Raw genomic sequence first — 113435 nt, forward strand, 5'->3', positions numbered from 1 at the left:
CACAAGGTACGACAAGTTGGCGGTCCGCTACGAGGCGACCGTGCTGGTCGCAGCCATCAACGAATGGCTATGACCAGCACATTTGAAACGCACCCGGTGGCACTAGTCAGCGGATGCGCGTCGTCGGCTGCCTGGCCGAGGCCGCCGCGTCACGTGCATATGCACGTCGCTAGGGGTCTCCTCGGTGATAACCACGAGCCATGAACCGTCGCTGAACCGGATGCGCAGTCGATCAGTCGCATGCGATCCGGCAAGAGGATCCTCCACCACTACCTCTGCAGTGGGGAGTTCGGCGACGACTCGCAACCGCGCTTCCTGCCGGACGGACACGCGCTTGGGCGGGGCCATCAGGACGATGCAGCCCTGGGCCAGGACGAGGACTCGGTTGTGATGCGGAGAGTGGCTATACCAGGAGAGCAGGAACTGGCCGGCCGACCCGGTCCAGTCGCCGTCGAAGATCTGGTCGAGGCCGTGAGCGTGGAGGGCTGCCTTTCCCTCCTTGGCCTCGCGGTCTTTGCCCCGCGCCCTGGCCCGCTCCGACTCCGGGCCCAGCAGCCGCTCCATCCTCTCCTCAAGTACCGAGAGGAAGACGAGAAGCATCAACAGAGGGTAGAAGAGGCCGCCGAGCAGTATGCCGAGCGCGCCCAGCGGGCGTATGACGGCGGGCCGTAGCGGTCCGCCACCTGCCGCCCGGTGCACGTCCTCCGGAGGTGTCGGGATCTTCCCGATCCTGCACCAGGCGGCAGCGTCCGCAGGAACGTCGAGACGGTCCCGTACTCGCTCGGCCAGGGTCTTTCTGCTCATGTGCGGAGGAGACCGGCGCCGGCGATCTTGTCGTTCTCGCTGGCCCTGTCGTTCCCACTGCCGCAGGCGGTCAACAGCAGTGCTGCCGTTGCCGCCAGTGCGGCAGCGGCGGGCAAAGTACGGCGCTTCACAGTGAACTCCCCGTGAGACAAAAGTCCATTCAAGAGGCCTGACGGTATCGGGGCGGTTCTCGGTCTCGCCAGCGCGAACTTCCCTGCGAATGGTGCTAATGCTGGGCGGATGGGGTGGCGGGGGACGTGACCTGTGTCCTGATCGTGCCCGAACGGAATCCGGCCCGGATGCGTTCGGACGCTGTTGTCGGGGTGCTGTGAGTGGGGAACTCCGTAGCGCTGTCGTGCCTCGCGCCTCGGGCCGGTGGACGGCCGTACGCCGATGGGCGGCGTCGAGGAACCGGAGTGCGCCGACCACGGGTGGATAGCACACGGCGCACTCAGGACAGTCGACGCGTCGCGCCTACGACCGTAGTCCGTTCCCTCCGTTCCGTCGCGCCTCCTCGTGCGTGCCTTCGTCATCCTCCGTGTCCCTGGCTCCGATCACGCGCATACCCCGGGACTCGGCGACCCGCAGCGCGTCGGTGAGGCACTCGGTGAGACGGATGCCGGCGTAGCGGACCTCGGCGTACGGCGACATCGGGTCGTCGAGCACCTGGCGGGCGTGGGCAAGGACATCGGTGCCGGTGGCGAGCTGGGTGGCTTCCAGGTCGTCGGCGAGGCGGGAGAGGTAGCCGCCGCTGTTGTCCGTGACCAGGTAGCACGGCTTGCCCTCGGGGGTGGGCCAGGGGAGGAGGCGGAGGGAGGTCGGAGTGTGTGCGGGGCTGTCTGCCTGTTCCATTACGCAGCCACCTCCGGCGAGCCGATCACGTGCTGGTCGAGGTCGATCCCGAAGTCGGCGGCCAGTAGGAGGGCGAGCCGCCGGCGCTGCTGGAGGGCGGCCTCGCGCTCGCGCGCGGTGATGCAGGGGTGGACCAGGGCTGAGTCGGTGCCGTCGAGGAGGGTGGCCAGGCCGTACGGCGACCGGTGGTGGGGGAGGTTCGAGGGCTCGGCGGTGAGGGGGCAGCGTACAAGGGTGAGGTGCAGGTGGGGGAAGGGCGGACGGCGAGGGCGGCGGCGCCGTTTCCCGGTACCGGGGGCGAAGAGGAGGCGCAGCCATTGGAGGGCGTGAGGGATAAGGTCATGCATGTCGACGCTCCTTACAAGCGTTGGCCGTGCCCCGGGAGGTCTAGCCACCTCGCCGGGGTCTGTCGTCTTGGAAGCTACACCGGTATATAGCCCTCTGCATACAAGTGCAGAGGGATCCACACGATCGGGCAGGTCAGTACCGCTCTACGTTGTACGCATGAGCGATTCGGAAGAATCTGTGACCCCGCTGGACCCGATGAGTGCCCGACCGCTCTACGTTCAGCTGGCCGATGTCATCGCTGGGAAGATCGCGTCCGGAGATCTGGCGCCGGACAGGCCTATCCCCTCCGAAAACCATCTTGCCGACGAGTACGGCGTAGCCCGTCTCACCGCACGTCGCGCCGCACAGGAACTGCGCGAGCGCGGCCTCATCGTCACAGTGCGCGGCAAGGGGTCCTTCGTGGTCCAACAGCCAACGGCTGACGCAGAGAAGGAGAGCGATTCGGACAACTGAAGAGGCCGCGGTGTGTCGCGCGGCCTCTTTGGCTTTCCTTGAGCTGCGTCGGTCACTCGACGCTGATAGGTGGCGGGTGGCCGATACTGTTGCCGTCCGCCCTCGGATGCGTACCTCGTTACAGATCGCCCGGCTTCGGCGCCGCTGCTTCTCCGGAGGGACCCATGAGGATGGAGTGGGTCTCGTGAACGTCCTTGGCTGCCTTCGAGGGCACACTCACCTCCACCATGACGATCCCGCTCCGGAGCCGGGTGATGACCGGGGGCTGGGAACGGCTCGGGAGTTCGCCGAGGAATCGCGTCAGCCGGGCACGCTGGCCTGGGGACAACTCGCTTTCGGCGACGGTGTGGACGGCTCCGGAGAGTAGCTGGCACAGCCGCTCGGCGCTGTCGGGATTGCCGGTGAACAGGCGGATCCAGGACTGGTCCACGAAGTTGAGCCGTACGTCGGCTTCGGCCTCGCTGAATGTCATCCGTCGTGCTCCGGCGAGAGAATCGCGAGGGAATTCCGCGAGCACGTCGGCTTTGTCCAAGGTGCCTGTTCGGGTACCGAGAAAGAGCAGACGCCGACTCGTCAGGGCGAGGTCGGTGGCATAGCCCTTGGGGCGGCGCGCCGGATCCAGTTGCCAGGGCACGGTCCGCGCCAGAGTGTCGGGCGCGGCCCACATGACGGGAAAGTCCTCGACCTCGTTCTCCGGTTCCTCCGGCCTTCCACGCACGGGTACATCGCCGAAGGGCGAGCCGGCGGCTCCGCCGATGTTCGCGATGAGGTTGGCGATCAGTGGAATCCCGACGGCGAAGGCGCGGCCGGTGCGTTGCGCGACACGGTCGCCAGTCGTACGCAGGGTGTAGCTCGGACCCGCAGGCCAGTCACGCAGTTCCTGCTGGATGTCGTTGCGATCGAGATCTCTGAACCAGCGGGATCCGGAGACAGCCGGTGAGATGCCGGTGGCGAATTTGGCCGCGGTCCTGATCAGCAGGTCCTCGTCGGCTTCGGGATACCAGTCCATCAGTACGTCATCTCTCCACGGAGGAACACAACTCGGTCAGTCGGGAAGACCGGCAGGAGCGGTCGAGGGCGGGAATTCCACCGAGCCGACGATTCCCGCGACGGCGTGTGCGAACTCATCCCACTGTTCCACTGAAGCCGTGTCCAGGGTAAACACAGCGGTGTACGGACCCGTTGCGAACGGGATGTGTACCTGGATTTGTCCCATGATGAGTTCCTCGTCCTGGCCGGACTTCGTGTATCCGCCGTCCACGACAAGTTTCTGGAAGCTGACTCCGCAGACCGCCGGCCCGCACGGGAGATCCAGCCAGGTCACCTCGCGCAAGGGGTCCCGGAGCAAGAGTGCCTTGATGCCCTGCGCGACGACTTCCTGATCCGTCTCACCGGACTCGAAGGCCGCGATGGTGAGCGAGCAGTGTGCTACGCCTCTGTCGTCCTCCAGCCCGTAGAGTCCGATACCGAAGAAACCGACCCCGCTCGCGAGCATCTGATCGGCCATGGCGCTGTACAGCGAACCCATGGTTTCCCACAGGGGTACTTCACCACGTGGATAGATCTCGCGGACGAGTTGCTGTGCCGCCTGTGCCCGCTCGTCAGCATCGAGTGAAACCTCGATCGCGTGCATACCGTCGGGTAGCCGGAAGGCCATCGGGGGCAGTACGGCGCCCTCGATGGTCAGATCCTGGAGTGTCTCAGGGGTGTTCATGAACGGCGCTCAGCCCCCAAAGTCACTTGTTGCGATGGTATGCACCTTGTAGGCGTCGAGGGCGCCCTTGATCGAACCATCGATGATGCGGCCCGCCCTGCCCATGGGGGCGATTGCGTCGGCCCCCTTGACGAACTTCAAACCCGACACCAAGTTGATGCCCTGGGTGCCGAGAAACTGACCCTTGCGAATATTCTGCAATCCGCTTTCGACCGCCAAGGTCAGTCGGCTGCCGCCTTCACCCAGCTTCACCATGGGCACCGCTTTGATGGGACCGAAGAGAACAAATGCCTTCCCGACGCTGGTTACGCCGCGGTAGCCCTCGCCGAGCTCTGCGGCCCGTGCGGCCGCGTTTGCGCCCTTCGCGAGTTCTGCGCTGCCCGTGAGCCCCTTGACGCCTGGCAGGACACCGAGGGCGTCGAATCCGATCTCGGTCCAACTGACGTCCGCGCCAGCTGCTTTGGCGACCAGATGGGTCAGGAGGGCTGCGCCACTCGTAATCATCGCTGCGGCGGCGAAGATGGCGCCTATGGGTTCGAAGGGAGCGGTGATGATGGCGAGGAGTCCCAGTACACCGCTGGCCAGGCTGAGAAGGTCGCCGATCGCTTTGAAGACGTCCGCGTGATCTTTGATCCAGTCGCCGGTGGCGTCCCAGGCACCCTCGATACCCTTGCCGAGTTTGTCCCAGAAGCCCGGCTCGTCGGGCGCGATGTCGCCGGCCATGTCGAGCTCCTTGCTGACCTGACGGGCTGCCGCCCGGTAATCCGCCTCCAGTTCATGGACCTTCTGGATGACCCCGTCCACCGCGCTGGAGGCCTTCGCGAGATCCGTGCTGCCCTTGCTGTCGGCCTTTGCTCGGGCCTGCGACTCGGCATCGAGTTTTTCCCCGGCGCTCTTCTCCAGCCGGTCCGCGCGGTCCTGGAAGTCCTGGAGGTCGCCTGCCCAGCGGTGCAGGGCACGCGAGGCCTTGTCGAAGGACTCGTGGCTCTTGCGGATGAGAGGGGTGACGTCCTGGCCGACGTACTCGCTGAAGGCGATCGCGGTCTTGCCCTTCCAGGCACCGGTCTCGATGCGTTCCAGCTCGCTCAGTGCCGTTCCCAGCTCGCCGGCCAGCTTGCCGAGCTGCTTGGCGAGGTCTCGGGTGTCCTCCACGCTTCCCGGTGTGGGGTCCCAGCCTATGTGGGGGAAGGCAGGCCGTTGCCCAGCCACGTCACGTGCCCTTCTGCTTCGGAGCCTTGAGGGACTCGGCCAGGTCCAGGTCGAGCTTGTCGAAGCTCTCGCCGATCTTGTTGATCATCTTCACGGCGCCCTGGGTGTGCTTGCCGAGCTGCTTGATGCCGTAACCCCAGTCGTCGGCGAAGTCCTGGACGTCTTCGATGAGCCGCTTCTCACCGACTGCCGAGGCGTCCGCGCTGCGGAGAGCGCGGCGGGTGGTCTCCATGCGGTCGCTGATGGACGAGAAGGTCTTCTTCAGGTCCTGGAAGATCGTGTCTTCGAGGCGCAGGTCAGTCATGTCGGATTCCGGTCTCCTCAAGCGGCCCGAAGCCGGAACTCGGCGGGCCGCTCGCGTCTCGTCAGCGGTTGACCGCCTGGATTTCCTTCACGGTCACGTTCTGCTCATACGTGGACAGGCCGTCGGGCAGGGCCGGCTGTTGTGCGGGGCCGTCGGGGTCGGCCGAGGCCGTCCAGGTCACCTTCCAGGTGATCGACGCCTTGAAGGGGTAGGTGCCGGTTCCGGACGAACGGCGGTAGGTGACGTTGCAGGCCGCGTCCTTGCTGTCGACCGTGTAACCCTTGTCGCCCTTCACCAGGTCGTATGTGCAGGTTCCCGGATCGGCGTCCGGCGTGCCCGCCTCGACGTGCAGGGCCACAGGAGTCGCCACGGTGGTCGCGGCCATCTGGACGCCCTTGTAGTTGATGCTGGCGGTCGTCCAGACCCGGTCGAAGTCGCCGTTCAGCTTCACCCGCGTCCCGAGGTTCACCTTGAGCCGGTCGGGGCTGGGACTCAGTACCACGGGTGGCTTCGGCAACTTCGTGGAGTTGTAGGCGAGTCCGGACAGGATCTCCGGCGTCAGCTGGTTGGGGTCTGCCTTCGGCTGGGCGGGCGGGACCCAGATCTCCCAGTTTGCGGGGGTCACGGGACAGGCGTCGGTGTAGCTGTCGTTCCGGAACTGCACTTGCCACCAGAGGCCCTTGTCGCCCTTGTGGTAGTCCTCGGCGGCGCGTTTCTCGGCGTAGCTCGCGGCCGGCTCCTGGGCGCCCTTGTAGGAGGACTTGATGAACTCCTCGTACTCGTCCGGCGTGTACATCGGCTCGTACCAGCAGACGGGGGGCTTCCAGTTGGCGTTCGAGGAGGTGGCGGTCGCCGTGGAGGCGGACGATCCGGTCGTTTTCTGGTTGATGCGGATGTGGGCGCCGATGGTGCCGGCGCCCGAGTTGGCGCTGGAATCGGCGCCGGAGTTGGCCTCCGAGTTCCCGCTCGGGTCGGCGGGAGGCTGTCCGCCGGTTCCCGTGTCATCCCCTGTCTTGGGGTCACCGGCGTAGGCTGGGAATCCGGTTCCCAGCATCACGAGGAGGCCTACGGCCACGGCCGTCCGGACGCCGGCCCGAACCATGCCGGACCTCAGCCCTGGACGCACGCCGAGTCCCCCTTCTTCCAGTTCTGCTGTGTGACCTGCCAGTCGCCGGCCGAGTCCCGGGCGGCTTGAAGGGTGTACAGGACGAAGTCCTTGTTGCTCGGCTTGGTACGCAGAACCTTGTTCGTTTTGACTTCCTTGCCGTACGCCTTGCTCTGGTCCTCGCAGTAGCGGGCCGCCGCAGTCTTGCCGTTCGCGATGTCGGTGACCTCGAAGTCGTAGTACCGGTAGTGCCCCGTGAGCGTGAGGCCCTGCTTCTTGAGGGTTGCAACACGCTGAGACCAGTAGGTGAAGGCAGCCCCACCGAAGAAGCGGCTCATATTGGCGGTTTTGCCATCACCCTTGCCGAAGGCCTCGATATTGGCCTGGGCCGCGTACGCCACATCCCGGAGGATCGCGTCCTTCGTGGCGTCACCGGTCGACTGTCGGTCAACCGTCACTGTGATGTCCGACGGAAACGCAAAGCTCGGCGTGTTCTTGTCAGCGGCCGACGCGGAGGCCGACGGCGACGGAGAGTCAGACCCTCCCGTACCGGCCCCCGTGATCTTGTCGTTGTCCTTGGAGCTGTCGTCCCCGCCTCCGCATGCCGTCAGCAGCAGGGCTGCGGTCGCGGCGAGCGCGGCGGCGACGGGCAAGGTGCGGCGCGTCACTGTGGACTCCCCCGTGAGAATGAAGTTCGGCAGGAGCGAAGACGGTATCCGTGAGGTCTCCGATTTCGCCACCGCGAACGTCGCTGTGAGTGTGGTGATCGAGACGCATTCTAGGAGCTCTGGCGGGGGCGGCCCCGGCGTGGTGGCGTGGAGCTTCCCTGTCCCGGGCCGTTCGCGGGAGCTTGGTGAAGGTTGCGCGGGCATGGCGTGAGCGGGTGCGGATTCCTTTGGGCCCTGTCCCCTCCTTGGGAGTCCCTTTGCGGTCCATTGGTTGTAGCCCCGAAAACCCTCGACAGAGAGTGACCCTGGCTCTCTGCGTCTCGCGGGGCGGCCGGTAGGCAGGTGTTCACGGGGGTAGTTGTGGCGGATCACGTCAAGGTGTCCACGAGTGAGTTGCGGGAGATCAGTAGATCTGTCGCGAAGTTGAAGTCCAACTTTGAACATGCGAAGGATCTCGTCGACTCGTACGGCTCCGAAATCGGGTCCGGTGAGGTGGCCGACGCGCTGGGCGACTTCGCCGACGACTGGAAGAAGAAGCGCAAGCAGCTCTGTGACGGGCTGGAGTTCCTCGGGAAGACCGCGGGTGAGGCGGCGAAGGCTTACGACGGGGTTGATCAGCACCTTGCCGACGCGCTGGTCAAGGCTCAGCCGGGGGACAAGTGAGCGATCACGACTTCTCCGGCGTCGACTGGCAGACGGCCCGGTACGACGACAAGGAGTTCACACCGGGGGATCCGTACGAGGTGGCCCGGCTCGGGAAGCGGATCTCCGACACCGCCAGGCTGATCGAGGAGCAGGCCGCGAAGCTGAGCAACCTCGTGGACGGGAACGGGTGGGATTCGGACGCCGGAAAGGCGTTCACCACGAAGACCGGCGACACCGTCAAGCTGCTGAGCCAGTCGCATCAACGGTATGCGGCGGCGGGGGCGGCGCTCGGTTCCTCCGTGCCGTACGAGCCCATCGCCGACTCCGTCCGGGAGAACTGGGCCACCGCCCTCAACCACGCGCAGAACAGGGTGCGCGCCGCGCTGAAGAAGGCCGCTGCGGCCGACGCCGACAGCAGTAACTACCAGAAGCAGATCGATCAGCATCCGTCCGGGGACGACAGCCATCCGGACAAGCAGAAGCTGAAGCGGCAGAAGGAGGCCTCCGACGGGGAACTCGACGCCGCGAAACGGGAACTCCGGGCCGCACTCGACTACCGGGACACCCAGGCCGGGTACGCCGCCAAGGCCATCCGGGACGCCATCGACCACGACGGGCTGAAGGATCCCACGCACCACTGGTGGGACAACTGGAAGGACTGGGTCGCCGAGGTCGGGCACTGGGCGGGAGCGATCGCCGGCGTGCTCTGCGTCCTCGCGTTGGTGCTGAGCTGGGTCCCGATCCTCGGTGAGGTGCTCGGGGCGCTGGCTCTGATCGCCTCCGTGGTCGCCCTCGTCTGCGACACGGTCTCCGCGCTGGACGGCAAAGGCACATGGCTGGACGTCGCCATCGACGTGGTCGGCGTGCTCTCCTTCGGCGCCGGGCGGATCTTGGGCACGGCCGCGAAAGAGGCGGCCACCGCTGCCCGTGGATCGGCCGCCTTGCGGCAGTTGCTCACCCTGCGGGACCTGGGGGTGGACGCGAAACTGGCCGGTGAGAGCGCCGAGGCACTGACGGGTGTGAAAGCTGGCAAGATCGGTGAGGCGCTGGCAAAGGGCCCGAACAGTGTCCTTCCCAAAATGCGGTCGATCGTCAAGGATTCCCTCGACTTCAAGGCGTACTACAACGACATCCGCGAGGCCATCACCAAGACGGCACCGGACGACGGGATCCTCGCCAAGGGCGAACTGCCCAAGCTGGGCGGTCTCGCCGGCTCCGAGTTCAAGACCGTCGCCCAGACGCGGAACGTCCTCTACCAGATGAGCCAGATCCTGCCGACGGCCGCGGGCGTTCTGAACGTGGCACCCATGCACAGTTGGGAGCCGACCTGGCTGGAGCCCAATGTCTTCGACGGCTTGAAGCACACGGACGGCTGGGGTGCGAATGGAATCCCCTTCTACAACGGGCACCTGAAGGCCGCGGGAGGCTGAGTCGCCGGACGGGTCCGGACCAGCGCAATGCCCGCCAGGGCGAGGAGAGTAGAGAGAACGTGACACGCAAAGACGGCCGGACCGTCGACGAACTGTTCGCCGGACTCCCGCCGACCAAGCAACGCACATTCGAGGAAGTCGGGCTGGGGTTGCCGGAGCTGCGGCGGATCGCGGAGGAGGACGGCCATACCCGGCGCGTTCAGCGCATCCTGGACATCGACGGCGGAAAGCCGTCGGACGACCCCGCCCGTGCCTGGCCCTGGATCCGGCTGCCGCTGGTAGCCCTCGTGGGCGTTGCCGTCTGCCTGGCGTCCACGTATCTCATAGGCAGGTACGCGGTGTTCGTCGGCCTGGTCTGGAGCGTGGCTGTGATCTGGACGGCAGTGTCTGCTCCCTTGCGGCGTGGTGGTCCCGTCCTACGGGGGGTGGTCGTGGCCGCCTACGTCGTACTGGTCTGGCTCGGGTCCCAGCAAGCCGACCGGTGGTACCTCCAGGTACGTGGCCAGGAGACCACCGTCACGTACGCCAAGGCCGTCGACCGGGGATCTCACGGTGTGACCACTCTGTACTGTCGCGTCAAGCTCCCAGACGGGGCGATCCGTCAGGTGTTCGACAACGACAAGTGGTGCACGGACGTGACCATGGTCGGCACGAGGACACAGGCGGTAGTCGATCCCGCCGGACACTACCGGCCGTTCCTCGGACACAAGTCGGACCTCGACAACGGCATCATCGACTACCTCTGCCTCGGGGCCGCCGTCGTTCTCGTCCTCGCGCCGGTGACTGCTGTCGCACTCATCCCCAGGCGCCCGAGGCCGAGCACCCGGGCCGGCGGGCCGGGCGGGATGGACGTATGACCGACACCACGAAAGACCGCGCCGCCACCCCCGTCCCACCCCCCTCGGACTACCGCCTGGCCGTCCCCGAAGGCTGGGAGCGGATCGTGCTCGACAGCCCGGAGCGTTGGACGCACCGCATCGACAAGCTGGTCAAGCGGGGGCTGCGGCGTACGAAGGCGACCCCGCAGCTGGAGGCCGCTCTCGCGGAGCGGATGCGGGCACAGGCCGAGGCCGCGCACGCAGGCGGCGCTGTGGAGATGTACTTCGTCCAGCAGGTCCTCGGCCAGGTCCCCGTCTCGGCCGGTCTGGTCGTGACCGTCCTGCGGCCGTCACCCGGCACCGACCCCGGCGATCTCGCCGACATCGCCCGCTCCCTCGCCCTCCGCGCTGCCGACGGCGACGACGTCACGCTCGGGGACCTCCCCGCCAGCCCCTCCGTACGGCACCGCTACCTCCGTCGGCCCGCCCCCGACGACCCCGACGGCAACAAGCTCGCCGTCGCCCACCTGGACTTCTACCTCGCCGTCCCGCACAGCGATCAGCGGCTGCTGCTGTCCTTCTCCACGCCTACGACGCCGCCGCTGGAACCGCTCGTGGAGGCCCTGCTCACGCTCTTCGACTCCATCGCCCGCACCCTGCAATGGATGGCCTGATGCCCGAGTTCGCCGCTGCCACGGTTCACTTGCAGCCCCCGCAGGATGCCGTCGCGCTGCCCGTGCGCACCCCCGTCGACCTGGCGGCCTGGGCCGCGGAGACCGCCCGGCGGCTCGTCGGCCCGGACGACGAGCCGAAGCTCCTCGACGCCCTCGCCGCCGAACTCCGCGAAGCCTCCGCCGACTCCCGTGAGCGCGGTCCGGTCAGCGCACTGTCCTACGTCCCCGACCCCCGCCTCGGGGAGGTCGCCCGCGTCGAACTGTCCGCCCTGCTCGCCGACGAGGGGCATCCGGTCCTGACCGCCGACCTTCTCGGGCGCTACCTCGCCGCCCCCACCCCCGTCTCCTACCGTCCCCCCGACACCGAGTTCCGGACGCTGCCCGCGGGCCCGGCGGTGCGTGTCCGGCACGCGTACGTCCGGGACGTCGGCCGAGACGGGGTGGGGACGGTAATGGAGACCTGCGCGTACGGAATACGGGCCGACGAGACGTGGGGACTCGTCCTGCGCACGTCCTGGCGGTCGTTGGCGTACACGGACGCCCTGTGCGAACTGACCGACGAGCTGGCGGAGACCGTCCGGGTCACGGGCTAGGGGCGCGCCCGGCCCAGCGGGGCGCGAGGGCGACGGCCGGTGTGCTCGTCAGCCCGCCGTCAGCCGGCTCACCAGAGGCTCGCCCTCCAGTGACGTCAGGCGGCACCAGGAGCCGTCCGTGAAGGTGATCCTGAAGTCCCGGCCGCCGATGCTGAACGGCCGTCGTTCGACGACGGCGAGCGTGCTCAGGTCCGTCTCCCAGAGGACTTCTTCCCAGGGTTCCCTGGGATCCTGGAGTCCGCCGAGGACCAGGAGCCGACGGTCGGTCAGTACCAGGTGGGTGACCTCGGTGTCGGGGCGGCGGGCCGGGTCGAGTTCCCAGGGGAGGGTACGGGCGATCGTGCCGGGGGCCGCCCACAGCACCGGGAAGTCCCTCTCCTCGTTCTCCGGGTCCTCGCTGCTGCCCAACGAGCCGGAGCCGCCGGGGCCGCTGCCGGAGGGCACGTTGCCGCCGGAGACCACGGCCAGGGCGAGCACGCCGAGGAGGAACGCGACGCCCAGCACGGCCCGCACGACCGGGCCGGTCCACGACCTGAGCCGGTAGGTCGGGCCCTCCGGCCAGCCCGGCAACTCGACCTGCATGTCGCGCCGTTCGGTGTCGCGGAACCAGCGCCGGCCCCGGACCCGGTGCGCCGCGCCGGTCGCGAAGGACACCGGGGCGCGCGCCACGAGGTTCTCGCCCTCCGGGGGTTGCCAGGAGCGGCGCTGCGGCACGGTCACGGCCGGTCCTCCTCGGGGTGGTTCACGGCGGCGGAATCCGTCGTCCGGCCGGGTGATCCGTGATCCTAGTCGCGGCGTCGGAAACCGGCCGTCGGCGTGAGCACTTCGTGCAGGCCTGATGGGCGCACGGTGACGGAGCCGGTTGCGGACCGGCAACGAGCGGGGTGCGGGGGATTCACCGGCGCACACCCTCGGATCCCTTGATGTGTCCCGAGTCCCAACCGCCTTACGGGTCACCGCCGTTGCGGATCGCAACGACGATTTCAGTGAGGTCAAGGAGTCCGGACGCGCCTTGAGGGGCTTATGTGCGGCTGATACGGTGCGATCGCTTGACACTCGCCCTGGGGCCGAGTATTCGGCCGAGTCGGGGTGGTTGGTGTGGAGTGTCCGCTTTCGAAGCGTTGACAGAGTTTTCGAAGCGTCGACAGAGTTTCAGGGTTCTCGACAGACAATGTCTTGGGTGTAACGGGGAGCGGTTGCGTGAAGATCCAGGAGCGTACGGGGGCGGGCGCCGGTCGTTTCGCCGGTCCGGCTCAGCCTTCGGTCGGTGACCGCCTTCCCACCGCGCCCCGCGAGCGCAAGCCCGCGCTGGCCGCGCTCGCGGTCCTGCTGATCCTGCTCGGCGCGCTGGGCGCGACGACGCTCGTGCTGCAGGCCGGCAACCGGATCGAGGTCGTGAAGATCACCGCGGATATTCCCGCCGGGTCCTCGGTGAACAGCAGCAACGTGACCTCCGTGATGGTCGCGGACGACGACAGCATCCACTACGTCAAGTGGTCGCAGCTGGCGAGCCTGGAGAAGCTGAAGGCCCGCAACACCATCCCGGAGGGCGCCGTCGCCGTCGGTGAGATGTTCGGCAGCGGCAGCACGCTCGCCGCCGGCAAAGCCGTGGTCGGCCTCTCCCTCAAGGAGGGCCAGTACCCGGCCGGGCTCAAGATGGGTGACGTCGTCGCCGCCTACCGCGTCAGCAGCAACGGCTCCTCGACCGGAGGCTCCTCCGGCTCGTCCTCCGCGTCCTCCTCGTCCTCCTCGTCGGGCGGCGGCTCCCCGATCGTCGGCCGGGCCACGGTCAGCTATGTGCCGGACGGCAAGAACAGCGGCGACCTCGTCGGCAGCACCAACTTCGCCGTCACCCTCACCGTGAACAGCGACGAGGCCGCCGCGCTGGCCCAGGCCGCCGCCACCGGCTCGGTCGCCCTCGTTCGCGTCCCCGGCAACGGCAACTAGAAGGCGGCCCGCACCCCATGGCGCTCATCGCAATCGCCGCCGACAAGGGTTCCCCCGGCGTCACCACCGCGGCCGTCGCGCTGGCCGCGGTCTGGCCGCGCCGGGTCCTGCTCGCCGAGGCCGATCCGGCCGGCGGCGACCTGGTCTACCGCAGTGCCGCCGCGCATGGCGGGCCGCTGAACCCGAACACCGGCATGCTCTCCATAGCCGCCACCGCGCGACGAGGGCTCGTGCCCGACCAACTCTGGGACCACGTCCAGCCGTTGAGCGGCGGTCTGGAGGTGCTGGTCGGGCTCGGCATCGCCGAGCACGCCGCCGGGCTCGCCGGGCTGTGGCCCACCCTCGGGCACGCCTTCGCCACCCTCGCCGACTCCCCGAACGCCCCCGCCGATGTCATCGCCGACTGCGGGCGGATCAGCGGCGACACCCCGGCCGTGGAGCTGTTCCCGCACGCCGCCCTGGTCCTGCTCGTCTCGCGCACCGAACCCGAGTCGCTCGCCCGGGTCCGGGACCGTGCCGCCGCCCTCGCGCAGAAGCTGCACGGCGGTCCGCGCGGCGCCGCGGCCCTCGCCACCCCGCTGATCGGCGTCGTCCTGATCGCCGATCCGGCCGGTTCCGGCAAGCTGGTCAACCAGGTCAACGACATGCTCGTACACGCCCAGACCGGAGCCCGCGTGGTCGGCACCATCGCCGACGACCCGGCCGGTGCCGACCAGTTGGCCGGCCGGAAGCGCGGACGCCTCGACAAGTCGCTGCTCATCCGCTCGGCCCGCAAGGTCACCGCCGACCTCCAGCAGCAGTACGGCGCCTCCTGGACCGTACCGGCGCAGCCGCCGCACGCGGGGGCCGGCCGATGACCGCTGTCGACCACCAGTTGGTCAAGCGGTTCCGGCAGGACGCCGGCGACCGGATCGCCGAGCAGCGCCGCCAGGACCAGGCGTCCGGTGTGACGCCGATGTCCACCGAGGACGAACGCCAGTACGCCCGCGCGGTCATAGCCCAGATCCTGGAGGAGTACGCCCGCTCCGAGATCAACGCCGGGCGCACCCCGCTGGACGCGGAGACCGAGGAGCAGTACGCCGCCGCCGTGCACGCCGCGCTGTTCGGCGTGGGACGGCTGCAACCGCTGCTCGACGACCCCGAGGTCGAGAACATCGACATCAACGGGTGCGACCAGGTGTTCGTGGGGTACAGCGACGGCCGGGAGGCCAAGGGGGATCCCGTCGCGGAGACCGACGAGGAACTCATCGAGCTGATCCAGGTGCTCGGCGCGTACTCCGGCCTGTCGTCCCGGCCGTTCGACTCGGCCAACCCGCAGCTCGACCTCAGGCTCCCCGACGGGTCGCGTCTGTCGGCCGTCATGGACGTCACCCGGCGGCCCGCGCTGTCCATCCGGCGCGCCCGGATGGGCAAGGTCTTCATCTCCGACCTGGTCGGCAACGGCACCCTGACGCCCGAGGTCGCGCACTTCATGGCCTGCGCCGTCCGCGCCCGCAAGAACATCATGATCGCGGGGGCCACCAACGCCGGCAAGACGACGCTCCTGCGCGCCCTCGCCAACGAGATCCCGCCGCACGAGCGGCTCATCACCGTCGAACGCGCCCTGGAACTCGGGCTGGACACCTTCCCCGACCTGCACCCGAACGTCGTGGCGTTCGAGGAGCGGCTGCCCAACTCCGAGGGTCAGGGCACCATCAGCATGGCGGAGCTGGTCCGGCGCTCCCTGCGCATGAACCCCTCACGGGTGATCGTCGGCGAGGTCCTCGGCGACGAGATCGTCACCATGCTGAACGCGATGTCGCAGGGCAACGACGGCTCGCTGTCCACGATCCACGCCAACAGCTCCAGCGAGGTCTTCAACCGCATCTCCACCTACGCGCTCCAGGCCTCCGAGCGGCTGCCCATCGAGGCCAGCCAGATGCTGATCGCGGGCGCGGTGAACTTCGTCGTCTTCATCCAGCGGCGCAACAACTACCAGACCGGCGGCCGCCTCCAGCGCATGGTCACCTCCGTCCGCGAGGTCAACGGCGTCGACGGCCGGGTGCTGTCCAGCGAGGTCTTCGCGGAGGCCCACGACGGCCGGGTCGTACCGCATGCGCCCATAGCCTGTCTGGAGGACCTGATGGCCCACGGCTACCAGCCGCACGGGGCCTGGGGGTGACGTGACATGAACCTGGACTCCTTGGGCTCCATGGGCGGGCTCTTCTCCACCCCGGTCCTCTACGGCCTCGGCTGCGGAGTCGCCGTCGGCGGCGGACTGGCGCTGCTGGTCCTGGCGATCCGCGGCCTGCCCGTCCGACCCGACCACGAGAAGCAGAAGGCCAACGAACGGGCCGCCGAACTCCTCCGGTTCGCCGGACAGCGCGGCTCGCTCGCCGCCATCATCGGGCTCGTCGTGCTGCTGCTGACCCGCTGGGCGGTGGCCGGCATCGCCGCCGGTGTCCTCGTCTTCTTCTGGGACAAACTGTTCGGCGGCGCCGCCGAGGAGCGGGCCGCGATGAAGCGGGTGGAGGCACTCGCCTCCTGGACCGAGTCGCTGCGCGACACCATCGCCGGCGCGGTCGGCCTGGAACAGGCCATCCCGGCCTCGGCGCGGGCCGCCGCGCCCGTGCTGCGGCCGCACCTCGACGCCCTCGTCGACCGGCTGCGCGCCCGCACCCCGCTGCCTGACGCGCTCCAGCACCTCGCCGACGAGATCGACGACGCGTCCGCGGACATCATCGTGGCCGCCCTCATCCTCAACGCCCGGCTGCGCGGCCCCGGTCTGCGCCAGGTGCTCGGCGCGCTCGCCAAGTCGGCGCGCGAGGAGGTCGACATGCGCCAGCGCGTGATGGCCCAACGGGCCTCCACGCGGCGGTCGGTGCAGATCGTCGTGGCGGTCTCGATCGCGTTCGTCCTCGGCCTGTCCGTCTTCAACCGCGCGTTCGTGGCGCCGTACGGCACCGCCGTCGGACAGCTCGTACTGGCCCTGGTCTGCGCCCTGTTCGCGCTCGGCTTCTGGTGGCTGCGCAAGCTGTCCACCATCGAGACCCCGGAACGGTTCCTGGTCCGCGACCAGTCCTCCGTCCAGTTCGTACGACCGCCCCGCACCGCCCCCGGCCAGCCCGGTCAGCCAGGCCAGCCCGGTCAGCCAGGCCAGCCCGGTCAGCCCGGCCGGCCCGGACAGGGCGGTCAGCAGACGTTGCCGACCGAGGATGGAGTGCGCCGGTGAACCTCACGATGCCCATCGTCGTCGGCGTGACCCTGGGGCTCGGCGTCTACGCCCTGATCCGCGCCCTCATGCCGAGCAAGCGCAGCGCCGTCGCCCAGGTCGCCCGGATCGACGCCATGCGGGCCCGCGGCGCCGCCTACGAGTCCGCCCGAGGGACCCAGGACACCGGCAGGTTCGGCTCCCTGCGCGCCCAGGTCGGCGACCGGGTCGCCGAGTTCTACCGGCAGCAGGGCTGGGAACAGCGCTCGCTCCGCGCCGACCTCGCCGTCCTGGACCGCGGCTGGGAGAAGTTCCTCGCGACCAAGGTGCTGCTCGCCGCGGCCGGTCTGGTCTTCGGCCCGTTCCTGTTCGCCGTCGTCTACACCATGGGCTTCGGCCGCAGCCCGGTCGTCCCGGTCTGGCTGGCCCTGGTCTGCGCGGCCCTGTTCTTCTTCCTGCCCGACCTGGAGGTACGACGGGACGCGGCCGAGAAGCGCCGGGACCTCAGGCGGGTCATCGGGGCGTACCTCGACCTGGTGTCGATGAGCCTCGCGGGCGGCCGCGGTCTGCCCGAGGCCCTGATGGCGGCCGCCGAGGTCTCGGACGGCTGGGCCAACCAGCGCATCCGCAACGCCCTCGCCGACGCCAGGATCACCGGTGTCAGCCAGTGGCAGGCACTGGGCGCGCTCGGCGAGGAGCTGGGCGTGGAGGAGCTGAAGGACCTGTCGGCCTCCCTCGCCCTGGTCGCGGACGACGGCGCCAAGGTGCGGGAGTCCCTCGCCTCCCGCGCCGAGACGATGCGGCACCGCGAACTCGCCGAGATCGAGGGCAGCGCGGGCGAGAAGTCCCAGTCGATGCTCGTCGCCCAGCTGCTGCTGTGCGCCGGGTTCCTGGTTTTCCTGATCTTCCCGGCGGCGATGCGGGTGTTCCAGGTGTGAGCTGTTCCAGAGACCTCCGACAACTGCCGATTCGATCGCACGACCAACGCAACGGGAGAACCCACCATGAACGGACGTAACCTGACCGGGCGGAGCTTCAGCACCGGCATCCCGGCGATGGACTTCCTCGTCACCTTCCTCCAGGCCCGGGTGGAGCGGGCCCGCTCCGGCGAACTCGACCGCGGTGCCTCCGCCGTCGAGTGGGTCATCATCTCCGCGGTCGTCGTCGCGATCGTCGGCGTCGTCGCCGCCATCATCAACGCCGCGCTGAGCGACGGCGCCAACAAGGTCGGCAACTGCATCAAGGGTGCCAGCGCGAGCGGGACCTGCTGACCGGGTCGGCGACGGGGACTGAACGGGGATGACGGGGGTCTTTGTGGACGTGAACGCCTGGCTGCGCCGCCGGGCCGCCGCCGCGCGCGGCGACTCGGGCATGACGGCCATCGAGTTCGTGCTGCTCACCCCCGTCCTCTTCTTCATGATCTTCGCGACCGTGCAGTTCGCGTTGTACTTCTTCGCCGACCACGTGGCCCAGGCCGCGGCCCAGGCGGGCGCCCGCAAGGCCCGGGCCACCGCCGACGCGGAACCCGGCGCCTGGCGCGGCGAGGCCCAGGCCGTGGTCGACTCCTACATCAGCCAGCTCGGGCCGCAACTCGTCCTGTCGCCGGACGTGACGATGATCCAGCCGGAACAGCACACGGTCGGCGTCGAGATCTCCGCCCGCATCCCGACGGTGTTCCCGGGCCTGGACCTGACGGTGCACGCGCAGTCGTCGGGGCCGGTCGAGCGGTTCGTGGAGGACAACTAGTGGTGGACGACCGGACGACCTCCGGAGCGGACAGAGCGCCGGACGACCGGGGGCTGTCGACCGTCGAGGTCGTCATCCTCGCCCCGGTCATGATCCTCTTCATCCTCGTGCTGGTCGCCTTCGGCCAACTCGTGGACGGCCGGGGCGCGATCGACGGCGCGGCCCGTGACGCGGCCCGTGCCGGTTCCATCCAGAAGGACCACGCCACCGCCATGTCGGAGGCGCAGAAGGCCGCCGACGCGGACCTGTCGGACGTCTGCTCGGGACCGGTCTCCGTCGTGCAGACCAGTGCGGGGTTCGCACCCGACAGCATCTTCACCGTCGAGGTGAGCTGCCAGGTCAGGGGGCTCGCCATGCTGGGCCTGGACATCCCCACGACGCTCACCGCGCGCTTCTCCTCCCCGCTCGACCCGTTCCGGAGGGCGGCATGATCGTCGCCGTGCTGCGCAGTTGGTGGACCGCACGGCGGCTCCGCCTGGACGACCGCGGTTCGGGCGCCGGCGCGGTCATCATCTTCGCCCTGGTCTTCCTCTCGCTCTCGGCGTTCGTCATCGACGGCGGCCTGTCCATCTCCAAGCGCGAACGCGCCGCCGACATCGCCGAACAGGCGGCCCGGTACGCGGCCCAGGACATCGACCTGAACGCGCTGTACGAGGGGCAGGGCACCGCGCCGATCAACTTCCAGGACTGCGACGCCCGGGTGAAGACCTTCGCCCGCGAGATGGACATGTCCGCCGCGGACGTCGCGGGCACCCACTGCACCGCCGCCGACGCACAGCAGGTGCAGGTCGAGGTCCAGTTGACGTACGAGCCGGTCTTCACGGGCATGTTCTACGGCGGAGCGATCGTGGTGCACGGCCAGGCGACCGCGGAGAACGAGGTCGGCTGACCGGCCGCCGCGATCGGGGTCGGCTGAGCGGCCGCGGCGAGCGGGTCACGGCGCGGAGGCCCGCGGGAGCCGCTGTCCGGGGCCCCGCTCGCCGCGACCGGGCCCCTTGCCACGGTCACCGTTGCCGTCACCGTGGCTGTCACCGTTGCCGTTGCCGTGGCCGTCGCCGTGTGGGGGCGGGCAGGGGTCACCGGCGGGCGGGGTCTCCACGGGTTCGGGGTCGGTCGGTTCGGTGGGGTCCGTGGGGTCTGTCGTGGGGGGAGCCGGGTCGGTGGGGCCCGTCGAGGGAGCCGGGTCCGTGGGCTCCGTCGAGGGAGGGGGAGTGGGGGCGGGGTCGGGGGAGGCGGGCGGCGTGGGCTCGGATGTCACGGGTGGCGTGGGCCCGGTCGGCACGGGTGGTGCGGGCGAGGGTGTTGCAGGGGGCGTGGGGGTTCCGTTCCCGGCCCCGTTCCCGCCCCCGTTTCCGGCCCCGTTTCCGGCCGTGTTCCCGCCCCCGTTCCCGGCCGTGGTCACGGCCGTACGGACGGGAGCGCCCGCACTCGTGCTCGTACCGTCTCCGTCATCCCCGCTCCTCGGTACCGCCGGTGCCCCGGCCGTCGGGGCCTGGGCGAGCGGTGCGGCGGCGACCGGGGTTCGCGGGGCGGGGACGGGGGCGGCGTGGCCGGGGCCGAGGAGCAGCACGAGTGCCGTGGCGCCGGCGGTCACCGCGCCCGCGGCGACGGCCAACGGCGCCTTGGTGCCCACGGAGCCGGCGGCCTGCCGTACCCCGCGCAGCAGCCCGCTCCCGCTGCCGTGTCCGCCCGTCGAGGCCCCGGCGGCGGTGAGGGTGAGCAGGAACCGGCCGGCCGTACCGCCGACCGCGAAGACCAGCAGGGCGGGGCCGACGAGGGCGGGGAGCCGGTCGTTGGCGCGCATCAGGGCGGCGAGCCGGGTCCGGCAGTCCGCGCAGTCGTCCACGTGCCCGAGCAGCCGGTCGGACTGCCGTTCGGTGGCGGCCCCGCGCACGTACGCGGGCATCCGGCTCCAGTGCACCTGGCAGGCGGGGTCGTCCGGCGCCCCGGTCTGGGTGCGCAGGAAGGCCTGCCGCATCCCTTCCCGGGCGCGGTGCAGCAGTACCGCGGTCGCCCCCTCCTTGGTGCCCAGTTGCGGCCCGATCTGCGCGAGCGGCTGCCCCTCGGCCTCGGCGAGCCAGAGGGCCTTGACCCAGCGTTCGGGGAGTTGGGCGAGGACCCGTACCAGGAGGTCGACGGAGGAGACCTGTTCGGCCGGGTCGTCGCCGTGCCGGCCGGCCTCCGCCTGCTCGTCGGCGTGGGGGTCCCTGGGCGTCTCGCGCACGGCGCCGCCCGCCGCGTAGGCGAGGTGCCGGACGGTGGTCGTCAGGTACGCCGACACGTTGTCGATCTCGTGGCCCTCGGCCAGCCGCCGCCAGACCCGGAAGTGCGCCTCGGCGACCAGGTCTTCGGCGACCCAGGGGTTCCTGGTGAGGGAGCGGGCGTACGCGACGAGGCGCGGCTGCTGTTCCTCGTAGATCCGGGCGTAATCGGTGGTGCTGATGACTGCAGAGGAACCGTCGGGCATGGCGGAACGCTCCAGGTGCCGGCCAGGGGCTGGGGAAGGGTTTGTCAGAGTAGATGACGAAACTTTCAATCAAAGTTTCCTGTGCCTCAATTAGTGACGTACGTCACTCAACTTCCCTGTGGCTTCCGCGTAATGAGACGGGCGAAAGGCGCTCAGAGGAGTAGGACGGCCCACCACCGCACCGCACCCCGGGAGAGCTCCTGTGTCCATCACCGTCGAACAGCCCACCGGCGCCCGCCTGCTCACCGCCGACGAGCAGGAGGTGGCGGTGCCCGCGACGCTCCGCTACACCTCGGCCGACCCGCAGGCGGTGCACTTCGTCTTCCCGCCGTGGATCTCCCTGGACGGCGAGGAGGTCACCTGGACCTTCGCCCGCGCCCTGCTCCAGGAGGGCCTGGCGGCCCCGGCCGCGCTCGGCAACGTCCAGGTGCGGCCCTACGGAACCGCGCGCACGGTGGTGGAGTTGAGGGCCGAGGAGGGCGTCGCGGCGATCACCTTCCCCACCTCCGCCCTCACCCGCTTCCTGCTGTCCGCCCTGCGGGTCGACGGCTGACGGGAGTTGTGCGGGACGTGCGGAGGAAGCGGTGGTTCCGCGCTCTCCCCCTTCGACGCCGTCGGTGCCAGTCAATAGGATCGTCAAGGGGATCTCGGCAGGCTCGCTGCGCCCCCGGCCCACTCTGTCCGCACACGACCCCAGGACACCCGCCATGGCGCGACGCAGCACATCAGGCTCGACGGGAAGACCGACCGGGAACCCGTCGGGTCCGCGGAACCGGACCCCGCAGCCGGTGCGGGTGCGCAGGCGTACGGTCGGGGACTTCGTCAAGGCGCTGCTCGCCTTCGTGGTGCTGCTCGTCCTCGTCGTCGGCGTCCCCGGCGCCCTCGCCGTGACCGCCGGCTGGCCCCTGCCGACCAGCGCCCCCAGCATGGACTGGCTGTCGCAGCCGATCGGCGTCGACACCTTCCTGAACGCGCTGACCGTCATCGTGTGGCTCGCCTGGGCCCAGTTCACGGCCTGCGTGCTGGTGGAGGTCAAGGCCGCCGTCTCCGGCGTCGGCCTGCCCGGCCGGGTCCCCGGCGCCGGTCCCAGCCAGCTGCTCGCCCGGCAACTCGTCGCCGCGCTGCTGCTGGTGGGCGCCACCGCCGCCAGTTTCACCCCGGGTCTGTCGCAGCTCGGCCACAGCCTGGAGGGGAACCAGAAGGGCACGGTCGCCGCCGCCCAGGCGACCCCCGGCATCCTCGCCCAGCAGCAGGAGCAGGCCAGGAGCACCGCCGCCGCCCTCGCCGAGCAGGCCGGCCACGTCGCGGCCCAGGCGGAGCACGGCGGCACGGGTGCGCACGGCACCACGAAGTACTACCGGATCCAGCCGCCCGAGGGCCGCCACCACGACTCGCTGTGGGAAATCGCGCAGCGCCACCTCGGCGACGGCCGCCGGTACAAGGAGATCTACGAACTCAACAAGGACCGCGTCCAGCCCGACGGCTCCCGGCTCTCCGAGGCCAGCCTGATCCGCCCCGGCTGGATCATGGAGATGCCCGGCGACGCGCACGGCGGAGAACTCGTCGAGAACCCCGACGCGCACGTCTCGCCCGAGGTCCGGCAGCAGATCGGCGACTACGCCAGGACCGGCGACCACGCCCAGCAGCACCAGGAGCAGCACCAGCAGCAGGGCGGCGGGCAGCACGCGGACCAGGACGGCGCCACCGCCCGGATCACCGTGCCGAGCCCCCGTGCGGCCGGTGACGCCGCGACACCCGCCGCGCACGATTCGGGAAGCCACTCCGCCGCCTCCTCCGCCGACCACTCCTTCGGTCTCCCCGAGGCCCTCCTCGGCGCCCCCCTCCTCGCCGCCGGTCTGCTCGCCGCCCTCGGCCGCCGGCGCCGGCAGGCCCTGTGGCAGTCGGCGCTCGGCGCCGTCGGCGGCCGGCGCGGCATGGAGCCGCCCACCCCGACCGGCGACGCCCAGGACGTGCAGGACGCCCTGCTGGTCGGTGCGGACCCGGAGGGCGTCCGGCTGCTCGACCTGTCGCTGCGCGGACTGTCCGCCGCCCTCACCGCCGAGTCCCGCTCGCTGCCGGTCGTCTACGCGGCCTGGCTCAGCCACGGCGACCTGCACCTGCAACTGGCGCAGCCGGCCGGCAAACCGCCCGCGCCCTGGCAGCTCGGCCAGGACCAGACGTTCTGGACGCTGTCGCGCGCGGACGCCGAGCGCTACGAGGACACCGACGCGGCCGCGCCGTACCCGGGTCTGGTCAGCCTCGGCACCATGGACGACTCGCGGCTGCTGCTCAACCTGGAGGCCGTGCCCGGCATCGTCTCGCTGAGCGGCCGGGAGGCCGACCGGGCCGCCCTGTTCGCCTCCGTCGCCGCCGAACTCGCCACCAACGGCTGGTCCGACCGTATGACCATCACCCTGGTCGGTTTCGGCGCGGACCTCACCCCGCTCGCCCCCAGCCGGCTGCGCCACCTCGACGACGTGGACGCGTTGTTCGAGACGATGGAGGCCGAGACCCGGCAGCGCCGCGGCGCGCTCGGCGCCGCCGACCACCAGTCGGTGCTCACCGGCCGCACCGGGCCCGCCCAGCACACCCGCTGGGCGCCGAACCTGGTGCTGCTCGCCACCCAGCCGTCCGCCGAGGACGCGGTCCGCCTCGCCGAACTCGCCGCCGACGCCGCCCGGCTGGGCATCGGCTACCTCGTCGGCACCGAGAGCGGCGACCTGCCCGGCGCCGCCTGGGCCATGGAGATCACCCCGGACGGCAGGCTGCTCGCCCCGCTGCTCGGCCTCGAACTCCAGGCCCAGCTGCTGCCCGCCGTGCACCAGCGCGCGGTCGTCGAGCTGTTCGTGGAGGCCGACCCCGAGCACGACCCGGACGGGCCCACCACCACCCCGCCGTTCCTGGTCGACATCAGCGAACAGGGCCGTCCCGCGGTGTACGCGCGGCTCGTCGGGCCGTACGAGATCATCGGCCTCGACACCCCGGACGGGGACCGCAGCGCCCTGCTCCACGAGGCGCTCGCGCTGCTCCTCCTGCACCGCGAGGGCGTCCACCCGCGCGTGCTGTCGTCCGCGCTGTGGCCGCGCGGCGTGACGGAGGACGTCCGCGACGCCCTCCTGGAGCGGTTGCGCGGCTGGCTCGGCACCGACCCGGACGGCGGCCCGCGCCTGCGGACCGACGCGACCGGGCGGCTGGTGCTCGCCAAGTCGGTGGTGTCCGACCTCGACGTGCTGCGCTCCCTCTACCACGAGGCCACCCAGGGCAAGGGCGTCGACAGCCGCGCGGTCCGCGGCCGCCTCCTCACCGACGCGCTCGTCCTGGTGCGCGGTCCGCTGCTCGCCGACCGCGCGGAGGGCCGGTACGGCTGGCTCACCCATGAGATCGTCGACGCCCAGCTGCCGCTGCTGGTCGCCGACATCGGCCTCGCCCTGTCCGCGTTCCACCTGGAGAAGGACCGGGCGGAGAAGGCCATCGAGGCGCTCGGCGCGGCCCTGCGGACCGCCCCGTCGGACGAGCGCCTGTGGAACGAGCTGCTGCGCGCCACGCACGCCACCGGCGATGCGGACCGCGTCCGCGCCCTCGCCGCCGAACTCGTCGCCCGCAGCGGTGCGCGCGGCCTGCCCCCGCGCACCGAGGCCCTCCTCGACGAACTCCTCCCGACCTGGCGCGAGGGCGCCGCCGCGACCGGATGACCACCACTCCGGACCTCGCCCTGCCGGCCGTCGCCGCCCTCTGGGGCACGGCGGCCGGCACCCTGCTCCCGCGCGCCGTGTACCGCTTCTCGGCACCGGCGGGGGAGGAGTGGCGCAGAAACTGCCCGGCCGGCCATCCGGTCAAGGGATGGGTGGGAAGCGGCCGGTGCGGACGGTGCGCGCCGGAGAAGGCGGTGCACGGCCCCCGCACCGTCCCCCTGGCCCTCGCCACCGCCGTGGTCTGCGGTGCCCTGGCCCTCGCCACCGGCACCCGCCCCGAACTCGCGGTCTGGCTGCTGCTGGCGCCCGTCGGCGTCCTCCTCGCGGTCGTCGACTTCCGCGTCCAGCGCCTCCCCGACCCGCTCACCCTCCCCCTCGCGGTCGCCGCGGTCGCCCTCCTCGGGGTGGCCGCCCTGCTCCCCGAGCACGCCGGTGACTGGCTCACCTCCCTGTACGCGGCGCTCGCGCTCGGCGCCGGGTACCTGGTCCTGTTCCTCATCAACCCCGGCGGCATGGGCTTCGGCGACGTGAAGCTGGCGCTCGGCACGGGCGCCGTCCTCGGCTGGTACGGCTGGCCCACCGTGCTGCTCGGCACCTTCGCCGGTTTCCTGTTCGGCGCGCTGTACGGCGGTGCGCTCGTCGTCGTGCGGCGGGCCGGGCGCAAGACGGCGATCGCGTTCGGGCCGTTCCTGATCGCGGGCGCGTTCGCGGGGCTGCTGATCGGCGCCTGCACGGCCTGACGTCGGGTGGCGCAGGAGGCTGGCGTAGGCTGGTTCGGTCCGTCCACAACCCTTGACGAAAGGGACGCCCCGGTGACCGAGAAGGCCGACCTCACCTCTTCTGATGTCACAGCCGTCCTCGACCGGGCCGCAGCCGGTGGGCGGATCACCCCGGAGGAGGCGCTCGTCCTCTACCGCGACGCCCCGCTGCACGCGCTGGGCGCCGCCGCCGACGCCGTACGCCGCCGCAAGTACGCGGGCATCGAGCACATCGCGACGTACATCATCGAGCGGAACATCAACTACACGAACGTGTGCGTCACGGCGTGCAAGTTCTGCGCCTTCTACGCGGCCCCCAAGGACAAGGACAAGGGCTGGACCCGCGACCTCGACGACATCCTGCGCCGCTGCGCGGAGACGGTCGAGCTGGGCGGCACCCAGATCATGTTCCAGGGCGGCCACCACCCGGACTACGGCGTCGAGTACTACGAGAAGCACTTCAAGGCGATCAAGGACGCGTTCCCGCAACTGGTCATCCACTCCCTCGGCGCGTCCGAGGTCGAGCACATGGCCCGGATCTCCGGCGTCTCCGTCGAGGAGGCCATCACCCGGATCCACGAGGCGGGCCTGGACTCCTTCGCGGGCGCCGGCGCGGAACTGCTGCCCGCGCGCCCCCGCAAGGCCATCGCTCCCCTCAAGGAGTCCGGCGAGCGCTGGCTGGAGATCATGGAGACGGCGCACAGGCTGGGCGTGGAGTCGACCTCGACCATGCTGATGGGCACCGGCGAGACCAACGCCGAGCGCATCGAGCACCTGCGCATGATCCGGGACGTCCAGGACCGCACCGGCGGGTTCCGGGCCTTCATCCCGTACACCTACCAGCCCGAGAACAACCACCTGAAGGGCCGCACCCAGGCCACCCTGTTCGAGTACCTGCGGATGATCGCGATCGCCCGCCTCTTCCTCGACAACGTCCAGCACATCCAGGGCTCCTGGCTGACCACCGGCAAGGAGGTCGGCCAGCTCTCCCTGCACTACGGCGCGGACGACCTCGGCTCGATCATGCTGGAGGAGAACGTGGTCTCGTCGGCGGGTGCCAAGCACCGCTCCAACCGCCTGGAGATCATCGACCTGATCCGCAAGGCGGGCCGGGTCCCGGCGCAGCGCGCCACGACGTACGAGCACCTCGTCGTCCACGACGACCCGGCGAACGACCCGGTCGACGAGCGCGTGATGTCCCACATCTCCTCGACGGCGATCGCGGGCGGCACGGCCCACCCCGAGCTGAAGCTGCTCAGCGCCAACTGACGCGGCCGTGCTGACGATCCACGCGGCGGACGAGGTCCGGCACGACTGGGACGGCGCCGCCCTGAAGGACGGCGCCGTCGTCGTCGAGGGCGGCCGGATCGGCGCGGTGGGGGCCCTGGCGGACCTGCGGGACCGCTTCCCGACCGCCCGGGTGCGGACATGGGCCGGCGTACTCGGCCCGGCCCGCGTCCACGACGGCCCCCTCCCGGCCGCCCCCAGCCCGCGCGAACGCGTGCACGAGGTGCTGAAGCGGGGAGCGACGGCGGTCCTGGAACGGTACGTCGACTCGCCCGGCCTGCGCACGGCGGCGGAGCGCAACGACGTGGCGGTGCTGCGAGGGACGGCCGGGACACCGGTGCTCGTGGAGGCGGGCCGGGCCGACCTGGCGGTGTTCGACGAGACGGGGGCATGCATCGCGACGGTGTGCGCCGGGCGCCTCGTCCACAGACGCACGTAGCGAGCGCCCTTCAGACACTCACCCCGCGAACGCCTCTCCGAACGCCCCAGAACTCTGGGAAACCCCACTGCAGTTCGTCGCGGCGTCGTCCTCACCGGAACCACGTGCGCACTGCACGTCCCGAAACGTCGACCACATCGAGACCCACGCCACCCCCTCCTCCTCCGCGAACGCCCGCACCTCCCTGGCGTCGGGCAGCGTCAGCGTCTCCCCGGCCACGTCGTTCACCCCGATCATCGAGGTCAGCGCCATCCCGCCCCACGCGCCCGCGTCCGACAGCCCGAACACCTTCTTGAGCTGCTCGTGCGTGGCCTTCGCCGAGGTGACCGCGTAGTCGCCCATGTCCCCGTCGTAGGACTCGCCGTAGTTCATGGTCATGATGTTGACCGTCGAGACCTGCACGTCGTACTTGTTCGCGGACTCCAGCAGCGCGAGGCCGTCGGAGTCGAGCCCCGAGGGCATCACGGGCAACGTGAAGGAGACCTCCAGGTCCGGCCGTCGCTGCTGGAGCAACGCGATCGCCGCGGAGCGCAGCGCGACCGAGCCCGAGTCGGTCAGCGTGGTGCCCTCGATGTCGAAGTCGGCCTGGCTGGACCCCGCGGCGTCCAGGGCGGCGCCGTACGCCGCGGCCAGCTCGGTCACGCTGGAGCAGGCCGTCGCCAGTTCCTTCCCGGAGGCCCCGCCGAAGGACACCCGGACCGTCGCACCGCCCTCCGTCAGCTTCGAGATCCGCGACGTGACGGCCGAACTCCCCATCGCCGCCGTCCCGTTCCACTTCGGCGTACAGGAACCGCCCCCGGCGATCACGAAGGCCAGGTTGTACGTCGACGGTGAACCCGAGCCGTCGGTGGCGGCGGCCTCCGTCGCACTGACGTAGGGCGCGTACGACGTGCCGGACGTGCCGGACGTGCCCGACGGCGCCGACGCACCCGTGGAGCACCCCGTGACTGCCAAGGCAAACAGGAGAGTGAACCCAGCCCTCGGCCCCAGGGAACCCCGCATGAAGACGCACCCGCTTTCGTGACGTGTGTCTCAGGCTCGCGACAAAGCCTGATTCGAAAGGGAAACGTCTCACACGTACGCGGTGTTCAACGACTCGATCCATACATGGGAAACTCATGGAAGGAAACACGCGAAACGGTCCAATGGCACCTCACGAAAGGGTTGCTGATGCTCTTTTCCCTCCTCGGCGACCTCCGCGGTTCTTCATGGAATCTCTCAGCGGAAAGACAGGTCAAGGCGTTTCTCATGGGTGCCTCACAAGAACACCGAAGGCGGTCACATAAAGCCTCCTTAATATCCGTGGAATGCAATCCGAGCCTGTCATCGAAAGCCGCTCCGCCGGTCGCGGTCGCCGTCGCAAACAGGGCAACGGTTCTGCCGAGGGGCCCGTGTTCGTCGACTCCTCCGGACGCCGGTCCAAGGTGCTGCGCCGCGTCGGCCTCCTCCTCGGTGTCGTCTGCCTCGCCTACACGGGAGTGCTCGGCGCCGCCTTCATGGGCTGGGGGACCTCGCTCACCCCCTCGCTGATCCCCGACTTCGCACGGGGCGCCGGCGCCCCCGGCGGCGAACGCCCGCAGGGCGGCGTCGGCCGTCAGGTCGGCGCACCCACCGGACGCCCCTCGGCACTGCCCTCGGCCGGCGCCACCGCCAACTGACCGGAACGCAGGCCTCTCCCCATGACCACACCGACGTCCGCACACGGCCGCAGGCGCGCCCCCTCCCGTATCGAACGGGCCGCGGGCAGGGCCGCGGCGCTGCCGAAACCACGTGTCATCCTCGCCCTGCTGCTCCTGCTGGCGCTGACCTGCGTGATGCTGCTCGACGGCTATCTGCGCGCAGAGGTCGGCGGCGACCAGCGGGTCCGCACCGACGCCGGCGCGAGCAAGGTGCCCGACAGGATCCTCGACGGCGGGCCGATCCTCACCTTCCAGGGCGGCCGGGCGACCACCGTCCCGGTCCCCTCCAAGACCATCGCGCTCACCTTCGATGACGGGCCGAACCCCACCTGGACCCCGCAGGTTCTCAAGATCCTCGACCGGTACGACGTACCCGGCACGTTCTTCCTGGTGGGCTCGATGGTGTCGCGTTATCCCAGCATCGTGAAGTCGATGGTGGAGCAGGGCAACGAGGTCGGCATCCACACCTTCACGCACGTCGACCTGTCGTACCAGAGCGCCGCCCGGGTCAACCGCGAGATGCGGCAGACCCAGCTCGCCCTGGCGGGCGCGGCCGGCATCACGACGACGCTCTTCCGCGCGCCGTACTCCTCGGAGACGGACGCCATCGACAACTACAGCTGGCCGGTCTACCGGAGACTCGGCAAGGAGGGCTACACCAGCGTCTTCGTCGACACCGACAGCGACGACTGGAAGAAGCCGGGCGTCTCGAAGATCATCAAGTGGGCCACGCCGACGCGGGGCAGGGGCGCGTCGGTCCTGTTCCACGACGCGGGTGGCGAGCGCTCGCAGACGATCAAGGCGCTGCCGGCGTACATCGAGCGGATGAAGGCGAAGGGCTACACGTTCACCACCATCAGCGGTGTGATCGAGAAGCAGAACGCCGCGAACCGTGCGGCTGCCGGCGAGAGCGCCCCGAACGGCCGAACCGGCACCGGCACGGGCACAGGCACCGGCACCCGTACCGGTACAGGCGCCGGTACCGGCACCGGCACGGGCACCGGCACCCGTACCGGCACCGGTACCGGCACCGGCACCGGCACCGCCGTCCGGCCCCTCCAGGCGGCCCACCGCACGGCCACCGGCACGACCCGCTACGAGGGCGAGGCGCTCATCGTGGCCGTCGCGATCGCCGAATGGGCCCTGCCCGTCCTCTCCTGCCTGCTCCTCGTCGTCGGCATCGCGGTGCTGGGCCGCTTCGGGATGATGCTGCTCATCGCCCGGCGCCACCACAGACAGCGCAACAGACGCCGCTTCAGCTGGGGTGCGGCGGTCAACGGGCCGGTGAGCGTGATCGTCCCGGCGTACAACGAGAAGGAGTGCATCGCCAACACCCTGGAGTCGCTGGCGCGGAGCACCCACCCGATCGAGATCCTCGTCGTCGACGACGGTTCCACGGACGGCACCTCCGAGATCGCCCGCGCCGCCGCCGGCAGACTGGGGATGACGAACGTCCGCGTCCTCCGCCAGGAGAACGCGGGCAAGCCCGCCGCCCTCAACAACGGCGTCCGGAACGCGACGTACGACATCGTCGTCATGATGGACGGGGACACCGTCTTCGAGCCGGAAGCGGTGCACCATTTGGTGCAGCCGTTCGCCGACCCCGAGGTCGGCGCGGTCGCGGGCAACGCCAAGGTCGGCAATCGCGACACGGTCATCGGCGCCTGGCAGCACATCGAGTACGTGATGGGCTTCAACCTGGACCGCCGGATGTACGACCTGCTGCGCTGCATGCCGACGATCCCCGGCGCGATCGGGGCGTTCCGCCGGGACGCGGTCCTCCAGGTCGGAGGCATGAGCGAGGACACCCTCGCCGAGGACACCGACATCACCATCGCCCTGCACCGCGCGGGCTGGCGCGTCGTCTACCAGGAGCACGCCAAGGCCTGGACGGAGGCGCCGGGTTCGCTGAAGCAGCTGTGGTCCCAGCGCTACCGCTGGTCGTACGGCACCATGCAGGCCCTGTGGAAGCACCGCAAGTCCCTGACGGACAGGGGGCCGTCGGGTCGCTTCGGCCGGGTCGGCATGCCCCTGGTGGTGCTCTTCCAGATCGTCACCCCGGTCTTCGCCCCCCTCATCGACGTGTTCACGGTCTACTCCATGATCTTCGTCGACCTCGAGGCGGCCCTGCTGGCCTGGTTCGCCGTCCTCGGCATCCAACTGGCCTGCGCGGCCTACGCGTTCCGCCTGGACAAGGAGCGGTACCGCTACCTCCTGATGATGCCGCTCCAGCAGCTCGCCTACCGTCAGATGATGTACCTGGTCCTCATCCACTCCTGCATCACGGCCCTCACCGGCGGCCGCCTGCGCTGGCAGAAGCTCAAGCGCACGGGCGAGGTCGGCACCCCGGCGGGGGCGAGCGGCTGATGACCTGGGACCAGCAGAACCCGTACCAGCAGAACCCGTACCAGCAGAACCCGTACCAGCAGAACCCGTACCAGCAGAACCCGTACCAGCAGAACCCGTACCAGCAGAACCCGAACCCGACCGCGACCGCGACCGCTGTGGGCCATCGTTCCGCACGGCGGAAAAAGGGCGCCGGCCCCCGGCCCAAGCCCCCCGCAAGGGACCGCTACTTCGACACCCTCCGCGCCGTCGCCCTCGTCCGCGTGGTGACCTACCACACCTTCGGCTGGGCCTGGTGCGGCATGGTGTTCCCCTCCATGGGCATCATGTTCGGCCTCGCCGGCACCCTGATGGCGAAGTCCCTGGAACGCCCGGCGCCCGGGGTCGTGAAGAGCCGCCTGCGCCGCCTGCTGCCCCCGTTCTGGTTCTGGGGTCTCTTCGTCGTGCTGGCGATGCTGATCCACGACTGGATGCCCGGCTGGGAGATCGTCTACTGGATCGTGCCGCTCGGCGACCCGCCGGGCAGCGCGTGGGGCGAGCAGGCCTGGGAGATCCTCTGGTACCTGCGGACGTACCTCTGGTTCGTCCTCCTCTCCCCGGTCCTGCTGTGGATCTTCCGCAAGGCGCCGGTCCCGGTGCTACTGGCCTCGATGGCCCCGATCCTGGTCCTGAACTTCGTGTGGGCCGGCCCCGACAACCGCTTCGGCAGCGCCCTGTGGGACCTGTCGACGTACCTCTTCTGCTGGATCCTCGGCTTCGCGCACCGCGACGGCGTGCTCCAGCGGATGAAGCCGGCCCCGGTGGTCGTCGGCGCGCTCGCCGCGCTCGGCTGCGGCGGCTGGTACGCCTTCTCGCACCAGGCCGACTTCGGCACCTACGACCTGGACGAGAACCCCCTCGCCCAGGCCCTCTGGTCGGCCGGTTTCGTGCTGCTGCTGATGTGGGCGAAGGCGTACTTCCGCATCGAATTCGCCTGGCTGACCCGCTTCAGGCGGCTCGACCGCACGGTCACCGTCTTCAACGCGCGCGCGGTCACGATCTACCTCTGGCACGAGATCGCCCTGATCCTCGCGGTCCCGCTGATCGACCAGATGTGGAACGTGCCCGCGTTCGAGAAGTGGCTCCCGCTGGACAGCCAGTGGTTCATGTTCGGCGTCGGCTGGATCCTGATCGCGGTCTTCGTCCTGCTGTGCGGCTGGGTGGAGGACGTGGCCGCGAAGAAGAAGCCGAAGCTCCTCCCGTAGGGGTGTGCTGCAAGAATGGCGGGCGTGACCCGCGCCTCCCTGAACAAGCAGCCGCACGAAGTCGCCTCGATGTTCGACGACGTGGCGGAACGGTACGACCTGACCAACGACGTCCTGTCGCTCGGCCAGGACCGGCACTGGCGGAAGGAGGTCGCCAGGGCCGTCGACGCGCGGCCCGCGCAGAAGGTCCTGGACCTGGCGGCCGGCACGGGCACCTCCTCCCAGCCGTTCGCCCGGGCCGGTGCCTACGTCGTGCCCTGCGACTTCTCGCTGGGGATGCTCCAGGTCGGCAAGAAGCGCACCGGCTGGATGCCCTTCACCGCCGGGGACGCGACTCGGCTGCCGTTCAAGGACGGCACCTTCGACGCCGTGACGATCTCCTTCGGGCTGCGCAACGTCCAGGACACCGACGCGGCCCTGCGCGAGATGTACCGGGTGACCCGGCCCGGCGGACGGGTGGTGATCTGCGAGTTCTCGCACCCGACCTGGGCGCCCTTCCGTACGGTCTACACCGAGTACCTGATGCGCGCGCTGCCGCCGGTGGCCCGCGCGGTCTCCTCCAACCCCGATGCCTACGTCTACCTCGCCGAGTCCATCCGCGCCTGGCCCGACCAGCCCGCACTGGCCGCCCGGCTGCGCGGGGCGGGCTGGTCGAAGGTGGCCTGGCGCAATCTCACCGGCGGCATCGTCGCCCTGCACCGGGGCTTCAAGGAGGCCTGAGCCGGTCCCTGCGGGGCCTGAGCCGCGGCCGGCGACTCAGGGGCTGCTCACCTCGAAGGCGTCGCCCGGCCGGTCCAGCTCCCGTTGCAGGCCGCCGCTCGGCGGCCGTGGGACGCGTGGCTCGCGCACGCCCCCGCCGCCCTCGCCCTCACCGAAGTCGAACCACACGTACACCATGGAGTCCCGTGGCACCTCGGCGCCGGGCTGCGGGAACTGGCGTACGACGTAGTCGACGACCGTGAGATGGAAGTCCGGCCGGTCCGGCGCGTGGAGGGACAGCCCCCGCGCCTGGGCGGTCTCGCGCGCGTCCACGGCCATCAGGCCGACCAGCCGTGGCACACGCACATCGGGTGTTTTGGGCGTTATGTACACAGATGTCACCCCCAGCGGTACTGGAAGGGTAACTCCCGGCTCGCGGCCGCCGGAAGCGACAAGTGTCTTTCTGTGACAGATCGTTACTCCGTGTTACCGTCCTGTGTCGTCGCCCGCAGGTCGAGCCGGAAGCAGAGCGCGTCCTCCGGCAGCCGCGGATGCGGGTACGACGCGGCAGGCTCCATCCCGAGGCGCCGGGTGACCGCGACCGACCGCTCGTTGCCCGGCCGTACCATCGCCACCACCCTCGGCACACCGGCCGCACGCAGCCGCTCCAGGGTCAGCAGTGCCGCCGCCGTCGCGTACCCCTTTCCCCAGTGGGCCCGCCCGAGCCGCCAGCCGATCTCGATCTCGCCCCTCGGCCCCCAGTCGGGCGCCCACGGCTGCGCCCCGGTGAAGCCGATGACCTCCCCCGCCTCACCGGTCAGCGTCCACAGGCAGAAACCCAGCTCCGCGTCGTGCCGGCGCTGGCGCGCGGTGAGCTCCTCGTAGACGGACAGCTCCGCGGACCGGCCGCCGTGGAACTCCATGACCTCCGGGTCGTCGAAGGCCCGGTACCAGGCGAACGCGTCCTCGTGCGTGGGCACACGCAGCCGTACCGCGGGGAGAGCTCGGTTCACAGGGGCAGCCCTTCAGCCGGGTGATCAGTTCCGCTGAATAGACTGCCCATGTCCAGTGCCCGTCGGCACGCAGATTTCGAGCCTTGGGGAGACCCCGTCGTGACCGAGCCCCTCTCCGAAAACACCGCCGATGTCATCGTCGTCGGCGCGGGGCCAGCCGGCTCCACGACGGCCTACCACCTCGCCAAGTCCGGCCTCGACGTCCTCCTGTTGGAGAAGACCGAGTTCCCGCGCGAGAAGGTGTGCGGCGACGGACTCACCCCGCGCGCGGTGAAGCAGCTCGTCGCCATGGGCATCGACATCTCGGAGGAGGCCGGCTGGCTGCGCAACAAGGGCCTGCGCATCATCGGCGGCGGCACCCGCCTCCAGCTGGACTGGCCGGATCTCGCCTCCTTCCCCGACTACGGCCTGGTGCGCAAGCGCGACGACTTCGACGAACAGCTCGCCCGCCAGGCCCAGAAGGCCGGCGCCCGGCTCTTCGAGCGCTGCAACGTCGGTGCCCCGATCATCGACGACCGCACCGGCCGGATCACCGGCGTGCACGCCAAGCTCGGCGAGGAGAAGCGCGAAGTCACCTTCCACGCCCCCCTCGTGGTGGCCGCCGACGGCAACTCCACCAGGCTCTCCCTGGCGATGGGCCTGCACCGCCGCGAGGACCGCCCGATGGGCGTGGCCGTCCGGACCTACTTCACCTCCCCCCGTCACGACGACGACTACCTGGAGTCCTGGCTGGAACTCTGGGACCGCCGGGGCCCCCAGGACCGCCTCCTCCCCGGCTACGGCTGGATCTTCGGCATGGGCGACGGCACCTCCAACGTCGGCCTCGGCGTCCTGAACACCTCCGACTCCTTCAAGGAACTGGACTGGCGCGAGGTCCTCAAGGCATGGTGCGCCTCCATGCCCGAGGACTGGGGCTACACCCCGGAGAACATGACCGGCCCCATCCGCGGCGCCGCGCTCCCCATGGCCTTCAACCGCCAGCCCCACTACACGCGCGGCCTGCTGCTCGTCGGCGACGCCGGCGGCCTGGTGAACCCCTTCAACGGCGAGGGCATCGCCTACGCCATGGAGTCCGGCCAGATCGCCGCCGACGTCATCGTCCAGGCCCACGCGCGGGCCACGCCCGGCGGACGCGAGCTGGCGCTCCAGCGCTACCCGCGCGTCCTCAAGGACACCTACGGCGGCTACTACACGCTCGGCCGCGCCTTCGTGAAGCTCATCGGCAACCCGAAGGTCATGCAGATCGCGGCGCAGCGCGGCCTGACCCACCCGCTGCTGATGAAGTTCACCCTGAAGCTCCTGGCGAACCTCACCGACCCGACCGGCGGCGACGCGATGGACCGCATCATCAACGGCCTGAGCAAGGTGGCCCCGAAGGCCTGACCGCGCCCAGGGCGACAGGCACTCGGAGCCGGCGACAGGCCCTCGGAGCCGAGTGCCTCGACGGCGGCGGCCCGGCGGGCGTGGGCGTCCTGCCGCCGGGCCGCCTCTGCCGGCCTCTGCCGCAGCGCTTCCCTCCGCCCCCGCTCGGAGAGCCGGCCGGGTGGCAGACCCCGCGAGGTTCCGCCGCCGAAGAAGCGGGGCGCCTGTGGAGAACCGGGGGAGACGCGCCGGGAGCGCGGGGCCCGCTCAGGGGGCCGTGCGGACAGCCGGAAGGGCCGCTGCCCCCGAGCGGCTGCGGCCCTCACCGTGCTTGTGAAATGCCCGAGTTATTCGGGTTGTCCCTTGTCCGGGTTGTCCGGGTGGCCCGGGTCGGTCAGAGCACCCGCACCGCGCCGGTCGGCGGGTCGTACGACAGCGGGTGCTCCCCGACGCCGCTGGAGGGGTTCTGCGCGCCGACGAACATGCCGTCGCCGACGTACACCGCCACGTGGTACGCGCTGCCGGCGCTGCCCCAGTAGAGGATGTCGCCGGGCTGCAGGTTGCTCAGCGAGACCTGGGTGCCCTGCGTCGACTGGTCCTGGGAGACGCGCGGCAGGCTGACGCCGACCGACTTGAAGGCGGCCTGCACGAGACCCGAGCAGTCCCACGAGTTGGGGCCCGTGCCGCCGGAGACGTAGGCGTCGCCGATCTGCGCCTTCACGAAGGCGACCACCGCGGCGGCCGAACCGGTGGCCGTGGACGTGCTCGTGGAGCTGCTGGAGCTCGCGGAGGTGGCGGAGGTGGCGCTGAGGGTGGTCCGCTCGGCACTGCGCGAGACGGCCTGCTCGGCGGCGGCCTTGCGGGCCTCCTCGGCCTTCTTCTTGGCCTCGGCCTTCTTCTTCGCGTCGGCGAGGTCCGCCTTGGCCTGCTTCGCGGCCTTCGCGGCGGCCGCGTCACGCTCGGCCTGGAGGGAGTAGTTCGCGGCTGCCTGCTGCGTGGCGTCGGCGGACTGGGCCACCTGGGTGGCCACGTCGGCCGTCAGGATGGGCAGTTCGAGCGTCTGCGTCACGGGTTCGGCGGCACTCGCCGAAGCCGCGCCCGCCGCTGCCATGCCCAGGACGCCACTGGCAACTCCGGCGCGCACGGCGATGTTCGTCGTCGCGCTGCGGCGGGGCTTCCGGTGGGTGCGTATGTGAGCGGTGTGGGACATGGGAACAACCGGTATCAGGGGCTCCTTCATATCTACAAGAAACGTGTGCTGCGCCACAGTTGTTCAATCAGGGCCGTAAATCCCGTTCGTGTCCTTCCTTATTGACGCCGTAACGGACATTGCGGACGTCCATGATCAGGCCTGTGATCACGTTCTTTCGCCATTACGCCCGAATTGCCCGCGACCTACCATCGGTTGGGGTCGTTGGCCAACCCCCGTTCTCGGCCGCCCCTCGTCGGTGTGGCGGAGGTCACGGAACGGTCACCGGGAGGGGCGCGTCTCGCGCGGGGATCGGGGCAGGAGTGGTGCCCGCCCGAGTTCGTGAACGCGCGCACGCGTCCACATCGGGCTTCGCGCCTCCCCCTGATGTGTGAATGCGGCCCACTATCAGGACGTCCCGACCATCGCCAATTTGCATGCAACGGAACTCTCTTGATATAGAGACGCTCGCTTCGGACCCCCTCCCGCCTGCGTCGACGGGCGAAAATGTCACTTCTGGTGATCAGGTGAACGCTTCGGGTGTGAAGATCACTACTCATCCGACTTCATGATCGATCGTCAGGTGGTGGAGATCACAAAGCTTGTGCAATACCCCGTGTCGCAGATCACAGAGTGTCGGGCATAAGATGCGAGGCAGTTGGGCTTGTGACCTGCTTCACATGTTCGCGATCTCCGCCCGGGACGCGCGGGGTTCGTGTGACTGAAGGGGCAGGTGAGCCCAGCCGAACCGCCACCAGTCAGTGCCGACTGAGAGGAGCGAGGAGCGGTGAACGCCTATGCGCCCATCCTCGTACTGGGAGCCCTCGGGGCAGGCTTTGCGATCTTCTCCGTGGTCATGGCCACGCTGATCGGTCCGAAGCGGTACAACCGCGCCAAGCTCGAAGCCTACGAGTGCGGTATCGAACCGACCCCCACGCCGGCCGGCGGCGGGCGTTTCCCGATCAAGTACTACCTGACGGCGATGCTCTTCATCGTCTTCGACATCGAGATCGTCTTCCTCTACCCGTGGGCCGTCACCTTCGACGCCCTGGGTGTTTTCGGGCTCGTGGAGATGCTGCTCTTCGTGCTCACCGTCTTCGTCGCGTACGCGTACGTATGGCGGCGCGGCGGCCTGGAATGGGACTGAGGGGCCTTTAGACATGGGACTCGAAGAAAAGCTGCCGAGCGGATTCCTGCTGACCACCGTCGAGCAGGCCGCGGGCTGGGTGCGCAAGGCTTCCGTCTTCCCCGCCACCTTCGGCCTCGCCTGCTGCGCCATCGAGATGATGACCACCGGCGCCGGCCGCTACGACCTGGCCCGCTTCGGCATGGAGGTCTTCCGCGGATCGCCCCGCCAGGCCGACCTCATGATCGTCGCCGGTCGGGTCAGCCAGAAGATGGCACCGGTGCTGAGGCAGGTCTACGACCAGATGCCCAACCCCAAGTGGGTGATCTCCATGGGCGTCTGCGCCTCCTCGGGCGGCATGTTCAACAACTACGCGATCGTCCAGGGCGTCGACCACATCGTCCCCGTGGACATCTACCTCCCCGGCTGCCCGCCGCGCCCCGAGATGCTGATGGACGCCATCCTCAAGCTCCATCACAAGATCCAGAACTCCAAGCTCGGCGTCAACGCCGAGGAAGCGGCCCGCGAGGCGGAGGAGGCGGCGCTCAAGGCCCTGCCCACGATCGAGATGAAGGGGCTGCTGCGGTGAGCGAAGCCAACGGCCACAACGGGGTCAACCCCGAGAAGGACCTGGCCGCCGACAACCTCCCCGGCCGGCGGGGCCAGGGCGGTGAGGAGATCCGCGTCCAGCGCGGCATGTTCGGCGCCGCCAACGGCGGCGACACCTCCGGCTACGGCGGCCTGGTCCGCTCCATCCGCCTCCCCGGACCGGCGAGCCGGCCCTACGGCGGCTGGTTCGACGAGGTCGCCGACGAACTGGAGGGCGCCCTGGAGGAGCAGGGACTGCTCCCCGGCAACGCCGTCGAGAAGACCGTCGTCGACCGCGGTGAGATCACCTTCCACATCGAACGCGAGCACCTGGTCCGCGTCGCCCGCACCCTGCGCGACGACCCGGCGCTCCGCTTCGAGCTGTGCACCGGCGTCAGCGGCGTCCACTACCTCCACGACAAGGGCCGCGAGCTGCACGCCGTCTACCACCTGCGGTCGATCACCCACAACCGGCTGATCCGGCTCGAGGTCAGCGCCCCCGACGCCGACCCGCACATCCCGTCCCTGGTCTCCGTGTACCCGACGAACGACTGGCACGAGCGCGAGACCTACGACTTCTTCGGGATCGTCTTCGACGGTCACCCGGCCCTGACGCGGATCATGATGCCGGACGACTGGCAGGGCCATCCGCAGCGCAAGGACTACCCCCTCGGCGGCATCCCCGTCGAGTACAAGGGCGCCCAGATCCCGGCTCCGGACCAGCGGAGGTCGTACTCGTGAGCACGTCACACGCTTCCCCTCGCGAGACCACCGAGGGCACCGTATACACGGTCACCGGCGGCGACTGGGACGAGATCGTCCAGTCCGCGGCCCGCGCGGACGACGAACGCATCGTCGTCAACATGGGTCCCCAGCACCCGTCCACCCACGGAGTGCTCCGGCTCATCCTGGAGATCGACGGCGAGACGGTCACCGAGGCCCGCTGCGGCATCGGCTACCTCCACACCGGAATCGAGAAGAACCTCGAATTCCGCACGTGGACGCAGGGCACCACGTTCGTGACCCGCATGGACTACCTGACGTCCTTCTTCAACGAGACCGCCTACTGTCTCGCCGTCGAGAAGCTCCTCGGCATCGAGGACGAGATCACCGAACGCGCCAAGATCATCCGGGTGCTCCTCATGGAGCTGAACCGGCTCTCCTCCCACCTGGTGTGCATCGCCACCGGAGGCATGGAACTCGGCGCCACCACGATCATGATCTACGGATTCCGTGATCGTGAAATGATTCTCGACCTCTACGAACTCATCACCGGCCTGCGCATGAACCATGCGTACATCCGCCCCGGCGGACTCGCCCAGGACCTGCCGCCCGGCGCCGTGGACCAGATCCGCGAGTTCGTGAAGAAGATGAGGAAGAACCTCCCGGAGTACGACAAGCTCGCCACCGGGAACCCCATCTTCAAGGCCCGGATGCAGGACGTCGGCTACCTGGACCTGTCCGGCTGCATGGCCCTCGGCGCCACCGGCCCGATCCTGCGCTCCACCGGCCTCCCGCACGACCTGCGCAAGGCCCAGCCCTACTGCGGCTACGAGACCTACGACTTCGACGTCGCCGTCGCCGACACCTGCGACTCCTACGGCCGCTTCCTGATCCGCCTGGAGGAGATGCGCCAGTCCCTCAGGATCGTCGAACAGTGCCTGGACCGGCTACAGCCCGGACCGGTCATGGTCGCCGACAAGAAGATCGCCTGGCCCGCCCAGCTCGCCCTCGGCCCCGACGGGCTCGGCAACTCGCTCGACCACATCAAGAAGATCATGGGCACCTCCATGGAGGCCCTGATCCACCACTTCAAACTGGTCACCGAGGGCTTCCGGGTCCCGCCCGGCCAGGCCTACGCGGCCGTCGAGTCCCCCAAGGGCGAACTCGGCGTGCACGCCGTCTCCGACGGCGGCACCCGCCCCTTCCGGGTCCACTTCCGCGACCCGTCCTTCACCAACCTGCAGGCCATGGCGGCGATGTGCGAGGGCGGCCAGGTCGCCGACGTCATCGTCGCCGTCGCGTCCATCGACCCCGTGATGGGAGGCGTCGACCGGTGACCACCTCTTCCTCGGAGCGCGGCATCAGCCTCGGCATGCCCGAGCTGCCCGCCCCCGCGTACCCGGACGACGTCCGGGCCCGGCTGGAGGCCGACGCGCGCGACGTCATCGCCCGCTACCCCGACTCCCGGTCCGCCCTGCTGCCGCTGCTGCACCTCGTGCAGTCGCAGGAGGGACACGTCACCCGCACCGGGATGCAGTTCTGCGCGGACATGCTGAACCTCACCACCGCCGAGGTCACCGCCGTCGCCACCTTCTACACCATGTACCGGCGCCGGCCCTCCGGCGACTACCAGGTCGGCGTCTGCACCAACACACTGTGCGCCGTCATGGGCGGCGACGCGATCTTCGAGACCCTCCAGGAGCACCTGGGCGTCGGCAACGGCGAGACCACCGACGACGGCAAGGTCACCCTGGAGCACATCGAGTGCAACGCGGCCTGCGACTTCGCGCCGGTCGTGATGGTCAACTGGGAGTTCTTCGACAACCAGACCCCCGCCAGCGCCAAGCGCCTCGTCGACGACCTGCGCGCGGGACGGGACGTCGAACCCACGCGCGGCGCCCGGATCTGCACCTTCAAGGAGACCGCCCGGATCCTGGCCGGCTTCCCCGACGAGCGGCCCGGTGCCGTCGAGGAGAGCGGCAGCGCGGGACCCGCGTCGCTGGTGGGCCTTCGCCTGGCAAGGGGAGAGACCGCACCCGCGCGCGTGGTCCACCCGCGCGGAGGTCCCAAGGAGGTACCGGACCGGACGGTGCACGAGCCGTCCCCGACCGAGCACCTCAGCTCCCACGACGCACCGCAGGAGACCTCGGCCTCCGACCCGTCGCACCCGGCAGGGCCTGCCGCCGAGGAGGGGGAGTGATGACGGTGGTACCCGACCTCAAGGACACCAGCCCCGAGAAGCTGCTCGCACCCGTGCTGTCGGCCTTCTGGGACGAGGACCGGTCGTGGACGCTCGACGTCTACCGAAGGCACGAAGGCTACGAGGGGCTCCGCAAGGCGCTCGCCATGTCACCGGACGACCTGATCGCCTACGTCAAGGAGTCCGGACTGCGCGGCCGCGGCGGCGCGGGCTTCCCGACCGGGATGAAGTGGCAGTTCATCCCGCAGGGAGACGGCAAACCGCACTATCTTGTTGTCAACGCCGACGAATCGGAGCCCGGGACCTGCAAGGACATCCCGCTCCTCTTCGCGAACCCGCACAGCCTCATCGAGGGCATCGTGATCGCGTGCTACGCCATCCGGTCGTCGCATGCCTTCATCTATCTGCGGGGTGAGGTCGTCCCCGTCCTGCGGCGGTTGCACGAGGCCGTACGCGAGGCCTACGCGGCCGGCTACCTCGGCGAGGACATCCTCGGCAGCGGCCTCGACCTCACCCTCACCGTGCACGCCGGCGCCGGCGCGTACATCTGCGGTGAGGAGACCGCACTGCTCGACTCGCTCGAAGGCCGCCGCGGCCAACCGCGGCTGCGTCCCCCCTTCCCTGCCGTCGAAGGGCTCTACGCCTGCCCGACTGTGGTGAACAACGTCGAGTCCATCGCCTCGGTTCCCGCCATCCTGCACAGGGGCAAGGAATGGTTCAGGTCGATGGGGAGCGAGAAGTCACCCGGCTTCACGCTCTACTCCCTCAGCGGTCATGTCGCGAGCCCCGGCCAGTACGAGGCACCGCTCGGCATCACCCTGCGTCAGCTCCTCGACATGAGCGGCGGCATGCGCACCGGCCACCGCCTCAAGTTCTGGACGCCCGGCGGCTCCTCGACGCCCATGTTCACCGACGAGCACCTCGACGTCCCCCTCGACTACGAAGGCGTCGGCGCCGCGGGCTCCATGCTGGGCACCAAGGCCCTCCAGTGCTTCGACGAGACCACCTGCGTGGTGCGCGCCGTCACCCGCTGGACCGAGTTCTACGCCCACGAGTCCTGCGGCAAGTGCACCCCCTGCCGTGAAGGCACCTACTGGCTCGTGCAGTTGCTGCGCGACATCGAGGCCGGCAAGGGCGTCATGTCCGACCTCGACAAGCTGAACGACATCGCCGACAACATCAACGGCAAGTCCTTCTGCGCCCTCGGCGACGGCGCAGCGTCCCCGATCTTCTCCTCGCTGAAGTACTTCCGCGAGGAGTACGAACAGCACATCACGGGCCGGGGCTGCCCCTTCGACCCGGCCAAGTCGACGGCCTGGGCGGACCGCCCGGAGGTGAACGCATGACCGTGACCACGAGTTCCCCCTCCTCCGGGGGAACGGCGGCGGTCCCGCCGGAGGACCTCGTCACGCTGACGATCGACGGCGTGGAGATCAGCGTGCCCAAGGGCACGCTCGTCATCCGCGCCGCCGAACAGCTCGGCATCGAGATCCCCCGCTTCTGCGACCACCCCCTGCTGGACCCGGCCGGCGCCTGCCGCCAGTGCATCGTCGAGGTCGAGGGCCAGCGCAAGCCCATGGCGTCCTGCACGATCACCTGCACGGACGGCATGGTCGTGAAGACCCACCTCACCTCACCCGTGGCCGAGAAGGCCCAGCACGGGGTGATGGAGCTGCTGCTCATCAACCACCCGCTGGACTGCCCGGTCTGCGACAAGGGCGGCGAGTGCCCGTTGCAGAACCAGGCGATGTCGCACGGCAACGCCGAGTCCCGCTTCGACGGCAGGAAGCGCACCTACGAGAAGCCCGTCCCGATCTCCACCCAGGTGCTGCTCGACCGTGAACGCTGCGTGCTGTGCGCGCGCTGCACCCGGTTCTCCAACCAGGTCGCCGGCGACCCCATGATCGAGCTCCTGGAACGCGGCGCGCTCCAGCAGGTCGGCACCGGCGAGGGCGACCCGTTCGAGTCGTACTTCTCCGGGAACACCATCCAGATCTGCCCGGTCGGCGCGCTGACCTCGGCGGCGTACCGCTTCCGCTCGCGCCCCTTCGACCTGATCTCCTCGCCGTCCGTGTGCGAGCACTGTGCGGGCGGCTGCGCCACCCGCACCGACCACCGGCGCGGCAAGGTCATGCGGCGGCTCGCCGCCAACGACCCCGAGGTCAACGAGGAGTGGATCTGCGACAAGGGACGCTTCGCGTTCCGGTACGCGCAGCAGAAGGACCGCCTGGAGACCCCGCTGGTCCGAGGCGCCCAGGGCGTCCTCGAACCCGTCTCCTGGCCGGAGGCCCTCGAAGCCGCCGCGCGGGGCCTGGCCGCCGCCCGCTCCCGGGCCGGCGTCCTCACCGGCGGCCGGCTCACCGTCGAGGACGCCTACGCGTACAGCAAGTTCGCGCGCGTGGCGCTCGACACCAACGACATCGACTTCCGCGCCCGCGTGCACAGCGGGGAGGAGGCCGACTTCCTGGCCGCGCACGTCGCGGGCCGCGGCCGCGATCTCGACGGGACGGGCGTCACCTACACCGCCCTGGAGAAGGCGCCCGCCGTCCTGCTGGTCGGCTTCGAATCGGAGGAGGAGGCACCCGGCGTCTTCCTGCGGCTGCGCAAGGCCTGGCGCAAGCGCAAGCAGAAGGTGTACGCGCTCGCCACGCACGCCACACGCGGGCTTCAGAAGGCCGGCGGCACCCTGCTGCCCGCCGCGCCCGGCACCGAGACCGAGTGGCTGGACGCCCTCGCCGGCGGCGTCGGCCTGGAGGAGTCCGGCACCCTGGCCGCCGAGGCGCTGCGCACCGACGGCGCGGTCATCGTCGTAGGGGAACGGCTGGCGTCGGTCGCCGGCGGACTCACCGCCGCCGTACGGGCCGCCGCGGCCACCGGCGCCCAGCTGGTGTGGATCCCGCGCCGGGCCGGGGAGCGCGGCGCGATCGAGGCGGGCGCGCTGCCGTCGCTGCTGCCGGGCGGCCGCCCGGCCACCGACCCGCGCGCGCGTGAGGAGGTCGCCGCCGCCTGGGGCATGTCGGAACTCCCGCCCGGCCACGGCCGGGACACCGGCCAGATCATCGAGTCCGCCGCCCGCGGCGAACTCTCGGCCCTGCTGGTGGCCGGTGTCGAGGTCGCCGACCTGCCCGACCCGGCACGCGCGCGTGAGGCACTCGAAGCCGTCGGCTTCCTGGTCTCCCTGGAGCTGCGCCCCAGCGAGGTCACCGAACACGCCGACGTCGTCCTGCCGGTCGCCGCGGTCGCCGAGAAGGCCGGCACCTTCCTCAACTGGGAGGGCCGGGCCCGCCTCTTCGAGGCCGCCGTCAAGCCCGACCAGATGACCCGGCGGCTCGCACCCACCGACGCGCGCGTGCTGCAGATGCTGGCCGACGCCATGGACGTCCACCTCGGTCTGCCCGACCTGCGCACCACGCGCGCGGAGCTGGACCGGCTCGGCGGCTGGGACGGGCCGAAGGCCTCCGCCCCGCGGGAGACCGGCGCCCCGCTGCCGCGGCCGGCCGCCGGGGAGGCCGTGCTCGCCGGACACCGGCTCCTCCTCGACCAGGGCGTCCTCCAGGACGGCGACGAGGCGCTGGCCGGCACCCGGCACGCGGCCCACGCGCGCGTGTCCGCCGCGACGGCCGCCGAGGCGGGCGTCGCGGACGGCGCCCTCCTCGCCGTCACCGGGACCTCCGGCACCGTCGAACTCCCCCTCCGGATCACCGAGATGCCCGACCGCGTGGTCTGGCTCCCGCTGAACTCGGTGGGCGGCGGTGTCGCCTCCGACACCGGCACGCAGCCCGGCTCCCTCGTCCGCATCGGCCCGGCGGCCACCGCCGGTGAGGCACCCAAGGAGGTGGAGGCATGAGCCCGTTCCTCGCCGCTGAAGACCTCTCCATGTTCGGCCGCGACCCGTGGTGGCTGGTCGTCATCAAGGCCGTCTTCTGCTTCGCCTTCCTCATGGTGACCGTCCTGATCTCCATCGTCATGGAGCGCAAGGTCGTCGCCTGGATGCAGCTGCGCGTCGGCCCCAACCGGCACGGCCCCTGGGGCATGCTCCAGTCGCTCGCCGACGGCATCAAGCTGATGCTCAAGGAAGACGTCGTCGTCAAACGCGCCGACAAGGCCGTGTACGTCCTGGCGCCGATCGTCGCGGCCATCCCGGCGTTCATGGCCATCGCGGTCATCCCGTTCGGCCCCGCCGACAACGAGGTCTCGATCTTCGGCCACCGCACCACGATGCAGCTCACCGACCTGCCGATCGCGATGCTCTACATCCTCGCGGTCGCCTCCGTCGGCATCTACGGCATCGTCCTCGCCGGCTGGAGCTCCGGATCGACCTACCCGCTCCTCGGCGGCCTGCGCTCCTGCGCACAGATGATCTCCTACGAGATCGCCATGGGCGCCGCGTTCGCCTCCGTGTTCCTGTACTCCGGGTCGATGTCGACGTCCACGATCGTCGACCAGCAGCAGGGCCGCTGGTACATCCTGCTGCTGCCGATCTCGTTCCTCCTCTACGTCGTCACCATGATCGGCGAGACCAACCGCGCCCCCTTCGACATGCCGGAGTCCGAGGGCGACCTGGTCGGCGGCTTCAACACCGAGTACTCGTCGATCAAGTTCGCGATGTTCATGCTCGCCGAGTACGTCAACATGGTGACGGTCTCCGCCGTGTCGACGACGCTGTTCCTCGGCGGCTGGCGGGCCCCCTGGCCGATCAGCACCGTCTGGGCGGGCGCCAACCACGGCTGGTGGCCGATGCTCTGGTTCCTCGCCAAGGTCGTCGTGCTGCTGTTCGTCTTCGTCTGGGTACGCGGAACCCTCCCGCGCGTGCGCTACGACCAGCTGATGAAGCTCGGCTGGAAGGTCCTCATCCCGGTCTCGGTCGTCTGGCTGATGCTCGTCGCGACCGTACGGACCCTGCGCAACCAGAACTACGGCTTCGCCGACATCGCCCTCTACGTCGCCGGCGGAATCCTCACCCTGCTGGTCCTGTCCTTCGTCGTCGACCTCTTCCGCGACAAGGGCAAAGAGGCCGGGCGGCCCGCCGAGGAGCCGGCCGGATTCGACCCGATGGCGGGCGGGTTCCCGGTACCGCCGCTGCCCGGGCAGGAGCTGCCGCCGGTGCCCCGGCGCAGTCCCCGCCGGGAGCGGGAGCTGATTGTCAGTGGCGGCACGGACACTGTCAGTGACGGATCTTCGGATGGAAAGGAGGCGTCCGATGGCTGAGGAGCCCAAGGAGAGCAAGCCCGGTTTCCTGAACCCCGCGGCCGGCTTCGGCGTGACCTTCAAGGCCATGTTCAAGAAGCGGCTGACCGAGCAGTACCCGGAGCAGAAGAAGACCACGGCCCCGCGGTTCCACGGACGGCACCAGCTCAACCGCCATCCGGACGGCCTGGAGAAGTGCGTCGGCTGCGAACTGTGCGCCTGGGCCTGCCCCGCCGACGCCATCTACGTGGAGGGTGCCGACAACACCGACGAGGAACGCTACTCGCCGGGCGAGCGGTACGGCCGCGTCTACCAGATCAACTACGCCCGCTGCATCCTGTGCGGGCTGTGCATCGAGGCGTGCCCCACGCGCGCGCTGACCATGACCAACGAGTTCGAACTGGCCGACAGCAGCCGCGCCAACCTGATCTACACCAAGGAGCAGCTGCTCGCCGGCCTCGAAGAGGGCATGGTCGACTCCCCGCACGCGATCTTCCCGGGGACCGACGAACAGGACTACTACCGGGGCCTGGTCACCGAGGCCGCGCCCGGGACCGTACGCCAGGTCGCCGTCTCCAAGGGCGAGGTCCCCCAGGAGGCCGAGTCCACCTTCGGTGCGGACGAACCGGCCTCGCAGGAGGTGACCGGCCGATGAACCCGCAGCAGCTCGCCGCTTACGCCACCTCCACCGGCGAGGCCTTCCAGTTCTGGGTCCTCGGCACCGTCGCCGTGATCGGCGCCCTGTGCACCGTCTTCATGAAAAAGGCTGTGCACAGCGCGCTGTGCCTCGCCGGCACCATGATCGTCCTGGCGGTGTTCTACCTCGCCAACGGCGCCTACTTCCTCGGGATCGTGCAGATCGTCGTCTACACCGGCGCGATCATGATGCTGTTCCTCTTCGTGGTGATGCTGGTCGGCGTGACCGCCGCCGACTCCCTGAAGGAGACCATCAAGGGCCAGCGCTGGCTGGCCCTGCTGTGCGGGGTCGGCTTCGGTGTCCTGCTCTTCGCGGGCATCGCCCACGCCTCCCTGAAGCAGTTCGACGGCACCGGCCAGGCCAACGCCAACGGCAATGTGCAGGGCCTCGCCGCCCTCCTCTTCACCAAGTACGTGTTCGCCTTCGAAATCACCGGCGCCCTGCTCATCACCGCGGCCGTCGGCGCCATGGTGCTCACCCACCGCGAGCGCACCGAACGGCCCAGGACCCAGCGCGAGCTGGCCGAACAGCGGGTCCGCGAGGGCAAGCACGTGCCGCCGCTGCCCGCCCCCGGCGTCTACGCCCGGCACAACGCCGTGGACATCGCCGGCCTGCTGCCCGACGGCACCCCCTCGGAGCTCACGGTCAGCAAGACACTGCGCGACCGCGGCCAGGTCCGCGACGTGTCGACGCAGGCACTCAACGACCTGCGGGCCCTCGAACAGCGCGCCGAGGAACGGCTGGAGCGCACCCCGGTCGAACCCGCCCACCACAAGCGGAGCGAGGAGGCGTCGAAGTGAACCCCGTCTACTACCTCTACCTCGCCGCCCTGTTGTTCACGATCGGCGCCACCGGTGTGCTGATCAGACGAAACGCGATCGTCGTCTTCATGTGCATCGAGCTGATGCTCAACGCCTGCAACCTCGCGTTCGTCGTCTTCTCCCGCCTGCACGGCAATCTCGACGGCCAGATCATCGCCTTCTTCACGATGGTCGTCGCCGCCGCGGAGGTCGTGGTCGGGCTCGCGATCATCGTGTCGCTGTTCCGTACCCGCCACTCGGCCTCGGTCGACGACGCCAGCCTGATGAAGCTGTAAGGGGTCGCTGAATCGTGGAGAACCTCATCGCGCTGCTGATCGCGGCGCCTCTGCTCGGAGCGGTCGTCCTCCTGATCGGCGGCCGCCGCCTGGACGGTGTGGGGCACTGGATCGGCACCCTCCTGTCGACGGCCTCCTTCGTGTTCGGCGTGATCCTCTTCGCCGACCTGCTGGGCAAGAACGCCGAACACCGCACGCTCACCCAGCACCTGTGGACGTGGATCTCCGTCGGCAGCTTCCAGGCGGACGTCACCTTCCGCCTCGACCAGCTGTCGATGACCTTCGTCCTGCTGATCACCGGCGTCGGCTCGCTCATCCACGTGTACTCGATCGGGTACATGGAGCACGACGAGCGCCGCCGCCGCTTCTTCGGCTACCTCAACCTGTTCCTCGCGGCGATGCTGCTGCTCGTCCTCGCCGACAACTACCTGTTGCTGTACGTCGGCTGGGAGGGCGTCGGTCTCGCCTCCTACCTGCTGATCGGCTTCTGGCAGCACAAGCCCAGCGCGGCGACCGCGGCGAAGAAGGCCTTCCTGGTCAACCGGGTCGGCGACATGGGCCTGTCGATCGCGATCATGCTGATGTTCACGACGTTCGGCACCTTCGCCTTCGGGCCGGTGTTCAGCCACGTCGGCGACGCCTCCCAGGGCAGGCTCACCGCGATCGGCCTGATGCTGCTGCTCGCCGCCTGCGGCAAGTCCGCACAGGTACCGCTGCAGTCCTGGCTCGGGGACGCCATGGAGGGCCCCACCCCGGTCTCCGCCCTCATCCACGCGGCGACCATGGTGACCGCGGGCGTCTACCTCATCGTCCGCTCGGGAGCGATCTTCAACGCCGCCCCCGACGCCCAGCTGGCCGTCACCGTCGTCGGCGCCGTCACGCTCCTGTTCGGTGCGATCGTCGGTTGCGCCAAGGACGACATCAAGAAGGCGCTCGCCGGCTCGACCATGTCGCAGATCGGGTACATGGTCCTCGCCGCCGGCCTCGGCCCCATCGGCTACGTCTTCGCGATCATGCACCTGGTGACGCACGGCTTCTTCAAGGCCGGCCTCTTCCTCGGCGCGGGATCCGTCATGCACGGCATGAACGACGAGGTCGACATGCGCAAGTACGGCGGCCTGCGCAAGTACATGCCGGTCACCTTCATCACCTTCGGCCTCGGCTACCTCGCCATCATCGGCTTCCCGGGCCTGTCCGGCTTCTTCTCCAAGGACAAGATCATCGAGGCGGCGTTCGCCAAGGGCGGCGCCGAGGGCTGGATCCTCGGCGCCTGCGCCCTGCTGGGCGCCGCGATCACCGCCTTCTACATGACGCGCGTGATGCTGATGACGTTCTTCGGCGAGGAGCGCTGGCGCAACCAGCCCACCCGCTCCCCGCAGGCGCCCAGCGCCGAACCGGCCGCCGAACACCACGGCGAGCACGCGGAACCGCACCCGCACGAGTCCCCGAAGGTCATGACCGTCCCCATGGTCGTACTGGCCGTCGGATCGGTGTTCGGCGGCGCCTTCTTCAGCATCGGCGACCGCTTCCTGCACTGGCTGGAACCGGTCACCGGCCACAGCGAGGGCGACTCCCCGCTCAGCGCGGCCACCGTCACCGGCGCCACCATGGTCTGCCTGGTCATCGGTGTCGGCATCGCCTACCTGCAGTACGGCCGCCGGCCCGTCCCCGCCGTCGCCCCGCGCGGCTCGCTGCTCACCCGCGCGGCCCGCCGCGACCTCCTCCAGGACGACTTCAACCACGTCGTCCTGGTCCGCGGCGGCGAACACCTCACGCGCTCCCTGGTGTACGTCGACCACACCCTGGTCGACGGGGTCGTCAACGGTACGGCGGCGGGCTTCGGCGGCCTCTCCGGCCGGCTGCGCAGACTCCAGAACGGCTACGCGCGCTCGTACGCGGTCTCGATGTTCGGCGGCGCGGCCCTCCTGGTCGCCGCGACCCTGCTGATGAGGGCGGTCTGATACCGATGTCCTTTCCTCTGCTGACAGCGACAGCGGCCCTCCCGGCCGTCGGCGCGATCGCCACGGCCGCCGTACCGGCAGCCCGGCGCACCGCAGCCAAGTGGCTCGCGCTGCTGGTCTCGCTCGCCACCCTGGTCCTCGCGGTCGTCATCCTGGTCCGCTTCGACCCGGGCGGCGCCCGCTACCAGCTCACCGAGTCCCACGCCTGGATCGCGGACTTCGGAGTCAGGTACGACCTGGGGGTGGACGGCATCGCCGCCGTCCTCATCGCCCTGACCGCCCTGCTGATCCCGTTCATCGTGCTGGCCGGCTGGCACGACGCCGACCCGCTGGAGACCGGCAGCAAGCGGTGGCGCCCGACGCAGGGCTTCTTCGCCCTGATCCTGGCCGTCGAGGCGATGGTCGTCATCTCCTTCGAGTCCACCGACGTCTTTCTGTTCTACATCTTCTTCGAAGCCATGCTGATCCCGATGTACTTCCTCATCGGCGGCTTCGGCGACCGCGCCCACGAACACGGTGAGGAGACGGCGTCCACGCAACGGTCGTACGCCGCCGTGAAGTTCCTCCTGTACAACCTGGTCGGCGGTCTGATCATGCTGGCCGCGGTCATCGGCCTCTACGTGGTCGCCGGGAACTTCTCCCTCACGGAGATCGCCCAGGCCCGCGCGAACGGCTCGCTGCACATGGCGACCAGCACCGAACGCTGGCTGTTCCTCGGCTTCTTCTTCGCCTTCGCCGTGAAGGCGCCGCTGTGGCCGCTGCACACCTGGCTGCCCAACGCCATGCAGGAGTCCACCGCCCCGGTCGCCGTCCTCATCACCGCGGTCGTCGACAAGGTCGGCACGTTCGCGATGCTCCGCTACTGCCTCCAGCTGTTCCCCGAGGCGTCGAAGTGGGCGACACCCGTCATCCTCGTCCTCGCCGTGATCGGCATCATCTACGGCGCACTGCTCGCTGTCGGCCAGCGCGACATCAAACGCCTGGTCGCCTACGCGTCGATCTCGCACTTCGGCTTCATCATCCTGGGCATCTTCGCGATGACCAGCCAGGGCCAGTCCGGCGCCACCCTGTACATGGTCAACCACGGCATCTCCACGGCCGCGCTGATGCTGGTCGCCGGCTTCCTCATCTCCCGCCGCGGCTCGCGCCTCATCGCGGACTACGGCGGCGTGCAGAAGGTCGCCCCGGTGCTCGCCGGCACCTTCCTGATCGGCGGCCTGGCGACCCTGTCCCTGCCGGGTCTCGCCCCCTTCGTGAGCGAATTCCTCGTCCTGGTCGGCACCTTCACGCGCTACCCGGCCATCGGGATCGTCGCCACCTTCGGCATCGTCCTCGCCGCGCTCTACACCCTCGTCCTCTACCAGCGGACGATGACGGGCCCGGTGAAACCGGAGGTCTCCGCGATGCCCGACCTGCGCGCGCGTGAACTCGTGGTCGTCGCCCCGCTGATCGTTCTGCTGATCTTCCTGGGCGTCTACCCGAAACCCGTCACGGACATCGTCAACCCGGCGGTCAAACAGACCATGTCGGACGTACACAAGACCGACCCCAAGCCCGAGGCGGAGGCGGCGAAGTGAGCGCAGCAGCCGTCCACAGCCTGTGGACAACCGCGGCCGAACCGATTTCGAAGATCGGCGCGCCGAAGATCGAATACGGACAGCTGTCACCCACCCTGATCGTCGTCGGCGCGGCGATCGTCGGGGTGCTCGTCGAGGCGTTCGTCCCCCGTAAATCCCGCTACTACGCGCAGGTCTTCGTCTCCGCCGTCGCCCTGTGCGCGGCCTTCGCGGCAGTCGTCGCCCTCGCCGCGGACGGATACGGCACCACGAAGGCACACATCGCCGCCATGGGCGCGATCGCCGTCGACGGACCGTCCCTGTTCCTCCAGGGCACCATCCTGCTGGCCGGACTCGTCGGCCTGTTCACCTTCGCCGAACGCCGGCTCGACCCCGCCGCCCACGGCAACCGCGTCGACTCCTTCGCCGCCCAGGCCGCGTCGGTCCCCGGCAGCGACAGCGAACAGGCCGCCGTCAAGGCCGGGTTCACCACCACCGAGGTCTTCCCGCTGCTCCTCTTCGCGGTCGCCGGCATGCTGGTGTTCCCCTCGGCCAACGACCTGCTGACGCTCTTCGTGGCCCTGGAGGTCTTCTCCCTCCCGCTCTACCTGATGTGCGCCCTGGCCCGCCGCAAGCGCCTCATGTCACAGGAAGCGGCCGTCAAGTACTTCCTGCTCGGCGCCTTCGCCTCCGCGTTCACCCTGTTCGGCATCGCCATGCTGTACGGCTACGCCGGCTCGGTGTCGTACGCCACCATCGCCCAGGTCGTCGACGGCACCGTCACCAACGTCGACCCCGCCCTCGCCGGCACCATGGGCAACGACGCGCTGCTCCTCATCGGCTCCGCCATGATCCTCATGGGGCTGCTCTTCAAGGTCGGCGCCGTCCCCTTCCACATGTGGACGCCCGACGTCTACCAGGGCGCACCCACCCCGGTGACCGGCTTCATGGCCGCCGCCACCAAGGTCGCCGCGTTCGGCGCGCTGCTGCGCCTGCTGTACGTCGTGCTCCCCGGGATGCGCTGGGACTGGCGGCCGGTCATGTGGGGCGTCGCGATCATCACCATGCTGGGCGGCGCGATCGTCGCGATCACCCAGACCGACATCAAACGACTGCTCGCCTACTCGTCGATCGCCCACGCCGGATTCATCCTCGCCGGTGTCATCGCGACCTCGAAGGACGGCGTGTCGTCCGTCCTCTTCTACCTCGCCGCGTACTCCTTCGTCACCATCGGCGCCTTCGCCGTGGTCACCCTGGTGCGCGACGCGGGCGGCGAGGCGACCCACCTGTCCAAGTGGGCGGGGCTCGGCCGACGGTCCCCCCTGGTGGCCGCCGTCTTCGCGGTCTTCCTGCTGGCCTTCGCCGGAATCCCGCTGACCTCGGGCTTCGCCGGGAAGTTCGCCGTGTTCAAGGCGGCGGCCGAAGGCGGAGCGGTCCCGCTGGTCGTCATCGGTGTGATCTCGTCGGCGATCGCCGCGTTCTTCTACATCCGCGTGATCGTCCTGATGTTCTTCAGCGAACCGAGGCCCGAAGGCCCCACCGTCGCCGTACCGTCACCGCTCACCATGGCCGCCATCGGCGTGGGCGTCGCCGTCACCCTCGTGCTCGGCGTGGCACCGCAGTACTTCCTCGACCTGGCCGGCCAGGCGGGGGTGTTCGTGCGCTGACCCGTCCGGTACCGCCACGGGCCCCGGTTCCTCGCGCAGGAACCGGGGCCCGTGGCGCTTCCCCGGCCTGCCGCCACCGGCCGCCGACCGGCTACCCGCAGGCCACCGCCGGGTTCCACGGCGCGAACAGGCCGCTCGGGTTGTCCTTCCAGATCCACGCCCGCAGCGTGTACACCGGCCCCTTGACACCCGGCACCGTCGTCGGCCCCAGGAACGTCTGACCGAACAGCGTCGGCGGGGTCGTACCGCTGCCGGCCCGCACGATCCACTCCACCCCGACCAGCGCACGCCCACCGTCGCCGTCGCCCTCGTACAGCAGACCCGCCGGCTCGGACGGGTCGAGACTGCCGACACCGGCGGACCTGACGTAGTGGTAGCCCGCACCTCCCCGACCGGTCCGGGCGTCGCACGCGGCGGCCGGGGCGTACCCGTCCGTGACGGCGAACGGCTCGTACTCGTAGTCCGCCGTCGCCGTGTACGCCGGGGTCAGATCCGTCCACACGAACGGATCGGCGGCGGTGGGGACGGGAGCCGCGTCGGCGGGGACCGCGGCCAGAGCGCACGGCACGGTCAGCGCCATCGCGACGCCGGCCGTGCGGGACCTGAGAGACATCCTGAAGCTCCTCGGGGCGGAGGAGGCGCACGGACGCGGCGCCTCCGTTACGACGCGGGCCTCCCCGGTCCCGCCCGTGCAGCATGGCCCGCGCCGCGTCCCGGTCGCCACGCGGAGTCCGCCAAAGGACTGAGGACACCGCAGGACGGGCGACCCCGGCACCGGCACCCCCTCCCGGGCGGCCGGCCTGTGGACAACTCCGGCGCTGTCGGTCCGGACCCCTATCGTGGAGGCAGTGGTCGAAGGACGACGTACGGGGGACACGACGATGGGCGGGACGGGCGGAACCGACGAGATGCCAGGGACGACCGAGACACCGCAGGCGCCGCGCAGGCCCGGCCCGGCGGACAGCGAGGCACTGGCCACGCTGCACCGGGTCTTCGGGTACGACGCCTTCCGCGGCGAGCAGGAAGCGATCATCGAGCATGTGGTGGCGGGCGGCGACGCCGTCGTCCTCATGCCGACCGGCGGCGGAAAGTCACTGTGCTACCAGATCCCCGCCCTGGTCAGACCAGGTACGGGCGTCGTGGTCTCACCGCTCATCGCCCTCATGCAGGACCAGGTGGACGCCCTGCGCGCCCTCGGCGTGAACGCCGGCTTCATCAACTCCACCCAGGACTTCGACGAGCGACGCGTGGTCGAGGCCCAGTTCCTCGCCGGTGAGCTCGACCTGCTCTACCTGGCTCCGGAACGGCTCCGCCTGGACGCCACGCTCGACCTGCTCGGCCGCGGCAAGATCGCCGTCTTCGCGATCGACGAGGCGCACTGCGTCTCCCAGTGGGGCCACGACTTCCGCCCCGACTACCTCGCCCTGTCCCTCCTCGGCGAGCGCTGGCCGGACGTCCCGCGCATCGCGCTCACGGCAACCGCCACCCGCGCGACCCACCAGGAGATCACCCAGCGGCTCCACATGCCGGCCGCCCGGCACTTCGAAGCCAGTTTCGACCGGCCCAACATCCAGTACCGCATCGTCCCCAAGGCCGACCCGAAGAAGCAGCTCCTCGCCTTCCTGCGCCAGGAACACGAGGGCGACGCGGGCATCGTCTACTGCCTCTCCCGCAAGTCCGTCGAATCCACCGCGGAATTCCTGAGCCGCAACGGCATCGAGGCCGTGCCCTACCACGCGGGCCTCGACGCCGGTATCCGCGCCGCCCACCAGTCCCGCTTCCTGCGCGAAGAAGGCCTGGTCGTGGTCGCCACCATCGCCTTCGGCATGGGCATCGACAAACCCGACGTCCGCTTCGTCGCCCACCTGGACCTGCCCAAGTCCGTCGAGGGCTACTACCAGGAGACCGGACGCGCGGGCCGGGACGGACTGCCCTCCACCGCCTGGATGGCCTACGGCCTCAACGACGTCATACAACAGCGCAAACTCATCCAGTCCGGCGAGGGCGACGAGGCCTTCCGTCGCCGTGCCCAGGCCCACCTCGACTCGATGCTCGCCCTGTGCGAGACCGCCCAGTGCCGACGAGGGCAGCTCCTGAACTACTTCGGCCAGGAACCGGACCCCGCCGGCTGCGGCAACTGCGACACCTGCCTCACCCCGCCCGAGACCTGGGACGGCACCGTCGCCGCCCAGAAAGTCCTCTCCACGGTGGTACGCCTACAGCGGGAACGCGGGCAGAAGTTCGGCGCCGTCCAGATCGTCGACATCCTCCTCGGCAAGCGCACCGGCAAGGTCATCCAGTTCGACCACGACCAGCTGTCCGTCTTCGGTATCGGCACCGATCTCGAAGAAGGCGAATGGCGGGGCGTCATCAGGCAGCTGCTCGCCCAGGGACTCCTCGCGGTCGAGGGCGAGTACGGCACCCTCGTGCTCACCGAGGCGAGCGGAGCGGTACTGCGACGGGAATGCGAGGTCCCGCTGCGCAAGGAACCGAAGAAGCCGGTGGTCCCGCGCTCCGCGTCCGCCGGCACATCCGGGTCCTCGGGCAGGAGCAAGGCGAAGGCGGCTGTGGCGGAGCTGCCCGAGAATCTGCTCCCCGCCTTCGAGGCACTGCGCGCCTGGCGTGCCGAACAGGCCCGTGAACAGGGCGTACCGGCCTATGTGATCTTCCACGACGCCACCCTGCGGGAGATCGTCAGCCGCCGGCCCGCATCGATCGCCGAGCTCGCCACCGTCGGCGGTGTCGGCGAGAAGAAGCTGATGACGTACGGCGAAGGCGTACTCGGCGTACTGGCCTCCCTGAGCGCGCCGGAACCGTCGGCGTCCCCGGCTCCCGCGACGGCGGAAGCCGGGGACGAGGACCACTGGCCCGAGACGGACATGGAGCCCGAGCCGGAGGAGGACTGGACGTAGACCCGCCCCGGACGGACCACCAAGGGCCCCGGGGCTGTCCGGCGGATCATGCCGCAGACGCGGGGTCTGGCACGCCCTCCCCCACTGCCCTAAAGGCGTGGGGGGACCCCCAGCGGCGTTGTCGTCAGTCGCCGACGTCCCCCAGCCTCCGGCCGGGAGGTGCCCCCACCGCGTCGCCCGCCGCGGCAGCGGCTGATCGGCCACGGCTCCTCCGCCTTGCATTCGGACGCACCAGACCCGCTCACCTCGGCCGATGCGTCACCCCTGCTTTCCTGCGGCTTGATCCGCCGGACAGCCCCTAGCCGAGTGCCGTGAGGCCCGGGGCGAATGTGATCAGCAGGGGCAGCAGCGGGATCAGGGCGGCCACGGTGGTCGTCAGGGCCCGTTGGCGGCGCAGCAGCCGTGGGGGTGGTTCCAGGAGCCGGTCGACGCGCTCGCCCAGCAGACGGCGGCTCGACGCGCAGGAGAGGACTCCGCGGTGCTGGTTCAGTTCGATCAGGGCCAGCGCGGTCGTGAGGTGGCCGCAGCGGCGGGATGCGATGTCGTCGGCGGCGAGTTCGACGAGCCGGTGGGTCTGGTCGCAGAAGTGGGCGAACAGCGGCACCCGGGGGAATCCCGTGGCGAGGGCGCTGGACAGGTGGAGCAGCCAGTCGTGGTGGGCGCGGGCGTGTCCCCGTTCGTGGGTGAGGACCGCGTCGAGCTGGTGGTCGGTGAGGCGGTGCAGCGCCCCTGTCGTCACCACGAGCTGCGGCGGGTGCCCGGGCATCCACCAGGCGTCCGGGTAGTCGTCCTCCAGCACCAGCATCGGCCCGCGTGCCGCGGGCAGCCCGGCCGGCAGTTCCGGCGCCCGTTCCCGCAGGTGGGCGCGGGTGCGGTCGCGGCCCCTCCGGGCCTCGACCAGTTCACGGACGAGCACCGCCGTCGTCCACGCGGCCCCGCACGCCAGCAGCACCGTGAGGGCGACCGCCCACAAGGGCGCGACGGAGAGGTCGTAGGCCGCGGTGACCGCCGGTGGCGCCGGCGCGAACACCCGGTCGCGCACGGTGTGGAAGACGGCCGCGGCGCCCAGGACCAGCGCCGCCAGGCAGCACATCAGGACGGTGGCGACCAGGCACTGCCACACCCACAGGGCGACCACCGGTTCGCGCTCCGGCCACAGCGCCTGCACCAGTGCACGCGGCGCCGGAACCGCGGCCGTCAGGGCGACGGCGGTCAGCAGGAGCAGGCAGACGGTCATGCCGCGGCTCCGTTTCCTGATCGGAGAGGTGTGCGGGTGGCGGGGCGGGTGGTGCGGAAGCTGCGCCGTTGTGCTGCTGGTCGCGTGCGCCGGTGCATCGCGCCGTGCGAGCGCCGCCGTCACGCGTGGTGCACGCTGGAGGCGCATCGCATGGCGCGCGGTGGTGGCGCATCGCATGGTGCGTGTTACGCCAGTATGACGGTGCGCGCCGGTTGAGTCAGGCGTCCACGACGATTCCGCCCGCCTCCCGCCGGGCCCCGGTCCAGGGCCGCCGTCCGCCCCTCACCCCGCCACGATCCGCCCGCTGACGTCCCCGAGCCCGACCCGGCTCCCGCCCGGCCCCGGAGCCCACGCCGACAACGTCACCACGTCACCGTCCTCGAGGTAGGTCCGCTTTCCGTCGCGGAGTTCGAGCGGGTCCTGCCCGTTCCAGGTCAGCTCCAGCAGGGAGCCGCGTTCCCCGGGCTCCGCGCCGCTCACCGTGCCGGAGCCGTACAGGTCCCCGGTGCGCAGCGAGGCGCCGTTGACGGTCAGGTGGGCGAGTTGCTGGGCGGCGGTCCAGTACATGGTGGAGAACGGCGGCTCGGACACCGTCTGCCCGTTGATCGCGATCGAGATCCGCAGGTCGTAGCCGGCGGGCTCTTCCGTCGCGTCGTCGAGGTACGGCAGCAGCGGATGCGTCCGCCGGGGCGGCGGGACCCGCGCCTCCTCCAGCGCTTCCAGGGGGGTGATCCACGCCGAGATCGAGGTGGCGAACGACTTGCCGAGGAACGGGCCGAGCGGGACGTACTCCCAGGCCTGGATGTCGCGTGCCGACCAGTCGTTGAGGAGCGTGAGCCCGAACACGTGGTCCCGGAAGTCACCCAGCGCGACCGGCTCTCCCTGCCGCGACGGCGCGCCGACGACGAAGCCCACCTCGGCCTCGATGTCCAGCCGCACGGACGGGCCGAACACCGGTTCCGGGTCCGAGGGCGCCTTGCGCTGGCCGGACGGCCGTACGACGTCCGTCCCCGACACCACGACCGTGCCCGCGCGGCCGTGGTAACCGATGGGCAGGTGCTTCCAGTTCGGGGTGAGCGGTTCGGCGGCGTCGGGGCGGAAGATGCGGCCGGCGTTCCGGGCGTGGTTCTCGGAGGCGTAGAAGTCGACGTAGTCGGCGACCTCGAAGGGCAGGTGCAGGGTCACCGCGGACAGCGGGTGGAAGAGGGGCTCCAGCGTCGCGCGGTGCGCGGGGACGCTCACCCACGCGGTCAGCGCGCGTCGTACGTCCGACCAGGTGGTGCGGCCCGCCGCCAGCAGCGGGTTGAGGGTCGGGCGGGCGAGCAGGGAGGCGTAGGGGGAGCCGAGGGCGAGGGCCGCGGCGCCGGCGTCGAGGACGTGGTCACCGAGGCGGACGCCGACCCTCCGCTCCGTGCTCCCGGAGGTCGAGAACACGCCATACGGAAGGTTGTGCGGGCCGAAGGGGTCACCCTCGGGGACCTCGAAGGGGGGCAAGGGGGGCATGGGGTGACTGCCTCGCTCTCATCCGTGTCGTGCGCGGCCCGCCCATGTGGGGACATCGTCCGGGCGGCGCACGGCGTTCCATGTGGTCGCGCCACACGTTACGGGTGAGTTGGCTGTCGTGGCAGTGTCTAAAGAGTTCGCAATGTCCGAATAGGCCTTGTCGGAGGGGGCAATTCCGGCTTAGCGTCCTTTGGGGACACGGACGGGGTGGGTCCGGTCCGTAGGGGGGACACGTGGGGGGACCCGTGGCCAGGAATGCCGTCAGCGTGCCGTTCGAGGCGGACCGCGAGGTGCCGGGCCTGATCGTCAAGTTCGGCGACTATCCGCTGCACCACGGCGGGGTCGGCGCGATACGCAGTCTGGGCCGCCTCGGCGTGCCCATGTACGCGATCACCGAGGATCCGTACACACCCGCGGCCTCCTCCCGGTATCTCAAACGGGCGTTCGTGTGGCCGACGACAGGCGCCGAGGAACCGGATCATCTCGTCGAGGGGCTGCTGCGCATCGGCCGCCGTATCGGCCGTCCGACCGTGCTGATCCCCACCGACGAGGAGGCCGCCGTCCTGATCGCCGAGCACCAGGACGCGCTCGGCGACCGTTTCCTCTTCCCACGGGTGGAGCCCGGGCTGCCGCGTCGGCTGGCCAGCAAGCAGGGACTGCACGACCTGTGCGTGGAGCACGGCGTTCCCAGTCCGGAGGCCGCCTTCCCGCAGTCGTACGACGAGATCGTCGACTTCGCGGACAAGGCGCGCTTCCCGATCGTGGCCAAGAACCGGGAGGCGTTCGTCCGGCGCAAACAACCCGCCGTCAACGGCACGACACGGATCGCCACCCGCGAGGGACTGCTCGCCCTCGCCCGTGACTGGGGCACCCGTCCGGGTGTCATCCTCCAGGAGTACCTGCCGCGGGAGGAGGCCGAGGACTGGATCGTGCACGCCTACTTCGACGCCGACTCCACTCCGCGCGCGCTGTTCACCGGGGTGAAGGTGCGTTCCTGGCCACCGCACGCGGGCATGACCGCGAACGCCTACGTCGTGGACAACCCGGAACTCGCGGACCTCGCCGCGCGTTTCATCAAACAGATCGGCTTCACCGGCGTCATCGACCTCGACCTGCGCTTCGACCGTCGCGACGGGCAGTACAAGCTGCTCGACTTCAACCCGCGCATGGGCGCCCAGTTCCGGCTCTTCGAGAGCGACACGGGCGTGGACGTGGTCCGCGCCATGCACCTGGATCTGACCGGTCGCCGCGTTCCGGAGGGGGAACAGCGCGCCGGCCACCGGTACGTCGTGGAGAACATCGACCTGCCCGCCCTCCTGGCCTACCGCCGCAGCGGCTATACGACGCCGCACGCGCCCGGGCGGCCGAGCGGAACCGAGCTGGCCTGGCTGGCGGGTGACGACCCGCTGCCGTTCGTCACGATGCTCGCGCGGTTCGTGCGCCCTGGGGCGAAGCACCTTTACCAGATGTGGCGGACCAACCGGCGCGGCTCCAGCACCTCCGGGAGGTAGGCGCCACGTTCCGGCGCGCCGGACCCGAGATTCGCCCTGACGCTCGCCGCGCCGACGTCCAGTACGGCGGCGGCACCGTCCCCGTCGAACCGGAGTCCTATCCGCGGGCGCGCCCTGCCCGGATCCGGCAGGTGCCTTCCGGCCTGGTCCTGACGCCCGGCGCTGTGACCGGTCGCCACGTCACCGTCCCTACTGACGGCGCATCATCACCGAAGCGGCGGGCGCCACTTGAGGCCGAAACGCACACTGAGTCCCAGGGGCGTGCTGTCCGTATTCTCTGATCATGGTCGCACCTTCCCCGTACTCTCTGATCGCCACCGACCTGGACGGCACGCTGCTGCGTGCCGACGACACCCTGTCGGACCGGTCGCTCGCCGCCCTGGCGCGGGCCGGCCGGGCCGGCGCCACGCACCTGGTGGTGACCGGCCGCCCCGCGCCGAGAGTGCGCCCGCTCCTCGACGACCTCGGCTGCACGGGGCTCGCGGTCTGCGGCCAGGGCGCACAGGTGTACGACGCCGGCACGCACCGTCTGCTGTGGTCGGTCACCCTGGACCGGGAACTGGCGGAGACCGCGCTCGGCAAGATCGAGGCCGAGGTCGGCCAGGTGTACGCGGCGGTCGACCAGGACGGCGTGGACGGGCTCACGCTCATCGAACCGGGCTACCTGATGCCCCACCCCACGCTGCCCGCGCTGCGCGTGGACCGGCGTGACGACCTGTGGTGCGCGCCCATCAGCAAGGTGTTGCTGCGCCACCACACCCTGTCCGACGACGAACTGGCGGCGACCGCCCGCGCGGTGGTGGGTTCACTGGCGACGGTCACCATGTCGGGGCCGGGGACGGTGGAGCTCCAGCCGTGCGGGGTGACCAAGGCGACCGGGCTGGCGCTGGCCGCCGACCACCTGGGGCTGTGCCCCGAACGGGCCATCGCCTTCGGTGACATGCCCAACGACGTTCCGATGTTCGACTGGGCGGCCTACGGAGTGGCCATGGCCAACGCTCACCCCGAGCTTCAGGCCAGGGCCGACGAGATCACCACGTCCAACGAGGACGACGGCATCGCCGTCGTCCTCGAGAGGCTCTTCGTCTGATGCGGGGCGCGCCGGTCAGTACGCGCCGTGGACGTTGTCGATCGAGCCGTACCGCGCGGCGGCGTAGTTGCAGGCGGCGGTGATGTTGGCGACCGGGTCGTAGATGTCGAAGGACGTGCCCGCCACGTGGTAGGCGTTGAACGTCGGGTCGATCACCTGGAGCAGGCCCTTGGACGGGATGCCGGCGGCCGCGTTGGAGTCCCAGAGGTTGATGGCCCGCGGGTTGCCGGACGACTCGCGGATCACGTTGCGGTAGATGCCGTTGTACGAGCCCGGGATGCCCTTCTGGGCCATGATCGCGAGCGACTCGCGGATCCAGCCGTCGAGGTTGTTCGGGTACCCGGCGGGCGTCGTCGAGGCCGTGATGGCGGTGGCGGGGGTGGCGGCGGAGGCGTCGGCCGCGCCGATGAGCGAAAGGGCGAGTACGGCGGCGCCGGTACCGACGACGGCGAGCGTGCGGGCGATGCGGGAGCGGCGGGGCTGGGCGGCAGCAGGCATGGCGAAGTTCCTCTCCGTCGCCTGCGAGGTGAGCTGTCGGGTTCGGGCTCGGGGAGTGCCCGGTCGCGTCACCCGAAGGCGTTGCGACTTCACCCCTAGCCGGTCCGGGACGGCGTCCGTCGATGACGGCGCCGCCCGGTCCGGCGACTTACCTGGGTCCCCCGCTCCTGCCGTGCGAATGAACTCGTCGATGGGTTAGGACGGGCGGCGGCAGGATTCGGCGTCCGCCCGGCGAGCGGGAACGTATGCGAGAGCACATGTCCGGAACAAGGGGTGGATTCACACAACAAACCGATTGACCTTGATCTGAGGCGTATGAGGCACTTGATCCTTTGCGGTCGCCAAGCCTCAACTGGCGCACAGGGAAAGGCGGGGGAGAGTGACTGGCGGCATGAGGGGCATAGGTGCGCGAGTGACCTACTTCACGAAACCGCAATCACGGCAAAAGGGGCATGAGGGATTAGCTGAGTGCGCCCGTGTCGCTCTGGATTTCAGAGATTGTCCCAATTGTCTTACTGAGCGGAATTAGGGCTCTGGGGTGCTAATAGGCCATTAGGGCACCATTAGTCTTTTTTGCTCCGCGGATTGACGGCCGGCCGGGCCAAGGCCGCGCGGGGCGCCACGAATTGCCGAGCGGTGACGTGGGTGCTCCTGGTCACCAGGAGAGGGTGCGTCCAGGTGGGTGACATCGGCCGGGTGATGGTTCAGGGAGTGGCGTATGCCCCGTTTCGGTACAAGAGGCTGCTGATCCTTCCAAGTCGGTAGATGTCACGTCATATCATATGATCAAAAACATACCGGTCGTGATCCGATGGCGCCCGGGGTGTAACCGTGGGCGCCATCGGTGATCGAAACCTGACCGGATACGCTGACTTGAGTGATGGCAGCGACCTATCGACAAACCGTGTAATCGCCAGTGGACACCAGCAGACAGGAGACCCTCGTGACCGTCGTCGGGCCGTTCGGGCTGAACGTGCGGGACCAGGCTCTGGAAGCCGATGTCCAGGCTGGATTGGCGGCTGTCGAGGAAGGCCTGCTAGAGGCCACCAAGAGCGAGGTCCCCTTCATCACGGAGGCCGCGCAGCACCTCGTACGGGCCGGCGGCAAGCGGTTCCGGCCGCTGCTGGTGATGCTCGCCGCGCAGTTCGGCGACCCCTACGCACCGGGTGTCGTGCCGTCGGCCGTCGGTGTCGAGCTGACCCACCTCGCCACCCTGTACCACGACGACGTCATGGACGAGGCCTCCGTGCGGCGCGGTGTGGACAGCGCCAACACCCGCTGGGGCAACTCCGTCGCCGTCCTCACCGGCGACTTCCTGTTCGCGCGCGCCTCGCAGATCCTCGCCGACCTCGGGCCCGAGGCGGTCCGCGTCCAGGCCCTCGCGTTCGAGCGGCTGGTGACCGGCCAGATCCTGGAGACGGCGGGGCCTTCCGACGGGCGCGACCCGGTCGACCACTACCTCGACGTCCTCGGCGGCAAGACGGGCTCGCTGGTGGCGGTCTCCTGCCGTTTCGGCGCGATGATGTCCGGCGCCGACGAGACGGTCGTGGACGTCCTCACCCAGTACGGCGAACGACTCGGAGTCGCCTTCCAGCTCGCCGACGACGTCCTCGACATCGCCTCCGACTCGCACGAGTCCGGCAAGACCCCGGGCACGGACCTCCGCGAGGGTGTTCCCACCCTCCCCGTGCTGCGGCTGCGGGAGCGGGCGGCCCGGCTGGGGCTGGCCGAGGACATCGCGCTGTGCGAGCTGCTGGACTCCGACCTCACGGACGACGCCCGGCACGCGCAGGCGCTCGCCGCGCTGCGGGTGAACCCGGCACTGGAGGAGGCGCGCCGGGACGCCGTCCGGTACGCCGAGGAGGCGCGGGCCGCGCTCGCACCGCTGCCCGACTGCGGCCCGAAGTCGACGCTGATCGAGCTGTGCGACGCGGTGGTGCACCGGGCCGGCTAAGCCCGGCACCCTTCGGCCTGTGCGGACCCTTCGGCCTGTGCGGACCCTTCGGCCTGTGCGGACCCTTCGGCCCGTGTGGACCCTTCGGTTCTGCCCGTGGACCGGGCCTGCCCGAGACCCGACGGCACCTGTCACCGCCTGCCACCCCCTGGGCCGCACCGGTCTCCGGCATCCCGCAGGGGGCGTCCGCACCGTTCGACCCCTACGGGTCGGTGGAGGCGTCGGCCCCCTCATGTCATACCGCAGTCGTACGCGGAGTTGGCTCCCCGGTCTGACGCCTGAACGCCTCCGATTTGGTGAGATGGAAACCACGGAAATCACCACCGCTCACCGATTCGGGTGAGAATGGCGGCTCAGGGTGGGACACGTGCGAGACGGCCGCCGCCGACGACGGAGGTAAGGCACACATGGCACCGTACGAATCCGACGACAGCGCGAGGATCGCGCAGGCCGACGACGAGCGGCGCGCCGAGCGGCGGCGCAAGGCCGCGCGGTACGTCGTACCGGCCACGGTGGTGGGGGTGGCCGCGGCCACGATCGGCCTGGTCCCGGCGCTCGCCGACTCCGGTGACCCCAACCTGCCGAAGATCAGCGCGCAGGAACTCATCGACAAGATCGCCAAGTCGGACGTGCAGCAGCTGTCCGGCACTGTGAAGATCAGCACCGACCTCGGTCTGCCCGACCTCGGCGGCCTGGAGAGCAGCCTGATGTCCGGCGCCGCCCAGCGCGGCGGCGACGGCTCCTCCGCCGACCCGACCGCCAAGCTCACCGAGCTGGCCTCTGGCACGCACACCCTGCGTGTGGCCGCCGACGGACCCGAGAGGCAGAAGGTGTCGCTGCTGGAGAGCGGCGCCGAGTACAGCCTCATCCACAACGGCACGGACGTCTGGGGCTACGACAGCAAGTCCGACGAGGTCTACCACTCCACCGTCGCGAACTCCGGCAAGGAGCGGCACGAAGCCCCGGCCACGCCCAAGGACTTCGCCGACGAGGTGCTCAAGTCGGTCGACGACACCACTTCGGTGAAGGTCGACGGCACCGCACAGGTGGCCGGCCGGGACGCCTACCGACTGGTCATCAAGCCCAAGCAGTCCGGTACGACGGTCGGCGCGATCAGCATCGCGGTGGACGCCAAGACCGGAACGCCGCTGAAGTTCACGCTCACCCCGTCGAGCGGCGGCGCGGCCGTCGTGGACGCCGGCTACACCCAGGTCAGCTTCGCGAAGCCGGCCGCGTCGACCTTCGACTTCACCCCGCCCAAGGGCGCCAAGGTCACCGAGGGCGACAAGGCCGGCAGGACCGCCGGATCCGACCGGCACGGCGACGGCGTCGAGAGCGGCAAGCCCACCGGGACGCCCCGCAAGGGTGCCCCCAAGGACCTGGGCAAGGACGGCTTCGACGTCCTCGGCAAGGGCTGGAACTCCATAGCCGTCCTCGACTCCGGCAGCAAGGGCGGCCTGCCCACGGGCTCGGGCTCCGCCTCCGGCAAGGCGGGCGACCTGAGCGGCTTCCTCGGCTCGCTCGGTGACCCGGTCTCCGGGAAGTTCGGCAAGGGCACGGTCTTCTCCACCCGGCTGATCAACGCCCTGATCACGGACAACGGCAAGGTGTACGTCGGCGCGGTGGACAAGGCGGCCCTGGTGAAGGCGGCGAACGCGGGTTAGCCGGGCGCGGCGCGGGAAGCGTACGTATCCGGTGCCGCGAGGCAGGACGAAACGAGGGAGCCGATGGACCGACCGTCCGCCACGGAGCGGGAGCCGGAGGGCCCGGGCGCGGAGGGCGGCACCGCCGAGGCCGACGTCCGGGCGAGCGGGAGCGTCATCGACACCCGCGGCCTCACGAAGCGATACCGCGGCGGACAGCTCGCCGTGGACGGTCTCGACCTGACCGTCCCGGCGGGCAGCGTCTTCGGCTTCCTCGGTCCGAACGGCTCCGGCAAGACCACCACCATCCGCATGCTGATGGGCCTGATCGCACCCACCTCGGGCACGGCCCGCGTCCTGGGCCGCCCGATGCCGGGCGCCTCCCGCGCCGTACTGCCCCAGGTCGGGGCCCTCATCGAGGGCCCGGCGCTGTACGGCTTCCTCTCGGGCCGTGACAACCTGCTCCGGTACGACGCCGCCGATCCGACAGCCGATCCGCGCACCCGGCGTGCACGCGTCGGGGCCGCGCTGGACCGGGTGGGCCTGACGGCCGCGGCGGCGAAGAAGGCGAGGGCCTACTCCCTGGGCATGAAACAGCGCCTCGGGCTCGCCGCCGCGCTGCTCCAGCCCCGCAAGCTGCTGGTCCTGGACGAGCCGACCAACGGTCTCGACCCGCAGGGCATGCGCGAGATCCGCTCGCTGGTACGGGAGCTGGCCGGGGACGGTACGACCGTCTTCCTCTCCTCCCACCTCCTCGACGAGATCGAGCAGGTCTGCACCCACGCGGCCGTGATGGCGCAGGGCCGGCTGATCACCCAGGGCGCGGTCGCCGACCTGGCGGCCGGGGCCCGCGGCCGGCTCGTGGTGACCACCCCTGACCCCGGGGAAGCGGCCCGCGTCCTCAAGGAACTGGGCGTCGCCGACGTGGTCGTGACCGAGGGCCGGGTGACCGGCGAACCGCCCGAGCGCGACCTGGCCGAGGTGAACGCGGCGCTCGTCACGGCGGGCGTCAGGGTCCGGGGCTTCCTGGTCGAACGGGCCTCGCTGGAGGATGCGTTCGTGGCGCTGACCGGGGAGGGCTTCGATGTCGCGGGCTGACGTGACGACCGTACCGGGACCGGCCGGGTCGGAACCGGCCGGGTCGGAACCGGCCGCCTCGGGTGCGGCCGTGCGGCCGAACCCGTTGTGGACCCTGGGGTTGCTGCGCAGCGAGCTGGTCACCACGCTGCGGCGCTGGCGCACCCTCGCGCTGCTGGGCGTACTGGCGGCGGTGCCGATCCTGGTCGGCATCTCCGTGAAGATCGAGACGAGTGGCGACGGCCAGGCCGGCCGGGGCGGCGGCGAAGGCCCCGCGTTCATCTCGCAGGTCACCAACAACGGCCTGTTCCTGGTGTTCACGGCGCTGGCCGCGACCCTCCCGTTCTTCCTGCCGATGGCCGTCGGGGTGGTGGCCGGCGACGCGATCGCGGGCGAGGCCAACGCGGGCACCCTGCGCTACCTGCTGGTCGCCCCCGCCGGCCGTACCCGTCTGCTGCTCGCCAAGTACACGACGACGATGGCGTTCTGCCTGCTGGCCACCCTGGTGGTGGCGGCCTCCGCCCTCGCCGTCGGCGCGCTCCTCTTCCCGCTCGGCGACCTGACGACCATCTCGGGCACCCGGATCTCCTTCGCCGAGGGCCTCGGCCGCGCCCTGCTGATCGCCCTCGTGGTCGCGGCCTCCCTGACCGGTGTCGCCGCCCTCGGGCTGTTCGTGTCCACCCTCACCAACAGCGGCATCGCGGCGATGGCGACGACGGTCGGCCTGCTCATCACCGTCCAGATCCTCGATCAGATACCCCAGCTGCACGCGCTCCAGCCGTACTTCTTCTCGCACTACTGGCTGTCCTTCGCCGACCTGGTGCGTGATCCCGTCTACTGGCACGACCTGGTCAGAAACCTGGAACTGCAGGCCCTGTACGTGGCGGTGTTCGGTTCGGCGGCCTGGGCGCGCTTCACGACGAGGGACATCACCGCGTAGCCCGCCGGTCGCTGGACGGCGCTCAGGCCTGGTCGTGGGGGAACCTGGCCGGTGGCGCCTGAGTGGCGAAGAACTCCTTGGCCCGGGCCAGCGCCCCGGCGTCGCCGAGCACGTCACCGCGCGCGCTGCCGTTGCCGAGCAGCACCCCGCCGAAGCGCATGCCCAGGTAGGCGGCCGAGTTGTTGAGCATGCCGACGTAGGGATCGGCGACCGACGGCTCCTGGTCCGCCAGCACGGCGACCCCCCACAGGGTGCGCCCCGCCAGGGTCCCCCGGAAGTCGACGCCGGGCGTGCGCAGCCAGCCCGACCAGTAGTCCAGGTAGCGCTTGGTGAGGCCGGACACCGAGTACCAGTACACCGGTGAGGCGATCACGATGTCCGTCGCGGCGAGCGTGGCGTCGAGCAGCAGGCCGGCGGCGGTGTCCGAGGGTGCGCGCACATGGTCGCTGTCGCGTCGCAGGTCCACGAAGTCCGGCAGCGGGTGCTCGGCGAGACTGACCCACTGCTGCTCGACGTCGGCGGGCAGTTGGTCGGCGGCACGGCGTGCCAGGAGCTCGGTGTTGCCGTCCGCGCGGGCGCTGCCCAGCACGAACAGGAAACGGCGCGTCATCAGTTCTCCCAGGTGAACGGCGCACGGTAAATAAAGGCGTGTGCATCTTATGTGTATGCATGAAATTCTGCCAGCCCCTCCGAGGCCCTTCCTGATGCGAGGCTGTGACGTCGTGGTGACGCGTGAGCCGAGGCGAGCGGCCAGACTGGACGGTACGCACGGGTACGACCGGACGGTGACGCCGGGGGAATGAGGGCCGATGTCCCGACTCAGCCGCGAGACGAAGCGGGAAGCTCAGCAGGACGCCGAGCCGGCGGAACCGGTCGAGGTCCGTGTCACGGGCGCTGCCGCGACCGTGGACGGCGTACCGCTGTTCCCGGCGCCCGGCGAGGAACCGCAGCAGACGGTCCTCAACCACCTGCAGCGGCTCGCCCGCGCCACCGGCCGTCCCGTCCTCGCCACCGTCCACGACGCCCGCATCGGGTTCGTCGTCCGCCTCCAGGTGAACCTGGACGGCTCCAGCAGCTTCACCGGTGACCCGGTACGGATGGCCGCGCCCGTGGAGGCGCACGCGGCCGCGCCGGCGCAGCCCGAGGCGGCGGACCGGCAGACCCGCCCGGACCGGCGGACCTGCGCGGACCGCGGGACCCCGTTTCCGCGGGCCGTCGACGCTCCCGAGGTCACCACGTCCACGGACCCGGTGGCCCTCGGCACGGTCCGGCCGCCGACCGGGGTGTTCGGCCCGCCGCCCGCCATGGAGGGGGCACCGCCCGCCGGGGGAGTGACGCCCGCCCCGGCGGGCGCACCGGCGCAGGCCGTCACCGAACTCCTGCCGGCGCCTCGCCCCGAACCCCTTCTGGCTCCCGAGGTCGTCCGTGCCCTCGACCCCGACCCCGGCCACACCCCCGCCCGCGGGTTCGACGCGGTCGCCGAGGAGGTGCTCGGGGACGAACCCGTGACCGTGACGGTGGAGGGGGCCGCGCTGCTCACCGCATCGGTGGCGCGGATCAACGAGGCCGTCAGGTCGGGCCGTATCGAGACGGCCGCCGAACTCGCCGAGCAGACCGTCGCCGAGGCCCGAGCGGCGTTCGGCGACGGCCACACCGAGGTACTGCACCTGCGCGGCCTGACCGCGTACATCGCCTACCTGGCGGGCGACCCGGAGCGCGCGTTCCACCTCTCCCTCGACGTGGCCCGGCAGCACCGGCGCGCGGGTGACGCGGAGGGGGCGTACGGCAACGTGCGCAGCGCGGCGACCGCCTGGCGCGCGGTGCGCGACCCCGAGCAGGGGCTGCGCCTCGGCCGTGACCTGATCGACCTGTGGGCGCAGCTCACCACGGAGGAGGGCCCGGCCGCCGGTGACATCGAGGAACTGGACTCGGCCCGCACCCGGATGGGCCGCCTGACGGAACGCGCCCGCCGCGCGGCGGAGAACGCCTGAGCCACGTCGGGGCCCGGCGCGCCCGGGTCAATGGACGCAGAACTCGTTGCCCTCCGGGTCGGCCATCACGGTCCACGCGCCGGCCGGCTCGGAGACGTGCCGCAGTACGGTCGCGCCCAGCCCCTCCAGCCGTGCCACCTCGTCCGACCGCCTCCCCTGCGCGGCGTGCAGGTCGATGTGGAGCCGGTTCTTGCCGGACTTCCCCTCCGGCACCCGCTGGAAGAGCAGGCGCCGCCCCAGGCCGGTCCCGCGCTGCTCGTCGTACGGGTCGTCCGGGTGCCGTACGGCGATGAGGTCGCGGAAGGACGGGCGCCCGTGGTGCTCCACGGTGGCCGCGCCGGGCAGCGCGCCCAGCTCAAGCAGGTGTTCGACGAGCGCGCTGTTGTCCTCGGTCACGTAGTGCAGCGCGGCGGCCCAGAAGTCGGCCTGCCCGTGCGGGTCGCGGGCGTCGACGACGAGCTTCCAGTGCAGGGGTGCGGGCGTCTGCGTCATGCCGCCCACTTATAGCCGACAGCCGTGGGGCTCACACCGGAGTCGCGGGAGTCTCCGCCGGCGGCGCGGTGGGCCGTGGTACGGAGGCCGCGGCGAGAGCCCGTGCGGCCCGGCGGGCGGTGCGCAGCGCGTCCCAGGTGAGCAGGGAGAGGGCGAGCCAGACCAGGGCGAAGCCGGCCCAGCGCTCCGCTGGCATCGCCTCGTGGAAGTAGAGGATGCCGCAGAGGAACTGGAAGACCGGCGCCAGGTACTGGAGCAGGCCCAGTGTGGAGAGCGGGACGCGGATCGCGGCGGCGCCGAAGCAGACCAGCGGGACGGCGGTGACGATGCCGGTGGAGGCGAGCAGGGCCGCGTGCCCGGTGCCGTCGTCGAGGAAGCTGGACTCGCCGTGGCCGGCCAGCCACAGCAGATAGCCGAGCGCGGGCAGGAACTGGATCGCGGTCTCCGCTGCGAGTGACTCGACGCCGCCGAGGTTGACCTTCTTCTTGACGAGACCGTAGGTGGCGAAGGAGAAGGCGAGGACGAGGGAGATCCACGGCGGTTGTCCGTAGCCGACGGTCAGGACGGCGACCGCGGCGAAGCCGACGCCCACGGCCGCCCACTGCGCGGGCCGCAGCCGTTCCTTCAGCAGCAGCACGCCCATGGCGATGGTGACCAGGGGGTTGATGAAGTAGCCCAGGGAGGCCTCGACGACGTGGCCGGCGTTGACGGCCCAGATGTAGACGCCCCAGTTGACGGTGATCACGGCGGCGGCCACCGCCACCAGGGCCAGCCGGCGCGGCTGCCGCAGCAGTTCGCCGGCCCAGGCCCAGCGCCGTACGAACGCCAGGGCGGCGGCGACGAAGGCCAGGGACCACACCATCCGGTGGGCGAGGATCTCCACCGACCCGGCGGGCTTGAGCAGCGGCCAGAACAGGGGGACCAGGCCCCACATCCCGTAGGCCGCGATGCCGTTCAGCAGTCCCGCCCGCTGCTCGCCCTTCGATTCACCCCTGGATGTCTCGAGGCCCTTCGCTCTCTCGGCCACCGGCCCTCCTCGTCCCCTCGTTCGGCGCACCTGGACGAAGGTAGCGCCGAGCACCCCGGTCTGTCATGGCCGTATCGGCATACGGTCATGACAGACCGGGGTGGGGTCGCGGGGCGGGTCAGCCCTTGAGCGCGGCGGCGAGGGTCTCCGAGAGCGGGGTGGTCGGGCGGCCGGCCAGCCGGGAGAGGTCACCGGAGTCGACGACCAGCTCGCCCTTGGCGATCGACTCGTCGACGCCGACCAGGATCCCCGCGAAGAACTCGGGCACGCCGGCGCCGGTGAGGATGGACTGGAGCACCTCGCCGGGCACGGAGTTGTAGACGATCTCCTTGCCGGTCTGCTCGGCGATCAGGGCCGCGTACTCGGCGAAGCTCCAGGCGGTGTCGCCGCCCAGCTCGTACGTCTGGTTCTCGTGGCCCTCTCCGGTCAGCACGGCGGCCGCGGCGGCCGCGTAGTCCGCGCGGGAGGCCGAGGAGACCCGGCCCTCACCGGCGGCCGCGACGACGGCGTTGTGCTCCAGGACCGGGGCGAGGTTCTCGGTGTAGTTCTCGTGGTACCAGCCGTTGCGCAGCAGGGTGTACGGCAGGCCGGAGGCGAGCAGCGCCTTCTCGGTGGCCCGGTGGTCGTCCACCAGGCTGGCCTTCAGGCTGCCAGGGGCGCTGGTGTACGCGAGCAGGGCCACGCCGGCCGCCTTGGCGGCGTCGATGACGACCTGGTGCTGGGCCGGGCGGCCCTTGTCGAACTCGTTGCCGGAGATCAGCAGCACCTTGTCGCCGGCGGCGAACAGGCCGTCGAAGGTCTCCGGGGCGTTGTAGTCCGCGACGGCGATCTTCACGCCCTTGGCGGCGAAGTCGGCGGCCTTGGCCTCGTCGCGCACGACGGCGGTGATCTGCTCGGCCGGGACCTTCTCCAGCAGCTGGTTCACGACGTGGCGGCCGAGATGTCCGGTGGCTCCGGTGACAACGATGCTCATGGTGTGCGATCTCCTTGTGGGGTTCCGTTGCCACTAACCCTAGGAGGTGCGCTAACCAAAAGAAAGTACCCACTTTGAAGTAAGGTACTTGCATGACCGTAAGTACCCACGTCGGCGAGGCGATGTGCCCCCACCGGCTGGTCCTGGAGCATGTCACCAGCCGCTGGGGCGTCCTGGTCCTCATCGAACTCCTCGACCGCCCGTACCGCTTCAGCGAGCTGCGCCGCGCGATCGGCCGGGTCAGCGAGAAGATGCTCACCCAGACCCTCCAGACGCTGGAACGCGACGGCCTCGTCCACCGGGACGCGCACCCCGTCATCCCGCCCCGCGTCGACTACTCCCTCACCGACCTCGGCCGCGAGGCGGCCCGGCAGGTACGGGACCTGGCCCTGTGGACCGAGCGCCGGATGGCCGACGTGGAACGCGCGCGTGAGGCGTACGACGAGGCGAAGAAGGCCTGAGCCGGAAACGCGCCGCGGGGTCCGGACGCGCCGTCCGGACCCCGCTCGCAGCCACCCGGGATCAGCCGACGACCGTCCAGGTGTCGCCGCCGGCCAGCAGCGCCGCGAGGTCGCCCTTGCCGTGCTGCTCGACCGCGGTGTCCAGCTGCTCGGACATCTGGGCGTCGTAGACGGGCCGTGTCACCGAGCGGAAGACGCCGACGGGCGTGTTGTGCAGGGTGTCGGGGTCGGCCAGCCGGGACAGCGCGAAGGCCGTGGTGGGGGACGGGGAGTGGGCGTCGTGGACGAGGATCTCGGACTCGTTGTCCGCGGTCACGTCCACCACCTTCAGGTCGCCGGTGAGGCGGTCCCGTACGACCCCGCGCGCGCCGTCCGCGCCGAAGCGGATGGGCCTGCCGTGCTCCAGGCGGATCATCGCCTCCTCGGCCGACTGCTTGTCCTTGAGTGCGTCGAAGGCGCCGTCGTTGAAGATGTTGCAGTTCTGGTAGATCTCGATCAGGGCCGTGCCCGGGTGGGCGGCGGCCGCCCGCAGCACCTCGGTCAGGTGCTTGCGGTCGGAGTCGATGGTCCGCGCGACGAAGGACGCCTCGGCGCCGATCGCCAGCGACACCGGGTTGAACGGGGCGTCCAGCGAACCCATCGGGGTCGACTTGGTGACTTTGCCGACCTCGGAGGTGGGGGAGTACTGGCCCTTCGTCAACCCGTAGATGCGGTTGTTGAAGAGGAGGATCTTCAGGTTGACGTTGCGGCGCAGCGCGTGGATGAGGTGGTTGCCGCCGATGGACAGGGCGTCACCGTCACCGGTGACCACCCACACCGACAGGTCCCGCCGGCTGGTGGCGAGTCCGGTGGCGATCGCCGGCGCCCGGCCGTGGATGGAGTGCATCCCGTAGGTGTTCATGTAGTACGGGAAGCGGGAGGAGCAGCCGATCCCCGAGACGAAGACGATGTTCTCCTTCGCCAGCCCCAGCTCCGGCATGAAGCCCTGCACGGCCGCCAGGATCGCGTAGTCACCGCAGCCCGGGCACCAGCGCACCTCCTGGTCGGACTTGAAGTCCTTCATGGACTGTCTGGCCTCGGCCTTGGGCACGAGCTGGAGCAGTCCGTCGGTGACGTCAGTCATGGATGGCCTCCTTGAGCGCCGTGGCGAGCTGCTCGGCCTTGAACGGCATGCCGTTGACCTGGTTGTACGAATGCGCGTCCACCAGGTACCTCGCCCGGATGAGGGTGGCGAGCTGACCGAGGTTCATCTCGGGGATCACCACCTTGTCGTAGGCCCTCAATACGGTGGCGAGATTCTTCGGGAACGGGTTCAGGTGACGCAGGTGCGCCTGCGCGATCGGCTCACCGGCCGTCCGCAGCCGTCGTACCGCGGCCGTGATCGGTCCGTACGTCGAACCCCAGCCCAGCACCAGCGTGCGCGCGCCGTCCGGGTCGTCGACCTCGATGTCGGGGACGGTGATGCCGTCGATCTTGGCCTGCCGGGTGCGGACCATGAAGTCGTGGTTGGCGGGGTCGTAGGAGATGTTGCCGGTGCCGTCCTGCTTCTCGATGCCGCCGATGCGGTGTTCGAGACCGGGCGTGCCGGGTACCGCCCAGGGGCGGGCGAGGGTCTGGGGGTCGCGCTTGTACGGCCAGAAGACCTCGGTGCCGTCGTCCAGGGTGTGGTTGGGTCCGCTCGCGAACCGCACCCGCAGGTCGGGCAGCTCGGTCAGTTCCGGGATCCGCCAGGGTTCGCTGCCGTTGGCCAGGTAGCCGTCCGACAGGAGCATCACGGGCGTGCGGTACGTCAGCGCGATCCGGGCCGCCTCCAGCGCCGCGTCGAAGCAGTCGGCGGGGGTGCGCGGGGCGATCACCGGGACCGGCGCCTCGCCGTTGCGGCCGTACATCGCCTGGAGCAGGTCCGCCTGCTCGGTCTTGGTGGGCAGCCCGGTGGACGGCCCGCCGCGCTGGATGTCGACGACCAGCAGCGGCAGCTCCAGGGAGACCGCGAGCCCGACCGTCTCCGCCTTCAGCGCCACCCCCGGACCGGACGTCGTCGTCACCGCGAGCGAACCGCCGAAGGCCGCCCCCAGCGCCGCGCCGATACCGGCGATCTCGTCCTCCGCCTGGAAGGTCCGCACGCCGAAGTTCTTGTGCTTGGACAGCTCGTGGAGGATGTCGGAGGCCGGGGTGATCGGGTACGACCCGAGGAACAGCGGCAGCTCCGCCTGCCTGCTCGCCGTGACCAGGCCGTAGGCCAGGGCCAGGTTCCCGGAGATGTTCCGGTAGGTGCCGACCGGGAACGCGGTCGTCGCCGGCGCGATCTCGTAGGAGACCGCGAAGTCCTCCGTCGTCTCGCCGAAGTTCCAGCCCGCGCGGAAGGCCGCCAGGTTGGCGTTCATCACCTCGGGCTTGCGGGCGAACTTCTGCTTGAGGAACTTCTCCGTGCCCTCGGTCGGCCGGTGGTACATCCATGACAAGAGGCCGAGCGCGAACATGTTCTTGCTGCGCTCGGCCTCTTTGCGGGTGAGGTCGAATTCCTTCAGTGCCTCCACGGTGAGCGTGGTCAGCGGCACCGGATGGAGGCTGTAACCGTCCAGTGAACCGTCATCCAGGGGCGAGGTGTCGTAGCCGACCTTCTGCATCGCCCGTTTGGTGAACTCGTCCGTGTTGACGATGATCTCCGCGCCGCGCGGCAGATCGCCGATGTTGGCTTTCAGCGCGGCCGGGTTCATCGCGACCAGCACGTTCGGCGCGTCACCCGGGGTGAGGATGTCGTGGTCGGCGAAGTGCAACTGGAAGGACGACACCCCGGGCAGCGTGCCTGCCGGGGCCCGGATCTCGGCCGGGAAGTTGGGGAGGGTCGAAAGGTCGTTGCCGAAGGACGCCGTCTCCGACGTGAACCGGTCGCCGGTGAGCTGCATACCGTCGCCCGAGTCCCCCGCGAACCGGATGATCACCCGGTCCAGGCGCCGGACGGACTTCACGCCGTCCGGCCTGCGCTGCTCTCCGACGACGGTTCCGTCGGCGGTTCCATCGGCCTGTTCCGTTGTCCTGCTGACCTGGCTGGTCACTGAACTGGACCTCCTTCGAGGCGGCTGCCGGGGCCTGGCCGTCCCACGGACCATCCCACCTTCAACCCTACGTCGGTTAAGGTCGCCTTCCCGTGCCCGCTCGCATGCTGAACGGCTCTTCGAGGCGACCTGTCGCCCTGACTTGTCACGATTTTCCCTCCCCCTTGCTGCCTTCCGGTGCCGACACGGTGTCCGCCCGTCAGGAGTTCAGATAGGTCAGAACGGCCAGAACGCGCCGATGGTCACCGTCGCTCTGGGAGAGGCCGAGCTTGAGGAAGATGTTGCTGACGTGCTTCTCGACGGCCCCGTCGCTGACGACCAGCTGCCGCGCGATCGCCGAGTTCGTCCGTCCCTCGGCCATCAGCCCCAGTACCTCCCGCTCCCGCGGGGTCAGCCCGGTCAGCACGTCCTGCTTGCGGCTGCGCCCGAGCAGCTGCGCCACCACCTCCGGGTCGAGCGCCGTACCGCCGTCCGCGACCCGCACCACCGCGTCGACGAACTCGCGCACCTCCGCGACCCGGTCCTTCAGGAGGTATCCCACGCCCCGGCTGGACCCGGCCAGCAGTTCCGTGGCGTAGCGCTCCTCGACGTACTGCGACAGCACCAGCACCCCGAGCCCGGGATGTGCCTTGCGCAGCTGCACGGCGGCCCGCACCCCCTCGTCGGTGTGCGTCGGCGGCATCCGGACGTCCGCCACGACGACGTCCGGCAGCGCGTCCTGCGCGTCCAGCTCGGCGATGGTCTTGACCAGTGCCTCCGCGTCTCCGACACCGGCGACGACGTCATGCCCCCGGTCGGTCAACAGCCGGGTCAGCCCCTCTCTGAGCAGCACGGAATCCTCGGCGATGACCACCCGCACCCTGTCCTCCACGATCTCGCGGCCCCCCACACCCCGTCCGGCGTACATGCCTGCCCTGTCCGAAAGTCCAGCATTCCAGCATTCGGATCGGAGCGCGTGCGGGTATGGGGAGGACGCGAGCCAAAATCAAGTGGCGACGACGAACGCGGAAGGGGGCTGTGCCCCAGGAGTACGGGGGCGCCGAGGGCAGGGGGCGGCGGGGCGGAACCGAGCCCTCAGCGCCGCCAGGGCAGCTCCGCCGTCACCCGGGTGGGCCCGCCCGCCGGAGAGTCCACCACCAGGATCCCGTCGACCGCGTCCAGCCGCTCGGCCAGCCCCGCCAGCCCCGACCCCTTGGTCGTGTCCGCGCCCCCCACCCCGTCGTCCACGACCTGCAGCATCAACCGGTCCTCGCTCCGCCACACGTCCACCGTCACGCCACTCGCGCGCGCGTGCTTGCTGACGTTCTGCAGCAGCTCGGACACCGTGAAGTACGCGATCCCCTCGATGGCCGCCGCCGGCCGCTCCGCCAGGTCGACCTCCACCCGCACCGGCACCGTGCAGCGCGAGGCGACCGAGGACAGCGCCGCGTCCAGTCCCCGGTCGGTCAGCACCGCCGGATGGATGCCCCGGGCCAGATCCCGCAGCTCCTGCAACGCGGTCTTCACCTCACCGTGCGCCTCGTCCACCATCCGCGCCGCGGCCTGCGGATCCTCCCGCACCTTCTCCTTCGCCAGCCCCAGGTCCATGGCCAGCGCCACCAGCCGCGCCTGCGCCCCGTCGTGCAGGTCCCGCTCGATGCGCCGCAGGTCGGCGGCGGCCGTGTCGACGACCACCCCCCGGTCCGACTCCAGCTCCACCACCCGCGAGGCCAGCTTCGACGGCCCCAGCAGCCCGTGCACCATCACCCGGTCCACCATCGTCAGCGCCCGTACGATCCATGGCGTGGCCAGCGTGAACAGCAGCCCCACCAGCACCGTCACGGTGATCTCGAACGGGTTGTCCACGTAGACGCTGTGATGCGCGTCGCCGTACAGCTGGATCCCGCCCTGCCCGGCGTACACCGGGAACACCCAGAACCACAGCGGATACGTCAACAGGGCCCAGCCGTACACCCAGAGGTTGAGCGCGACGACGAACGAGAACATCGACCAGGGGAACTGCAGCACCGCGTACAGCAGATGACGCCAGGACGTGCCGCTCTTCAGCACCGCGCCCGTCCAGGCGAAGAACCCCGGCTTGTGCATCCGCAACGGCTCCGGGTCCGCCACCTCCAGTCCCAGCAGCCCACGCGCGCGTGCCCGCTCCATCGCCCCGAGACCCCGGCACCCGGCGAGGGCCACCGCCAGCAGCGGGATCCCGACGAAGGTCACCAGCAGCCCGACGCCGAGGGACAGCATCGTCACGGTCCACACGAACAGCGCGACACCGACCGGAAGGCCGAGCAGCACATACCCGAACTCACGCAGGCTGCGCGCCTCGAACGGCGCCCGCAGCACGGCGGGCACCCGGCGCCGACGCTTCCCGTAGGGCTCGTAGGGCTCGTAGGGCTCGTAGGGCTCGTAGGGCTCGTAGGGCTCGTAGGGCTCGTACGGCTCGTGGCCGTACCCGCGCTCCTGCCCGTACGCGTGTCCCTGTCCGTACTCCGTGGCCATCGCCGCCGTCCCGTCCTGTCCTGTCCCAGTCACCTCGGCCCTGTCCTGCCGTACCTCCACCCTGCTGCGCCGCGGGCCGGCGGGCCATGGAGTCCGTCGGCGTCCTGGACGGGGGGTTATCCCCACCCCGACCGCTCCACGACCGGCTCGTCCGCACTACGACCGGTCGCGCCAGGGCAGCTCGGCGGTGACCGTCGTGGGGCCGCCGTCCGGCGACACGACGACGAACAGGCCGTCGACCGCGCCCAGCCGGTCCGCGAGCCCCCGCATCCCCGTGCCACGGTCCAGGCTCGCCCCGCCCCGCCCGTCGTCCCGCACCTGGATCAGCAGCCGGTCGTCGGTCCGCCACACGTCGACCGAGGCGCTGCGCGCGCCACTGTGCTTGCTGACGTTCTGCAGCAGCTCGGAGACGGTGAAGTAGGCGATGCCCTCGATCGCGGGCGCCGGTCTGGCCGGCAGATCGGCGGTCACCTGCACCGGCACCGTGCAGCGCGAGGCGACCGAGGACAGCGCCGCGTCCAGTCCCCGGTCGGTCAGCACCGCCGGGTGGATGCCCCGGGCCAGGTCCCGGAGTTCCTGGAGAGCCAGCTTCACCTCGCCGTGCGCCTCCTCGACCATCGCGGCGGCCGCGTCCGGGTCCTCCAGCAGCTTCTCCTTCGCCAGGCCGAGTCCCATCGCGAGGTTGACCAGACGGGCCTGCGCGCCGTCGTGCAGATCCCGCTCGATCCGCCGCAGATCGGCGGCCGCCGTGTCCACGACCACCCCCCGGTCGGACTCCAGTTCGGCGATCCGGCGCTCCAGTTCGTCGGACGGCGACAGCAGGCCGCAGACCATCGCCCGGTCCACGTTCGTCAACCCGCGCGCGATGAAAGGAAGCACCGGCCACAGCACGAACAGCGAGGTCAGCGTCACACAGAAGGTGAGCACGCCCCAGGGCAGCCGGATGAAGTCGTACAACAGCGTCCGCCAGCCCACCGGATCCTTGAGCGTCATCCAGAGCCGCTGCGAGCCCGCGCCGCGTTTCCCCCACGGCAGCGGCGTCGGCTCCTCCACCCGCACCCCGAGCAGCGCACGCGCGCGTGCCCGTTCCACCTTCCCCAGCTGCCGGGCGCCCAGCAGGGTGGCGGCGAGCAGCGGGATGCCGATCACCGTGAGCGTCAGGACGCCGCTCGCCCACAGCGTCGTCATCACGTAGACGAAGCCGAACAGCGACATGGGCAGGTTCAGCAGAAGGTGCGCGATCTCCTTCCAGGTGTGACCGTCGAAGGCGAAACGCACGGGCGGCAGCCGCTCGCGGTCGTCTCCGCCGTCGACGGAACCGAGGGATCGGGGTACTGGTGCGGTCATACGCGCCAGCGTGCCGTGTGCCGTCATGCCGCGCCATGGAGTTCGCCGCCCCGGTCACCCTGGGGAAAACCCCACCGATGGCCTCCCGCAACGGGTCCCACGGTGCGACGGGGCTGCTTACCGTCCCTTTATCAGGGCCTAGACTCCCGTGCGTACAGATCGTCGAATCAGGAGTTGACCGAGGTTACGCGCCGAGGTCGGGACAACGGGCCGGACCGGTCCGCTGTCCGTCGAGGGAGTGAGGGGCGGACGATGCGGGAGACGGTGGGTGGTGAGCCGACCGTGGCCGTCGCGGCGGGCTACTTCGCGTCCTACTCGGTCGTGGGGTTGCTGACAGTCGTCGGCGTGCTCTTCGTCGCCGTGGCCTTCGGGGCCGGCCGGCTGCTGCGCCCGGTGGTCCCCACCCCCGAGAAGCTCCTCACCTACGAGTGCGGCGTCGACCCCGTCGGCGAGGGCTGGGCGCACACCCAGGTCCGCTACTACGTCTACGCCTTCCTCTACGTCATCTTCGCCGTCGACTCGATCTTCCTGTTCCCCTGGGCGACGGTCTTCGCCGCCCCCGGCTACGGCGCGGCCACGCTCGTGGAGATGTTCATCTTCCTCGGCTTCCTCACCGTCGGCCTGCTGTACGCATACAAGAAGGGCGTCCTGACATGGACGTGACGCCGGAGCCCGTCCTGCTGCCGGAACCCGCTGTTCCCCCCGCGGAAGGCAGAGGGAAACTGGGCGCGCTCGCCCGCCTCGCCCCCGAGCCCATGAAGGTTGTCCTCAACTGGGGCCGCCGCTACTCGCTCTGGGTCTTCAACTTCGGCCTCGCCTGCTGCGCGATCGAGTTCATCGCCGCGTCGATGGCCCGCCACGACTTCATCCGGCTCGGCGTGATCCCCTTCGCGCCTGGCCCCCGCCAGGCCGACCTGATGGTGGTCTCGGGCACGGTCACGGACAAGATGGCCCCGGCGGTCAAGCGCCTGTACGAGCAGATGCCCGAGCCGAAGTACGTCATCTCCTTCGGCGCCTGCTCGAACTGCGGCGGCCCCTACTGGGACTCCTATTCCGTCACCAAGGGCGTTGACCAGATCATCCCGGTCGACGTCTACGTCCCGGGCTGCCCGCCCCGCCCCGAGGCCCTCCTCCAGGGCATCCTGAAACTCCAGGAGAAGATCGCGGCCGAGTCCCTCCGCGACCGCTACGGCGACCGGCGCCCCTCCGCCGCGGCCCTCCAGAGCGGCCTGGTGCGCCCACCGGCCCCGGAGACGGAGACCGGGTCGGGGACGCAGACGCAGACGGGGACGAGGACGGGGGAGGGGGACACCCGATGACCCCCACGACCGGCTGGCTGCCCACGCCCGTCGAGGAACTCTTCGGCCCGGACGCGACGGCCGAGGAGTCCTACGGGGTCCTCACGGTCGACGTCCCGCCGTCCTCCTGGCCGGCCGCCCTGGAAGTCGCCCGTACGACCCTCTCCTGCACCTACTTCGACTGGCTGAGCGCGGTCGACGAACCCGGCACCGGATTCCGCGTCTGTGCCCACGTCGTCGCCCTCGCCCCGGCCCGCCGCCTCCTGCTGCGCACGACCGTGCCGCACGCCGACCCCGAACTCCCGTCCGCCGTCGGCGTCTACGCGGGCGCCCGCTGGCACGAACGCGAGACCCACGAGATGTTCGGCGTCCGCTTCACCGGCCACCCCGGCCTCGACCACCTCCTCCTCCCGGAAACCTTCGAGGGCCACCCCCTCCGGAAGGACTTCGTCCTGGCCGCCCGGGTCGCCAAGGCCTGGCCCGGCGCCAAGGAACCGGGCGAGTCCGACCACGGCGGTCCCAAGCGCCGCCAGATGCTCCCCCCGGGCGTCCCCGACCCCAACGAGTGGGGCCCTCTGAAGGGCCAGCTCCCGCCCGCCCCCGCGCGCCCGGCCCGAACCGCCGGCACCCGTCCGCCCGCCACGGCCGGTGACCGCCCGGTACGACGCGCACGCACGGCGGCCGGGGGCTCGGCGAGTCCCCCGGCCGAGCCACCCACGACGACGGACACAACCGAGACGCCCACGACGACGGGCGCGGCCGGGCAGGCCCCGGGGACGGCCACGGCCGGGCAGACGCCGGCGACCGGCGAGACAGGGCCGACGCCGTCCGAACCCCGGTCGGCGACCACTCCACGCCGCTCCCGCACCGCGACCGGCGGGTCCGCTTCCCAGCGGGCCGAGGGCGGAGAGCAGCCGTCCACACCTGCGCGCCGCTCACGCACGGCGAGCGCCGGGTCCGCTTCCCAGCGGGCCGCGGGCGCGGCGGAGACGGCTGCGGAGCAGGTCTCTGCGGAGGAGAACTCCGGGGAGCAGGCGTCCCCGGAGCAGTCCTCCGTGGAGGAGACCGCTCCGGCGCCCGAGCGGTCCGCGGCGCCCCGGGGACCGCGCCGAGCGCGTACCGCCTCGGGTGGTTCCGCCTCGCAGCGCGCGCAGGAGGCGGCACCGTCGACGGAGCCGGCCGCCCCGCCCCGACCCGCGCGCGGCGCGGACGCGCCATGGCACCACGCCCGTCCGGCCTTCGACGAACCGGAACCCGCCGGGCGGCGCGCGACGCCGACCGAGCCCCCGGGACCGACGGTGGCTCGACCCGGAGCCGAGGAGGGCCCCGTCTCCGACGACGCGGCACCTGAGGAGCCGGATACCGCAGCCCCGGGCTCGGACGCCTCCGCAGCCGGCTCCCCTCCGGCCCCCGAAACCCCCGGCACCGAGAAACGAGCCCCCGAAAAGGCCGCTTCCGACCACGCCGGTCCCGACCACGCCGGTCCCGACCACGGCGATTCCGACCACGCCGATTCCGACCACGGCGATTCCGACCACGGCGATTCCGACCACGCCGGTCCCGACCAACCGCCCCGAGACGACCGCCCAGGAGGCTCGCAGTGAACGGCGCTCTGGACGTCGCCCTGCGACTCGTCGTCGTGTTCGTCGTCTTCCTCACCTTCCCCCTGATCGTCGGTCAGACCGAGCACAAGGTCATGGCCCATATGCAGGGCCGCCTCGGACCGATGTACGCCGGCGGCTTCCACGGCTGGGCCCAGCTGATCGCCGACGGTGTGAAATTCGCGCAGAAGGAGGACGTGGTCCCGGCGGGTGCGGACCGCCGTGTCTTCCAACTGGCGCCGGCGGTGGCTCTCCTCCCGTACCTGCTCGTGCTGCTGGCCATCCCGATCGGGCCCGGCGAGGGCGCCGTCGGTCAGGTTCTGGACGCCGGTGTGTTCTTCGTGCTGGCCGTCATGGGCGTCGGCGTCCTCGGCTCGCTCATGGCGGGCTGGGCCAGCGCCAACAAGTTCTCCCTCCTCGGCGGCCTGCGTACCGCCGCTCAGCTCCTCGCCTACGAACTCCCGATGCTGCTCGCCGCCGCCTCCGTGGCGATGGCGGCCGGCACGGTCTCCCTGCCGGGCATCGTCGGCGCCTTCCACTGGTGGTGGCTGCCCTGGCAGATCACCGGTGGGCTGGTGTTCTTCATCGCCGGCCTCGCGGAGCTCCAGCGGCCCCCGTTCGACATGCCCGTAGCCGATTCGGAGATCATCTTCGGTGCCTACACCGAGTACACCGGCCTGCGCTTCGCCCTCTTCCTGCTCGCCGAGTACGCCGGGATCGTCGTCCTGTGCGGTCTGACCACTGTCCTCTTCCTGGGCGGCTGGCACGGTCCGTGGGGCGCCGACGGTCTGGGCTGGCTGTGGACCCTGCTGAAGACGGCGCTCCTGGCCTTCGTCGTGATCTGGCTCCGCGTCACCTACCCCCGCCTGCGCGAGGACCAGCTGCAGAAGTTCTCCTGGACCCTCCTCGTCCCCCTCTCCCTCGCCCAGATCGCCCTCACCGGCATCGTCAAGGTGGTGATCTCCTAGTGGCCCCCATTCCTGGCTCCGGCCTCGCCAAGGGTCTGGCCGTCACCCTGCGCACGATGACCCGCAAGTCGGTCACCGAGCAGTACCCGGACGCGCTTCCCGACCTTCCGCCCCGCACCCGGGGCGTCATCGGCCTGTTCGAGGAGAACTGCACGGTCTGCATGCTCTGCGCCCGTGAGTGCCCCGACTGGTGCATCTACATCGACTCCCACAAGGAGACCGTCCCGCCGGCGGCCCCCGGCGGTCGTGAACGCAGCCGCAACGTCCTGGACCGCTTCGCCATCGACTTCTCCCTGTGCATGTACTGCGGTATCTGCATCGAGGTCTGCCCTTTCGACGCCCTGTTCTGGTCCCCGGAGTTCGAGTACGCGGAGACCGACATCCACGAACTCACCCACGAGCGGGACAAACTCCGCGCATGGATGTGGACGGTCCCCGCCCCGCCCGCCCTCGACGCCGGTGCGGAGGAACCGAAGGAGATCGCCGCCGCCCGCAAGACCGCCGAGAAGCTCGCCGCCGCGCAGGCGCAGGGTGCTCGAGACCCCGAGCCGGAGGAGGGGGAGTCGTGACCGCCCTCGCCCAGACACCGCACGGCTTCCTGTCCCCGACCGGCGTCGAGGTCGCCTTCCTGCTCGTCGGCCTGGTCACCTTCGGCGCCGCGCTCGTCACGGTCACCACCCGCCAGCTGGTGCACGCCGCCCTGTGGCTGGTGGTCGCGCTCGGGGGTCTCGCCGTCGAATACCTGCTGCTCACCGCCGAGTTCATCGCCTGGGTACAGGTCCTCATCTACGTGGGTTCCGTCGTCGTCCTCCTTCTCTTCGGTCTGATGCTCACCAAGGCCCCCATCGGCCGGTCCCCGGACGCCGACTCCGGGAACCGCTGGTGCGCGCTGGCCGTCGCCGTGGCCGCGGCCGCCGCCCTGGTCTGGGTGGTCGTGGACGCCTTCCGCACCACCTGGATCGACCTGGGCGGCGCCGCAGCCGGCTCGACGAAGGTCACCGGCGCGAGCCTGTTCCAGAACTGGGTCCTGCCCTTCGAGGCCCTCTCCGTCCTCCTCCTCGCGGCGCTGGTCGGGGCGATCGTCCTGTCCCGCAAGGCGAAGACGGATCCGTCCCCGCCCCCTGTGAACGGAGGGGCCGTCACGCAGAGTTCCCATCCGGTCACGGATTCCGGGATTCACCCGATCGAGCAGGAAGGCGCCCGCTGATGCACCTCGCCTATCCCGCCGTTCTCTCCGCTCTTCTCTTCTGCACCGGCCTGTACGGCGTCCTCGCGCGCCGCAACGCGATCCTGGTCCTGATGTCGGTCGAGCTGATGCTCAACGCCGTCAACCTCAACCTCGTCGCCTTCGACGTGTGGCTGAGCAAGGCGGCCCGGGACACCCTGCACTCCGGCCAGGCCCTGACGCTGTTCACCATCGCCATCGCCGCCGCCGAGATCGGCATCGGCCTGGCGATCGTCCTCGCCGTGTACCGCAACCGCGGCACCTCCGACATCGACCGGCTCCGCGACACCGCCGAGGGCCATGAGGAAGGCACGGCCGGCCCGCACGCGGACGGGACGGCCGACGAGAAGGCTGAGGCCACCGCGTGACCACGACCACCCTCGCCGTCCTCGTCCCCCTCCTGCCGTTCCTGGGCGCCGCGGCCGGTCTGCTCCTGGGGCGCACGGCCCCCGGGTTCGTCCGCCCGCTCGCGATCCTGCCGACGCTCGCTGCGCTCGCCCTCGCCTGCGCGGTCGCCGCCGACCAGGGCGGCGGCCGGGCCGTCGAGGCGCACACGCAGTTCACCCCGACCGGCTCGGTGCCGATCGAACTCGCCCTGGACGTGGACGGCTTCGCAGCCCTCGTCGCCGTCCTGGTCGCCTTCGTCGCCACCTGCGTGCAGATCTACTCGACCGGGTACCTGCGCGACGACCCGCGCTACTCGTCGTACGCCGCCCTCGTCTCCCTCTTCACCTCCGCGATGCTGCTGGTCGTCTACTCCGGCGACCTCATCGTGCTGCTGGTCGGCTGGGAAGTCATGGGCATCTGCTCCTACTTCCTCGTCGGCCACTACTGGGAGACCCCTGAGGCACGCGCCGCCTCCCTCAAGGCCTTCCTGGTCACCAAGCTCGGTGACGTGCCGTTCCTGATCGGCCTGTTCGCGCTGGCCACCGACGCCGGCTCGTTCCGCGTCACCACGGTCCTCACCACCGTCGCGGACGGCGGCCTGCACCACCCGACCCTGGTCGGCCTGCTCCTCCTGTGCGGCGTGGCGGGCAAGTCGGCGCAGTTCCCGCTGCACACCTGGCTCCCCGACGCCATGGCCGGCCCGACCCCCGTCTCCGCGCTGATCCACGCCGCGACCATGGTCGCCGCCGGTGTCTACTTCGTCGCCCGGCTCCTGCCGGTCTTCGAGGCCAGTGCGGCCGTGATGGTCGTCCTCGCCGTGATGAGCGCCGTCACGATGACCGGTTCGGCCCTCGCCGCCCTCGCCCAGGACGACATCAAGCGCGTCCTCGCCTACTCGACGATCGGCCAGCTCGGCTACATGACGGGCGCCCTCGCCGTCGGCGACCGCGGGGCCGCCGTCTTCCACCTGCTGTCCCACGGTGCCTTCAAAGCGCTCCTGTTCCTCGCGGCCGGTGTGGTCATCCACGCCGCCGGAACCAACTCGCTCGCCGTCATGTCCCGTACCTCCGGACTGCGCGACCGAATCCCGGACGCCTACTGGACGATGACCGTGGCGCTGCTCGCGCTCGCCGCGATCCCGCCCTTCAGCGGCTTCTTCTCCAAGGAGTCGGTCCTCGGCGCTGCCGAGCACGCGACGACCGGCCACGCCGAGCACGTCCCCGGCAGCGCCGGCTGGATCGTCCTCGTCGCCGGCCTGGTCACCGCGCTGCTGACCGCCGCGTACGCCACCCGGCTGTGGCTGCTGGCCTTCCGGGGCCGTGGAACCGAGGCCCCGGACCACGGCAGGCAGCCGCTGTCCATGACGGTGGTGCTGTGGGTGCTGGCCGTCCCGTCCCTGGCCTTCGGCGGGTTCGCCTACCGCTCGCTGCCCGGCTGGTTCGACGGCCGTGCCCTCACCCCGACCCTCGCCACCTCGGTCCTCGGCACCGGCCTCGCGCTGGCCGGCGGCCTCGTCACCTACGGCGCCTGGCAGCACACCCGGACGTCGGCGGCCCGGGTCCCGCTGGGCGCCGTCGCCGCGCACCCGGAGGGCGACGCCGGGCTGGTCGAGGCCGAGGCCATCGCCGCCCATGCTCCGGCGTTCGGCGACGTGGCCTACGCACCCGACCCGGCCGATCCCGGCCGGGTCCTGCTCGGCCCGCTGCACCGGCACGCCGCCGAGGGCTTCCACCTGGACGCCCTGTACGACGTCCTGTTCGTCCGCCCGATCCTGGCCGCCGCGAGCCTCGTGCAGTTCCTCGACCGCGAGGTCGTCGACACCTACATCCGTGGGGCGGGTGCTCTGCCCCGCCTGCTCGGCGCCGCCGTGCGGCGCGCCCAGACCGGCAACGTCCAGACCTACGTGAGCGCGCTGCTCGCCGGCACCGTCGTCCTGGCGGTCGCCGTCCTCCTCGTCGCCACGGGAGCGTGAGCAGGCGTGATCGATATCAGTGAATCCGTGATGCAGATCCTTCTGGCATTGATCGTCGTCGGCCCGCTCCTGGGGGCCGTCGCCGCCCTGCTGCCCGCCCCTCCCGGGCTGAAGGGGAAGTCACCCGAGCAGGCCGTGCTCCGGCACGGCGTGACCGTCACCGGTGCCGTCCTCCTCGCCGCGATCGTCCTCGCACTCGGCTTCGACCAGGACCACCCGTCGAGGATGCAGGCCACGACCGACATCAGCTGGATCCCCGCACTCGACGTGCGCATCCACCTCGGCATCGACGGCATCTCCCTCCCCCTCGTGGTCCTGACCGCGCTGCTGACCTTCCTGTGCGCGCTCTACTCGTACTTCAACCCGCCCGCGGGCCCGTCCCCGAAGGCCTTCGTCGCACTGCTGCTCGTCCTGGAGTCCGGCACCCTGGCCACCTTCGCCGTCCTCGACCTGCTGCTGTTCTTCCTCGCGTTCGAGACCGTGCTCGTCCCGATGTACTTCCTCATCGCCCGCTGGGGCGGCGAGGGACGGACCCGGGCCGCCTGGAAGTTCATCCTCTTCACCCTGCTCGGCTCCGTCGTCATGCTGCTCGGCCTGCTCCTGATCGGAATCAAGGCGGGCACGTTCGACATGGTGGCACTCGCCACTGACAACGGCCGGTCGCTGACCACGTCCGTGCAGGTCGTCGCCGTTCTGGCGATCGGGCTCGGACTCGCGGTGAAGACCCCGATGTGGCCCCTGCACAGCTGGCTGCCGGACGCTCACACCGCCGCGCCGACCGTCGGCTCGGTGATGCTGGCCGGTGTCCTGCTGAAGATGGGTACGTACGGGTTCGTCCGGATCCTGCTGCCGGTCGCGCCGGACGGCTTCCGCACCTTCGCGCCCTACCTCGCCGCCTTCGCCGTCGTCGGGATCATCTACGGGTCCCTGGCCTGCCTGAACCTGGCCAAACGGGGCGTACGGGGCGACCTCAAGCGACTGATCGCCTACTCCTCCGTCGGCCACATGGGCTTCGTCCTGCTCGGCATCGCCACCATGACCCCGACCGGCGTCAACGGCGCGTTGTTCGCGAACATCGCCCACGGCCTCATCACCGGCCTGCTGTTCTTCCTGGTCGGCGGCCTCAAGGACCGCACCGGCAGCACCGACCTCGACACCCTCTCCGCGGACACCGGTGCCGCGCTGTACGGCAGGGCGCCGCGCCTCGGCGGCCTGCTGGCGTTCGCCGCCGTCGCCTCGCTCGGACTGCCCGGACTCGCCGGGTTCTGGGGCGAGATGCTCGCCCTGTTCGGCGCGTTCGAGCCCGCCGCCGGCCTGAGCCGCCCGGCCTTCCTGACCTTCATGGCGATCGCCGCCTTCGGCACCCTGCTGACCGCCGCGTACATGCTGGCCGTGGTCCGCCGCGTCTGCATGGGCGCCACACCGCGGGACCTGCCGGAACTCGCCGACGTCCGCACGTACGAGTTCGCGGCCTGGACCCCGCTCGTCGCCCTCACCGTCGTCGCCGGACTGTGGCCCAGGGCCCTGCTCGGCCTGACCGACCCGGCCGTCCAGCAGCTCCTCGCAGGAGGCACCCGATGAGCGCCCTGGCCCAGCCCCTGGCCGCCAACCTCGTCCAGTCCGTCGACTGGCTCGCCATCGCCCCGCCGACCCTCACCGCGGTCGTCGGTCTCGCGGTCCTGGTCGCCGACCTGTTCGTGCCCGAGACCAGGAAGCCGCTCCTCGGGTGGGTGTCGGTCGCCGGACTCGCCGCGGCCGCCGCCCTGCTGCTCCCTCTCCTGGACCACGACCGCAGCACCTTCTGCGTGACCGGCGCCGCGCACGCGTGCAGCTACACCGCCGACCGGTTCACCCTGGTCGTGCAGTTCCTGGTCCTCGGCGGCGCCCTGCTCACGGCGCTGCTGTCCCTCACCACCCTGAAGGACGGCAGGAGCCGCTACCCCCAGGGCGAATTCTGGTTCCTGCTGCTCTCCTCGGCCGCCGGGGCCGCCCTGCTGCCCGCCGCACGCGACCTCGCCACCCTCGTCGTCGCCCTGGAGGTCGCCTCCCTGCCCGCCTTCGCCCTCGTCGGCATCCGCCACGGCGACAGACGGTCCTCCGAAGCGGCCCTCAAGTTCTTCCTGTCCTCGGTGACCGCCACCGCCGTCAGCCTCCTGGGCATCAGCTTCGTGTACGCCACGACCGGGAGCCTCTACCTCACCCAGGTCGCCGAACGCGTCCAGCACGTCGACGGACAACTGCACACCCTCGCCCAGACAGGTGTCGTCCTCACCCTCGTGGGCTTCGCCTTCAAGACAGCCGCGGTCCCGTTCCACTTCTGGGTGCCCGACACCTACGTCGGCGCCCCCCTCCCGATCGCCGCCTACCTGTCGGTCGTCGGCAAGGCCGTCGGTTTCTCCGGCCTGATCCTGGTCACCGTCGTCGCCTTCCCGTCGTACGCCGACATCTGGGGACCCGCGCTCGCCGTCCTGGCCGCCCTCACCATGACCGCGGGCAACGCGGCGGCCCTGCGCCAGCAGGCCACGCGCGCGTACAGCGCGGTACGACTGCTCGCCTGGTCGTCGGTGGGCCAGGCGGGCTACCTGCTGGTGCCGATCGCCGCCGCCGGATACACCGCCGACCCACGGAAGGCCGTCGGTTCCACCATCGCCTACGCCCTCATGTACGCGGCCGTGAACCTCGGTGCCTTCGCGGTGGCCGCCCTGGTCGGCCGCACCCGGCAGCTGAACCGCCTCTCCGACTACCGCGGCCTGTACGCCAGGAACCCGCTCACCGCGCTGCTCCTGGCGTTCTTCCTGCTGTGCCTGGCCGGGCTCCCGCCCGGCGTCATCGGACTGTTCGCGAAAGTCACCGTCTTCTCGACGGCCGTGGACGCGGGCCTCGGCTGGCTGGCCGTCATCATGGCCGTCAACGTGGTGATCGCCCTCTTCTACTACCTCCAGTGGGCGGCCCTGCTGTTCCGTGCCCCCGAGGGCGAACCGGCCGAGCACCCCCTCCCGGGCCCTCTCACCGCCGCGCTCGCCCTCACCGGCGCCCTCGGCATCGCACTGTCCGGGGCGCCGCAGCTGGTGCTGCGCTTCGCCGCCACAGGTCTGTTCTGACGTCCTGCGCGTGGATGGAGCCGCGCACGCGCGCGCGGGAGTCCGCGTCCGCACGCCTCCGGCCGTCCTCACCCGGACGGCTCACACGGCACACAGCGGGCACAAGGGAACTAGTGGCCACCGCCTGGCGTTGACCAGTACGGGAATGTCCACTGGACGTGACACCACGACACCAGTGGCATCGCAGACCGGAAGGCAGCAGCGCAGGCAAAGGGTTCCCCTGCCGCACGACTTGGAGGGCGTACCGTGCACCGCCGGCACAACGGGCTAAGGACCGCAGTTCTCCTCGGGGGACTGTCAGCACTCATCATCGTCATCGGCAGTTTCTTCGGCCGGACGGGTCTGATCGTCGCGGTCCTCATCGCCCTCGGCACCAACGCGTACGCGTACTGGAACAGCGACAAACTGGCGCTACGCGCGATGCGCGCCCGCCCGGTGAGCGAGTTCGAGGCCCCGGCCCTGTACCGGATGGTCCGCGAGCTCTCCACCCAGGCACGCCAGCCCATGCCCCGCCTGTACATCTCGCCCACGGAGGCGCCCAACGCCTTCGCCACCGGCCGCAACCCGCGCAACGCCGCCGTGTGCTGCACGGAAGGCATCATGCGCATCCTCGACGAGCGTGAACTGCGCGGGGTCATCGGCCATGAGCTCAGCCACGTCTACAACCGCGACATCCTCATCTCGTCGGTGGCCGGCGCACTCGCCTCCGTGATCATGTTCCTGGTCAACTTCGCCTGGCTGATCCCGGTCGGCCGTTCGGACGACGACGACGGCCCCGGTTTCCTCGGCCTGCTGCTGATCATGATCCTGGGTCCGCTCGCCGCCTCCCTCATCCAGCTCGCCATCAGCCGCTCCCGGGAGTACGAGGCGGACGCCTCCGGAGCCCAGCTCACCGGCGACCCGCTCGCCCTGGCCGGGGCGTTGCGCAAGCTGGAGGTCGGTACCAAGCAGCTTCCGCTGCCCCCGGAGCCCCGCATCGAGACCGCGAGCCACATGATGATCGCGAACCCCTTCCGGCCGGGCCAGGGACTGTCCAAGATGTTCTCGACGCACCCGCCCATGGCGGAACGGATCGCCCGGCTGGAGAAGATGGCGGGTCGCCCCCGGTGAAGACCGCCCCGAATTCCGGCTGACGGGACGGTCATTTCAACCCCGGGTCCACGCGAATGGGTTGACGCATGCGCGGCAGGCTGAGAGGCGCCCGTGGCGGACGGTCAGCGTCCCGCGAACCCCTCGTCCGTAGGTACCACCTCGCGCCCCAGTGGCATGAGCGAGATCGGGATGAGCTTCAGGTTGGCCCACCCGAACGGGATACCGATGATCGACAGGAACAGCGGGATGCTCGTGATCAGGTGTGCCAGGGCCAGCCACCACCCCGCGAAGATCACCCAGATCACGTTGCCGATGAAGGACCCGGCGCCGGCGTCGGGCCGTTCCACGGTCGTCCGCCCGAACGGCCACAGGACGTAACCGGCGATACGCAGGGACGCGATGCCGAACGGGATGGTGATGATCAGGACGAAGCAGATCAGCGCTGCGATCAGGTAGCCGAGGGCCATCCAGAAGCCGCAGAAGACGAGCCACAGGATGTTGAGCAGCAGGTTGAACACCTTCATGGTCGGTACCCTCTCCAGGTCACTCCGTCGGCATGCCTGCTGCCACAAGTATCAGCCGGTCAGGCGTCCGGACGAAAGCGCAGCGTTCTTGTAGCGTGATGGGGAACGTTCCGGGACGAAGAGTGTCGGCGGAACGTCGTCCACAGGCCGGCCCCGTTGTCAGTGCCGCCCTGCATCATGAAGCCATGACGGAGATCGAGCAGTTGCTGACACGGGTGACCGCGAAGGCCCGCAACTCCCCTCCGTGGGGCTGGCCTTCGCTGCCTGCGCCCGTCGACGCCGCCACGCTCGACCGCGCGCGGGAAGCCCTGGGCTTCCCCCTGCCGCCCCTCCTCGCCGCGCTCTACCGGCAGGTGGGCGACGGCGGCTTCGGCCCGTCCTACGGCCTGCTGCCCCTGCTGGACGCCGCACCTTCCGGCGAACCGGCCGCCGTCGCCCAGTACCTCACGAACCGTGAAAGCGGCCGCAAGGACCCGGAGTGGCCCTGGCCCGAGGGCGTGCTGCCGATATCCCACTGGGGCTGCGGCATGTACGCGTGCGTGGACTGCAGCACCCCGCAGGCCACCGTCCTGCTCTACGAGCCGAACGCCGACGACGCGGACGGTGCCTGGTTCGTGGACGCGCCCAGCCTCACCGACTGGCTGCACGTCTGGCTGGCCGGTACGGGCTGGTACGAGGAGACCGACGAAGGCACCGAGCTCGCCCCCTGGACCGACTTCCGCAGGCGCATCGCCCCGGAGCAGGCCACCTGACAGCCGACGGCACGGAGGGGCCCGGCTACCCCGACCGGAGCCACCGGCCTACCTGGCCGCCACCCACCGTCGTGCGGCGTACGCCACCGCGCCCACCGCCAGTACCGCAGCCCCCGCCGCCACCGCTCCTGGCGGCAGCGCGAAGGCGAGGGTCGCGCAGCCCAACAGGCCGACCACCGGGACCGCACGGGCGCGCGGGGCCGGGTCGAGCGTCCATGCCGAGGCGTTGGCCACCGCGTAGTACGCCAGCACACCGAAGGAGGAGAAACCGATGGCGCCCCGGACATCCGTTGTCGCCGCCACCACGGCGACCACCGCGCCGACGGCCAGCTCCGCGCGGTGCGGCACCCGGAAGCGCGGATGCACGGCGGCCAGCGCAGCGGGCAGATGGCCGTCGCGGGCCATGGCGAGCGTCGTACGCGACACCCCCAGGATCAGGGCGAGAAGCGAGCCGAGCGCGGCCACCGCGGCGCCCACCCGCACCACCGGTACCAGAGCCGGCGCCCCGGCTGCCCGCACCGCGTCGGCCAGCGGCGCCGCCGCCCGTCCGAGTCCGTCCGCGCCCAGCACCGAGAGCGCCGCCACGGCCACGCACGCGTACACGACCAGGGCGATGCCCAGGGCCAGCGGGATAGCGCGCGGGATGGTGCGGGCCGGGTCGCGCACCTCTTCACCGAGAGTCGCAATCCGTGCGTACCCGGCGAACGCGAAGAACAGCAGACCGGCTCCCTGAAGGACCCCGCCCACGCCCGACGACAGGCCGATGTCCAGGCGGCCGGCGTCCGCCTGCCCGGACGTCAGGCAGGCGACCACCACGGCGGCCAGGACCGCCAGCACCACTGCCACGATCACCCGTGTCAGCCACGCCGACTTCTGGATGCCGCCGTAGTTCACCGCGGTCAGCGCCACCACGGCCGCGACCGCCACGGCATGCGCCTGGCCGGGCCAGACGTACACGCCGACGGTCAGGGCCATCGCCGCGCAGGACGCCGTCTTCCCGACGACGAACGCCCAGCCCGCGAGGTACCCCCAGAAGGCGCCGAGCCGCTCCCTGCCGTAGATGTAGGTGCCGCCGGACTGGGGATAGCGGGCGGCGAGGCGGGCCGAGGACATGGCGTTGCAGTAGGCGACCAGAGCCGCCACGGCCAGCCCCGGCAGCAGCCCGGCCCCGGCCGCGCGGGCCGCCGGACCCAGCGCCGAGAACACACCGGCCCCGATCATCGAGCCGAGGCCGACGACCACCGCGTCGCGCACGCCCAGCGTGCGCCGCAGACCCGCGGGTGAGGAAGTCATGCGCCGCACCCTACTGATCGCCGCAACCGCCTGGCATCGCGGAAGCGTCCTGGCTATCGACAGGGCACGAACAGTCGCGCGACGGACACCTGCGGACGGCTCGGACATCCTGTCCGGAACAGCCGGCCGGGATGGAGATCACAGGGCCGGGACAGCGCGAACACAGCGCGGAAGGGCAGGTTCAGGACATGGGCATCATCAGCTGGATCATCCTGGGACTGTTGGCCGGCGCCATAGCCAAATTCCTGCTGCCGGGTCGCGATCCCGGCGGCTTCATCGGCACGACCCTCATCGGCATCGTGGGTGCGTTCCTGGGCGGCTGGATCTCGGCCCGGTGGCTTGACCACCCCTTCACCAAGGACTTCTACGACGGCACGACCTGGCTGGCGGCGATCGGCGGCTCGCTGGTGCTGTTGATCGCCTATCGACTCCTGTTCGGGAACTCGCGCGACTGAGTGCGGTGATCCCCGACGGCAGAGGAGAGGGCAGAGGAGAGGGTGGGCGCCAAGGGGCGCCCATCCTCTCGCGTGCCCCGGCCGGTCGTGTCTACCGGTAGTTCACGAACTGGACGGCGAAGTCGAAGTCCTGACCCTTCAGGAGCGCGATCACGGCCTGGAGGTCGTCACGGCTCTTCGAGCTGACGCGCAGCTCGTCGCCCTGAACCTGGGCCTTCACACCCTTGGGGCCCTCATCACGGATGATCTTCGCGACCTTCTTGGCGTTCTCCTGGGAGATGCCTTCCTCGATCGACGCGAAGATCTTGTACTCCTTGCCGGAGAGCTGCGGCTCGCCCGCGTCCAGCGCCTTCAGCGAGATGCCGCGCTTGATCAGCTTCGACTGGAAGACATCGAGGATCGCCTTGACCCGTTCCTCGGAGTTCGCCTGCATCAGGATCTTCTCGCCGGACCAGGAGATCGAGGCGTCCACGCCCTTGAAGTCGTAGCGCTGCGAGACCTCCTTGGCGGCCTGGTTGAGGGCGTTGTCGACCTCCTGCCGCTCGACCTTCGAGACGATGTCGAAACTGGAGTCGGCCATGTCCTGTGGCTCCTTGTATCGGGGGTATCGGGATGCGTTCCGGCGCGTCGCGGCGGCCGTGGGGCCCGGCGTGGAGACCGGGGCGCATCCGCACCAGCCTAGCCACCCCGCGTCCCGTGGGCGCCGATCAATCGAGTGGCGGAGCACCCCTCGGGATCGGGTATTGTTTACGTCGTTGCCAGGGAGCACCGCGGAACAGCGGTTCGACCCGGCGGCAAACCCCGGCGGTGTGCCCGAGCGGCCAAAGGGAGCAGACTGTAAATCTGCCGGCTCAGCCTTCCCAGGTTCGAATCCTGGCGCCGCCACTTCGGGGAAGACCCCTTCTGGACTGCGGAAACGCAGATCAGGAGGGGTCTTTTCGTATGACGCGGTCGTGTCCAGGGACGGCGTGACATGTTCCACACCAGGCGGCCGACCGTGCCGGTGCCGGAGGGGCACCGGTGAGGGCGCGTCACCCCGGTGAGCCCCGCGGTCCCCGATACGCGCGCCGCGCCCCGGGGCACACTGAACACATGTCCTTCCGTCGCAGAACCTGTCCGGTGTGCCACCGCGAAATCGCCGTCGTCGCGGGTCGCTTCGCACGGCACGACCCGCCCGGCGCGCGCGGCACCGGCGACCTCGTCTCCTGCACCGGCTCGCGGCGGCAAGCTCAACTCGGGGCGGCCCAGCCTTCGTTGGACGGATACCTGGTGCCGGACTTCCCGGGACAGCTGCCGCTGTTCTGAACCCCCCGAGCGGCAGCCCTCAACCGGCAGCCCTCAACAGCACGAACGGGCGGGTGGCGAGTTCAGTTCCCGGCCACCGACTTCACGGCCACCGCGACCGGCACCGACCCGCCGATCAGCTCCAGGGTCAGCCCGGCCGTCGCCGAGGTGTCCACCAACTCTGCCAGCACGGCGGCCACATCGTCGCGCGTGACCGCACCCCGGCCCGTGTGCGCCTCCAGGCGCACCAGGCCCGTGCCCGGCTCGTCCGTCAGGGCGCCGGGGCGCAGGACGGTCCAGTCCAGGGCGTCCTGCCGGGTGATGTGAGCGTCGGCCGCACCCTTGGCCCGCAGGTACACGTCGAAGACGTCGTCGCCCCTGTGCTGCGGATCCGCGCCCATCGAGGAGACCACCACGAACCGGCGTACGCCCGCGCGCACGGCCGCGTCCGCGAACAACACCGCCGCATCCTTGTCCACCGTCTCCTTGCGGGCCGTGCCGCTGCCGGGACCCGCTCCGGCCGCGAACACCGCAGCGTCCGCCCCTTCCAGGTGCGCCGCGACCTCCTCCACCGAAGCCGACTCCAGGTCGAGCAGCACCGGTTCGGCGCCGGCCGCCCGCAGGTCGTCGCCCTGCTCGGCCTTCCGGATGATCCCCGCGACCTCGTCTCCACGCGCGGAGAGCAGCCGCTCCAACCGCAACGCGATCTGACCATGACCACCAGCGATGACAATGCGCATGTTTCCGACCGTACGCCCGAAGCCCCGCATCCGCCGCACGACTTCATACGCCCCACTCGTACGCGTGGTCCTACGGAGGTGTCTCCCGCGGCAGCTCCCGGGGGATCCGAACTTGCTCCTGCGCGCGTGCCTCTTCGCGCCGCGCGCGCCCGCGCATCCGCCTACACGCCGAGGGCTCGTACCCGCGCCCCCGCCCCCGCCCACGCACCGAGACCCATGCCTGCGCCGCGTCTACCTGCCGTCCCGGTCCCGGAAGCCCGCCGCGCCGCCCCAGCAAGCGTTCTTCCATCTCCCGCCCCCAGCACGCGCGCCCCCCAGCACGCGCGCCCCCCCAGCACGCGCGCCCTCCAGGACGCCCGCCGCGCCCCCCAGAGCGCGCCCCCCTCCCCGCGCTCCCTCAGGACAACTCTCCCCGCCCCTGCCGTGGCAGTCCCAGCTCTGCGGCCACCGCCGAGTTGCAGTACTCGCGGACCGCGCTCGTGCGTGCCACCACGCGCCCCCGGTGCACCACGATCCGGCTGTAGGCGAGGGAGAGCGCGCCCGCCAGGTGGTCGCCGCGTACGGCGAGGAGCTCGGCGGGAAAGCCGGCCTCGACGCGGACCTCGGGGAGGCCGAGGGCCGCGCGGGCGGACGCGCTCACGGCGTCGTAGGCGTCCTCCGGGCGCAGACCGTGGCGGGAGGCCAGGAGGTAGGCCGCTTCGAGGGGATCGCCGCGGCCGACGGGGTTCGAGAGGTCGCGCAGGGCGCCGCTGCCGGCGGCGACCCGTACCCCGGCCGCGCGCAGCAGCCGTAGCGGAGCGGTACCGCGCCGGTCGACGGAACCGCAGCCGCCCTGGGGCAGGCACACCACGGTGACGCCCGCCGCGGCGAGTTGGTCCGCGACCCGGGCCGCCGCCTCGGCGGGCAGGCGCGTGAGCCCGGCGCACGGGCCGAGGGTCACGCCGGGGCGCATACCGCCCGCCATCGCCGCGAGCCTGGCCAGCCGGGCGGGGTCTGTCGCGTCGGTGTGCAGGTCGACCGGACAGCCGTGCTCGGAGGCCACCTCCAGTACGGCCTCCGCATAGCCCGTGGGGTCGGGGTCGAGGTCGGGGCAGCCGCCCATCACGGACGCCCCCATCTTCGCGGCGTCCCGCAGCATCGCGAGCCCGTCGGCGCCCGCGAGCCCGGTCAGCACGCGCGGCATCGCGACGGCCGTGAGCTCGGCGAGCCCGCGCAGCGAGCGGCGTGCCTGGAGGACCGCGGCCAGTGCGCCCAGCCCCTGGACGTCGCCCACGCGCACGTGCGCGCGCACCGCCGTCGCACCGTGCCCGAGCTGCAGCAGAGCCGCCTCGGTGGCGCGGCGCTGGACGTCCTCGGGCTCGTACGTGACGGGGCCGTCGTGCTCGGCGGAGAGCGCGGTGTCCGCGTGGGCGTGCGGTTCGGCCGGGGCCGGGAGGAGGAGGTAGCCGCTGAGGTCCACGCGCGTGCCGCCCGCGCGGGCGAGGCCCGACGCGAGGCTGCCGGCCGTGCCGACCGCCTCGATGCGCCCGCCGCCCAGCCGTACGTCCACGGTCCGGCCGTCGGTGAGCCGCGCGCCGCACAGGAGGAGCGCGGCCGGGTCGGAGTGGCCCGAGGAACCCGAGGAGTTGGACGACGAGGGCGGCTGCGGCTGGCTGTCGGGCATCGCGCTCCATGGAGGTCGGTCCAGGCGGGGGACTCAAGATCACGCAGAGTGAGTCGAGCCTAGGCTGACGGCGGGCGCGGGGCCGGGAGGAGCGCAATAGTCGTACCGGAGCCGTCGGACCTGCGAGGAACGGGTCGGGCACGCGCGCGTGGGGAGCGTCGGAAGGGGCCCGAGGGGCTGCCGGGAGGTGGCGGGGAGCCGTGCGGAACGGGCCGGGAAGGGCGGCGGGAAACGGATTTGGGTGAACGGCGGCCGAGCGTGTAATGTCTTCATCGCTCGCCCCAATAGCTCAGTCGGCAGAGCGTCTCCATGGTAAGGAGAAGGTCTACGGTTCGATTCCGTATTGGGGCTCTGGTGTGAGAGGTCCCGCCGTAAGGCGGGGCTGATCTCATCAAAGCGGTGTAGCTCAGTCGGTAGAGCAAGCGGCTCATAATCGCTGTGTCACCGGTTCAAGTCCGGTCACCGCTACTGACAGTAGCCGATTGCGGGGTCGGTCCTTCGATCGGCTACTCTTTCTTGCGTTGAATCAAGTCCATCCGTTCGTCTTAGGAGCACTCACGTGGCTGCCACCGACGTCCGCCCGAAGATCACGCTGGCCTGCGTGGAGTGCAAGGAGCGGAACTACATCACCAAGAAGAACCGGCGTAACAACCCGGACCGTCTTGAGATGAAGAAGCACTGCCCGCGTTGCAACGCGCACACTGCGCACCGCGAAACGCGATAACTACAGGCTCGTTCGTGAGGCCGTCCCCGGTTCGGGGGCGGCCTCACGGCGTTTCGGCAGCCGGCTTCCCGCTACTTTGTGGGGCAGCACAGCAGACATCAGGAGGTGCCGGGCCAATGGCGCTCGACCAGTCCTTCGTGGGACGGACCTACCCGCCCACCGAGCCCTACGAGGTGGGCCGGGAGAAGATCCGTGAGTTCGCCGAGGCGGTGGGCGACACCAACCCCGTGTACACGGACCCGGAAGCCGCCAAGGCGCTCGGCTATTCCGATGTGATCGCCCCGCCGACTTTCGTCTTCTCGATCACTTTCCGGGCGGCCGGACAGGTCGTCGAGGACCCGCAGCTCGGCCTGGACTACAGCCGGGTCGTGCACGGCGACCAGAAGTTCGCCTACCGGCGCCCGGTGCGCGCCGGTGACCGGCTGAGCGTCACCTCGACCATCGAGGCCGTCAAGTCGCTCGCGGGCAACGACATCATCGACATCCGCGGAGACGTCCACGACGAGACGGGCGAGCTCGTGGTGAGCGCGCTCACCAAGCTGGTGGCCCGCGCGGCGGACGCGGCAGAAGGCGAGGCGTGAGGATCCGATGACGGCGAAGATCGCGTACGAGGACGTCGAGGTCGGCACCGAACTGCCGACGCAGATTTTTCCCGTGACCCGTGCCACCCTGGTGCGCTACGCGGGCGCCTCCGGGGACTTCAACCCCATCCACTGGAACGAGAAGTTCGCCAAGGAGGTCGGGCTGCCGGACGTCATCGCGCACGGCATGTTCACCATGGCCGAGGCGATCCGCGTGGTCACCGACTGGACCGGTGACCCGGGTGCGGTAGTCGACTACGGCGTCCGTTTCACCAAGCCCGTCGTCGTCCCGAACGACGACCAGGGCGCCCTGATCGAGGTCAGCGGCAAGGTCGCGGCCAAGCTCGACGACAACACGGTGCGCGTCGACCTGACGGCGACGAGCGCCGGGCAGAAGGTGCTGGGCATGTCGCGGGCGGTCGTGCGACTCGGCTGAGAGTTGGCCGTCCGAAGCGACAGCGGTGGTCGCGGCGGGGTAAGGAGCGCTCTCCCTTGCGGGCGCTCCTTACGCAGCGTGACGCCGAGGGGGCGCCGACAGGGCCACCGCGGGCTCCTGTCGGCAGCGCAGGCGACCCCTTGACGAAGTTAGTGATTGAGTACTAACTTCGTCGCATGGTCAGGATGAGTGCTGAGGAGCGACGCGAGAGCGTCATCCGCGCGGCGATCGCCGAGTTCTCGCAGAGGGGCTACTACGGCACCTCCACCGAGGCGATCGCCAAGCGGGTCGGCGTCTCGCAGCCGTATCTCTTCCGGCTCTTCCCGGGCAAGAAGGCCATCTTCGGTGCCGCCTCGCTGCTCTGTATCGACGAGATGCGCGAGGTCTTCGAGAAGGCCGCCGAAGGGCTGTCGGGGCAGGAAGCCCTGCACGCCATGGGTGAGGCGTATGTGCAGCAGATCCAGGAGCGGCCGGAGTGGCTCCAGATGCAGATGCAGACGTACATCACCGTCGCGGCCGCGGAGGCGGAGGGGGAGCACGCGTTCGGTGAGCTGGTGCGGGCCGGCTGGACGCGGCTCTGGGAGACGGTGCACCTGCTCTCCGGGGCCGACGTCGACCGCACCACGACCTTCCTGGCCAAGGGAATGCTCATCAACACCTACACGGCCATGGGGTTTCCGGCCGAGCACCAGGTCTGGCAGGGGATGTATGAGGACGCCCCGGGTTGTCGGACGGCCGGAGAAGAGCAGGGGTGACGGAGGGGCGGTTCATGCGTCCCGTCCGGTGTTTTTTTCTGAGCCAAAAACTTAGTGAGCAATAACTAATCTGCCGTCACAGGCCACGCTCTGGGGGAGCGATGTCACAAGAGACAACACAGCGAACCGCTCAGCCGACCGAACGGCAGACCGCACGTCGCGGCGCCGTATGGGCACTCGTCATCACCGGTGTCGCCGGTTTCATGGCGTCCCTCGACAACCTCGTCGTCACCACCGCCCTGCCCTCCATCCGCAAGGACCTCGGCGGAGCCCTGGACGACCTCGAATGGACCGTGAGCGCCTACACGCTCACCTTCGCCGTCCTGCTCATGTTCGGCGCCGCCCTCGGCGACCGCTTCGGCCGGCGCCGGCTCTTCCTCGTCGGCCTCACCGTCTTCACCGGCGCCTCCGCCGCCGCGGCCCTGGCGCCCGGCATCGACTCCCTGATCGCCGCCCGCGCGGTCCAGGGTGTCGGCGCGGCCATCATGATGCCGCTCACCCTCACCCTGCTGACGGCTGCCGTACCCGAGGCCAGGCGCGGCATGGCGTACGGCATCTGGGGAGCCGTCAACGGGCTCGCGGTCGCCTCCGGGCCGCTCATCGGCGGCAGCCTCACCGAGCACGTGTCCTGGCATTGGATCTTCTGGCTGAACGTCCCGCTCGGTGTCGCCGTACTGCCGTTCGCCCGCCTCCGGCTCGCCGAGTCGTACGGCACCGGAGCCCCGCTCGACATACCCGGCACCCTGCTCGCCAGCGGCGGTCTCTTCGGGATCGTCTACGGCCTGGTGCGCGGCCCCGCCGACGGCTGGACCAGCCCCCTCGTGCTCACCGGTCTGTTCGCCGGCACCGCGCTGCTCGCCGGATTCGTGCTCTACGGCAGCCGCGCCCGAAACCCCATGCTGCCGATGCGGCTCTTCCGGTCCCGCGCCTTCTCCGGGATCAACGCGGCCAGCCTGCTGATGTTCCTCGGGATGTTCGGATCGATCTTCCTGCTCAGCCAGTACATGCAGGGCGTGCTCGGCTACTCGCCCACCGAGGCCGGTCTCAGGATGCTGCCCTGGACGGGCATGCCGATGATCGTCGCGCCCGTCGCCGGCATCCTCTCCGACCGGATCGGAGGCCGTCCGGTCGTCGCCGCCGGGCTCTTCCTGCAGGCCGCAGGCCTCGGCTACCTCGCCTCCGTGGTCACCGCGCACGCCTCCTACACGGCCCAGCTGCCCGGCCTCGTCATCAGCGGGATCGGCATGGCCCTGTACTTCGCCCCCGCCGCCAACCTGGTGATGTCCGCCGTACGCCCGCAGGAACAGGGCATCGCGTCCGGCGCCAACAACGCGCTCCGCGAGGTCGGCGGGGCACTCGGTGTCGCGGTCATGTCGTCGATCTTCTCCGCGCAGGGCGGCTACGCCGGCGCCCAGGACTTCGTGGACGGACTGCGGCCCGCCCTGGTGACCGGCTCGGCGGCCGTCGCCCTCGCCGGGGTCGCCGCACTGCTGATCCCCGGCCGGCGCCGGGCCACGCGGACCGTCGTGGAGATGGGGTCCGCGCCGGAGCCGGCGGCCGTCGGCAGCTGACGGCACGCGCGCGTGGGGGCCCCGTTCCGGCGGACGGGGCCCCCACGCGCGCGTGCGGATCGGGAAGGCGGGGCTGTCGGTGGCGTCTCGTAGTCTTGGGCCCGTGCAGGAACTCCACGACGCCCCCCTCGCCCCCCTCACCACCTTCCGGCTCGGCGGCCCCGCCACCCGGCTGGTCACCGCGGTCACCGACGCCGAGGTGATCGCCGCCGTCCGCGCCGCCGACGACACCGGGACCCCGCTGCTCGTCATCGGCGGCGGATCGAACCTGGTCATCGGCGACAAGGGCTTCGACGGCACGGCCCTGCGCATCGCCACCACCGGCTTCGAACTGCGCGGCACGACGGTGGAGCTGGCGGCCGGCGAGGTGTGGACGGACGCGGTCGCCCGCACCGTAGAGGCCGGCCTGGCCGGCGTGGAGTGCCTCGCCGGGATCCCGGGCTCGGCGGGCGCCACACCGATCCAGAACGTGGGAGCGTACGGCCAGGAGGTGTCCTCGACCATCGCCGAGGTCATCGCGTACGACCGCCGGGCCGGTGAGACCGTGACGCTCACCAATGAGGAATGCGCGTTCTCCTACCGGCACAGCCGGTTCAAGGACGACCCCGAGCGGTATGTCGTGCTGCGCGTCCGCTTCGTGCTGGAGGACGCGGACGGACTGTCGGCGCCGGTGCGGTACGCCGAAGCCGCGCGGGCGCTCGGCGTGGAGCCGGGGGACCGGGTGCCGCTGACCGAGGCCCGGGAGACCGTGCTGAAGCTGCGTGCGGGGAAGGGCATGGTGCTGGACCCCGAGGACCACGACACCTGGTCCGCCGGGTCCTTCTTCACCAACCCCATCCTCACGGACGCTCAGTTCGCCGACTTCCACGCGCGCGTGCGGGAGCGGCTGGGCGAAGAGGTCGAGCCGCCGGCCTACCCGGCGGGCGAGGGACGCACCAAGACCTCGGCGGCATGGCTGATCGACAAGGCCGGGTTCGGCAAGGGATACGGCAGCGGAGCGGCCCGGATCTCCACCAAGCACACGCTGGCGCTGACCAACCGCGGCGGCGCGACGACCGAGGATCTGCTGGAGCTGGCGCGCGAGGTCGTCGCGGGCGTCCACCAGGCCTTCGGAGTGACCCTCGTCAACGAGCCGGTGACCGTCGGCGTCAGCCTCTAGAGGCACCCCGGCGGCCCGCGGCCCTCGTCGAGGCCGCCGTGCCGGCCCGAGCAGCCGGCTGGGGCCCGCGGCAGAAGGGCGTGATCCAGGGGCCCGCGGCAGAAAAGGGCGTGATCCAGGGACGCGCGGCACTCGTGGCGGCACTGCCCGGGGCGAAGCAGCCGTCCGGCGGCGGGCACCCCGTCGAGGTACCGGTCCGCTTCACGGCGTACCCGCCGTGCGCCCACTTCCGAAGGCCCTGGTGAAAGGCCCGGGAGGCCCACCGCGGGATCAGTTCGGCGGGGCGGTCAGCCAGGCGTCGATGCCCGTCAGCAGCTCCGCCTTCATGGCCTCGGGCGCCGCCGAGCCCCGTACCGACTGCCGGGCCAGCTCCGCCAGCTCCGCGTCCGTGAAACCGTGGTGCACGCGCGCGATGTCGTACTGGGCCGCCAGCCGGGAGCCGAACAGCAGGGGGTCGTCGGCGCCCAGGGCCATCGGGACGCCTGCCTCGAAGAGGGTCCGCAGCGGGACGTCCTCGGGCTTCTCGTAGACGCCCAGGGCCACGTTGGAGGCCGGGCACACCTCGCAGGTGATCTCCCGGTCCGCCAGGCGCTTGAGCAGCCGCGGATCCTCCGCCGCCCGCACGCCGTGCCCGATCCGGGACGCGTGCAGGTCGTCCAGGCAGTCCCGGACCGACGCGGGGCCCGTCAGCTCCCCGCCGTGCGGAGCCGCCAGCAGGCCGCCCTCGCGTGCGATGTGGAACGCCCGGTCGAAGTCCCGGGCCATGCCCCGCCGCTCGTCGTTCGAGAGACCGAAGCCGACCACACCGCGGTCCGCGTACCGCACCGCGAGGCGGGCCAGCGTGCGCGCGTCCAGGGGGTGCTTCATACGGTTCGCGGCGACCAGGACGCGCATGCCGAGCCCGGTCTCCCGGGACGTCGTCTCCACCGCGTCCAGGATGATCTCCAGGGCCGGGATGAGACCGCCCAGGCGCGGGGCGTACGACGTCGGGTCCACCTGGATCTCCAGCCAGCCCGAGCCGTCCCGCAGGTCCTCCTCGGCGGCCTCCCGCACGAGACGCCGGATGTCGTCGGGCTCTCTGAGGCAGGAGCGAGCGGCGTCGTACAGCCGCTGGAAACGGAACCAGCCGCGTTCGTCGGTGGCCCGCAGCCTCGGTGGTTCGCCGCTGGTCAGAGCATCGGTGAGCGCCTCGGGGAGGCGTACGCCGTACTTGTCGGCCAGTTCCAGGACGGTGCCCGGCCGCATCGAACCGGTGAAGTGCAGATGCAGGTGAGCCTTGGGCAGCTCAGAGACATCACGTACGTGCTCCATTCCAGGATCCTGCCGTACGCACCCGCCGTACCGGTAGCCGATTGCCCTTTAGTGGCCTTGCTCGCACACGAGAACGGGCCGCCTCCCCGGTGGGAGACGGCCCGCGCGCGCGTGGAGCGTGAAAGGACGTCAGTCCTTCGCCTCGGCCAGCAGCTTCTGCATCCGGCTCACGCCCTCGGCGAGGTCCTCGTCCCCGAGCGCGTACGACAGCCGCAGATAGCCGGGCGTGCCGAAGGCCTCGCCGGGTACGACCGCGACCTCGGCCTCCTCCAGGATCAGCTCGGCCAGCTCCACCGAGGAGGCCGGGCGCCGGCCGCGGATCTCCTTGCCGAGCAGGGCCTTGACCGACGGGTACGCGTAGAAGGCGCCCTCGGGCTCCGGGCACAGGACGCCGTCGATCTCGTTGAGCATCCGGACGATCGTCCTGCGGCGCCGGTCGAAGGCCTCGCGCATCTTCGCGACCGCGTCCAGGTCGCCGGAGACGGCGGCCAGGGCGGCGGCCTGCGCCACGTTGGACACGTTCGAGGTGGCGTGCGACTGGAGGTTCGTGGCCGCCTTGACGACGTCCTTGGGGCCGATGAGCCAGCCGACCCGCCAGCCGGTCATGGCGTACGTCTTGGCGACACCGTTGACGACGATGCACTTGTCGCGCAGCTCGGGCAGGATCGCCGGCAGCGAGGTGAACTTCGCGTCGCCGTAGACCAGGTGCTCGTAGATCTCGTCGGTGAGGACCCACAGGCCGTGCTCGACGGCCCAGCGGCCGATCGCCTCGGTCTCGGCCTCGCTGTAGACCGCGCCGGTCGGGTTCGACGGGGAGACGAACAGCACGACCTTCGTCTTCTCGGTGCGGGCCGCCTCCAGCTGCTCGACGGAGACCCGGTAGCCGGTGGTCTCGTCGGCGACGACCTCCACCGGGACACCGCCGGCGAGACGGATGGACTCCGGGTACGTCGTCCAGTACGGGGCGGGCACGATGACCTCGTCGCCCGGGTCGAGGATCGCGGCGAATGCCTCGTAGATGGCCTGCTTGCCGCCGTTGGTGACCAGGACCTGGGAGGCGTCGACCTCGTAGCCGGAGTCGCGCAGCGTCTTCGCGGCGATGGCGGCCTTCAGCTCGGGCAGACCGCCGGCCGGGGTGTACCGGTGGTACTTCGGGTTCTTGCAGGCCTCGATCGCGGCGTCGACGATGTAGTCCGGGGTCGGGAAGTCGGGCTCACCGGCGCCGAAGCCGATCACCGGGCGCCCGGCGGCCTTCAGGGCCTTGGCCTTGGCGTCCACGGCGAGGGTGGCGGACTCGGAGATCGCGCCGACTCGGGCGGAGACCCGGCGCTCGGTGGGAGGGGTTGCAGCGCTCATGCACCCATCGTTTCAGACCGGAAACCTGCCCGGCACGCCGGTTTCACAGACTGAACAGCTTCGGGCCGAACCATGAACAAGCGTGCGGATCCGGCCCCCGGCCAGGACGATCTTCGGTGCGACTGCCCCGGACTGGCGCTTTCTGTTCGACGCGGCGCCATGGAGCACGTACACTCTCACCTCGTTGGCCTTCAGCAGCCGCGGCCGCGACGGTGCACACACCGAGCACCCGTCCGGATGCGGTACGTTGGGGGACACCAAAGGGTCGTAGCTCAATTGGTAGAGCACCGGTCTCCAAAACCGGCGGTTGGGGGTTCAAGTCCCTCCGGCCCTGCTACACACACCGCCAGGATGTGTGCGCATGTACGTACAAGCATTGCACCGCCGTGCGGCTCTGGAACCGGGCGCGGCACGGCCACGACCCGGGATCAGGTGAGGACGAATGACGGACGCCGTGGGCTCCATCGACACTCCTGATGCCGATGAGGTGCCCGAGTCCAAGAAGAAGGCCCGCAAGGGCGGCAAGCGTGCCAAGAAGGGCCCGCTGAAGCGCCTCGCCACCTTCTACCGCCAGATCATCGCGGAACTCCGCAAGGTCGTCTGGCCGACTCGCAACCAGTTGACGTCGTACACCACCGTGGTGATCTTCTTCGTCGCCATCATGATCGCTCTGGTGACCGTGATTGACTATGGACTCAACCACGCTGCCAAGTACGTCTTCGGCTGAGCACAGAGCGAAGGGCGCCGTGGTAGCGGCGCCCGTTTTCGCATGTTCCACCCCTATGTATCCAGGAAGAAGCAGCCATCGTGTCTGACCCGAACCTGAACGACGCCGTCGAGCCCGCCGAGACCGTCGACGACGAGCTGGACATCGTCGAGGGCGCGGACGAGCAGGACGAGTTCGAGGCTGCCGAGGCCGCACTGGGGGAGCCGGCCGAGGAGACCGCGGTCCACGTCGAGGACGAGGAAGCGGACGAGGCCGACGAGACGGACGACGACGCCGACGAGGCCGAAGAGGCCGCCGACGAGGTCGAAGAGGCCGAGGAAGAGCCTGCCGAGCCGGTCGACCCCGTCGCCGCCCTGCGCGAGGAGCTGCGCACGCTGCCCGGCGAGTGGTACGTCATCCACACCTACGCCGGCTACGAGAACCGCGTGAAGACCAACCTGGAGCAGCGCGCCGTCTCGCTGAACGTCGAGGACTACATCTTCCAGGCCGAGGTGCCGCAGGAGGAGGTCGTCCAGATCAAGAACGGCGACCGCAAGACGATCAAGCAGAACAAGCTGCCCGGTTACGTCCTCGTCCGCATGGACCTGACCAACGAGTCCTGGGGCGTCGTCCGCAACACCCCCGGTGTCACCGGCTTCGTCGGCAACGCCTACGACCCCTACCCGCTGACCCTGGACGAGATCGTCAAGATGCTCGCTCCCGAGGCCGAGGAGAAGGCGGCCCGCGAGGCCGCCGAGGCCGAGGGCAAGCCGGCGCCGCAGCGCAAGGTCGAGGTCCAGGTGCTGGACTTCGAGGTGGGTGACTCGGTCACCGTCACGGACGGCCCGTTCGCCACCCTCCAGGCCACCATCAACGAGATCAACCCCGACTCCAAGAAGGTCAAGGGCCTGGTGGAGATCTTCGGGCGCGAGACGCCGGTGGAGCTGTCGTTCGACCAGATCCAGAAGAACTAGCTCCTTCCGGCCTCTTCCGGACGTCCCGCTCGCGAGCGGGACGTAAAGCTTCCGAGCAGGTCAGGCACGTGCCTGACCTGCTCGGTTTTTAGCCGCGCATCTATACCCGTTATCGTTGTGCGGTATGCCTGCAACCGGGTGGTCCCCGGATGCGGGCAGGACCCGAAATGAAAGGACCCGGAGAGCTATGCCTCCCAAGAAGAAGAAGGTCACGGGGCTCATCAAGCTCCAGATCAACGCCGGTGCGGCGAACCCGGCCCCGCCGGTCGGTCCTGCGCTCGGCCAGCACGGCGTCAACATCATGGAGTTCTGCAAGGCCTACAACGCCGCGACCGAGTCGCAGCGTGGCTGGGTCATCCCGGTGGAGATCACGGTCTACGAGGACCGTTCGTTCACCTTCATCACCAAGACCCCGCCGGCCGCGAAGATGATCCTCAAGGCCGCTGGTGTCGAGAAGGGCTCCGGCGAGCCCCACAAGACCAAGGTCGCCAAGATCACCCAGGAGCAGGTCCGCGAGATCGCGCAGACCAAGCTTCCCGACCTGAACGCCAACGACCTGGACGCCGCGTCGAAGATCATCGCCGGCACCGCCCGCTCCATGGGCATCACGGTCGAGGGCTGATCCCCACCTTCGTAGAACCACCGTGGTAGGGCCTGCTCGGCCCGTACACCACGACTCCTTCCAAGAACAAACAGGAGCAGTTGTGAGCAAGCGCAGCAAGGCCCTTCGCGCTGCGGACGAGAAGATCGACCGGGCGAAGCTGTACGCCCCGCTCGAGGCCGTCCGTCTCGCCAAGGAGACCTCCACGACCAAGTTCGACGGCACCGTCGAGGTCGCCTTCCGCCTGGGTGTCGACCCGCGCAAGGCCGACCAGATGGTCCGTGGCACCGTGAACCTCCCGCACGGCACCGGCAAGACCGCCCGGGTCCTGGTCTTCGCGACCGGTGACCGTGCCGAGGCCGCGCGTGCCGCGGGCGCCGACATCGTCGGCGCCGACGAGCTGATCGACGAGGTGGCGAAGGGGCGTCTGGACTTCGACGCCGTCGTCGCCACCCCGGACCTCATGGGCAAGGTCGGCCGTCTCGGCCGCGTCCTCGGCCCGCGTGGTCTGATGCCGAACCCGAAGACCGGCACCGTCACCCCGGACACCGCCAAGGCGGTGACCGACATCAAGGGCGGCAAGATCGAGTTCCGCGTCGACAAGCACTCGAACCTGCACTTCATCATCGGCAAGACGTCCTTCGAGGACGACAAGCTGGTGGAGAACTACGGCGCCGCGCTGGAGGAGATCCTCCGTCTGAAGCCGTCCGCCGCCAAGGGTCGCTACATCAAGAAGGCCGCGGTCAGCACCACCATGGGCCCCGGCATCCCGGTCGACCCGAACCGCACCCGCAACCTCCTCGTCGAGGAGGACCCGGCCGCCGTCTGAGCCCCGCGCTCGGTCCGGCAGCCGCGTCAGGGACGCGCAGCCACCAGGACGGGCCCCGCAATCCGAAAGGGTTGCGGGGCCCGTCCTGCTTCGTCACGAACCCATTCCCCGTCCTTCGTCGGCCTGGTGCCCGGGGACTCAGCAGGCCGCTGCGCGGGCTGCCCCCCCGTGGGGCGCTTCGTCGACTTTCGGCGCGGTGTCGGTGGGCTGGGTTAGCGTCGGGGGTGCGGGACTCGTATGGGGGTGGGGCGGGATGACCAGCAGGGGTGGGCGCCGGGCGGCCCTGGCGATCATGGTGGCGACCGTGCTGACCGGGTCGGCCGCCTGCACCTCCTCGTCCGGCACGCCCGCGAAGGGCGCCAGGAGCGCATCCGCGCCCCAGGCCCGCCCGACCGCCGCCCTGCGCGCCGCCGAACGCGCCACACGCCGGGCCGGCTCCGCCCGGGTCCGCTCCACCACCGCCCTGGGCACCCTGATGTCCACCAGGGCCGAGGGCGCCCTCGGCTGGACCGACGGAACCACCGGCACCCTCACCATCACCTACACCGGCGGCAGCACGGCCGACCTGATGCGCGGCCTCGACTCCGGCTCCCTGGAGACCCGCTACCTCCGGGACGCCTACTACGCCAAGGTCGGCGAGCGGTTCGCCCGGCAGCTCGGCGGCAGACACTGGATCAAGTACACGTACGACTATCTCGCCACCCTGGGCGGCGGCTCCGGCGCCATGTTGACGGACGCCATGCGCAACACCACGCCCAACCGGCCGGTACGCCTGCTGCTCGCCTCCGCCGACGCGCACGAGGTCGGCGTGGAGAAGGTCGCCGGCACCGCCACCACCCACTACTCGGGCACGGTGCACGCCTCCGACCTGGCCGCCGACAGCGGCCTGCGCGGACAGCTCACCCGGGCCGGGGTCACCGCCGAGACCGTCGACCTCTGGATCGACGCCAAGGGCCTGCTGGTCAAGAAGACCGAGAAGGCCGACACGGCGAGCGGCGCGATGAACCAGACCGCCTACTACGGCGACTACGGGGTGAAGGTCAGCGCCGAGCAGCCCCCGGCCGGCGACACCGAGGACTTCCGGACCCTCCTGAAGAAGCGGGGAGTCGGCGGGCCGACCTCCTGAGGGCGGTCGCACCGAGCGTGGTCGTACGGAGGCGATTTGCTTGACACTGCACCGATCCCGTACGCTCCTCCAGAAGCCAAAGACCGCTGGTCGTTGCCGTGCGCTCGTCAGAGCATGCGGTGGCCGAAGGATCCGCTGAACCGCGGACGACCCGCGCAGGTGACTGTGGACATGCTCCCGGAACACGCGCTCGCGTGTGTGCCCGGTCGAGCTACGCCCCGTGCGCCTGCGCCGGGGCGTTTCGTTTTCCCCAGCCCCTTCTGAGCGGTCCTCATCACCCGGAAGGAGGCCGACGCTCTATGGCAAGGCCCGACAAGGCTGCCGCGGTAGCCGAGCTGACGGAGCAGTTCCGCAGCTCGAACGCCGCCGTGCTGACCGAGTACCGGGGTCTCACCGTGGCGCAGCTCAAGAACCTGCGCCGCTCGCTCGGTGAGAACGCCCAGTACGCCGTGGTGAAGAACACGCTGACCAAGATTGCGGCCAACGAGGCCGGGATCACGACGCTCGACGACCTGTTCAACGGTCCGACGGCGGTCGCCTTCGTCACCGGTGACCCGGTGGAGTCGGCGAAGGGTCTTCGTGACTTCGCCAAGGACAACCCGAACCTCGTCATCAAGGGCGGTGTCCTTGACGGCAAGGCGCTGTCCGCCGACGAGATCAAGAAGCTTGCGGACCTCGAGTCCCGCGAGGTTCTGCTCGCCAAGCTGGCGGGCGCCCTGAAGGGCAAGCAGACGCAGGCTGCTCAGGTCTTCCAGGCGCTCCCGTCGAAGCTCGTCCGCACCGTGGACGCGCTTCGCGCCAAGCAGGACGAGCAGGGCGGTGCCGAGTAACTCGGCTCGCATCATGACCGCCGCCTGAAGCCGGTCGCCTCACGGCGGCTCGCCCGAAGCAGCGGTCGTAGCGGGCCGAACGTACGCCCGCCAGACATGTACATCCGGCACCAGCCGAAATTAGTGGAAGGAAAGCCATCGTGGCTCTCACCCAGGACGAACTGCTCGCCGAGTTCGAGGGCATGACCCTCATCCAGCTCTCCGAGTTCGTGAAGGCGTTCGAGGAGAAGTTCGACGTCACCGCCGCCGCCGCGGTTGCCGTCGCGGGTCCGGCCGGTCCGGCCGCCCCGGCCGAGGCCGCCGAGGAGCAGGACGAGTTCGACGTCATCCTCACCGGCGCCGGCGACAAGAAGATCCAGGTCATCAAGGTCGTGCGTGAGCTGACCTCGCTCGGCCTGAAGGAGGCCAAGGACCTGGTGGACGGCGCCCCGAAGCCCGTCCTCGAGAAGGTCGCCAAGGAGGCCGCGGAGAAGGCCGCCGAGTCCCTCAAGGCCGCCGGCGCCTCCGTCGAGGTCAAGTAACACCTCCGAGGTCGTGCAGACCTCTGTGTGCTGAAACACCCCCTCGGGGGCTGTAACGCACGGACCGCGAAGAGCGATCATCCATCTGGGTGGTCGCTCTTCGGCGTTCCCGGGAGGCCGACCGCGGTTGCCTTGCACCCGCCACGGCGGGAGGTATGGTGATCTTCGTCGTGTCTCCGGCGCGCCGGGTTTGCGCAGCGGGGCCTTGACGAACCGCACGCAGCGCGCAATTCTCAGGACGCGTCGCCAGAACGGTCCGAATCCGAGGCATGGATCGGCGACGAAGAGGGCAGTATCAACGTGCGTTGAGGGCAGGCATGACGCAGGCGTTGACGATGAAGAGGGTCTCAGAAAATGGAGACTGGACATCAGTGTGCCGAGTGGCTACACTGACCCTTTGCGCTGCCTGTTAGCTGTCCCCTGCCCGTCACCAGGGGTCTACCCTCACCCGAACGCCGACGACCGATCCCCTTTGAACTGGGGTTTCTGTCTCTGCGTCCAGGAAGGGACCGGGGAGCGCGTAGTGAGTCCGAGCCCTCGGAAGGACCCCCTCTTGGCCGCCTCGCGCACTGCCTCGAACGCGAATATGAACAACGGCGCCAGCACCGCCCCGCTGCGCATCTCCTTTGCAAAGATCAAGGAGCCTCTCGAGGTTCCCAACCTGCTCGCGCTGCAGACCGAGAGCTTCGACTGGCTGCTCGGCAACACCGCCTGGCAGAGTCGGGTCGAGGAGGCTCTGGAGTCCGGTCAGGACGTCCCCACCAAGTCCGGTCTGGAGGAGATCTTCGAGGAGATCTCCCCGATCGAGGACTTCTCCGGGTCGATGTCGCTGACGTTCCGCGACCACCGCTTCGAGCCGCCGAAGAACAGCATCGACGAGTGCAAGGAGCGCGACTTCACGTACGCCGCCCCGCTCTTCGTCACGGCCGAGTTCACCAACAACGAGACCGGTGAGATCAAGTCCCAGACGGTCTTCATGGGCGACTTCCCGCTCATGACGAACAAGGGCACCTTCGTCATCAACGGCACCGAGCGTGTCGTGGTGTCGCAGCTGGTCCGTTCGCCCGGTGTCTACTTCGACTCCTCCATCGACAAGACGTCCGACAAGGACATCTTCTCCGCCAAGATCATCCCGTCCCGGGGTGCCTGGCTGGAGATGGAGATCGACAAGCGCGACATGGTCGGTGTCCGCATCGACCGCAAGCGCAAGCAGTCGGTCACCGTGCTGCTCAAGGCTCTCGGGTGGACCACCGAGCAGATCCTCGAGGAGTTCGGCGAGTACGAGTCCATGCGCGCCACCCTGGAGAAGGACCACACCCAGGGCCAGGACGACGCGCTGCTCGACATCTACCGCAAGCTGCGTCCGGGCGAGCCCCCCACGCGTGAGGCCGCGCAGACGCTCCTGGAGAACCTGTACTTCAACCCCAAGCGCTACGACCTCGCCAAGGTCGGCCGCTACAAGGTCAACAAGAAGCTGGGTGCGGAGGCTCCGCTCGACGCGGGCGTCCTGACCGTCGAGGACGTCATCTCGACGATCAAGTACCTGGTGAAGCTGCACGCCGGTGAGACCGAGACGGCCGCGGACAACGGCCAGACGATCGTCGTCGAGACCGACGACATCGACCACTTCGGCAACCGTCGTCTGCGCAGCGTCGGCGAGCTCATCCAGAACCAGGTCCGCACCGGTCTGGCCCGTATGGAGCGCGTCGTCCGCGAGCGCATGACCACCCAGGACGTCGAGGCGATCACGCCCCAGACCCTGATCAACATCCGGCCGGTCGTCGCCTCCATCAAGGAGTTCTTCGGCACCAGCCAGCTGTCCCAGTTCATGGACCAGAACAACCCGCTGTCGGGTCTCACCCACAAGCGCCGTCTGTCGGCCCTTGGCCCGGGTGGTCTCTCCCGTGAGCGGGCCGGCT

General features: G+C 70.3%; 111 protein-coding genes, 4 tRNA genes and 1 riboswitch (1 of these 116 running past the window's edge). Of the genes, 80 read left to right on the top strand and 35 right to left on the bottom strand.

Annotated features, from left to right (window positions below; translation table 11 throughout):
- Positions 1–102: 102 nt before the first annotated feature.
- The 3 genes from AB0958_RS11505 to AB0958_RS11515 all read right to left on the bottom strand — a co-directional run bounded on the left by AB0958_RS11505 (position 103) and on the right by AB0958_RS11515 (position 2003).
- The gene (locus tag AB0958_RS11505; RefSeq protein WP_366890161.1) at positions 103–804 is read right to left on the bottom strand and encodes a hypothetical protein; all 702 of its coding nucleotides are present in this window, start codon (positions 802–804) and stop codon (positions 103–105) included.
- 474 nt (positions 805–1278) lie between these two features.
- Positions 1279–1656, bottom strand: a complete 378-nt coding sequence (locus tag AB0958_RS11510; RefSeq protein WP_366890162.1) for a hypothetical protein — start codon at positions 1654–1656, stop codon at positions 1279–1281.
- Positions 1656–2003, bottom strand: coding sequence for a hypothetical protein (locus tag AB0958_RS11515; RefSeq protein ID WP_366890163.1), 348 nt, complete (start codon positions 2001–2003; stop codon positions 1656–1658). Before AB0958_RS11515 ends, AB0958_RS11510 begins: the two co-directional genes overlap by 1 nt.
- Positions 2004–2160: 157 nt before the next feature.
- Between AB0958_RS11515 and AB0958_RS11520 the strand changes: the two genes are divergently transcribed.
- A complete protein-coding gene (locus AB0958_RS11520; protein ID WP_366890164.1) occupies positions 2161–2457 on the top strand; it encodes a GntR family transcriptional regulator in 297 nt (98 codons plus the stop codon).
- A gap of 118 nt (positions 2458–2575) precedes the next feature.
- On the opposite strand, the gene AB0958_RS11525 is transcribed toward AB0958_RS11520, so the two are convergent.
- The 6 genes from AB0958_RS11525 to AB0958_RS11550 all read right to left on the bottom strand — a co-directional run bounded on the left by AB0958_RS11525 (position 2576) and on the right by AB0958_RS11550 (position 7457).
- The gene (locus AB0958_RS11525) at positions 2576–3466 is read right to left on the bottom strand and encodes a hypothetical protein (protein ID WP_366890165.1); all 891 of its coding nucleotides are present in this window, start codon (positions 3464–3466) and stop codon (positions 2576–2578) included.
- Positions 3467–3502: 36 nt separating this feature from the next.
- Complete coding sequence (locus AB0958_RS11530) at positions 3503–4171, bottom strand: hypothetical protein (RefSeq protein WP_366890166.1); 669 nt, start codon at positions 4169–4171, stop codon at positions 3503–3505.
- Positions 4172–4180: 9 nt separating this feature from the next.
- On the bottom strand, positions 4181–5323 hold the full coding sequence (locus tag AB0958_RS11535) for an enoyl-CoA hydratase/isomerase family protein (protein ID WP_366890167.1): 1143 nt from the start codon (positions 5321–5323) through the stop codon (positions 4181–4183).
- A 58-nt stretch (positions 5324–5381) separates the two neighbouring features.
- Positions 5382–5684 (bottom strand): hypothetical protein, encoded by a 303-nt coding sequence (locus AB0958_RS11540; RefSeq protein ID WP_366890168.1) that lies wholly within the window; start codon positions 5682–5684, stop codon positions 5382–5384.
- 61 nt (positions 5685–5745) lie between these two features.
- Positions 5746–6738 (bottom strand): hypothetical protein, encoded by a 993-nt coding sequence (locus AB0958_RS11545; RefSeq protein WP_366890169.1) that lies wholly within the window; start codon positions 6736–6738, stop codon positions 5746–5748.
- A gap of 56 nt (positions 6739–6794) precedes the next feature.
- Entirely contained in the window at positions 6795–7457 is a 663-nt protein-coding gene (locus AB0958_RS11550) for a hypothetical protein (RefSeq protein ID WP_366890170.1), read from the bottom strand.
- Between the two features lie 360 nt (positions 7458–7817).
- Between AB0958_RS11550 and AB0958_RS11555 the strand changes: the two genes are divergently transcribed.
- The 5 genes from AB0958_RS11555 to AB0958_RS11575 are packed head-to-tail and all read left to right on the top strand — an operon-like array spanning position 7818 to position 11617.
- Positions 7818–8120 carry a type VII secretion target gene (locus AB0958_RS11555; RefSeq protein ID WP_366890171.1) on the top strand — a complete coding sequence of 101 codons (303 nt, stop codon included), beginning with the start codon at positions 7818–7820 and terminating at the stop codon, positions 8118–8120.
- Positions 8117–9532 carry a hypothetical protein gene (locus AB0958_RS11560; protein WP_366890172.1) on the top strand — a complete coding sequence of 472 codons (1416 nt, stop codon included), beginning with the start codon at positions 8117–8119 and terminating at the stop codon, positions 9530–9532. The genes AB0958_RS11555 and AB0958_RS11560 overlap by 4 nt, the downstream gene beginning before the upstream one ends.
- A gap of 59 nt (positions 9533–9591) precedes the next feature.
- Entirely contained in the window at positions 9592–10389 is a 798-nt protein-coding gene (locus AB0958_RS11565; RefSeq protein ID WP_366890173.1) for a hypothetical protein, read from the top strand.
- Positions 10386–11024: a hypothetical protein gene (locus AB0958_RS11570; protein WP_366890174.1), complete on the top strand. Its 639-nt coding sequence runs from the start codon at positions 10386–10388 to the stop codon at positions 11022–11024. The genes AB0958_RS11565 and AB0958_RS11570 overlap by 4 nt, the downstream gene beginning before the upstream one ends.
- Positions 11024–11617 carry a hypothetical protein gene (locus AB0958_RS11575; RefSeq protein WP_366890175.1) on the top strand — a complete coding sequence of 198 codons (594 nt, stop codon included), beginning with the start codon at positions 11024–11026 and terminating at the stop codon, positions 11615–11617. Before AB0958_RS11570 ends, AB0958_RS11575 begins: the two co-directional genes overlap by 1 nt.
- 48 nt (positions 11618–11665) lie before the next feature.
- Here AB0958_RS11575 and AB0958_RS11580 read toward each other — a convergent pair whose 3' ends face one another.
- Positions 11666–12337: a hypothetical protein gene (locus AB0958_RS11580; protein ID WP_366890176.1), complete on the bottom strand. Its 672-nt coding sequence runs from the start codon at positions 12335–12337 to the stop codon at positions 11666–11668.
- A 480-nt stretch (positions 12338–12817) separates the two neighbouring features.
- On the opposite strand from AB0958_RS11580, the gene AB0958_RS11585 reads away from it, so the two are divergent.
- The 9 genes from AB0958_RS11585 (at position 12818) to AB0958_RS11625 (ending at position 19389) form a co-directional block, all read left to right on the top strand.
- Positions 12818–13564 carry a hypothetical protein gene (locus AB0958_RS11585; RefSeq protein WP_366890177.1) on the top strand — a complete coding sequence of 249 codons (747 nt, stop codon included), beginning with the start codon at positions 12818–12820 and terminating at the stop codon, positions 13562–13564.
- Between the two features lie 17 nt (positions 13565–13581).
- Positions 13582–14421, top strand: a complete 840-nt coding sequence (locus tag AB0958_RS11590; protein ID WP_366890178.1) for a hypothetical protein — start codon at positions 13582–13584, stop codon at positions 14419–14421.
- Positions 14418–15725, top strand: a complete 1308-nt coding sequence (locus AB0958_RS11595; RefSeq protein ID WP_366890179.1) for an ATPase, T2SS/T4P/T4SS family — start codon at positions 14418–14420, stop codon at positions 15723–15725. The genes AB0958_RS11590 and AB0958_RS11595 overlap by 4 nt, the downstream gene beginning before the upstream one ends.
- Before the next feature lie 6 nt (positions 15726–15731).
- Complete coding sequence (locus AB0958_RS11600; RefSeq protein ID WP_366890180.1) at positions 15732–16775, top strand: type II secretion system F family protein; 1044 nt, start codon at positions 15732–15734, stop codon at positions 16773–16775.
- Positions 16772–17692 (top strand): type II secretion system F family protein, encoded by a 921-nt coding sequence (locus AB0958_RS11605; RefSeq protein ID WP_366890181.1) that lies wholly within the window; start codon positions 16772–16774, stop codon positions 17690–17692. The genes AB0958_RS11600 and AB0958_RS11605 overlap by 4 nt, the downstream gene beginning before the upstream one ends.
- An 81-nt stretch (positions 17693–17773) precedes the next feature.
- Complete coding sequence (locus AB0958_RS11610; RefSeq protein ID WP_358981298.1) at positions 17774–18025, top strand: hypothetical protein; 252 nt, start codon at positions 17774–17776, stop codon at positions 18023–18025.
- A gap of 28 nt (positions 18026–18053) precedes the next feature.
- Positions 18054–18500: a TadE family protein gene (locus AB0958_RS11615; RefSeq protein WP_366890182.1), complete on the top strand. Its 447-nt coding sequence runs from the start codon at positions 18054–18056 to the stop codon at positions 18498–18500.
- 2 nt (positions 18501–18502) lie between these two features.
- On the top strand, positions 18503–18931 hold the full coding sequence (locus AB0958_RS11620; protein ID WP_366890183.1) for a TadE/TadG family type IV pilus assembly protein: 429 nt from the start codon (positions 18503–18505) through the stop codon (positions 18929–18931).
- The gene (locus tag AB0958_RS11625) at positions 18928–19389 is read left to right on the top strand and encodes a pilus assembly protein TadG-related protein (protein WP_358981243.1); all 462 of its coding nucleotides are present in this window, start codon (positions 18928–18930) and stop codon (positions 19387–19389) included. Before AB0958_RS11620 ends, AB0958_RS11625 begins: the two co-directional genes overlap by 4 nt.
- Positions 19390–19434: 45 nt before the next feature.
- On the opposite strand, the gene AB0958_RS11630 is transcribed toward AB0958_RS11625, so the two are convergent.
- Positions 19435–20967, bottom strand: coding sequence for a sigma-70 family RNA polymerase sigma factor (locus AB0958_RS11630; protein WP_366890184.1), 1533 nt, complete (start codon positions 20965–20967; stop codon positions 19435–19437).
- 202 nt (positions 20968–21169) lie between these two features.
- Between AB0958_RS11630 and AB0958_RS11635 the strand changes: the two genes are divergently transcribed.
- From AB0958_RS11635 to AB0958_RS11655, 5 genes are all read left to right on the top strand, one after another.
- A complete protein-coding gene (locus tag AB0958_RS11635) occupies positions 21170–21520 on the top strand; it encodes an SsgA family sporulation/cell division regulator (RefSeq protein ID WP_358981245.1) in 351 nt (116 codons plus the stop codon).
- A 154-nt stretch (positions 21521–21674) separates the two neighbouring features.
- Complete coding sequence (locus AB0958_RS11640; protein WP_366890185.1) at positions 21675–24659, top strand: BTAD domain-containing putative transcriptional regulator; 2985 nt, start codon at positions 21675–21677, stop codon at positions 24657–24659.
- Positions 24656–25399, top strand: a complete 744-nt coding sequence (locus tag AB0958_RS11645; RefSeq protein WP_366890186.1) for an A24 family peptidase — start codon at positions 24656–24658, stop codon at positions 25397–25399. The genes AB0958_RS11640 and AB0958_RS11645 overlap by 4 nt, the downstream gene beginning before the upstream one ends.
- A 72-nt stretch (positions 25400–25471) precedes the next feature.
- Positions 25472–26686, top strand: a complete 1215-nt coding sequence (gene mqnC / locus AB0958_RS11650) for a cyclic dehypoxanthinyl futalosine synthase (protein WP_366890187.1) — start codon at positions 25472–25474, stop codon at positions 26684–26686.
- Between the two features lie 7 nt (positions 26687–26693).
- On the top strand, positions 26694–27143 hold the full coding sequence (locus AB0958_RS11655) for a hypothetical protein (RefSeq protein ID WP_366890188.1): 450 nt from the start codon (positions 26694–26696) through the stop codon (positions 27141–27143).
- An 18-nt stretch (positions 27144–27161) separates the two neighbouring features.
- Here the strand turns inward: AB0958_RS11655 and AB0958_RS11660 are convergent, their stop codons facing one another.
- Positions 27162–28145 (bottom strand): chitinase, encoded by a 984-nt coding sequence (locus AB0958_RS11660; protein WP_366890189.1) that lies wholly within the window; start codon positions 28143–28145, stop codon positions 27162–27164.
- Between the two features lie 305 nt (positions 28146–28450).
- On the opposite strand from AB0958_RS11660, the gene AB0958_RS11665 reads away from it, so the two are divergent.
- From AB0958_RS11665 to AB0958_RS11680, 4 genes are read left to right on the top strand one after another with little or no spacing between them, the layout of a single operon-like run.
- Complete coding sequence (locus tag AB0958_RS11665; RefSeq protein ID WP_366890190.1) at positions 28451–28801, top strand: hypothetical protein; 351 nt, start codon at positions 28451–28453, stop codon at positions 28799–28801.
- Positions 28802–28822: 21 nt separating this feature from the next.
- Positions 28823–31189, top strand: a complete 2367-nt coding sequence (locus AB0958_RS11670; protein WP_366890191.1) for a glycosyltransferase — start codon at positions 28823–28825, stop codon at positions 31187–31189.
- The gene (locus tag AB0958_RS11675; RefSeq protein ID WP_366890192.1) at positions 31189–32412 is read left to right on the top strand and encodes an acyltransferase family protein; all 1224 of its coding nucleotides are present in this window, start codon (positions 31189–31191) and stop codon (positions 32410–32412) included. Before AB0958_RS11670 ends, AB0958_RS11675 begins: the two co-directional genes overlap by 1 nt.
- A 24-nt stretch (positions 32413–32436) precedes the next feature.
- On the top strand, positions 32437–33132 hold the full coding sequence (locus tag AB0958_RS11680; RefSeq protein ID WP_366890193.1) for a demethylmenaquinone methyltransferase: 696 nt from the start codon (positions 32437–32439) through the stop codon (positions 33130–33132).
- Between the two features lie 36 nt (positions 33133–33168).
- Here AB0958_RS11680 and AB0958_RS11685 read toward each other — a convergent pair whose 3' ends face one another.
- Together AB0958_RS11685 and AB0958_RS11690 are read right to left on the bottom strand one after the other, a co-directional pair.
- A complete protein-coding gene (locus AB0958_RS11685) occupies positions 33169–33477 on the bottom strand; it encodes a PASTA domain-containing protein (protein WP_132890283.1) in 309 nt (102 codons plus the stop codon).
- A 110-nt stretch (positions 33478–33587) separates the two neighbouring features.
- Complete coding sequence (locus AB0958_RS11690) at positions 33588–34124, bottom strand: GNAT family N-acetyltransferase (protein WP_366890194.1); 537 nt, start codon at positions 34122–34124, stop codon at positions 33588–33590.
- 48 nt (positions 34125–34172) lie between these two features.
- On the opposite strand from AB0958_RS11690, the gene AB0958_RS11695 reads away from it, so the two are divergent.
- Positions 34173–35507, top strand: coding sequence for a geranylgeranyl reductase family protein (locus tag AB0958_RS11695; protein WP_366890196.1), 1335 nt, complete (start codon positions 34173–34175; stop codon positions 35505–35507).
- A 373-nt stretch (positions 35508–35880) separates the two neighbouring features.
- Here the strand turns inward: AB0958_RS11695 and AB0958_RS11700 are convergent, their stop codons facing one another.
- Positions 35881–36696, bottom strand: coding sequence for a C40 family peptidase (locus AB0958_RS11700; RefSeq protein ID WP_366890197.1), 816 nt, complete (start codon positions 36694–36696; stop codon positions 35881–35883).
- A 766-nt stretch (positions 36697–37462) separates the two neighbouring features.
- Here AB0958_RS11700 and AB0958_RS11705 point away from each other — a divergent pair.
- Genes AB0958_RS11705 through nuoN form a run of 14 tightly spaced genes read left to right on the top strand, consistent with a single transcriptional unit; the run spans position 37463 to position 53476 of the window.
- Entirely contained in the window at positions 37463–37822 is a 360-nt protein-coding gene (locus tag AB0958_RS11705; RefSeq protein WP_007383963.1) for an NADH-quinone oxidoreductase subunit A, read from the top strand.
- Positions 37823–37835: 13 nt separating this feature from the next.
- Entirely contained in the window at positions 37836–38390 is a 555-nt protein-coding gene (locus tag AB0958_RS11710; RefSeq protein ID WP_055635348.1) for an NADH-quinone oxidoreductase subunit B family protein, read from the top strand.
- Entirely contained in the window at positions 38387–39130 is a 744-nt protein-coding gene (locus AB0958_RS11715; protein WP_366890198.1) for an NADH-quinone oxidoreductase subunit C, read from the top strand. Before AB0958_RS11710 ends, AB0958_RS11715 begins: the two co-directional genes overlap by 4 nt.
- Positions 39127–40449 (top strand): NADH-quinone oxidoreductase subunit D, encoded by a 1323-nt coding sequence (locus AB0958_RS11720; RefSeq protein ID WP_366890199.1) that lies wholly within the window; start codon positions 39127–39129, stop codon positions 40447–40449. Before AB0958_RS11715 ends, AB0958_RS11720 begins: the two co-directional genes overlap by 4 nt.
- The gene (nuoE, locus tag AB0958_RS11725) at positions 40446–41312 is read left to right on the top strand and encodes an NADH-quinone oxidoreductase subunit NuoE (RefSeq protein ID WP_366890200.1); all 867 of its coding nucleotides are present in this window, start codon (positions 40446–40448) and stop codon (positions 41310–41312) included. The genes AB0958_RS11720 and nuoE overlap by 4 nt, the downstream gene beginning before the upstream one ends.
- A complete protein-coding gene (nuoF, locus tag AB0958_RS11730) occupies positions 41309–42658 on the top strand; it encodes an NADH-quinone oxidoreductase subunit NuoF (protein WP_366890201.1) in 1350 nt (449 codons plus the stop codon). The genes nuoE and nuoF overlap by 4 nt, the downstream gene beginning before the upstream one ends.
- Positions 42655–45159, top strand: coding sequence for an NADH-quinone oxidoreductase subunit G (locus AB0958_RS11735; RefSeq protein WP_366890202.1), 2505 nt, complete (start codon positions 42655–42657; stop codon positions 45157–45159). Before nuoF ends, AB0958_RS11735 begins: the two co-directional genes overlap by 4 nt.
- Positions 45156–46520 (top strand): NADH-quinone oxidoreductase subunit NuoH, encoded by a 1365-nt coding sequence (gene nuoH, locus AB0958_RS11740; protein ID WP_366890203.1) that lies wholly within the window; start codon positions 45156–45158, stop codon positions 46518–46520. Before AB0958_RS11735 ends, nuoH begins: the two co-directional genes overlap by 4 nt.
- Positions 46513–47154 carry an NADH-quinone oxidoreductase subunit NuoI gene (nuoI, locus tag AB0958_RS11745; protein ID WP_366890204.1) on the top strand — a complete coding sequence of 214 codons (642 nt, stop codon included), beginning with the start codon at positions 46513–46515 and terminating at the stop codon, positions 47152–47154. The genes nuoH and nuoI overlap by 8 nt, the downstream gene beginning before the upstream one ends.
- Entirely contained in the window at positions 47151–47996 is an 846-nt protein-coding gene (locus AB0958_RS11750; protein ID WP_366890205.1) for an NADH-quinone oxidoreductase subunit J, read from the top strand. The genes nuoI and AB0958_RS11750 overlap by 4 nt, the downstream gene beginning before the upstream one ends.
- Positions 47993–48292, top strand: coding sequence for an NADH-quinone oxidoreductase subunit NuoK (nuoK, locus tag AB0958_RS11755; protein WP_366890206.1), 300 nt, complete (start codon positions 47993–47995; stop codon positions 48290–48292). Before AB0958_RS11750 ends, nuoK (AB0958_RS11755) begins: the two co-directional genes overlap by 4 nt.
- 14 nt (positions 48293–48306) lie before the next feature.
- The gene (gene nuoL / locus AB0958_RS11760; RefSeq protein WP_366890207.1) at positions 48307–50253 is read left to right on the top strand and encodes an NADH-quinone oxidoreductase subunit L; all 1947 of its coding nucleotides are present in this window, start codon (positions 48307–48309) and stop codon (positions 50251–50253) included.
- 5 nt (positions 50254–50258) lie between these two features.
- Positions 50259–51830: an NADH-quinone oxidoreductase subunit M gene (locus AB0958_RS11765; protein WP_366890208.1), complete on the top strand. Its 1572-nt coding sequence runs from the start codon at positions 50259–50261 to the stop codon at positions 51828–51830.
- Complete coding sequence (nuoN, locus tag AB0958_RS11770) at positions 51827–53476, top strand: NADH-quinone oxidoreductase subunit NuoN (protein ID WP_366890209.1); 1650 nt, start codon at positions 51827–51829, stop codon at positions 53474–53476. Before AB0958_RS11765 ends, nuoN begins: the two co-directional genes overlap by 4 nt.
- Before the next feature lie 91 nt (positions 53477–53567).
- On the opposite strand, the gene AB0958_RS11775 is transcribed toward nuoN, so the two are convergent.
- A complete protein-coding gene (locus tag AB0958_RS11775; protein ID WP_366890211.1) occupies positions 53568–54089 on the bottom strand; it encodes a hypothetical protein in 522 nt (173 codons plus the stop codon).
- A 295-nt stretch (positions 54090–54384) separates the two neighbouring features.
- Here AB0958_RS11775 and recQ point away from each other — a divergent pair, with 295 nt between their 5' ends.
- Positions 54385–56388, top strand: a complete 2004-nt coding sequence (gene recQ, locus AB0958_RS11780; protein WP_366890212.1) for a DNA helicase RecQ — start codon at positions 54385–54387, stop codon at positions 56386–56388.
- A 298-nt stretch (positions 56389–56686) separates the two neighbouring features.
- Here recQ and AB0958_RS11785 read toward each other — a convergent pair whose 3' ends face one another.
- Together AB0958_RS11785 and fahA are read right to left on the bottom strand one after the other, a co-directional pair.
- The gene (locus AB0958_RS11785; RefSeq protein ID WP_366890213.1) at positions 56687–57625 is read right to left on the bottom strand and encodes a M56 family metallopeptidase; all 939 of its coding nucleotides are present in this window, start codon (positions 57623–57625) and stop codon (positions 56687–56689) included.
- A gap of 282 nt (positions 57626–57907) precedes the next feature.
- A complete protein-coding gene (gene fahA, locus AB0958_RS11790) occupies positions 57908–59119 on the bottom strand; it encodes a fumarylacetoacetase (RefSeq protein WP_366890266.1) in 1212 nt (403 codons plus the stop codon).
- Between the two features lie 254 nt (positions 59120–59373).
- Here fahA and AB0958_RS11795 point away from each other — a divergent pair, with 254 nt between their 5' ends.
- Together AB0958_RS11795 and AB0958_RS11800 are read left to right on the top strand one after the other, a co-directional pair.
- Entirely contained in the window at positions 59374–60639 is a 1266-nt protein-coding gene (locus AB0958_RS11795) for an ATP-grasp domain-containing protein (RefSeq protein ID WP_366890214.1), read from the top strand.
- A gap of 283 nt (positions 60640–60922) precedes the next feature.
- Positions 60923–61729 carry an HAD family hydrolase gene (locus AB0958_RS11800; protein ID WP_366890215.1) on the top strand — a complete coding sequence of 269 codons (807 nt, stop codon included), beginning with the start codon at positions 60923–60925 and terminating at the stop codon, positions 61727–61729.
- Between the two features lie 15 nt (positions 61730–61744).
- On the opposite strand, the gene AB0958_RS11805 is transcribed toward AB0958_RS11800, so the two are convergent.
- Positions 61745–62227 carry a transglycosylase SLT domain-containing protein gene (locus AB0958_RS11805; RefSeq protein ID WP_366890216.1) on the bottom strand — a complete coding sequence of 161 codons (483 nt, stop codon included), beginning with the start codon at positions 62225–62227 and terminating at the stop codon, positions 61745–61747.
- Positions 62228–62230: 3 nt separating this feature from the next.
- Positions 62231–62427, bottom strand: a riboswitch (cyclic di-AMP (ydaO/yuaA leader).
- Positions 62428–63170: 743 nt separating this feature from the next.
- Here AB0958_RS11805 and AB0958_RS11810 point away from each other — a divergent pair.
- The 4 genes from AB0958_RS11810 to AB0958_RS11825 all read left to right on the top strand — a co-directional run bounded on the left by AB0958_RS11810 (position 63171) and on the right by AB0958_RS11825 (position 67841).
- Entirely contained in the window at positions 63171–64181 is a 1011-nt protein-coding gene (locus AB0958_RS11810; RefSeq protein ID WP_366890267.1) for a polyprenyl synthetase family protein, read from the top strand.
- A gap of 407 nt (positions 64182–64588) precedes the next feature.
- Complete coding sequence (locus AB0958_RS11815) at positions 64589–65845, top strand: DUF2092 domain-containing protein (protein WP_366890217.1); 1257 nt, start codon at positions 64589–64591, stop codon at positions 65843–65845.
- A 63-nt stretch (positions 65846–65908) separates the two neighbouring features.
- On the top strand, positions 65909–66922 hold the full coding sequence (locus tag AB0958_RS11820) for an ABC transporter ATP-binding protein (protein ID WP_366890218.1): 1014 nt from the start codon (positions 65909–65911) through the stop codon (positions 66920–66922).
- Entirely contained in the window at positions 66909–67841 is a 933-nt protein-coding gene (locus AB0958_RS11825) for an ABC transporter permease (protein WP_366890219.1), read from the top strand. Before AB0958_RS11820 ends, AB0958_RS11825 begins: the two co-directional genes overlap by 14 nt.
- Positions 67842–67863: 22 nt before the next feature.
- Here the strand turns inward: AB0958_RS11825 and AB0958_RS11830 are convergent, their stop codons facing one another.
- Complete coding sequence (locus AB0958_RS11830) at positions 67864–68451, bottom strand: NAD(P)H-dependent oxidoreductase (RefSeq protein ID WP_366890220.1); 588 nt, start codon at positions 68449–68451, stop codon at positions 67864–67866.
- Between the two features lie 199 nt (positions 68452–68650).
- Here AB0958_RS11830 and AB0958_RS11835 point away from each other — a divergent pair, with 199 nt between their 5' ends.
- Positions 68651–69832, top strand: coding sequence for a tetratricopeptide repeat protein (locus tag AB0958_RS11835; protein WP_366890221.1), 1182 nt, complete (start codon positions 68651–68653; stop codon positions 69830–69832).
- A 27-nt stretch (positions 69833–69859) separates the two neighbouring features.
- On the opposite strand, the gene AB0958_RS11840 is transcribed toward AB0958_RS11835, so the two are convergent.
- From AB0958_RS11840 to AB0958_RS11850, 3 genes are all read right to left on the bottom strand, one after another.
- Positions 69860–70324, bottom strand: coding sequence for a VOC family protein (locus tag AB0958_RS11840; RefSeq protein WP_366890222.1), 465 nt, complete (start codon positions 70322–70324; stop codon positions 69860–69862).
- Between the two features lie 31 nt (positions 70325–70355).
- A complete protein-coding gene (rarD, locus tag AB0958_RS11845; RefSeq protein WP_366890223.1) occupies positions 70356–71351 on the bottom strand; it encodes an EamA family transporter RarD in 996 nt (331 codons plus the stop codon).
- A 118-nt stretch (positions 71352–71469) separates the two neighbouring features.
- The gene (locus AB0958_RS11850; protein WP_366890225.1) at positions 71470–72324 is read right to left on the bottom strand and encodes an SDR family oxidoreductase; all 855 of its coding nucleotides are present in this window, start codon (positions 72322–72324) and stop codon (positions 71470–71472) included.
- Positions 72325–72416: 92 nt separating this feature from the next.
- On the opposite strand from AB0958_RS11850, the gene AB0958_RS11855 reads away from it, so the two are divergent.
- On the top strand, positions 72417–72785 hold the full coding sequence (locus AB0958_RS11855; RefSeq protein ID WP_366890226.1) for a helix-turn-helix domain-containing protein: 369 nt from the start codon (positions 72417–72419) through the stop codon (positions 72783–72785).
- Positions 72786–72846: 61 nt separating this feature from the next.
- Here the strand turns inward: AB0958_RS11855 and AB0958_RS11860 are convergent, their stop codons facing one another.
- From AB0958_RS11860 to AB0958_RS11880, 5 genes are all read right to left on the bottom strand, one after another.
- A complete protein-coding gene (locus tag AB0958_RS11860; protein WP_366890227.1) occupies positions 72847–73908 on the bottom strand; it encodes a 2-oxoacid:ferredoxin oxidoreductase subunit beta in 1062 nt (353 codons plus the stop codon).
- Positions 73901–75841, bottom strand: coding sequence for a 2-oxoacid:acceptor oxidoreductase subunit alpha (locus AB0958_RS11865; protein ID WP_366890228.1), 1941 nt, complete (start codon positions 75839–75841; stop codon positions 73901–73903). Before AB0958_RS11865 ends, AB0958_RS11860 begins: the two co-directional genes overlap by 8 nt.
- Before the next feature lie 199 nt (positions 75842–76040).
- Positions 76041–76748 carry a response regulator transcription factor gene (locus AB0958_RS11870; RefSeq protein ID WP_366890229.1) on the bottom strand — a complete coding sequence of 236 codons (708 nt, stop codon included), beginning with the start codon at positions 76746–76748 and terminating at the stop codon, positions 76041–76043.
- Positions 76749–76915: 167 nt separating this feature from the next.
- Complete coding sequence (locus AB0958_RS11875; protein WP_366890230.1) at positions 76916–78367, bottom strand: sensor domain-containing protein; 1452 nt, start codon at positions 78365–78367, stop codon at positions 76916–76918.
- Between the two features lie 123 nt (positions 78368–78490).
- Positions 78491–79681 (bottom strand): sensor domain-containing protein, encoded by a 1191-nt coding sequence (locus AB0958_RS11880; RefSeq protein WP_366890231.1) that lies wholly within the window; start codon positions 79679–79681, stop codon positions 78491–78493.
- Between the two features lie 252 nt (positions 79682–79933).
- On the opposite strand from AB0958_RS11880, the gene AB0958_RS11885 reads away from it, so the two are divergent.
- From AB0958_RS11885 to htpX, 11 genes are all read left to right on the top strand, one after another.
- Positions 79934–80344, top strand: a complete 411-nt coding sequence (locus AB0958_RS11885) for an NADH-quinone oxidoreductase subunit A (protein ID WP_046726411.1) — start codon at positions 79934–79936, stop codon at positions 80342–80344.
- Positions 80335–81000, top strand: a complete 666-nt coding sequence (locus AB0958_RS11890) for an NADH-quinone oxidoreductase subunit B family protein (RefSeq protein ID WP_366890232.1) — start codon at positions 80335–80337, stop codon at positions 80998–81000. The genes AB0958_RS11885 and AB0958_RS11890 overlap by 10 nt, the downstream gene beginning before the upstream one ends.
- Positions 80997–82583 (top strand): NADH-quinone oxidoreductase subunit C, encoded by a 1587-nt coding sequence (locus AB0958_RS11895; RefSeq protein ID WP_366890233.1) that lies wholly within the window; start codon positions 80997–80999, stop codon positions 82581–82583. Before AB0958_RS11890 ends, AB0958_RS11895 begins: the two co-directional genes overlap by 4 nt.
- Entirely contained in the window at positions 82580–83548 is a 969-nt protein-coding gene (locus AB0958_RS11900) for a complex I subunit 1 family protein (protein WP_366890234.1), read from the top strand. The genes AB0958_RS11895 and AB0958_RS11900 overlap by 4 nt, the downstream gene beginning before the upstream one ends.
- A complete protein-coding gene (locus AB0958_RS11905) occupies positions 83548–84117 on the top strand; it encodes an NADH-quinone oxidoreductase subunit I (RefSeq protein WP_366890235.1) in 570 nt (189 codons plus the stop codon). Before AB0958_RS11900 ends, AB0958_RS11905 begins: the two co-directional genes overlap by 1 nt.
- The gene (locus tag AB0958_RS11910) at positions 84114–84755 is read left to right on the top strand and encodes an NADH-quinone oxidoreductase subunit J (RefSeq protein WP_366890236.1); all 642 of its coding nucleotides are present in this window, start codon (positions 84114–84116) and stop codon (positions 84753–84755) included. Before AB0958_RS11905 ends, AB0958_RS11910 begins: the two co-directional genes overlap by 4 nt.
- A complete protein-coding gene (gene nuoK / locus AB0958_RS11915) occupies positions 84755–85141 on the top strand; it encodes an NADH-quinone oxidoreductase subunit NuoK (RefSeq protein WP_366890237.1) in 387 nt (128 codons plus the stop codon). The genes AB0958_RS11910 and nuoK (AB0958_RS11915) overlap by 1 nt, the downstream gene beginning before the upstream one ends.
- On the top strand, positions 85138–87132 hold the full coding sequence (locus AB0958_RS11920; protein WP_366890238.1) for an NADH-quinone oxidoreductase subunit L: 1995 nt from the start codon (positions 85138–85140) through the stop codon (positions 87130–87132). Before nuoK (AB0958_RS11915) ends, AB0958_RS11920 begins: the two co-directional genes overlap by 4 nt.
- Positions 87133–87138: 6 nt before the next feature.
- Positions 87139–88713: an NADH-quinone oxidoreductase subunit M gene (locus AB0958_RS11925; RefSeq protein ID WP_366890239.1), complete on the top strand. Its 1575-nt coding sequence runs from the start codon at positions 87139–87141 to the stop codon at positions 88711–88713.
- Positions 88710–90233 (top strand): NADH-quinone oxidoreductase subunit N, encoded by a 1524-nt coding sequence (locus tag AB0958_RS11930; RefSeq protein WP_366890240.1) that lies wholly within the window; start codon positions 88710–88712, stop codon positions 90231–90233. Before AB0958_RS11925 ends, AB0958_RS11930 begins: the two co-directional genes overlap by 4 nt.
- Positions 90234–90479: 246 nt before the next feature.
- Positions 90480–91343, top strand: a complete 864-nt coding sequence (gene htpX, locus AB0958_RS11935; protein ID WP_366890241.1) for a zinc metalloprotease HtpX — start codon at positions 90480–90482, stop codon at positions 91341–91343.
- 104 nt (positions 91344–91447) lie between these two features.
- On the opposite strand, the gene AB0958_RS11940 is transcribed toward htpX, so the two are convergent.
- Complete coding sequence (locus AB0958_RS11940) at positions 91448–91849, bottom strand: YccF domain-containing protein (protein WP_366890242.1); 402 nt, start codon at positions 91847–91849, stop codon at positions 91448–91450.
- A gap of 185 nt (positions 91850–92034) precedes the next feature.
- Here AB0958_RS11940 and AB0958_RS11945 point away from each other — a divergent pair, with 185 nt between their 5' ends.
- Positions 92035–92601 carry an SMI1/KNR4 family protein gene (locus AB0958_RS11945; RefSeq protein ID WP_366890243.1) on the top strand — a complete coding sequence of 189 codons (567 nt, stop codon included), beginning with the start codon at positions 92035–92037 and terminating at the stop codon, positions 92599–92601.
- Between the two features lie 48 nt (positions 92602–92649).
- Here the strand turns inward: AB0958_RS11945 and AB0958_RS11950 are convergent, their stop codons facing one another.
- Positions 92650–93894 (bottom strand): APC family permease, encoded by a 1245-nt coding sequence (locus tag AB0958_RS11950; protein WP_366890244.1) that lies wholly within the window; start codon positions 93892–93894, stop codon positions 92650–92652.
- A gap of 188 nt (positions 93895–94082) precedes the next feature.
- Here AB0958_RS11950 and AB0958_RS11955 point away from each other — a divergent pair, with 188 nt between their 5' ends.
- Positions 94083–94349, top strand: a complete 267-nt coding sequence (locus AB0958_RS11955; protein ID WP_132890236.1) for a GlsB/YeaQ/YmgE family stress response membrane protein — start codon at positions 94083–94085, stop codon at positions 94347–94349.
- Positions 94350–94440: 91 nt separating this feature from the next.
- Here the strand turns inward: AB0958_RS11955 and AB0958_RS11960 are convergent, their stop codons facing one another.
- Positions 94441–94929 (bottom strand): YajQ family cyclic di-GMP-binding protein, encoded by a 489-nt coding sequence (locus AB0958_RS11960; RefSeq protein WP_366890245.1) that lies wholly within the window; start codon positions 94927–94929, stop codon positions 94441–94443.
- A 223-nt stretch (positions 94930–95152) separates the two neighbouring features.
- On the opposite strand from AB0958_RS11960, the gene AB0958_RS11965 reads away from it, so the two are divergent.
- Together AB0958_RS11965 and AB0958_RS11970 are read left to right on the top strand one after the other, a co-directional pair.
- Positions 95153–95234: transfer RNA gene (locus AB0958_RS11965), tRNA-Tyr, on the top strand.
- 207 nt (positions 95235–95441) lie between these two features.
- Positions 95442–95654 carry a hypothetical protein gene (locus tag AB0958_RS11970; protein ID WP_366890246.1) on the top strand — a complete coding sequence of 71 codons (213 nt, stop codon included), beginning with the start codon at positions 95442–95444 and terminating at the stop codon, positions 95652–95654.
- A 62-nt stretch (positions 95655–95716) separates the two neighbouring features.
- Here the strand turns inward: AB0958_RS11970 and AB0958_RS11975 are convergent, their stop codons facing one another.
- Complete coding sequence (locus tag AB0958_RS11975; protein WP_366890247.1) at positions 95717–96373, bottom strand: SDR family oxidoreductase; 657 nt, start codon at positions 96371–96373, stop codon at positions 95717–95719.
- Between the two features lie 397 nt (positions 96374–96770).
- Complete coding sequence (locus AB0958_RS11980; RefSeq protein WP_366890248.1) at positions 96771–98036, bottom strand: amidohydrolase family protein; 1266 nt, start codon at positions 98034–98036, stop codon at positions 96771–96773.
- A 278-nt stretch (positions 98037–98314) separates the two neighbouring features.
- On the opposite strand from AB0958_RS11980, the gene AB0958_RS11985 reads away from it, so the two are divergent.
- The 8 genes from AB0958_RS11985 (at position 98315) to AB0958_RS12020 (ending at position 103262) form a co-directional block, all read left to right on the top strand.
- Positions 98315–98387: transfer RNA gene (locus tag AB0958_RS11985), tRNA-Thr, on the top strand.
- 44 nt (positions 98388–98431) lie between these two features.
- Positions 98432–98504 (top strand) — tRNA-Met (locus AB0958_RS11990).
- 91 nt (positions 98505–98595) lie between these two features.
- Positions 98596–98760, top strand: a complete 165-nt coding sequence (rpmG, locus tag AB0958_RS11995; protein WP_003948671.1) for a 50S ribosomal protein L33 — start codon at positions 98596–98598, stop codon at positions 98758–98760.
- A 116-nt stretch (positions 98761–98876) separates the two neighbouring features.
- Complete coding sequence (locus AB0958_RS12000; RefSeq protein ID WP_358983536.1) at positions 98877–99341, top strand: MaoC family dehydratase N-terminal domain-containing protein; 465 nt, start codon at positions 98877–98879, stop codon at positions 99339–99341.
- Positions 99342–99348: 7 nt separating this feature from the next.
- On the top strand, positions 99349–99777 hold the full coding sequence (locus AB0958_RS12005; protein ID WP_366890250.1) for a MaoC family dehydratase: 429 nt from the start codon (positions 99349–99351) through the stop codon (positions 99775–99777).
- A 176-nt stretch (positions 99778–99953) separates the two neighbouring features.
- Positions 99954–100532 carry a helix-turn-helix domain-containing protein gene (locus AB0958_RS12010; protein WP_366890251.1) on the top strand — a complete coding sequence of 193 codons (579 nt, stop codon included), beginning with the start codon at positions 99954–99956 and terminating at the stop codon, positions 100530–100532.
- A 101-nt stretch (positions 100533–100633) separates the two neighbouring features.
- Positions 100634–102103: a DHA2 family efflux MFS transporter permease subunit gene (locus AB0958_RS12015; RefSeq protein WP_366890252.1), complete on the top strand. Its 1470-nt coding sequence runs from the start codon at positions 100634–100636 to the stop codon at positions 102101–102103.
- Between the two features lie 103 nt (positions 102104–102206).
- Positions 102207–103262 carry a UDP-N-acetylmuramate dehydrogenase gene (locus AB0958_RS12020; protein WP_366890253.1) on the top strand — a complete coding sequence of 352 codons (1056 nt, stop codon included), beginning with the start codon at positions 102207–102209 and terminating at the stop codon, positions 103260–103262.
- A gap of 270 nt (positions 103263–103532) precedes the next feature.
- On the opposite strand, the gene AB0958_RS12025 is transcribed toward AB0958_RS12020, so the two are convergent.
- Together AB0958_RS12025 and AB0958_RS12030 are read right to left on the bottom strand one after the other, a co-directional pair.
- Complete coding sequence (locus tag AB0958_RS12025; RefSeq protein ID WP_366890254.1) at positions 103533–104573, bottom strand: adenosine deaminase; 1041 nt, start codon at positions 104571–104573, stop codon at positions 103533–103535.
- Positions 104574–104702: 129 nt separating this feature from the next.
- Positions 104703–105929, bottom strand: coding sequence for a pyridoxal phosphate-dependent aminotransferase (locus AB0958_RS12030; RefSeq protein ID WP_366890255.1), 1227 nt, complete (start codon positions 105927–105929; stop codon positions 104703–104705).
- 261 nt (positions 105930–106190) lie between these two features.
- Between AB0958_RS12030 and AB0958_RS12035 the strand changes: the two genes are divergently transcribed.
- The 9 genes from AB0958_RS12035 to rpoB all read left to right on the top strand — a co-directional run.
- Positions 106191–106263 (top strand) — tRNA-Trp (locus tag AB0958_RS12035).
- 108 nt (positions 106264–106371) lie between these two features.
- The gene (gene secE, locus AB0958_RS12040; RefSeq protein WP_132890224.1) at positions 106372–106656 is read left to right on the top strand and encodes a preprotein translocase subunit SecE; all 285 of its coding nucleotides are present in this window, start codon (positions 106372–106374) and stop codon (positions 106654–106656) included.
- Positions 106657–106736: 80 nt separating this feature from the next.
- Entirely contained in the window at positions 106737–107609 is an 873-nt protein-coding gene (nusG, locus tag AB0958_RS12045) for a transcription termination/antitermination protein NusG (protein ID WP_366890256.1), read from the top strand.
- 187 nt (positions 107610–107796) lie between these two features.
- On the top strand, positions 107797–108231 hold the full coding sequence (rplK, locus tag AB0958_RS12050) for a 50S ribosomal protein L11 (RefSeq protein ID WP_366890257.1): 435 nt from the start codon (positions 107797–107799) through the stop codon (positions 108229–108231).
- Positions 108232–108313: 82 nt separating this feature from the next.
- A complete protein-coding gene (gene rplA, locus AB0958_RS12055; protein ID WP_132890222.1) occupies positions 108314–109039 on the top strand; it encodes a 50S ribosomal protein L1 in 726 nt (241 codons plus the stop codon).
- A 253-nt stretch (positions 109040–109292) separates the two neighbouring features.
- Positions 109293–110165 (top strand): hypothetical protein, encoded by an 873-nt coding sequence (locus AB0958_RS12060; protein WP_366890258.1) that lies wholly within the window; start codon positions 109293–109295, stop codon positions 110163–110165.
- Positions 110166–110464: 299 nt separating this feature from the next.
- Entirely contained in the window at positions 110465–110995 is a 531-nt protein-coding gene (rplJ, locus tag AB0958_RS12065) for a 50S ribosomal protein L10 (RefSeq protein ID WP_132890220.1), read from the top strand.
- 137 nt (positions 110996–111132) lie between these two features.
- The gene (rplL, locus tag AB0958_RS12070; RefSeq protein WP_366890268.1) at positions 111133–111516 is read left to right on the top strand and encodes a 50S ribosomal protein L7/L12; all 384 of its coding nucleotides are present in this window, start codon (positions 111133–111135) and stop codon (positions 111514–111516) included.
- 553 nt (positions 111517–112069) lie between these two features.
- Positions 112070–113435: the 5' end (the start) of a DNA-directed RNA polymerase subunit beta gene (rpoB, locus tag AB0958_RS12075; RefSeq protein ID WP_358983554.1), read on the top strand. 2120 nt of this gene lie beyond the right edge of the window; 1366 of the gene's 3486 nt are visible here — the first part of the coding sequence; its start codon is at positions 112070–112072; its stop codon lies beyond the right edge, outside the window.

Origin of the sequence: Streptomyces sp. NPDC006655 (assembly GCF_040703965.1) — a bacterium.
In the GTDB taxonomy this organism is placed as follows: domain Bacteria; phylum Actinomycetota; class Actinomycetes; order Streptomycetales; family Streptomycetaceae; genus Streptomyces.

Coding starts and splice junctions, on each gene's coding strand:
- AB0958_RS11505 (WP_366890161.1), bottom strand. CDS start 804: ATGAGCAGAAAGACCCTGGCCGAGCGAGTACGGGACCGTCTCGACGTT.
- AB0958_RS11510 (WP_366890162.1), bottom strand. CDS start 1,656: ATGGAACAGGCAGACAGCCCCGCACACACTCCGACCTCCCTCCGCCTC.
- AB0958_RS11515 (WP_366890163.1), bottom strand. CDS start 2,003: ATGCATGACCTTATCCCTCACGCCCTCCAATGGCTGCGCCTCCTCTTC.
- AB0958_RS11520 (WP_366890164.1), top strand. CDS start 2,161: ATGAGCGATTCGGAAGAATCTGTGACCCCGCTGGACCCGATGAGTGCC.
- AB0958_RS11525 (WP_366890165.1), bottom strand. CDS start 3,466: ATGGACTGGTATCCCGAAGCCGACGAGGACCTGCTGATCAGGACCGCG.
- AB0958_RS11530 (WP_366890166.1), bottom strand. CDS start 4,171: ATGAACACCCCTGAGACACTCCAGGATCTGACCATCGAGGGCGCCGTA.
- AB0958_RS11540 (WP_366890168.1), bottom strand. CDS start 5,684: ATGACTGACCTGCGCCTCGAAGACACGATCTTCCAGGACCTGAAGAAG.
- AB0958_RS11545 (WP_366890169.1), bottom strand. CDS start 6,738: ATGCTGGGAACCGGATTCCCAGCCTACGCCGGTGACCCCAAGACAGGG.
- AB0958_RS11570 (WP_366890174.1), top strand. CDS start 10,386: ATGACCGACACCACGAAAGACCGCGCCGCCACCCCCGTCCCACCCCCC.
- AB0958_RS11575 (WP_366890175.1), top strand. CDS start 11,024: ATGCCCGAGTTCGCCGCTGCCACGGTTCACTTGCAGCCCCCGCAGGAT.
- AB0958_RS11590 (WP_366890178.1), top strand. CDS start 13,582: ATGGCGCTCATCGCAATCGCCGCCGACAAGGGTTCCCCCGGCGTCACC.
- AB0958_RS11595 (WP_366890179.1), top strand. CDS start 14,418: ATGACCGCTGTCGACCACCAGTTGGTCAAGCGGTTCCGGCAGGACGCC.
- AB0958_RS11600 (WP_366890180.1), top strand. CDS start 15,732: ATGAACCTGGACTCCTTGGGCTCCATGGGCGGGCTCTTCTCCACCCCG.
- AB0958_RS11615 (WP_366890182.1), top strand. CDS start 18,054: ATGACGGGGGTCTTTGTGGACGTGAACGCCTGGCTGCGCCGCCGGGCC.
- AB0958_RS11625 (WP_358981243.1), top strand. CDS start 18,928: ATGATCGTCGCCGTGCTGCGCAGTTGGTGGACCGCACGGCGGCTCCGC.
- AB0958_RS11630 (WP_366890184.1), bottom strand. CDS start 20,967: ATGCCCGACGGTTCCTCTGCAGTCATCAGCACCACCGATTACGCCCGG.
- AB0958_RS11640 (WP_366890185.1), top strand. CDS start 21,675: ATGGCGCGACGCAGCACATCAGGCTCGACGGGAAGACCGACCGGGAAC.
- AB0958_RS11645 (WP_366890186.1), top strand. CDS start 24,656: ATGACCACCACTCCGGACCTCGCCCTGCCGGCCGTCGCCGCCCTCTGG.
- AB0958_RS11660 (WP_366890189.1), bottom strand. CDS start 28,145: ATGCGGGGTTCCCTGGGGCCGAGGGCTGGGTTCACTCTCCTGTTTGCC.
- AB0958_RS11665 (WP_366890190.1), top strand. CDS start 28,451: ATGCAATCCGAGCCTGTCATCGAAAGCCGCTCCGCCGGTCGCGGTCGC.
- AB0958_RS11670 (WP_366890191.1), top strand. CDS start 28,823: ATGACCACACCGACGTCCGCACACGGCCGCAGGCGCGCCCCCTCCCGT.
- AB0958_RS11675 (WP_366890192.1), top strand. CDS start 31,189: ATGACCTGGGACCAGCAGAACCCGTACCAGCAGAACCCGTACCAGCAG.
- AB0958_RS11695 (WP_366890196.1), top strand. CDS start 34,173: ATGTCCAGTGCCCGTCGGCACGCAGATTTCGAGCCTTGGGGAGACCCC.
- AB0958_RS11700 (WP_366890197.1), bottom strand. CDS start 36,696: ATGTCCCACACCGCTCACATACGCACCCACCGGAAGCCCCGCCGCAGC.
- AB0958_RS11710 (WP_055635348.1), top strand. CDS start 37,836: ATGGGACTCGAAGAAAAGCTGCCGAGCGGATTCCTGCTGACCACCGTC.
- AB0958_RS11735 (WP_366890202.1), top strand. CDS start 42,655: ATGACCGTGACCACGAGTTCCCCCTCCTCCGGGGGAACGGCGGCGGTC.
- nuoH (WP_366890203.1), top strand. CDS start 45,156: ATGAGCCCGTTCCTCGCCGCTGAAGACCTCTCCATGTTCGGCCGCGAC.
- nuoI (WP_366890204.1), top strand. CDS start 46,513: ATGGCTGAGGAGCCCAAGGAGAGCAAGCCCGGTTTCCTGAACCCCGCG.
- AB0958_RS11750 (WP_366890205.1), top strand. CDS start 47,151: ATGAACCCGCAGCAGCTCGCCGCTTACGCCACCTCCACCGGCGAGGCC.
- AB0958_RS11765 (WP_366890208.1), top strand. CDS start 50,259: ATGTCCTTTCCTCTGCTGACAGCGACAGCGGCCCTCCCGGCCGTCGGC.
- AB0958_RS11775 (WP_366890211.1), bottom strand. CDS start 54,089: ATGTCTCTCAGGTCCCGCACGGCCGGCGTCGCGATGGCGCTGACCGTG.
- recQ (WP_366890212.1), top strand. CDS start 54,385: ATGCCAGGGACGACCGAGACACCGCAGGCGCCGCGCAGGCCCGGCCCG.
- AB0958_RS11785 (WP_366890213.1), bottom strand. CDS start 57,625: ATGACCGTCTGCCTGCTCCTGCTGACCGCCGTCGCCCTGACGGCCGCG.
- AB0958_RS11800 (WP_366890215.1), top strand. CDS start 60,923: ATGGTCGCACCTTCCCCGTACTCTCTGATCGCCACCGACCTGGACGGC.
- AB0958_RS11805 (WP_366890216.1), bottom strand. CDS start 62,227: ATGCCTGCTGCCGCCCAGCCCCGCCGCTCCCGCATCGCCCGCACGCTC.
- AB0958_RS11815 (WP_366890217.1), top strand. CDS start 64,589: ATGGCACCGTACGAATCCGACGACAGCGCGAGGATCGCGCAGGCCGAC.
- AB0958_RS11820 (WP_366890218.1), top strand. CDS start 65,909: ATGGACCGACCGTCCGCCACGGAGCGGGAGCCGGAGGGCCCGGGCGCG.
- AB0958_RS11825 (WP_366890219.1), top strand. CDS start 66,909: ATGTCGCGGGCTGACGTGACGACCGTACCGGGACCGGCCGGGTCGGAA.
- AB0958_RS11830 (WP_366890220.1), bottom strand. CDS start 68,451: ATGACGCGCCGTTTCCTGTTCGTGCTGGGCAGCGCCCGCGCGGACGGC.
- AB0958_RS11835 (WP_366890221.1), top strand. CDS start 68,651: ATGTCCCGACTCAGCCGCGAGACGAAGCGGGAAGCTCAGCAGGACGCC.
- AB0958_RS11840 (WP_366890222.1), bottom strand. CDS start 70,324: ATGACGCAGACGCCCGCACCCCTGCACTGGAAGCTCGTCGTCGACGCC.
- AB0958_RS11850 (WP_366890225.1), bottom strand. CDS start 72,324: ATGAGCATCGTTGTCACCGGAGCCACCGGACATCTCGGCCGCCACGTC.
- AB0958_RS11855 (WP_366890226.1), top strand. CDS start 72,417: ATGACCGTAAGTACCCACGTCGGCGAGGCGATGTGCCCCCACCGGCTG.
- AB0958_RS11860 (WP_366890227.1), bottom strand. CDS start 73,908: ATGACTGACGTCACCGACGGACTGCTCCAGCTCGTGCCCAAGGCCGAG.
- AB0958_RS11870 (WP_366890229.1), bottom strand. CDS start 76,748: ATGTACGCCGGACGGGGTGTGGGGGGCCGCGAGATCGTGGAGGACAGG.
- AB0958_RS11880 (WP_366890231.1), bottom strand. CDS start 79,681: ATGACCGCACCAGTACCCCGATCCCTCGGTTCCGTCGACGGCGGAGAC.
- AB0958_RS11885 (WP_046726411.1), top strand. CDS start 79,934: ATGCGGGAGACGGTGGGTGGTGAGCCGACCGTGGCCGTCGCGGCGGGC.
- AB0958_RS11890 (WP_366890232.1), top strand. CDS start 80,335: ATGGACGTGACGCCGGAGCCCGTCCTGCTGCCGGAACCCGCTGTTCCC.
- AB0958_RS11895 (WP_366890233.1), top strand. CDS start 80,997: ATGACCCCCACGACCGGCTGGCTGCCCACGCCCGTCGAGGAACTCTTC.
- nuoK (WP_366890237.1), top strand. CDS start 84,755: ATGCACCTCGCCTATCCCGCCGTTCTCTCCGCTCTTCTCTTCTGCACC.
- AB0958_RS11930 (WP_366890240.1), top strand. CDS start 88,710: ATGAGCGCCCTGGCCCAGCCCCTGGCCGCCAACCTCGTCCAGTCCGTC.
- AB0958_RS11940 (WP_366890242.1), bottom strand. CDS start 91,849: ATGAAGGTGTTCAACCTGCTGCTCAACATCCTGTGGCTCGTCTTCTGC.
- AB0958_RS11945 (WP_366890243.1), top strand. CDS start 92,035: ATGACGGAGATCGAGCAGTTGCTGACACGGGTGACCGCGAAGGCCCGC.
- AB0958_RS11950 (WP_366890244.1), bottom strand. CDS start 93,894: ATGACTTCCTCACCCGCGGGTCTGCGGCGCACGCTGGGCGTGCGCGAC.
- AB0958_RS11955 (WP_132890236.1), top strand. CDS start 94,083: ATGGGCATCATCAGCTGGATCATCCTGGGACTGTTGGCCGGCGCCATA.
- AB0958_RS11960 (WP_366890245.1), bottom strand. CDS start 94,929: ATGGCCGACTCCAGTTTCGACATCGTCTCGAAGGTCGAGCGGCAGGAG.
- AB0958_RS11970 (WP_366890246.1), top strand. CDS start 95,442: ATGTCCTTCCGTCGCAGAACCTGTCCGGTGTGCCACCGCGAAATCGCC.
- AB0958_RS11975 (WP_366890247.1), bottom strand. CDS start 96,373: ATGCGCATTGTCATCGCTGGTGGTCATGGTCAGATCGCGTTGCGGTTG.
- AB0958_RS11980 (WP_366890248.1), bottom strand. CDS start 98,036: ATGCCCGACAGCCAGCCGCAGCCGCCCTCGTCGTCCAACTCCTCGGGT.
- AB0958_RS12000 (WP_358983536.1), top strand. CDS start 98,877: ATGGCGCTCGACCAGTCCTTCGTGGGACGGACCTACCCGCCCACCGAG.
- AB0958_RS12005 (WP_366890250.1), top strand. CDS start 99,349: ATGACGGCGAAGATCGCGTACGAGGACGTCGAGGTCGGCACCGAACTG.
- AB0958_RS12010 (WP_366890251.1), top strand. CDS start 99,954: ATGGTCAGGATGAGTGCTGAGGAGCGACGCGAGAGCGTCATCCGCGCG.
- AB0958_RS12015 (WP_366890252.1), top strand. CDS start 100,634: ATGTCACAAGAGACAACACAGCGAACCGCTCAGCCGACCGAACGGCAG.
- AB0958_RS12025 (WP_366890254.1), bottom strand. CDS start 104,573: ATGGAGCACGTACGTGATGTCTCTGAGCTGCCCAAGGCTCACCTGCAT.
- AB0958_RS12030 (WP_366890255.1), bottom strand. CDS start 105,929: ATGAGCGCTGCAACCCCTCCCACCGAGCGCCGGGTCTCCGCCCGAGTC.
- secE (WP_132890224.1), top strand. CDS start 106,372: ATGACGGACGCCGTGGGCTCCATCGACACTCCTGATGCCGATGAGGTG.
- rplK (WP_366890257.1), top strand. CDS start 107,797: ATGCCTCCCAAGAAGAAGAAGGTCACGGGGCTCATCAAGCTCCAGATC.
- AB0958_RS12060 (WP_366890258.1), top strand. CDS start 109,293: ATGACCAGCAGGGGTGGGCGCCGGGCGGCCCTGGCGATCATGGTGGCG.
- rplJ (WP_132890220.1), top strand. CDS start 110,465: ATGGCAAGGCCCGACAAGGCTGCCGCGGTAGCCGAGCTGACGGAGCAG.